This is a genomic window from Shewanella sp. ECSMB14101 (assembly GCF_000773485.1).
Classification (GTDB): Bacteria; Pseudomonadota; Gammaproteobacteria; order Enterobacterales; family Shewanellaceae; genus Shewanella; species Shewanella marisflavi.
This window is the reverse complement of sequence record NZ_JSFF01000022.1, coordinates 1-90771: the sequence shown is the minus strand read 5'-3', so window position 1 is coordinate 90771 and position 90771 is coordinate 1. Positions and strand designations below refer to the sequence as shown.

Here is a 90771-nt window from a genome sequence, read left to right as displayed (position 1 = left end):
TCAGTGAACTTGATGTTCGGGATGCTAGCTACTTGAGATTCGGCGAATTTGATATTGGGTATACTTGCGAACTCATTATCGATGCTATTCACAGCAGAACATGTAAGGGTAAAAGCGATGGCAGTAACTAGTCCGTTAATCATTGTCTTAATCTCTCAGTGTTGTTGAAGTTCAGTGTCAAATATTTGTTCACTGTTGGTTTCTGAGAGATATGTTGCAGATGTTATGCCAATTTTTAAATGTTCTCCTTTTTTAGTTAAATTTCATCTGTGATTGGCTAAATTTTTGCAATTTAAACATTAGGCATTTTTGTGGCTGGATACCGGGCTATAGCTAAAAACTTCTTGCTTTAGCAGCTCAGTAAAGCAGGTTTCATCGACAGCCTTGCTATAGATAAAGCCCTGAATTTCTTCACACTTTAAAGCTTTGAGTATATTTAGTTGAGATGCTTCTTCGACCCCTTCACCGACAACAGAGAGTCCCATGTTGTGGGCTATGGTAATGATAGAGTCGACCATTTTCAGATCTCTGTCAGATTTATCTATGTCGTCAACAAAGGCCTTATCGATTTTAAGGGTGTCGATAGGGAAGCGCTTTAAATATGACAGTGATGAATATCCGGTGCCGAAATCGTCTAACGCTAGGCTGACGCCCATTTTAGAGAGTTGCATCATAACTTTTATCGCCTTTTCTGGCTGTTTTATGACGGTTCCTTCGGTAATTTCCAGCTCAAGGTTGGCAGCTGGGAGCTGAGTTAGACGTAAAATTGACTCTATTCGCTGTTGTAGGTCCGGAAGTGCGAATTGTTGTGATGATAAATTGACAGCAACCCGGCCGTTGAACAACTTTTGACGGCGCCAATTTTGCGCAGCAAAGCAGGCTTTACGTAATACTACTTCGCCGATTTCGACGATAAGCCCGTTTTCCTCAGCCAGAGGAATAAATTCGCCAGGGGAGATCAGGCCATGCTTGGGGTGATTTAGTCTGACGAGAGCTTCCATACCAGCCATCTTGCTACTTCTAAGGTCAATCTTAGGTTGGTAGTAGACTTCGAAGAGATCGTCTCTTAAACCTTCACGGATCAGGTTCTCTACTTCAAGTTGACGTATTGCATTGCGGTTCAGAGATTCTGAATAGAACTGGTAGCGATTGCCGCCAGCCGATTTTGCATGATACATGGCGATGTCAGCTTTACGCAGCAAGGCCTGTTCATTCTGATCGTCTTCTGGGTAAAGAACGATACCTATACTCACACCGACGACGACTCTATCTTTTGTCAGTTCAAATGGGCTGGAAAAGGCGTCAACCACATGATTGGCTATGACAGCGCTGGAACCAATATCTGGGTTATTGTCGACGAGTATGGCAAACTCATCGCCGCCCAGACGATAGATGCTGGTGTGGTAGGGGACTGTTGACTCGATGCGCCTTGCTACTTTAATTAGGAGTTCATCACCGACCTGATGGCCTAAGGAGTCGTTAATCTTCTTGAAGTTATCTAAGTCCAAGACCATTAGGGTGTGGTGGGTATCTTTTTTAACTAAGTTCCCTAGGGTCACCATTAAGCTTGAACGGTTAGGTAAACTGGTCAGCAGGTCATTGTTGGTGAGCTTTCTTAGCTCTTCTTCTTGCTGTTTACGACGAGAGATATCGGAGAACACGCCTACATAATGAGAGAGTACTCCCTGTTCGTCGTAGATAGCGTCGACCGTTAGTTCCATTAGGAAGCTGCTTCCATCCCCCCTGGAGGATTCAACCTCGTTACTCCAGCTACCTTGCTGTTGCAGAATATGTCGAATTTGTTCTGAGTAGCTCTCGGGATATAGGTCAAACTGAAAGAGTTCGCCGATAAAGTCATTGCGGCCTTTTTCACAGAGATCACAACAGGCTTCGTTGACCTCAACAAACTTAAATTTATTGTCTAAGATGAACATGCCTTCTGAAATATTTTCGATGGCGCGCTCAAACAGCCTTAGTTGCTCTTCTGCCTGTTTGAAATTACTAATGTTTTTGATGGTACCTGTCATACGCAGGGCTTTATCATTTTCATCACGCTCAACGATTTTTGCCCTATCCAATATCCAGATCCATTGGTCATCTTTGCCTTTGACGCGATAGGCGGCTTCAAAGTGATCAGTTTCGCCATAGAAATGTTTGTTGAGCGCGGTATTGACTCGCTCTTGGTCCATGGGATGGATGTTACTTTCTTCACCTGCTTCACCGGAGCGTTGACCATCTCGCGGAAATTCGAGAGAGCCCCAGATATTAGAGCGATAAATTTGACCTGTTTCGATATCCCAGTCCCACATTTCGTCGCCGCTACCCCACAGAGATAGCTTTAACCGCTCTTCTGATTTGGCGATTTGTCGCTGTACCTCTCGTCTTCTCAGCGCTGCTTTAACAATCGCGCCTGTGATCAGTAGTGTAATCAGTAGATAGACAAGCTTAGCTTGAATTGACAGCCACCAAGGAGGTGTTATTTCGACTAACAGACTTCTAATATCGCCAGCTCTTTTTGTTAAAGGCTCGATGGCATACACGTTGAAAGTGTATTCACCCGGAGATAGATTAGTATAAGTCGCTGAGTTAGTTCCTTGTGATTCGATCCATGAATTGGAAAGTCCGCTCATCTGGTATTTATAGTCTACATCATTAAACGGTGTATCAGGGCTATTAAAAGTAATGCTGAATGGGTAGTCTGAGTATTTTAGCTTTATTTTTTCTGTTAATGATAGAGGTTTACTTAAGACTTTTCCGTTAATGTTTTCTGGTAAGTTAAATATTAATAGCTTGTCTAGGTTTGCAGCAGGTGCTGGAATTGATTTTATTAGCGTTTTTAGTTCTTTTATGGATATTTTGCTTAATCCAGCCATCCCCCCTAAGTATAAGTTATAATTATCTGATAGTGCCGACTGAGCATTGTACTCATCTTGGCTGCCGTATTTTTCTGTTAAAATAAATCTTTTTTTATTAACTATGTCTATTACAGCCACTTCCTTGATTGAGGCAGCGAACAATAAATTATCAATGATGTTTAATGAGAAAACAGGTTTCTTATTATTATAAATCGTTTCTATAGCACCTTTACTTTTGTTGTAACTTTTTACTGAGTTGCTAGTTCCAAAAAATATTTCATCTTTAGAGTTGCTCAAACTAACTACAAAATTATTTTTGTAAAGATTGGTTACTATGCCGTTCGTAACTTTATGTAATCCACCTTGGGTGGCGATGTAAGTTTCATTCTCATCTATAAGAATGTCAAATACAGGATTTCCTTTGTCTATAGGAGTTTCTTGGTACGACAGCGTTTCTAAATCTATTGTTATTAGGCTTCCTGATGCTGTACCTGCTAGGATTTTATCTTTGCTAGCGTTGAATTTTATTATGAATACGCTTTCTTCATTTATTTTTATAGGCTTCCCTGTATTTAAGCTTATGCTGAAAATACCATGTTCACTTCCTATGTATAAGGACTCATCTTTAATTACTACTGATTTTGGCCCTTCAATATTGCTGTTTACTTCTAATTTATTTTCAAATTCTGAATCATAAATATAAATAATTGGTGAGTCCGTGCTTAATGCAACTCTATCTTTAGTATCTTTGAATATAGACCATACATTTCCTAAGTTTTTTTCTAAATCGACTTGAGCTATAGTATTTAAGTGTTTTGGGATTACCTCAAAACCTGAGTTTTTAATTGCCACATAAATATTATCTTTCCCATGGTAAATAGCATTGATATTGGTTGCCTCTATTTTTCCTAATTTTTTTTCACCTGCATATATTTCGCTATTGTTATTTAATGTGGTGCTTTTTGAATTTTTACTAATGGCGAGCTTGATAACTTCATCATTGACTTTAGATAGAGAGTTTTCAGTTTTTATAAATGTGCCTTGATCTGTGTATACGAAAAACTTTTTATTGGTAATGGAAAAGTCATTAGATTGCGTGGCAATTAATTCACCTTTGTTTATGTTTAGTATTTTCCCATCATACTCTCTTATGTAATGTTCATTGTTGAATTTTAAAGTTTTCTTTATGCCATTAAACTTTCCCGTGAACGTATTTATGATATTAAGTTTATTGTCTATAATTAAAATATTTTCATTAGTAGCTATTGCGTAATTATTATCAATTTTACTAATTGACCAGACAGCCTTTTCTCCAACTTCATTTAAGGATGGGATTTTTTTAAAAGAATCTTTTACTTGATCATAAAGGACTAAACCTCTGTCTGTTCCTATTAACAAATGGTTTTCAGTTTGAATTAAGCTGCGAATAAAGGAACTCGGTAACCCAGAGGTTTCATCAGAAAAATAATGTTTGAAGTTTTTTCCGTCAAATCGGTTTAGCCCATTGACTGTACCTATCCAAATATGACCACTTTTTCCTTCCTCAACGGAAGTAACGTCAATTTGAGATAAGCCGTCAGGGATACTATATGCCTTACTTTTTAACAGTATTGACGTGTTCTCTCCAACGGCAAAAACATAGCCGGAGACGGTCAGGGCCATTAGCAGTGAAAGTAGAAATCGAGATAAGAATGTAGGCATAATTATTAGTCTGATTATTAGCCATTAATGCATAGGCAACAGTTATTTAACCTACTTTATTCAGAAACAGGGGGATTTGTCAAAAGAACACTGAATTTTCTTGTTTGTAAATTACTCTCATTTTCATTGCCACTTAGTGTTTTATGCTGCTCAATTGGTTGTTTGCCATCTTAGTTGTTTCTAAAGCGGTCTGGGTTAGTGGTTTGCTCGGTATCTCGTTGATAAGTTATTTCTGTCAATGTCAGGCAAAAGGCCCTTCCTCGGGCCTCAGAAGAGAGTTAGTAGTTAAACTTTGCCGCGCGTTGCTTAAAGCTTCTTAGATCGGTGATCATATTGTCAGACGTTAACTGTTCTTGATTCCTGTGTTGGTCGCCTGTTGTAAACAGGATCAAGCGGTCACCATGTTTGGTTCGCATCTTCTGCATCATAAATTTGATCAGATCGGAGCGGGTCAGCTCAGCAATCTGCTCAGCAACCAATTCTCTTTGATTAAATTCATAATCTTTATTACCTATGCTCGACCAGTACCTTTGACCTCGGGTCTTTAGATTGGAGTCATGCTCCATTATCTGATTGATAAGGCCCTGTTTAGTGAGCTCCCACTGATCGTTGGTTATTTGCATTACGGCGTAATTAAAGTCGGCAATGAACTCATCTATCGCCTCGAGTAACTTAAGAGGGCCTGCGGTGGGCGATTGTATATAGAAGATCATGCCCGGATAACGATTTAGTGGCAGGTAACCTGTGCCCACCATGTAGCCTAATTGGCGTTTGGTTCTCAGCTCATGGAAGAAGGTCGACGACATGGTGTGATTTAATAGACTAAACAGAGCCATTTTTAATGGCGTTGTCTGTGAAGATTGGTAATACACTATGATACTGCTGTCTTGATGGTTAACACTCACTTCGCGCATCAAGGTGCCGACATTCTCGAGTTTGATCAACTCGCGTTCTGATTCGCCGCTAGGGGTCGATACTAACGAGAGTACATGGTCCAGTCGTTTACCTAGTGCCTGGGCCTCTTCGGTAAGCCAATCACCGTAGACGAGTCCTTCGAGATGAATCTTCTCGTAAAATGCGCGCACATGATTATGCAGATCATCTAAGGTGATATCTTCAAGCTCTTCGGCCATACGCTGCGGTTCATAACTGCGTTTTTGCAGGGTAACAGTCAAGCTGGTAAAGAGCTGCGAGATGGGTTTGGCACGGCTTTGGTTAATCCAGTTGCGTAAGATCTGTTTCTTGATCTGCTTAAATCTTTCTTGGGTAAAGTTACGCTCTCTGGCCTTGTTGATGAGTAGAGATAACAGAGCCTCCTGTTTGCCCGTTAAGCCGGTAAGATGCAGTGTGATGCCCCCTTGGTGAGGGTAGATGTTGTAACTCAGCCCTGCGACCTCGGCGGGATAGGTAAACTCGGTAAGGTAGTCGAGCAGCATTTCAACATACAGCCGGGTTAGGGCGGCATGCTTTGGCGTGGCGGCAGCTTGGTGGGAGTCTAACGACAGATACATATGCCCCTTAGGCACATTAAACTCATCATCTTTTCTGTGCCAGATGCGGTAACCCGCTTCCTGACAGACGATAACTGGTACTGGGTGATCGCTCTTGTCTTCTCTGGCAATCGAGTCTTCGATAATGAAGGGATTCGCCTCTGGTAACTTGAGGGATTCTCTGATCTCTGGGTCACGCCAGGATACTAACCTTTCGCTGGCGATCGGCTTCATCTGATAGGGGGAGTGATACCAGGCCGCCTGTTTCTCTGTGTCCAGATCTGGCGAGATGAGCTGTATACGTAGGTTGTCAGGACTCATTAAATCCAGCAGCTCTTTCACCTGGCTCACATCTAATCCATCCATGCGGTAGTCGCCGTAGATTAGATCGGCCACCTGATAGTGATGCATATTGATGCTGAGGTGACTGGCCAGATCAAGAGGTTTTATCTGCTCCTGATATTTAAAGGCGAGCTTAAGTAAATTAGCTCTCTCCTGATAACGCCACGCCTCCATGCCTTGGGTTTTAATTAATTTCAGATATTCAAAGCTTGCCTGTATCACATCATCGAGCTGTTGCAGCCCTTTTTCGGTGAGCTGAATGCTGATGTTATAGTCTTTAAAGTTGTAGCCGTTGACGCCGCCGCCGGCCGAGAGATTGATGGCCAGTCCCTGTTCTTTCAGGTGACTCAGTAAGCTTCCTTTACCTTCATAGCCCAATAGGTGGCTGATAAAGGTCAGCGGCTTTCGCTGATAAAAGCGGTCGATGGCGGGAAGGGGAAAGGTAATGGCTACGCGCCTTTGCTCTTTGAGCGGAACTATATTGATCTGCTGCTGTAGCTGCGCCGGCTCATAAATCGCCACGTCAGGATACTGCTTAATCAAGTGACGATTCTTTATCGGTGCAAAATAGGTGTCGGCCAGTTGGTTCAATTCATCAAGTGATAGCGGCGCTACCAGACAGAGGGTCATCAGGTTAGCGCTGTAATGGGATTGATAGAAATCCAGTAATTCCTGGCGTAGTGTCGCTTCACTGCCCGCCAAGGTTTTGAGATTGCCAACCGAAAACTTTGAGAAAGGATGAGCCGGATTAACTGTCTCCTTTTGAACCTGATAGGTACGGCGAATATCGTCTTTCAGCTTGAGGCTAAATTCAGATTCAATGGCATGGCGTTCTCTGTCGACCAGCTCTAGGTCAAAGCAGGGGGCGATAAAAAATTGGCTAAAACGATCCAGTGACTCTTCAAACACCTCGGCATCGATAGAGAAGAAAAAGTTGGTTTGCTCAGTACCCGTCCAGGCATTGTTGCTGCCGCCATGTTGATTAATAAAGGCGTGATACTCACCTGAGTTAGGGTATTTTTCTGTGCCTAAAAACAACATATGCTCAAGAAAGTGCGCCATGCCAGGACGTGAAGCCGGATCATCGAAATGGCCGACGTTGACCGCCATCGATGCGGCGGCTTGTTGTGCCTGCAAGTCTTCCACTAAAAGTACCCGCAGCCCGTTAGCTAGTTGCACATATTGGTACTGGCGATGATCGTTGGGGCTCTTAGTGATTGGCGTCGAAGTGGGCAATGGCTGACTCCATCCTTTTGCTGGACAAATGTATGATATTCATCGGGGTTTAGGTCGTTAAAGCAGTAGCCTACATATTGGGCTTCAAAAATGACTTTGGCAAATATCTTATCCGTTATTCGACTAATTAATAACAGACTTAAGGTTTGTTGCGCAGCACTTTAACGCTACAATTCATAGTAGAACAAGAATAATCATAGCGAGAGTAGTATGAAGCTATATTTGATGCGACATGGCGAGGCGGGTTATCACGCACACTCAGATAGAGAGCGTGTGCTGACTGAGATCGGCCGCTATCAAACCGAATTGATGAGTAACTGGCTGGTCCGTGATGTAACCGAGTTCGATCTCGTGCTGGTGAGTCCCTATCTGCGTGCGCAGCAAACATGGCAGGAAGTGAGTAAGCACTTCCCCGAGCCCCGAAAGTGGTTGGTGCTGGATGAATTAACGCCTTCGGCCGAGCCGACCATGGCAGCCGATCTGACCTTGGCTTATGCCGAACAATACAAGGCTGACAATGTGTTAGTGATTGCCCACATGCCGCTGTTGGGCTATATGGTTAGCGAGTTGGTGCCGGGCATTGAGCCGCCTTTGTTTGCGACCTCTGGGGTGACCTTAATCGACAGACATGGCGAGCGAGGTTCGCTAAGCTGGCAGCATACCCCCCATACGGTGAGCTAGCCAGATAGCTATATAAATACAAAAAGGACGCCTCGGCGTCCTTTTTGCTGTCCTAATGAAAGAGGGTTAATTACTCCCAAGAGGGAAACTCGCTGACCTCGACCAAGACCAACAAGGCGGCATCGCCACCCCATTCTTTTGGCGCTTTATGGAAGGCTTTAACTTGAGGGTGTTGCGCCAGCCACATTGGAATGTTCTGTTTTAATATGCCGGTGCCATGACCATGCATCACGCAGCAACATTGGCTGTGCTGTTTGACGCAGGCTTGAATCAAGGCCGCAAGTTCTAGCTTGGCTTCAGTTTGACGCATGCCGTGCAGATCCAGTAACAGATCGGGCTGATAGTCACCGCGTCTGAGCCGCTTAAGCTCATGGCTGTCGACATCTTCTCTTGACCAGCGCATCGCGCCTTCTAAGGGGAGCAGGGGCTGATAGGTATCGGAGAAGTAGCTGTCGGCATGCAGCTGAGTGGTGGCGAACTCCAGCTCTCGCTTGGGCTTTTGCGGCGCAGCAAAATGCCGCTTATCTTGTTTAAGCGGTTTTATTCCTTGAGTTAGCGCCGAAAAAAGCGCCAACTCATCATCTTTTTCTCTATTCATGGGGCTATTTTATTGAATCCGATGCCATATGAATAGAGTTCAGTTACAATGAGTCGGAACTATCTAGCGGGAGCAAGTTTTGGATAAGATTTTTGTTGATGAAGCCGTGACGGAATTACGTACAATCGGCGATATGTTGCGTTGGGCGGTTAGCCGTTTTAACGATGCTAATATCTATTATGGTCACGGTACCGATAATGCCTGGGATGAGGCGATAGCCCTAGTGTTCCATGCTTTGCACCTGCCAGAGGAGATTGGCCAGCAGGTGATCCACAGTAATCTGACCAGCAGCGAAAAGCATAAGATTGTTGAGCTCATCATTCGCCGTGTACGCGAGCGTTTACCAGTGCCATATCTGACAAATCGTGCTTTTTTCGCCGGTTTGGAATTTTATGTCGATGACAGAGTGCTGGTGCCGCGTTCACCCATTGCCGAGATGATTGCCAACCGCTTTAGCCCTTGGCTCTATAATAAGCCGGTGAATCGTATCTTAGATCTCTGCACCGGCAGTGCCTGTATCGCTATCGCCTGCGCCTATGAGTTTGAAGAAGCAGAAGTTGATGCTATCGACATCAGCAGCGATGCGCTGGAAGTGGCGCAGATTAACATCGAATCTCTCGGTGTGATGGACAGGGTATTCCCTATCGAGTCTGATATGTTTGCCGCTATCCCTAGAGCTCCTCAGTATGATCTGATTGTCTCCAACCCTCCTTATGTTGACGCCGAAGATATTGGTGATATGCCTGATGAATATCATCATGAGCCTGAGTTGGGGTTAGCCTCTGGACGTGATGGTCTGGATCTCACTAAGCGCATTCTTGCTAATGCCGCCGACTACCTGACCCAAGAGGGCTTGTTGGTCGTTGAGGTGGGCAACTCTATGGTGCATCTCATCGAGCAGTTCCCTGAGGTGCCCTTCACCTGGGTGAATTTCGAACATGGCGGTGACGGTGTGTTTGTGCTCACACGAGATCAGCTTGTTGAAAATGAATCACTTTTCGCCATCTACAAAGATAGTGAATAATAGTGGGAAGGGCTTAGTCGCATATGACTAAGCCGATTTAATACCAATCACGGTAAGTAAGAGAACAGAAATAGCGCAGGAATAACGTTCCAGAACAAGGCAGGATTTTTCGATAAGTAGTTATTCTACAATCAAAAATAGTAACGCCGTAATCGGACGTTTTAACAAGCTAGAATGATCCGCTATTTACTACGATTGGTATAAGAATATAGCCAGTGGCAAGTTTAGGTTATGCTGGAGTCAACTAATCAAGTAGAGGTGAAGTAAGCACATGTCGGGTAACAGTATCGGTCAAAATTTTGTGGTAACGACTTTTGGCGAGAGCCATGGTAAAGCCTTAGGTTGTATTATTGATGGCTGCCCTCCGGGTCTGGCGATCGATGAAGCCGATATGCAGCACGATCTCGACAGACGCCGTCCAGGCACCTCGCGCTATACCACAGCTAGACGCGAGCCGGATCAGGTTAAAATCCTCTCTGGCGTGTTTGAAGGGCAAACCACTGGTACCTCTATTGGTTTAGTGATCGAGAATACCGATCAACGCAGCCAAGATTACTCCAACATTAAAGATCAGTTCCGTCCGGGACATGCCGATTACACCTATCAGCAAAAATATGGCCTAAGGGATTATCGTGGTGGTGGACGCTCATCGGCGCGGGAAACCGCCATGCGAGTGGCTGCCGGTGCGGTGGCAAAGAAGTACCTTAAGCAGGTACACGGTATCGAGATTAGAGGCTATCTGTCTCAGCTCGGTCCTATTTGTGCCGAGACCCTGGATTTTGAACAGATCGAACAAAATGCCTTTTTCTTCCCCGATGCCAGCAAGCTAGAGCAGCTTGATGAGTATATGCGTGAGCTGAAAAAGAGCGGTGACTCGATTGGTGCCAAGGTCTCAGTGGTGGCCACTAATGTGCCTGTGGGGCTTGGGGAGCCGGTATTTGATCGTCTCGATGCCGATATCGCTCATGCTCTGATGGGGATCAATGCAGTAAAAGGTGTAGAGATTGGTGATGGCTTTGCCGTGGTGAATCAAAAAGGTTCTGAGCATAGGGATCTGATGTCGCCTGAAGGCTTTGCCTCTAATCATGCTGGCGGCATCCTTGGCGGCATCTCCTCTGGGCAGCCGATAGTGGCGCATATCGCCATGAAGCCGACTTCTAGCATCAGCGTGCCAGGCGAGAGTATGACAGTGCAGGGTGAACCTGCCGAGGTAGTCACCAAGGGACGCCACGACCCCTGTGTGGGGATCCGCGCCGTGCCGATTGCCGAGGCGATGTTGGCCATAGTCCTAATGGATCACCTGTTAAGACACAGGGCGCAGAACCAAGATGTGCATAGCATTACACCCATATTGGGCATGAAGTAGTCCACAGTAATAGTGAAAGTCAGAAGGCACATTAATGTGCCTTCTTTTGTTCGAGACTTACCGACCGGTGATCTCGCGTAGTAGCAACATCAACCCCAGAAGGTCTGTGGGGAGAAACACTCTAGGAATAGCCTTACACCATGTCGCAGGCAGAATCACAGCAACAACTTCATTGGATCAGCGCGTGTTACTTTTTCTTTTTCGCGATTCTTGGTGTCTTGGTGCCTTATCTCGGTGTCTTTTTCGAGCATAGGGGCTTTGAGCCGCAGCAGATAGGTTTTTTGCTGGCGATTTTAATGGCAACGCGCATCATAGCGCCTAATATTTGGGCCGTGGTCGCCGACAAGACGGGAATGCGCGGTCAACTGGTGAAGATGGGCGCGGCTTGCTCTGCGGTGACCTTTTTAAGCTTCTTCTATCAGGGGGGCTTTCTCTATCTGGCTATCAGCCTCAGCATCTACACCTTTTTCTGGAATGCCATATTGGCGCAGCTTGAGGTGATCACCTTAGAAACCTTAGGTGAAAATACCGGTGGCTATGGCAAAATTCGCAGTTTCGGTAGTCTGGGTTATCTGGTTTTTGTGGTGAGCGTCGGCTTTGCCATTAGCCATTTTGGTACCGAGATTTTGCCCTTTGTGGGATTAGGCTTGTTCCTGGGCCTACTTGGTTGCTCATTGTCTTTGCCCAGTACTCGAGTGCGGGTCGATAAAACGCTGACTGCGCCGCCGCTGAAAATTGATGCCGGGATCTTCTGGTTTCTGGTGTCAGCCTTACTGTTACAGATGAGCGCTGGGCCATTTTATGGTTTCTTCGTGCTCTATTTGAAACAGGTCGGTTATAGCGAATCGATCGCAGGGATCTACGTCGCCCTTGGGGTACTGGCCGAAATTGTGATGTTTATGTTTGCCCCAAGACTGCTTGGCCGTTACGGGGTTAGTGCTTTGCTGGTGGTCTCTATCGGTCTGACCGCCGTTCGCTGGTTGCTGATGGCCTTTTGTGCCAGTAGCATGGTGTGGCTCGGCGTTAGCCAGTTGCTTCATGCTTTTACTTTTGGCCTGGTGCACGCGGCGTCGATTCAATTTGTGCATCAAAGATTTGATGTCAGGCACCGTAGCAAGGGGCAGGCGTTATACGCCAGCTTGAGTTTCGGTGTCGGCGGTGCGCTGGGCACCTGGTTGTGTGGCTTCATCTGGGGAGATGGTTCACAGGCTTGGTTGAGCTGGTTAGTGGCTGCGGTGTGCGCGGTGCTGGCGATGCTCGCTGTATTTCTCATCCCAGCACAAGCTAGTAGTAGCCAAAAACAATAAGAAATAACAAGGATATAGCCATGAAACAGACATTTCGCCTCGGTGTGATCATTAACCCTCTAGCGGGCTTGGGAGGCAGTGTGGCGCTAAAGGGGAGTGATGGTGTTGCCCAGGAGGCGCTGGCTCGCGGCGCCGAGCCCAAGGCACATCTGAGAATGGCACAGGCACTGAAGGTGATCTTACCCTACCAAGATAAGATTACAGTCGTGACGGCCTCTGGCGCCATGGGCGCCGATCTTGTTAGTCAGATGGGATTTGCTCATCAGGTAGTTTATCAGGTGGGGGAGACAACGGCTGCGGGCGATACCCAAGCTGCAGCTAAAGCGCTGCAGGCCGCGGGAGTCGATCTCTTGCTGTTTGCTGGTGGCGATGGCACGGCGCGGGATCTGTTTGAGGTGATTATTGATACCCAACCTGTGCTTGGCGTGCCGGCTGGGGTGAAAATTCATTCTGGCGTTTATGGAATCACCCCCCATGCATCGGGCATGGTGGTCAAACAGTTACTTGATGGCGCATTGGTAAGTTTGATGACCGCCGATGTTATGGATATTGATGAGGCCGCCTTTCGTCAAGGCGTGGTTAAGGCGCGCCGATTTGGCGAGATGCAGGTACCTGCCGAGCCGCGTTACATTCAGGCGGTTAAGATGGGCGGCAAAGAGGTCGACGAGTTGGTGTTGGCCGATATTGCTGCCGAGGCCGTTGAGCAGATAGAAGATGGGCTTGCCATCATGGGCTCTGGCAGTACTGTCGCTGCCGTGATGGAAGAACTCGGGTTAGACAACACCCTGCTAGGGGTGGATCTGGTTGAGAATGGCGAGCTGGTTGCCAGCGATTTAAGTGCTCAGGCGCTAGTTGAACTGACGGCGAATCGTCCATGCAAGCTGGTGATCACCTTGATTGGCGGTCAGGGTCATATTCTCGGGCGTGGCAATCAACAATTGTCGCCAGCCTTGATCCGTCAGGTCGGCAGAGAAAATATTATCATTCTGGCGACAAAAACTAAGCTAAAAGCACTTGAAGGGCGCCCCTTAATTGTGGATAGTGGCGACCCAGAGTTAGACAGTGAATTATGTGGTTATTATAAAGTCGTGACCGGCTACCACGATTATGTGATGTATCAGGTGGCCAACCCAGATCTGGTGAGTGCCACTTGATTAACCGATACAAGCAGATTTCGATTGGAGAAGTAATGTTAGAGCAGTATGAGCAAGCATTAGATGAGTGGATCGCGACCAAGGTGGCAGGCGGCGATGATGATCAACTCTTTGCCAGCGGTTATCTACAAGGCCATGTTGCCGTAGTCTTATCTGAGCTTGAGCAGGAGTCTGTGCAAGACCTTCAGGCACTGGAAGCTAAAATGCAGGTTTGTCTTGAGACCGCCAAGTCAGAGCTTGAACCTGCCGATCACGCCTTAGTGGTGAATGCCTGGACTGAGCTGCACGAGCAGATCTCTCAAGGCCTAAACGCCTAAAGATAGCTGACATGAGCCAGGTGATCATTGGGCTGCAAAATCCCAAGAGCCCGACCAACGTGGGTGGAGTGATGCGCGCCGCCGGTTGTTATCGTGCCGATGAGGTGCGCTATACGGGTAAACGTTACGCTTTAGCGGCGCACCACAGAGGCGAGCAGTACAATACCGACACCAAGCGGGTGAGTCAGCATATTCCTCTTATGGGGGTTGAATCTTTGCTTGACGGGCTCGATGACGACACTCAGGTGATTTGTGTTGACCTGGTTGAGGGGGCCACGCCGCTACCGGCATTTCGGCATCCCGCTAAGGCCATCTACCTGTTTGGTCCCGAGGACGGCACGTTAGATCAAGCGCTTATCGATCGAGCCGATAGCGTGGTCTATGTGCCTACGGTTGGCTGTATGAATTTGGCCTCATCGGTCAATGTGCTGCTCTATGACAGATTGGCGAAGGCCGAGCATGTCACGGGTGATGAGTTGATCCGTAGCAGCCGGGATACTAATAATCGGGTTAAAGTCAAAGCTTAATAGTAAAGCAAAAACGCAAAGGTGAATTAGCTTAGGTAAGAGTTATCTACCGCAGTTCACAGCTAGCTTATAGACGGTTTGCCAAGAAGAAACGCCGACTCAATGAGTCGGCGTTTTGACAAGTTAGCTATAGTACTATCTTCAATTCAAGCCGCAGCCATATCAGAACGCCCTAAAGCGCCTTACCTTTTAGTAATTTTCTCATCCACATACGGTTGGGGTTGAGCATGGTAAGAATATCGATATTGGCGGGTAGCAGTTCGCCACACAGCTGAGCCGCTAAAATTTCTGCTGCCAGTGGACCAGAAGTTAAGCCGCGAGAGCCCAGTCCTCCGAGCACAAACAGGCCTTGATATACGGGCGCGGGATTACTGCGCCAATATTTGATGCTTTCTTTGGTGTGCTGATGCTGCTGATAAGCGCTGGCTATCGCGTCAAAGTCTGGCGCGCAGCCCATCATGGGAGCGTGATCTCGGGTGACCATGCGTACACCAACGCGGGCGCTATGGCCTGAGATATCAACATCTTGAGTCCAGTTAGCCTTATAGCTAGTACGGATCTTATCCAGATTCTCCAGCTGCTCCGTTGGGCTGTAGGCCAGATTATCGGGATCTTTGACATAGCTCGCCCCTGTGCAGTGCAGTTTGTCATGGGCCGGAGTGAGGTAGCCATGAGAGCAGAGTACCGTCTTGAGGGCTGTCAGTTCTCCTCTGGATGGGATGTGGCTGACCTGGCCGCGAAAACCGCTAATTGGTAGCTGGGTCGTTTGGGAAAAGTCGGTCAGGTGGCGGCCATTAGCCAGCACTAAGTTAGCAAAGGGACCATATTCGGCCTGCTTTCCTGCATGCTCAGTACTTAGATACCAATGCCCCTGGTCATATCGTATGTCGGTCACCTTGCATTGATAATGACAGGTTTGTTTACCGAGTTTTTCCGCCTGGGCCAAGGCGGCGCGGGTCAGGGCCTGAGGGGATACCCAGCCGCCTAAGGGATAGTAGATCCCCTGATGGTTGATCGCTATCCCGGCGAGTGATTTGGCTTTTTCGGCATCGACAGCTTGTGCGATTGACTCGGCCCAAGGCTGGGCCCTGATGATTTTTTCAAGCCTTTGCTGGCTACGTTGATCATGGCCGGTTTGCAAGACGCCGCAAAAATCATGGGGGATATCATGCCCCGCCTCGATAAGCTGCAAGATACGCTGACGGCTGAAGAGGTAGCCTTGTAAAAAATAGTGGCTCAGGCTGCCATGCTCCGGCGTGAGCAGTGGATAGATGGCCCCTTGTTTGTTACCTGAGGCCTGTTGCCCCGGCGCCTCGTCCATACAAAAGAAAGTCAGGCTTTTGCCGCGTTCCGAGAGCGACAGGGCAAGACTGGCTCCGGCAACACCGCCCCCGATAATCGCCGTTTCGCCTTCGCATCCTGCATGAAGCGGATTATAGTGAAGGCTGTCGCTTAGCTGACGACGTAGTGCACGGCGTTCCTGCTGAGCAATATCCAGCGCTTGGTTGCTGGGGACAGATTTAATCGTCACACACTGGTCATCTTTGGTTGCTAAATTGAGTTCACAGAGCTGAAATCCAGCCTTGTTAGCCGCCTGTGACAGTGGTCCAATCCCTGAGTCGGACTCTTTTTCCCTCGTCTCACTGAAGGTAAAAAGCGGGGCTGATGGGCAGCTTAAGCGTGCGAGTTGCCAGATGAGTGGCTCAGGGGCTTGGCATATCGCCTCATCGGTATCCAACAACCAGGCATGCACGGCTTTATCGGGATCTTTGGCGCTGATCTGCGCCTTGAGCTGCTCAAGTGCGGTGCCCAGATGAAGATCGATAATCAGTTTACCGTCAGCAAGCGTGAGGCGGTGACACCCTGATATGTGGGCAGAGGCGATATCCTTAAGGTGTTGGTTTGTCGCGCCGGGCAGTTGTGAATTTGCCGCTATCTGAGCTAATGTTTGAGCATCAGCTTTGGTATATAGCTGCAGTTGGTAGCGCTTATTCTGAGACGTTACCTTAAAATACAAGAGCGACAATAAAGTGGACAGCCATTGGCCACCTTTAGTGGTGACTACACCGATCACTTGCTGCGGGGCATCCAGTGTAATTGTCGATAAATGGCTTAAAAATGAGTTCAATGTACGCTTGTCGTCAATAATTTGTGCGTTATCCGGGTGTTCGGTAGTCAATGAATTTACTCTCAACGGGATATTAGGCATTATTTTACCTACCTTTATGGAAAGCTGACCACTTAAATGCAGTAAAAGCGATACTATTGGCGCAGCAAAATTGGTACTAAACGTACGGAATGGATAGTTAATAATGAAAAGAGTCGTGATCACCGGCCTTGGCATAGTGTCAAGTATCGGTAATAACAAGCAAGAAGTCACCGAGTCACTTAAAGCGGGTCGCAGTGGTATTACCCACTCAGATCAGTTTGAAGAAATGAAGCTTCGTAGCCATGTTTGGGGCGACATTAAGTTAGACCCTAAAGAACATATCGACCGTAAAGCACTGCGCTTTATGGGTGATGCTGCTGCATATGCTTACATTGCCATGGAGCAAGCGATAGCTGACGCAGGACTCACTGAAGAACAGTATTCAAATCACCGTGTAGGTATCATTGCCGGTACTGGTGGCGCCTCATCGCAGAACCAGGTGCAAGCTGCCGATACCCTGCGTGAAAAAGGCGTTAAGCGCGTTGGTCCTTATATTGTGCCTCGTATCATGTCGAGCACAGCCAGTGCCTGTTTGGCGACGCCATTCAAAATTAAAGGCATGAATTATTCTATCAGTTCTGCTTGTGCTACCAGTGCCCACTGTATTGGCCACGCGGTTGAGTTGATTCAAATGGGTAAGCAAGACATGGTCTTCGCCGGTGGTGCGGAAGAGGTGGATTGGACCCTGACTATGGGCTTCGATGCCATGGGCGCCCTGTCGACTAAATACAACGATTGTCCTGAGAAAGCTTCTCGTACCTATGATGCGGACCGTGATGGTTTCGTTATCTCTGGTGGTGGCGGTATCGTGGTTGTTGAAGAGCTTGAGCATGCACTTGCTCGCGGCGCTAAGATCTATGCCGAAGTCATTGGTTATGGAGCGTCTTCAGATGGCTATGACATGGTTGCACCATCGGGCGAAGGTGCGGTGCGTTGTATGAAGATGGCGCTTGCCGATGTTGATACGCCAATCGATTACATCAACACTCACGGTACTTCTACACCTGTTGGCGATATGCGTGAGCTAGAAGCCTTGGCCGAAACCTTTGGTGACAATCTGCCAGCTATCGCGTCAACCAAGTCTCTGACTGGCCACGCGTTAGGCGCGGCGGGTGTGCATGAGGCTATCTACAGCCTGATCATGATGGAGAATAGCTTCATCGCGCCAAGTATCAATATCGATAATCTCGATGAGAAGGCCGCAGGTATGCCTATCGTCACTGAATATCGTGATGCCGAGCTCAACACTATCATGAGCAACAGCTTCGGTTTTGGTGGCACAAACGCTACTTTGGTTATGCGCAAATACAAGTAATTGCTTAGAGGCTATTAAAGCGATTATTAAAAAAGGGAAGCTGATGCTTCCCTTTTTTGTGCCTGGTGTTTTAGTTAGTTAACGCCAAGATCTCTATGCCATCAAGGTTAGCGACTCTAACCTTACTGGGCGTTGAACTGCTGGCCTGTGACGCTTGTAGCATCATCACCCATAAGGTAGAGATAGGTGGCCATTATCTCTTCTGGGGTCTTTAAATCTTGTGGGTTTTCGGCTGGGTAGGCATTGGCGCGCATCTTAGTACGGGTGGCACCAGGATTGATGGTGTTGGCGCGTAGGTTGCTGCCCTCATATTCATGGGCAATACACTGCATCATGCCTTCGGTGGCAAATTTAGAGATGGCATACTCACCCCAGAAGGCACGGCCCTGACGGCCGACACTGCTAGAGGTAAAGATGATTGATGCCGAAGGGGCCTTTTTCAAGACTGGTAACAGGGCTTTGGTCATCATGATCTCGGCAACCAGATTGACCTGAAGCACCTCGTTTACCGAATCCATTGAGATATGTTCGAAGGGGCCAAGGACGCCCAGTAAACTGGCGTTATGTAATAGACCGTCTAGGTGACCAAACTGCTGTTCGATCGTCTCAGCCATATCTTGGTAATTTTGCTCAGTAGCACCTTTGAGATCTAACGGTACGATAGCCGGGGTAGGGTAGCCCGCCTGTTCTATCTCGTCATAGACGGCTTCGAGCTTCTTGACTGTTTTGCCCAGTAAGATCACTGTGGCACCATGTTCTGCATAGGCCAGTGCAGCGGCGCGGCCAATACCATCTCCAGCACCCGTGACCAGAATCGTTTTATCTTTTAGTAAATCTTTTGCTGCCTGATATTCCAACATGAGTCGATTTTTCCTGTAAGCGGAATTCCCCGCCATTTCTATGATTTATTCGAGCCTGAAACGTATGTTTTAAACAAATGATTAATTAACTAGCACTAATCTGTTGTTTGTGTGTGACAAAATTGTAGCTAACTCAATAATTTTACGTTAACTTGGCTAGCGTTAGGGACTGAAAAAGTCTCATTGGTCACTCAAGGAAGACTATTGTGACCAATTTTTGGGGAAAACAAAATTATTACAACAAGATTTGGGGAAAAAAGATGAAAAGACTCTTTTTGGGTGTCGCAATTGCATCCGCATTGGGAATGGCTGGTTGTAGCGAAGACAGTGTTGATCAGCTCAAAGATAAGACCGAGCCACTGATCCCTCTGTCGCATATGGTATTCGATCCCGCGAACAGCAAGGTACCATTACCCAACGATCTACTTTTTAGCGGTACGACCGACGGAACACTGACCATGCCGGGTGAAAAAGCCGATGGTAGCAGTGACTATACCGACCCTCAGATGGCCCTAGGCGCGCTCGATGGTTGGTCGACCACCTCTCCGATCTCTATTTCTGTCGCACCTGCGATGGACCATGATGGAACTCAGCTGACTCTTGCCGCTGCATCTGTCGCGCAACCTGGTGCTGTGCGCATGTTCGAAGCCACTGTCGGCGGCCCTCTGTCAACTGATCCCGAATGTCAGGCTGCAATGTCTGTTTCTGCGTGTAAGATTGGTGACGAGCTACAATTTGGTGTCGACTTTGTGGCAACGGCCTCGGGTAATACTATTGCCATAGTGCCACTTAAGCCGCTTAAGGCTGGACAGTCTTACGTGTATGCCACCACAGATCTTATCCAAGACTCGGCCGGGCGTCCTATTGCGCCTTCGACCACCTATGGTCTATTAAAAATGGATATTGAGACTAAGCCTCTGGAAACTCCAGAGCAGCTGATGCTGCAAGGCCTAGTTAATAGCTATGAAAAGGGCATGGCTGCGGCCCACGGCGTCGATAGCTCAACCATCAGCTATTCAGGCCTGTTTACGACGCAGGCGATCAGCGATGTCTATGAGACAACCAAACTGCTGATGCTGCAAGAGGGGACGCCATTTGCACCGTCAATGACAGTGCCTCAGCCGCATCCCTTAGGGATCACCGTTGCCCAAGCCGCAGGCTTAACGCCTACGGACGGCGTGGCGTATGTGGTTTCTAGCCTGGCCGATGTTTATGTTGCCGAGCTGACACTGCCGACCTATGGCAGCTGCAGTTCGTCCATGTGTAGCGGTATCAATGGTAACTGGCATGCGCTGGGCGATAGCCCGGTAGCCGTGCTGTTAGCTCTGCAATCTGGTGCCTTGAGTCAACAAAATTTCGGTGCCCAAGCTGTCGCTCACGGTATTGACCCTTCTGCGGCTCTGGCTAATCCAGCATTGTTAGCGGGTAAGAGTTGGTTACTCGACGATGGTACGCCAGCGGACAAGGCCAAGCATCTGACTAAGTTCAATCCAATTCCTGCGCCAACGGGCAGTGAGACTGTGCCTGTCTTGATCTCTATGCCAAATGCTGAGCGTTTAGCCCAGTTTTATGCCTCTCAAGGGCTTCCCTTTACGCCGCCAACAGCCGGCTGGCCGACGACTATGGCCATGCATGGTCTAGGTGGTGGTAAAGAGATGTCGCTAGCCTATGCCGGTAGCTACGCGGCCATGGGGGTTGCGACGATTGCTATCGATATGCCACTGCACGGGGCTCGCTCTTTCGATGCCAACGGTGATGGTGTCTACGAGGTGTCGGCAACCGATCCTGCATTTGGCGCCTTTGTGGGTAACCCTGAAGCCTTTAAGAATGGTAATCCGTTAGTCTTTATAAACCTTGAAAGCACCTTGTCTGTGCGTGATAACTTCAGACAGGCGACCGTGGATCATTTAGGCCTGCGTGCTGCATTGACCGGTCTTGCCGGTGGTCTTGCAGCAGCCCAGATGCCACAGATGTTCGATATTACCAAGATCAGCGCTCAAGGACTTAGCCTGGGGGCTATCGTAGGAACTGACTTTGCAGCCTATGCTAACTCAGGTTTGACGCATCCTGCTAATGGCGCCGATTTAAGCTATGTGCATAAGTTGAATGCCGTATCTCTGGTTGCCCCAACGGGCGGCTTCGCGGGGACTTTCATCGGTTCGGAAACCTTTGGCCCACTTTTATTTGCGAATGTTTCTGCCAGCGATACCTTCAAGGCGTTGGTTGATGAAGCTAATGTTGCGGGTTATGAGCCAGGTACACCGGAATATATGGCGCTGGTAGAGGCTGTGTATGCTCAGTTCTTGCCAACATTTGCCTTCGCAGTGCAGACGGCAGTTGATGGGGCAGATCCAATTAACCATGCAGCGGGGTTAAAAGCGACAGGCTTACCGGTTCATTTAATTGAAGTGGTGGGTGACGGTAGTAACTTACCTGATCAAGTCTTGCCAAACTATGTTGAAAAGTTCCCTGTGTCAGGTACCGAGCCGCTTATCGCAAACTTAGGCCTTGAGTGTATCGATACCACAACAGTGGGGGCTGGTGCCGTGCGCTTTAGCAAAGGTCATCATAGCTCGCTGATAAGCCCAAGCGAAGTGCCAGGTGTGACAGATGGTAGCGCCGCGGCTGCGACGGTTGAGATGCAGCAGCAGGTCGCCGCCTTTGCGTTGACGGCCGGTAAGGGTGACGCCACTGTTTTGGTTCAGGATGATTCAGTCATTCAACCTTGCGGCGCAAACTAAGCGTATTATTCAATAAGTGAAAAACCCAGCTATTGCTGGGTTTTTTTATGGCTGGATTTGTTATTGCACTCAGTGCTGTTAGAATAGCGCCCAGATTTTTTAAGGCCTTATCACGGAGCTTAATTTTGGAATTTTTGTATGAGTACGGACTCTTTCTAGCGAAAGCCGTCACCATAGTGGTAGCGATAGTCGCGGTTGTTGTTCTGGTGTTGGCGTCGGCAGTGAAGCAGAAGGCCGATAAGGGTGAGCTTAAGCTGACTAATGTGACCGATGAGCTTAAGTCGCTAAAGCACGACTTGAAAGAGGAGTTGCTGAGTAAGAAGCAGTTCAAGGCTTACGAAAAAGCCCTTAAGGCGGAAGAGAAAGCTAAAGAAAAAGCCGAGAAGAGCGATGCACGCAGCTCGCCACGGGTCTTTGTGCTGGATTTCAAAGGCAGTATCGATGCCAGTGAAGTGGCCTCATTGCGTGAAGAGATTAGCGCCGTGCTGGCGGTGGCCGAGAAAGGCGATGAAGTCGTGGTGAACGTCGAAAGCGGCGGTGGTATGGTCCATGGCTATGGCTTGGCAGCAAGTCAGCTTGACAGGCTACGTAACGCTGAAATTCCACTGACTATCTGCGTTGATAAAGTGGCGGCAAGCGGTGGCTATATGATGGCCTGTGTTGCGAACAAAATTTACGCAGCACCTTTTGCGATTGTTGGCTCAATTGGTGTGGTCGCGCAGATCCCAAACTTCAATCGTCTGCTTAAAAAACATGATATCGATTATGAGCAGCATACGGCCGGTGACTTTAAACGCACTCTGACCCTGTTTGGTGAAAACACAGATGAGGGACGGGAGAAGTTTCAGCAGGAACTTGAAGAGACCCATGTACTGTTTAAGGCCTTTATTAGCAAGTATCGTCCCGAATTGGATATTGCCAAGGTGGCAACCGGCGAACATTGGTATGGTCAACAGGCGCTGGATTTAGGCCTAATTGATGCGCTCTCTACCAGTGACGATGTGGTGATGAAGCTGGCTCAAGAAAAAACTGTGATTAAGGTACGTTGTCAGATAAAGAAAAAGATCGCCGACAAGATAGCTCATAGCGCCTCTTTGGCGGTCAATGCGGTGTTTGATCGCTTGGCGGAAAAGAATCAACCTCTGAGCTAAGAGAACGCATTTTCACCAGATAAAAACCCGTCCTTGGCGGGTTTTTACATATTTGTAACTTTTTATCCTTGCCAGGCTTTTACTCTTAGGCAAAATCTTATACAAAGCATTATTACCCTAGATTTTGTAAGGTTGAGATGACGAGTATTACCCGCTACCAGGCAACACTAAAGGTTGGCGATCAATCTTATCCCGCATATGAACTGAGAAGCTTGCTTCGGTTTGTTGCGCAGCGTTTTGGCCCAGAATGCGCCGATCGTCTATGTGCCGACATCGGTCTTGGTATGAACGAGTTGGCTGAGATGAGCTTCGTTTATGTGTGGCAGGTCGATTATGCCATGGCGTATCTTGCAGGGCTGGATAATGACCCTCAGATCGGCGCTAAGTTAGGCGAGACCTATTGCCTGGAAGCGCTAGAGTTGATCTGGCCTTATTTGGCAAAGTGCAAGACACTCGGTGATTGTTTAGAGTTTGTCATTGCCCATCCCGAGTTAGTGGGGAGTGTGTCTGATACCCTAGTGACTCACAAAGCGCAGCAACTTTATTTTCGCTGGTTAAACACGGGCAAGATATCAGCGCCGCATTTTGCCTTACAGTTTCAAAATAGTGTCTGCTCCATGCTGGCGTTGGCGCGGCAGTTGACGGGGCAACACGTCAAACTTGAGCGTGTATTACTGGCGACTCCTGAGCATGAGTGCCAATTTTTGACGCAGTTTTGCCAGGCTGAAGTCAGCTTCAATCATGAGTTCTTCGAATGGGCGATTGCGCATCAGGCGCTCGAACTGCCCATAATCTATGATTTTTCGCGCATATCGTCAGACGAACAGGCCCTGCATGAGACGTCATTGATTGAAAAGGTGCTGGCCATCTTAAACGAAGGCTTTCCACAAACCCCTAAGCTTGAGCTGATGGCGCTGAGATTGAATATGAGCGATCGCACCCTGAGGCGTCATCTGGCTAACGCCGGGACCAGCTATCAGAAACTGGTGGATCAGGTGCGCTGCCAGACGGCGATAGGGTTAATTGTGCAGGGCAATAAGAGCATAGTCGATATCGCCGATATCATGGGGTTTAGCGACGTGAGTCACTTCAGGCAGAGTTTTAAGCACTGGCTTGGCCTGCCGCCAGGCCAGTTTATTCGTAAGATTTAAGACGAGTGCTGGCAGTTGCCTAAACTGGGCGCTAGTCCATCTATCCAGGTTTCCAATACTTTCAACGCTTCGACATGACTCAGGCTGCGGCCAATGGGGGGCATGCGATCTTTCGGTGCGTCTAACATCTGGCGGTAGAGCAAGATAGAGTGCTCTGCATCGCCGGGTATGATGTCGTAAGACAGCCCCTTCTCACCGCCATCCCAGCCTGGGGGTTGCTTGCAGATCCCATATTGAAAGCTGGTGTGATCCACATAAAAGCCTAAGCGCAGCCCAGAAATACTGGCAAATCCCTCAGCTCTGTGACAATGAGCGCAGTTGATATCTAGGTATCCTTTCGCCCTAGCGGTCAAATCGGCATGAGTATCATTGATGTCGGGTGCCGTATCGGGAGCGCCAGTGGCGGGCAGCCCTGTGAGTTTGCCTTGCTGCTGCCAGTAGTTAAGTTGGTTTTGAGGGTTACCTGCGATAGGCAGTTCATGATTAAGCAGGTAGGGCTTTAGCCCGATGGGATAGATCTTTACGCCACTGTCGCTTGCACGCTGATGACACAGCTTACACTCAGCTCTGCTGGGCACATGATAGTTAAAACTCAGTGTTTCTCCCTGACGATTCAGGCTATGGTCAAGATTGGCGCCAGTAAGGGCAAGTCGTGCCTCACCGTCTTGCCACAGATAGGGCAACGCGGTCCAGCCGCTAGGACGGTGGATGAGTAGACGGGTCTCCACAAGCTTCTCATGTGCCTCTCCCTGAAGCTGGGTATCAGTCGGTAGGGCAAAGCTTTTTACCAGTACTGCGCCGACCGGGAGGTCGAAGGTGTCTGTGCCATGATAGGTGATCGTTTTGCCATCAGGCAGGAAGATGAAACGGTACTTGTGAGCATAATTGGTAAACAGCTGGGTAGACAGTTCATATTTGAAGCCGGGCGCGCGCGGTTCTCGGGTCGGCTTATCTGGCTGCTGAAATAGTCTGTAGTGGGACAGGCTTGGGCAATCTTGCTCCATCAATGCCTGCCAATTGACCTCGTTGCCTTGGCTATCACACAGGCCAGGCTCAGGGTTGGTGCCACCTGTCGGCGGTGTCATTGGTGTTTCTGGTGTGGCTGTCGTGCTGTCATCGCTGCCGCCGCAGGCCGTGAGGCAGAGCAGCAAGAGGGCGGTTAAATAATTAAGGGATGAAGTTCGCATAGGATTCGGCTCGCTATAAAAAGGGCCGCCAGATGGCGGCCCTTGAGGCTAGATTATTGTGAGCAGGTGGCCAGAGGGAGTCGCTTGATCCACTCGGCGATAAGTGCCGTTCCTTCGGTGTGAGACAGGCTGCGACCGATCTCTGGCATGCGATCGCCAGGTGCCGTGCTGTCCATACGGAAGTGAAGGATAGAGGTCTCGCTTGAGCCTGGTACAACGTCGTAACTCAATGAGCCGCCACCATAGGCGATCGGTGACTTACAAGTACCGTGTGAGTAACCACTGTCTTCCTCATAGCTACGCCAGTATTCCAATTTAAGCCCTGTGTTGGACGCGTTACCTTCAGGACGGTGACAGTGAGCGCAGTTGATATCCAGATAGCCCTTAGCGGTCTGCATCAGTTCGGTATCTGTCATCGTTGCAGCCTTAGCTTCATCGCCATCATTGAAAGCGGGTACAGTGCTGATGGTTGCCGTGTCGGGTACACCTTGCAAGATACCAGCAGCTTGCCACTTCATCAGCTGGTTCATGGTACCGTCGCTGTAGGCATAGTCTTTGTTCAAGTGACGTGCCTTTGGACCAATGGGGACAAATACCGCAGGGCTGGCATCGTCAACCTTAAACTGGTGACATTGCTTACATTGATTCATGCTGGGGACGACATAGTCAAAGTCTAGCGTCTTGCCATTATGAACCACCTGCTTGCCCTGAATAGCACCGGCCTTGGCGAGTACGGCATCAGTCTGTTCGGCGTTAAACACATAAGGTAGTGCCGACCAACCGGTGGCGCGCTTTATCAGTAGGCGCGTTTCCACTAAGGTTTCGTTTTCCACGCCGCGCTTACTGGTGTCAGCGGGCAGGGCGAAGGTCTTGGTGATCACTGTGCCGACTGGGAAGTCCATGCTTTCGTTGGCCGAGTAGTTTGCGACTTTACCTTCTGGCACGAAGACGAAGCGGTATTTGCTGGCATAGTCGGTAAACAACTGGGTGTTGAGATCATAGGGAATACCACCTGAGTTTGCCCCTGTGCTCGGATCGCTGGTATCGGCAAATAGCTGATAATCAGAGAGGTTTGGACAGTTTGCACCCAGTAGTGCATCCCAGTTAACCCCAGCAGCAGTGGTGGTACACAGATTTAGATCGCCATCGCCGATCAAACCGCCTTCACCTTCGCCGATAGAGCCGCCGCCACCGACTAGGTTACCGCCATCACAGCCTTCAACGTCATCATCGACGCCACAGCCGAAGATTTGATCGCCAAAGGTGACAGTGTGAACCGGTAGGCTCAGCTGGGCACAGTTCATAATTTTATCTTGGGTTTTCTCATACAGGACATCGGCGATGCTGATGTCGGTATTGTTGTTGGCATACAGGCGGCCAAAAGAGACGTCGCCGTTATTCTGGGCACAGATGTTGTCGCTACCATCTTGTGCAAAAGGTTGCTCTTTTAGGCCTAAGTAGGCAGCTGTACCGTTGTTAGAGAGCATCTCGCCCAGTCCATCATAGAGGATACCCGGGAAGGCGCCGTGGCTGAGCAGGTAAGCCTTGATGATATCTTCAATGAGATAGCCATTGGGCTTCTTACCATAATCCTTGATGATGTTGTCGTGAAGATAGATGTTGCGCGGCGTTGGGCGCCAGCCATCTTCAATCGGCTGCCCTGGCTGCCCATAGTTGCCCACAAAGGTGCTGATATCCGGCTCAGCAATGAAGAAACTTGAGACTGTGACCCCTAGGGTGTCGTGGCCGGTGATTTCGTTATTAAATATCTCCACATCATTGGTAGAGAGGATGATCACCCCAGTGCCTGGCGGCACAATATGTACCCCCGCAGGATTGGAGGAGGCGTTGGCAAAGTTGGGGGTGTTATTGTTGTACACCTTGTTATTAAAGATGCGCACGCTTGAGCCATATCTATGGTTGTTGATCGGCAGGTCGAAGACCAAGATACCGCCAGTGTTACCCATGGCTTCGTTGTCGTAGACGTCGGCATATTTAGAGTTTTCGATTTCGATACCGGCGACGTTTTCTTTGGCGATATTTCGGCGTACGACGATATATTCAGATTGCCCCACATAGATACCGGCATCGGCGCTACCGCGTACATAGGTGTCTTCAATAAGAATGTTTTCACACTCTACCGGATAGAGACCGTAGGCACCGTTGTCTTCGTCAAGCTCACCTTCCCAAACTGTGGCCAGACGTCTCAGGATGATGCCATTGGTATTTTTAAGCTTGATACCGTTGTTCTTAGCTTCGTTGACTGAGAGATCCTGAATGGTGATATTTACGGCGTTTTGCACAAAAATACCGTCACCTGTGATCGACTCGGAGAAGTCCAGCACAGTCTCTTCCATGCCGTGACCCATGATGGTGATGTTTTTAGCGTAGGCGCCATCACCGTCGACATCGCCGTCAAACAGCAAGGTCGATTCGATCTTGAAGTGTCCCTTAGGTAGCACTATCACATCGTTGCTTTGGGCATTGATTAAGGCTTCTTGAATACGGGTGGTGAGGTTTTCACCATCTTCGATGATGATTGCTCCCACTGGAAAGCTTGGGCCCGGATCTGTGGGCGTGGTGGTCACAGGTGGAGTTTCGACCGCAGGTGTGTCTTCATCGTCTGAGGAACAGCCGGTGAACGAGAGTGCCACTGCACTGGCGACTAACGTTGGGATCAGCCACGAGGGCGTCTTGTTGAACATAGTATCTCCTACTTATTGTTATTATTCCTTGGTTAGATTGCACTGCCGTACCAGATATGCAATGTGAAATCTGGCCAACAAATTATTAACATCTGTATTAATCAGTAGCTTAGTTTAGTTTTTAAACAGTTGTTTGAGATAAAAGCTAAAGAAAACAAGCTGGTGCGCAAATTATTAAAACGCTGGAAATCTGGCTGGTTAACTGGTAGGAGCTGTTGAGTGAGTTGCATTAATTAGCGGGGGGCTGGTTGGCATAAGGTTTGATGTGGCCGAAGGCGCTGTTAGCATCGCCTCGGCCCAAGTGATCCTATTGGCTATCTGTCTGCGTATTGATCAGCCAAGGGTGGAGAAAGTCGGCGATTTGCGGCTGCGCCTGTTCATTTGGATGTATGCCATCGGCCTGCATCAATTCTGGGTGAATAGCGATCTGTGTCATGAAGAAGGGCACCAGCGTAATGCCATGCTCGCTGGCAAGCTCTTCGTAGACCTGGGTAAATTGTTTTGCGTAGCGTGGGCCATAGTTAGGCGGCACCATCACCTCGCTCAGCAATACTTTGGCTCCAGAAGCCTTTGCCAATTGGATCATTTTTGTAAGATTATTTTTCAATTGCTTAGGTGCGAAGCCGCGCAGGCCATCGTTTCCGCCCAGTTCGATAAAGACCAGCTTGGCCTGGGTAGATTCCAGCAGGGCAGGGAGTCGGCGCAGTCCTCCGGCCGAGGTTTCACCACTAACAGAACCATTGATGATGGTGATATCCGGTGTTTGTTGCTGCAACAAATAGACCCAGGACTTCTCTTGCTCCATGCCGTAGCCTGCGCTTAGGCTATCACCTAAGATCAATATCGGGTTAGCATGGGCTTGGGGGAGCAAGAATAAAACGAGCAGGCCAGAGATGCGGATAAGCTGGCTTAAGCGACGAAGCGAGAAGGAATATATGTTAAAAAATAGTGCTATCAAGGTCAGTGATCTCTATAAATCGGTAACTACCCAAGAGGGAGAGCTTACTATCCTCAATGGCATCAACATGGATGTCAAGTCGGGAGACAGTGTGGCCATATTGGGGCCATCGGGTTCCGGTAAGTCCACTTTACTTGGATTGTTAGCGGCGCTTGATTCGCCCACCTCGGGTGAGATCATGCTCGATGGTGTCGCCCTGAAAGGACTGGATGAAGAAGGCAAGGCGGCGCTGCGTAAACAGAAAGTCAGCTTTATTTTTCAATCTTTTATGTTAGTCGATACCCTTAATGCTCTTGAGAATGTGATGCTACCGGCTGAGCTCTCGGGTGTTGCCAATGCAAAACAGAAGGCGCAGCAGATGCTGCAGCGCGTAGGATTAAGTCACAGGCTCAATCACTTTCCTAACCAACTCTCCGGTGGTGAACAGCAGCGCGTGGCCATCGCCAGAGCCTTTATCAGTGAACCTAAGGTGCTGTTTGCCGATGAGCCCACAGGCAATTTAGATGGCGCCAATAGCGATAAGGTGGCCGATATGTTGTTTGATCTTAATCGTGAGAGCGACACCACCTTAGTACTGGTGACTCATGATCTGCAGCTGGCTAATCGTTGTCAGCGACGTTTTAACATGCAAGCAGGAAAACTAAGCGAGGCGCATGACAGTCGAGAGCCTCAGAGCGCAGCGGAGGCGAGTTAATGGAATCTCGCATCGCATGGAAGTTATTTAAGCGCGAGCTGCTTCAGGGGCAGTTGTTACTCATCATCTTGGCTATTACCCTGGCTGTTCTGTCGGTAACTGGCCTGGCGCGGGTCAGTGAGCGCTTGCAGCTGGCGATCAATGGTCAGGCATCAAAATTTATCGCCGCCGATCGCATTATTAATTCCCCGGTTCCCTTGGATAAACAGATCCTAACGCAGGCAGAGTCCCTGGGGTTAAGGCACGCGGCCAGCATGCAGTTTAACTCCATGGCCTACGCCGGTGATGCCTTTCAGCTGATAACCGTCAGGGCCGTAGACGACAATTACCCCTTAAAAGGGGTGATAGAGCTGGGTGATGGGCCAACCGACAGGTTACCTGAGGCCGATGCTATTTGGTATGAGACGCGTCTTGGGGGCATCCTGGGTTATCCAGAGCGCCTTGAGGTGGGCAATGCCGAGTTTAGCCTGAGCGCCGAGATCGCCAGATTACCCGATGCAGGCTTTAACCCCTTTGCTTCTTCGCCCGTGGTGTTAATGCGCCTCGCAGATGTCGAAAAAACAGGGGTGATCCAACCGGGAAGCCGGGTAAGTTATATCCATCAATTTACCGGAGACAGTGGCCAGCTTAAGGCGTTTGAAGATGCGGTCAAGCCGCTGCTCAACAACAGTCAGAGTTGGGTCGATGTTCAATCGGGAGATTCACCAATTGCGGGGGCGGTTAAACGGGCTGAGCGCTTTTTGTTGCTGGCGAGTCTATTGGGTATTGCACTGGCCTGCGCCGCAATAGGCATTGCCGCACAGCGTTACTGTCAGCGTCACTTTGACGTGGTGGCCATGCTAAAAACCTTTGGTGCATCGAGCAGACAAATCCGCATTCTCTTTGGTTTACATCTGCTGTTTGTCACTCTGATGGGGATAGCCTTGGGTCTGTTTGGCGGCTTCTTATTGGACTCCCTGATCACTGCGTATCTGCCGGCTTCTATCTCTGCTTATTCGCCGCCGTTATTTCGCCCTATTGCGCTTGGTATCGCCACCGGCCTTATTTCGGCCTTTATGTTTTCGGCTTATCCGTTAATGCGTCTGCTGGCCATTCCCCCTTTGCGGGTGTTACAGCGTCAGCTAGAGGGGATTCAGCTTGGCATGTGGCTGCACTTGGTGCTTAGTCTGTCGGCGATGGCGCTACTGGGTTATCTTTACTCACAAAGCCTGGTGTTGACCCTGACCGTGGTTGCCGCCGTGATGTTGCTCGGTGTCTTGCTAAGCCTGTTTGGTTTCCTATTGATCCGCGCCGGTCACAGTGTAGGAATGAAGACCACTAATCCGATGCAATTGGCATTGGCTGGTTTAAGACGACGGGCCAGGCAAAATGCGGTGCAGCTGGTAGGTTTTAGCAGCGCATTGGTATTGCTGCTCACCATAATCGCCCTCAGACAAGATCTGCTTGATGAGTGGCATAAACAGTTGCCAGAGCAGTCACCGAACTATTTTCTGGTGAATATTGCTCCAGAGGAGCAGGAACCGATAGAAGCGTACTTCAGGGCAAATCAGGTTAAGGCGACCGATATCTATCCGGTGATACGTGGCCGCTTGGTGGAGATTAATGGCGAGACCTTGATCTCCGCCGCTCAGGCTGAGGAAGGCGTCGAGGGCCGAGTCGGTATTTCTCGTGAACTCAATCTGACCTGGCGAACCTCGTTACCACCCAATAATGAACTGATATCAGGACATTTTAATCAGTCGGCTAATGAGGTCTCGGTAGAGTCAGGGGTGGCCGAACGTTTGGGGGTTGGGCTTGGAGACGAGCTGACCTATGTTATCGACAATCAGCCTCTTACGGTAAAGATTGCCAGTATTCGTACCGTCCACTGGGAGACGATGCAGCCTAACTTCTTTATGATTTTCCATCCTGAGGCCTTGGCACCTTTTGCCTATACCTCTATGGCTAGCTTCTATCTGGATGAGAGTCAGAAATCTTTGGTGCTTGGTTTGATCAAAGGTTTTCCGACCGTGTCCATCATAGATGTGGGCGCTATGGTGAAGCAGTTAAGGCAGATAATCGATCAGGTCTCTCTGTCCCTAACCTTGGTATTAGTCTTGGTGTTACTGGCCAGCAGCTTAGTGATGATTGCCCAGACCGAAGCGGGAATGGCGACTCGTCAGCGTGAATTGGCGGTGCTGAGAACCTTTGGCGCCTCGGGTTGGCTGCTGAGAATGGCCACGGCACTCGAGTTTGCATTGCTTGGACTGATTGCCGGTCTGCTGGCAGCCATCGTCGCGGAATTTACCATCTATCTGTTAAAGACTCAGGTATTTGAGCTGGTGGTCTATATGCACTGGGATTGGTGGCTGTTAGCGCCCCTGTCTGGGGCGGCTATCGTGGCGCTGCTGGGGACCTGGCGATGTCGTCAGTTATTACAGAAATCTTGCCGACAACTCTTGCAAGGCTAAGCAGTCATATCTTGCAAGGCTAAGCAGTCATATCTTTCAAGGCTAAGCACTCATATCTTGCAAGGCTGAGCATTAAGAATCAAACAGGTTGCTCAGGGCTTCATTCAGGTGGGTAAAACGGAAACTAAAACCCGCCTGGGTGAGCCGATCTGGGTAGACATATTGCCCCTCTAATAGCAGCTGTGACATCTCGCCTAACGCCAAATTGAGCACTACTCCCGGCATGGGGATTAGGGTGGGCCGGCTCAATGCTGTGCCTAATGCGTTGGTAAATTCACGGTTGCTAACAGGGTTGGGGGCGGTGGCATTATAGATCCCTTCGCACTCTGAGTGGTTAAGCAAAAATAGTATGAGGGCGACAAGATCATCCCTGTGGATCCAGCTCATGCCTTGCTGGCCAGAGCCTACTACGCCGCCAGCCCCTAATTTGAAGGGCAGTAACATCTTTTTCAGTGCGCCACCATTTAGGCCAAGTACCAAGCCGATGCGAATGACGCAGACTCGGGTGATTCCTTGGCATTCCAGCGCCAACTCTTCCCATTTGGCGCAGACGCTGTGGGGGAATTTTTCGTCATTACCTGTGTCTTTAAAATGGGCGAGATCGAAAGATTCGTTTAAGTGAACCTGTTTGTCGTGATCGCCATAGATGCCAATGGCCGAGCCGCTGATGAATACCTTAGGTGGCGTCTTACTCGCCTCGAAGAGTTTGGCTAAGCGGGAGGTAATATCCCAGCGACTGTCACAGATTTTTTGCTTTTGCTCTAGGCTCCAGCGTTTATCGGCAATGGGTTCACCGGCAAGGTTTATCACGGCATCGAAGCCGTCGAGATTACTCAGGGCGCCTAAATTTCCCAGTAACTTATGCTGATTACCGAGTGCCAGGTGGGCTTTTCCGGCTGACCGCGTCAGTAAGGTGAGTTCGTGCTCGGTTTCTAAGGCCTTGACTAAGGCCTTTCCGATAAATCCTGTGCCACCCGTGATCAAAATCCGCATGCCGACTCCATTTTTTTAGGGGATATCAAAAATATACACTATAGATGGCAATTAGGATCATTTTTGGCGCTAAAATTCAGCCGCTTAACTCGTCTCTGTGCTTACTTATCTGAGAGCCTTTTATGACTTCTGGTAACACAGCTGCATTGAGACAGAGTCGGCAAACCTCAAGGCATGGGGTTTGTCTATCTCTACCGAGGCAAAATCGACCCATTCATGATCGCTGGCGATACTTAACACCTGATCGGTAAGGTGTTCGAGCAATGAGAAGCGATTGTTTTCAACTAAAGCAATGATTTTTTTCGTTATCGTGCGATAATTCAAGGCGTCTTGCATATTATCACTGTTGCGTGCCTTAGTGGCGCAATAGTGGATTTCGGCGTTAATGGTGACGTCCTGTTTGTTATTGATCTCATCTTCCTTAATTCCTATGTAGGTGCGAAGACGTAGGTTTTTAATTCGAATGATGGCGATTTCGGGTTTCATAGGCGTTATTTTAGTTGTGAATTATTTAAGTTAAGCCTATCAATATAATGGGTAATTCAGAAGGACTTTATTTAAATGACTCGATTTGAAAATCAAGGGGTCGCGTTTAAAGGCTTTGCCATCATGGCGTTTATCGTCGTGATATTGGCAGGGATAAAAGCCGCAAGCCCAATTGTTGTTCCCTTTGTACTGTCGGCATTTATCGCTGTGATCTGTAATCCGGCGATCAATGGTATGACACGGCTTAAGCTACCACGAGCATTGGCTGTGGCCATTATGATGGTTTTTATCGTCTTGATGGGGCTCTGGTTGGCCTCTCTCGTGGGCAGCTCTATCAATGAGTTTTCTCGTCAGCTGCCTCAGTATCGAGATCAGTTGGTGGAGCAATTTGCCTGGGTCTTAACCAAGCTACAGGCGCTAAATATCGAAGTCTCTAAAGAGCAGGTTTTGGCCTATTTCGATCCAGGTATCGCCTTGTCGATGACCACTAATATGCTGTCGAGTGTCGGCGGTGTGATGGCCAATCTGTTTTTAATCATATTGACCGTAGTGTTTATGTTGTTTGAAGCTCAGGATCTGCCAAAGAAGTTACACTATGCCTTAGACGATCCCGACATGCGCATCAAGCAGATAGATAAGTTTTTGCATTCGGTTAACCAGTACATGGTGATCAAAACCTTAGTCAGTCTGGGAACCGGCGTTGTCGTAGGGATTGCGCTGACACTTATCGGAGTTGATTACGCCTTGCTCTGGGCTGTGGTGGCTTTTCTGTTTAACTATATTCCCAATATAGGTTCGATTATCGCGGCAATTCCCCCTGTGCTGCTGGCTTTTATTCAACTTGGTCCTGCAGCCGCGGGCGGCACAGCGCTACTCTATTTGGCGACCAATACCGTGATGGGCAATATTGTTGAGCCTAAGTATATGGGACGTGGCCTAGGGCTCTCGACCTTAGTGGTGTTTCTCTCGTTGATTTTTTGGGGATGGTTGCTGGGTTCTGTGGGTATGCTGCTATCTGTTCCCTTAACCATGATCGTCAAGATAGCGCTAGAGTCGAGCCAGAGCGGTGGTTGGCTGGCCATTTTGCTTGCCGATCGCGTCGACGAGTCGCTGTTGAGTTCTGACCAAAATACTGCATCAAATGCAGATAATTAATCTTTTTATACAGGTATATAGTGTTACATGGAGTCATTTAAGCAAGCATTACAGCACATAGGGTTTTCCGGTGAGGCCGAGCGACTGTTTCATGGTCGCGGCGGTCGATATGAGGGGGCCGAACATTTGTGTCTCGACTGGTTTCCGCCTGTGTTGTTGCTTACCAGTTTCAAAGAGATCGACCAAGGGGCCTTGGATTCGCTGACCGAGGCTATTCATGAGCGCTGGGTGGCACTCATGGGCGAGCAGGCTTTTAACTTAGTGTTTCAGCACAGATGTGCCGGGCAAACTCAAACTCATATGTTAAAGGGAGCGGTGCCAGAGCCTCATCTGGTCGTTGAGAACGGCGCACGCTTTCAGGTCCATCTGCTGCGTGGGCAAAATCATGGCCTGTTTTTAGATATGCGCGCCGGTCGTGCCTGGGTCAAAAACCATGCGGCCCAGGCCAATGTATTAAATCTGTTTGCTTATACCTGTGGATTTTCCGTGATGGCGCTACAAGGTGGTGCCGATCAAGTGGTTAATATCGATATGAGTAAAGGGGCGCTGGCCATAGGTAAGCAGAATCATCTGCTCAATGAACTGCAACACGGCGCTCGTTTTTTAGGGCATGATATTTTTAAGTCTTGGGGCAAGTTAACTAAGATGGGGCCTTATGATTTGATCATTGCCGATCCGCCGAGTAATCAGCGAGGTAGCTTTGTTGCGACTAAGGATTACGCCCGCTTGCTGCGTCGACTGCCTCAGCTTTTATCTCCAACAGGAGAGGTGTTGCTGTGTCTTAATGCCCCTGAGTTGGGGATCGATTTTCTAAAAGATCAGGTGGCGGAGCAGAGTCCGACTTTAGAGTTTGTTGAACAATTGGCGAACCCCGAAGTGTTTCTGGATAAGGATCCGGATAAGGCGTTAAAGGTACTGCGCTATCGTCAGAGGCAGTAGATGTGAATATGTGGGGCTCATGGGCCAGCCATGAGCAATAAGGTTAGTAGCGGTTAAGCTCCTGAATAAGGGAGTGTCCGTGGGATTCGATAACCTGGGCTATCTGTTGCTGGTCCAGGTTTTTTAATGCCGAAATTTCGTGAAATAGTTTTTCTTGCACATCAAAGGGCATGGACATCGAGTCCATGAACATATGGATAGATAGGGCATCACCCTGAGTAAACAGGTCGACTAGCCTTTGGGCCTCAAACTCGATCAGCGTGTTCATTTAAATACCTCACTCCTGCTAGCGCAAACAATTCGCTATTAATTAATTGATAGCAGTTCTCATTTCAGGCATTAGATCATTTTATTGTAAACAGAATGTTTTTTAGTTTGTAATGCAGTAAAAAAATGAAAGACTTTCACGCTTACCATTGATAATTGACACTTTTAGCCCTGAATCGGCCGATCTGGCTAACAATTCTGAAAGTTTTCTGTAAGTCTTGTTTTTTTAGTGGTACACTTGCCGGCATGAGTTAGCAGATAGTTGCAGCTTATACCCAAGGCAAAATGCACCAAATAAAAGCATGCCTGTACCTTACACAAAAATCTGGAGTCGTTATGGAAGCCCGTGAATACGAGAACGCCTATTATCAAGTACAAGATGACGTAATTGAGTCATTGCCTGTCGAGATGGATGAAGAAGCGTTTTTGGATTAAGGATATATCCAAACTGAGTTTTCACTAGCGTGTCGAGTCTGACTGGGCGCGTATAAGTTGAGAGTCTTCAGACAAAAAGAGCAGCCACTGGCTGCTTTTTTTTGTGCTCGATAAACATGATTTATCTGGCATCTAAGTCAGTTTTAAAGCCCGCGAGCTTAGCGAGACAGGCCTTGTTGCTCGTAAACCTGAGCTCGTAAACTTGAGCTCGTTAATCTGAGCTCGTCAGCCTAAGCTTGTTTATCTCGGTTCTGTGCTTTCGCGATAGGTAGGGCGAGGACGGCTTAAAAGCACTAGTTGAGATTCCCCTTTTCAGGCAGAATTTCGACGATCAGCCAGCGATTGTTGACTTTATGCAGGCGTATGGTGCGGTCGTCTATCCAAGGCTGGCCACCCTTGAGTCCAGTCATCTTCACGATAACCGTGACATCTTTGGTGAATTTACGAAAGAAATCGATATCAATCTCTTCAATTTCCAATGTCACGTCCCGCATAGAGAGGTTAAGCACGTGGCGCTGCACCGAGGCGGCAATGTAATAGTGCGACAGCACCTTCTGCATGGGTTCATCGACAAATTGCTTGGCTTTATCAACGTTCCGCTCAACGTAGATAGCCCTAAAGAATCCTAGCGATACCTGTTCAGGGGTCATGACACCTGAGACGGTTTCAGAGTCTGGACTACAGGCAGATAAGAGAAGAATAAAGATAAAAAGTAATTTTTTCATAGGGTTTAATCGATAGGCTTTGATCTAGTATCGCGATTCTCTAAAGCCTTGGCAAGCGCAGAGCGTCAGTCGAAAGTACTTGACTCTTTAGCGTTAGGCTGGCATATCTGAATGAATAATTTGTTACGGTTATCCACAGAATCTGTGGACAAGTATGTTGAAGAGTCGATGCATAACTCTTAAGTGACTGAACTTAATTGGTAAATTGGTGTGGTCATTTTTTGACGCATTGTGAGCAAGCGTACAGATTTTAACCTTTTCCGTAGACTTTGCATAAAAAAAGCCTGTCATAAGACAGGCTTTTTTGATCTTTGCTTTGGCTTAGCCCTGTGAGGCTTGAATCGCAGTCAGGGCGATGGTGTAGACGATATCGTCAACCAAGGCGCCACGAGATAGATCGTTCACTGGCTTACGCATCCCTTGAAGCATAGGGCCAATGCTGATCAGATCCGCACTACGCTGTACTGCCTTGTAGGTGGTGTTACCTGTGTTGAGGTCTGGGAAGACAAACACAGTTGCCTGACCCGCTACCGGGCTGTTTGGCGCCTTAGATTGGGCGACATTAGGCATTACCGCTGCGTCATATTGTAGCGGACCATCGATAATTAACTCTGGACGCTTCTCTTTGGCGATACGCGTTGCTTCACGCACTTTATCAACATCTGAACCTGTGCCTGAACTACCGGTTGAGTAGCTGATCATGGCGACTTTAGGTTCGATACCAAAGGCGGCGGCACTGTCGGCAGACTGAATAGCAATATCAGCCAGTTGTTCGGCATTTGGATCCGGGTTAATGGCGCAGTCACCATAAACCAGTACCTGATCTGGCATCAGCATGAAGAAGATAGAGGACACCAGGCTAGAACCTGGCGCTGTCTTGATCAGCTGTAGCGGCGGACGTATTGTGTTGGCGGTAGTGTTAACTGCGCCTGAAACGATACCGTCTACTTCACCTTGAGCCAGCATCATGGTACCCAGTACCATGTTGTCTTCGAGTTGCTCGCGAGCTACCACTTCGGTCATGCCTTTGTGACGGCGTAGGTCTACCATAGGGGCTACATAACGTTCACGAGCGGTTTCTGGCTCGATGATCTCTACGCCTTCACCTAAGGTCACACCCTGCTGGCTAGCGATACGCTGTATCTCTTCACGGTTACCGATCAGTACACAGCGAGCGATACCACGTTCGGCACAGATTGCAGCGGCTTCGATGGTTCTTGGCTCATCACCCTCTGGCAGCACCACAGTCTTCTTGGCGGCGCGAGCAAGCTCGGTAAGCTTGTAGCGGAACGCTGGTGGTGAGAGTCTGTGCTCACGCGGTGAGTTCTTGGTGACGCTCTCAACCCAGTTCTGATCTATATGGCTGGCCACATACTCTTGCACTTCTTCGATACGCACTGCATCGTCTACAGGTACTTCATGGTCGAAGCGCTGAATATTGAGTGAAGTCTGCCAAGTGTTGGTGTCGATTAAGAACACGGGTAAACCAGTCTCGAAGGCTTGTTCACACAGCTCCATGATCTCAGCCTCTGGCTCATAGCTACCAGTCAGTAGCAATGCACCCACCTTGACGCCATTCATGGCAGCCAAACAGGCTGAAACAATGACATCAGAGCGATCGCCTGAGGTCACCAGCAGCGAGTCAGTCTTGATATGGGTAACCATGTTAGGAATACTGCGGGCGCAGAAGGTCACTTTACGCAGGCGACGAGTATTCATTTCACCGGCATTGATAATGCGGGCGCTAAGGTGCTTGGCTAAGTCTGAGGCGCGCGGGGCGACCAGGTTCAGGTTGTATGGCACACTGCCCAGAATACGCAGTTTGCTCTTACCTGGTAGCTGGAACATGCTGGCTGCATCAGGACGCTGTACATCTTGATGGTCGAACACCTCAGAAAGATCGGGACGGGCACGACCTTCATCATCGACTGGTGCACCAATTTTGTTGATGATAGCGCCGATAAGGCGTTTGTTCTTGCTGCCACCCCAAGCGTTGTGGGCGATCTCAAGGCGATTCATCAAGGCGGTAGGCGTTTCGTTACCGGGCGCTGCGACGAAGATGATGTCTGCATCCAGTGCCTTGGCGATCTCATAGTTAATATCGTCAGAGAAAGGATGGTTACGAGTCTGTACCAGGCCCTCAACAATCAGGGTTTCGCTAGCGTCGGCACACTCAGTGGCGCGGGCGATGATCTGTTCCATCAAGACATCGGTCTGATCGGTACGGATTAAATTTTCGGCATGCGCCATGTCGAAAGGCTCGAGCGGATTAACGGTCGGCGACTTACTTAAGATTGTGGTCGAGCGCTCTGGCCCTTTGTCTGTTGGACGTTGCTGGGCGATCGGTTTGAAGAACCTCACCTTGACACCATGGCGTTCTAACGCGCGCACCATACCTAGGCTTATAGATGTGAGGCCAACTCCGGTACCGTTCGGAATGAGCATAATATTGCGAGACATAGTTACCTCTTATTACCCGGCCAAAGTATCGGCCGGGTCTTGGTCTAGATTCGTTGCGGGTATTCCCGCCTCTATAGCAGTTACTTTAGCAGTGAAACGGCGTCTTCGGCGATAACCCACTCTTCGTTGGTTGGGATCACCATGGCAACTGGGCCATTGTCTGTGGTGATCTGACCCTGCTTACCAAAGCGAGCCGCTTTGTTGCGTTCTGCGTCCACTTCAAAGTTGAAGATAGATAACAGGTTTAGCACTTTTTCACGGATAAGCTCCGAGTTTTCACCGATACCACCGGTAAATACCAGTGCATCCAGGCGACCGAGCGGCACAGTGTAAGAGGCGATATATTTGGCTAAGCGGTAGCAGAAGATCTCCAGCGCTAGGGTCGCACCTTTGTGGCCTTCGCTGTAACCTTCTTCGATGCCGCGGCAGTCGTTGGTCAGTTCAGAAATACCCAGTAGGCCGCTCTGCTTGTTCATCAGGTTGTTCACTTCGTCAATGGTGTATCCCAGACGGTCAACCAGGTGGAAGATGATAGATGGGTCTAAGTCGCCACAGCGGGTACCCATTACCAGACCTTCAAGCGGTGTCAGACCCATAGAGGTGTCGACACTCTTGCCGCCTCTAACTGCCGTGACAGAGGCGCCGTTACCCAGGTGAGCACAGATAACATTGGTGTCAGCCACTTCTTTGCCGAGTGCCTTGGCGGCTTCACGGCTAACAAACAGATGGCTGGTACCGTGCATGCCGTAGCGACGAATGCCGTGCTCACGGTAGAACTTGTAGGGCAGGGCATAGACAAACGCATGCTCTGGCATGGTTTGATGGAAAGCGGTATCAAATACGGCGACTTGTGGCAGTTTCGGGAAAGAGGCCTGGGCAGCACGGATACCGATTAGGTGTGCAGGGTTGTGCAGTGGCGCAAGGGCGGCGCAATCTTCGATACCGGCGATAACATTGTCATCGATCACCACTGAATGGGTGAATTTCTCGCCACCGTGTACGACGCGATGACCAATCGCCTGGATCTGCTCGGCAATTTCTGGGTACTGGCCCAAGATGTTGTCGACGATAAATTCAATCGCTTCACGGTGTGCAGTAAATGCGCCGAGTTTAGATTCGAATTTGTTACCATCGACCTTCCACTTGATGCGTGAGTCTTCAAGACCAAAGCACTCTGCTAGACCTGAGATCTGGTCGTCACCTGTAAGCGCGTCGATTATGGCAAACTTCAACGAAGAGCTGCCGCAGTTTAGTACCAAAACCAGTTTGTTTGACATGTTTAAAACCTTCTGCAAAGTGAGTGGACGTTTGGCATCCACTAAAATTGAATGACTTCAAAGCCTAGGGCCGATGTCGCGATAAATTCTCATTCCTGAGATTAAGATTCGGTCTTCATTAGCGCCTTGCCGCTTGGGGCTGGCGCTCGCATTGTGCTATTGTAAAGACAGTATCTTAAGTGTTAGGTGTCATCATTGACTGTTCAAGTGTTAAAAACCTTAGGGGTCGGTCGTCGCTATATGAAGACTTGGCCTATGGTCCGACAACTTAGTTTTTACTTTCCAGAGTATCGCGTGATCCGCGCAACGTCTCTGGCGATTCGCTTGATGCCACTTTTGGCCTTGCTGGCCGGTGGCAGTCAACTCTATCTCTACGGATGGACTTGGTTACCTCAGGCCATCACGATTGCATTGTTCTTTATCAGTTTGCCTATTCAAGGCTTACTCTGGCTCGGCTGGCGAGCTAAACATCCTTTACCACTTTCCCTGCTGGATTGGGGCAATAACTTATCTGCCAAGCTCCAGGGAATGGGGGTGGCTTGTGCCCCGTTAGGTGCTAAAGCCTGTTATCTCGATATGGCTGTCATCTTAAAGAAGGCCTTTGAACGTTTAGATAACAGTTATTGGGAAGCGCTGTAGTTAGTAAACAGCGGTGATCCCCGCATCCAAAAACACCTGTTTAATCTGTTCCATGGTTTCGCGCGATGGGGGAGAGATATCATTTAGGCTATATTCTTCACCCATGGCTTCCCATTTGTGTTTTCCTAATTCATGGTAGGGCAGTAGTTCTACCTTCTCCACGTTGGTCATAGGTTTAATAAACGCTGCCAACCCTTTTGCCGAGGCAATATCATCGGTGTAACCGCCGACCACTACATAGCGTATCCAAGTTTTTTGTTGGCGTTTTTGCAGATACTGGGCAAATTGCAGTGTGCGGTGGTTGCTAACATGGGTTAAGGCGATATGTTTGTCATCGTCGATATGTTTGATATCAAGGAGTACCAGATCGGTATTATCGAGGAGTTCATCGATAATTGGAGTGTACTTACGGACAAATCCGTTGGTGTCTAAGCAGGTGTGAATACCTTGCTCTTTACAGGCCTTAAATAGGGCTGTGACAAATTCGGCTTGTAGTACAGCTTCGCCGCCACTGGCGGTGACGCCGCCACCACTGGACTCAAGAAAAGGGCGATAGCTGATGATCTGTTCCATCAGCTCATCGACCTCGATCTCACGTCCACCTTGAAGATCCCAGGTATCACGATTGTGGCAGTATTGGCAGCGCATCAAACAACCTTGCATAAAGGTGATAAACCGAATGCCTGGCCCATCAACTGTGCCAAAGGACTCCAGTGAATGAATTCGCCCTTTTACTGTCATTGTGACTCCGAAAACTTCAATTAAAGTAGGCTGTGCTAAATTAGTGCACAGCCTAGCTTATATTCACCAAAAATCTAGCGTTTGACCGCTCGATTGACGGAATTTACATCCCTTTGGTGAAAGTACGTGTAATGACGTCCTGCTGCTGTTCTGGTGTTAGCGCGTTAAAGCGTACGGCGTAACCAGAAACACGGATGGTCAGCTGAGGATACTTGTCAGGATTCACGACTGCATCTTCAAGCATTTCACGGTTCATCACGTTGACGTTCAGGTGCTGACCACCTTCGCGAGTTTCGTTATGAGCGAAATAACCATCCATCAGGGCTGCCAAGTTCGCGCGGCGACCATCTTCGTCTTTACCAAGGGCGTTCGGCACGATAGAGAAGGTATAAGAGATACCGTCTTGTGCGTGCGCAAATGGCAGTTTGGCAACAGAGGTCAGTGACGCGATAGCGCCTTTTTCGTCGCGGCCGTGCATTGGGTTTGCACCCGGTGCAAATGGCGCGCCTGCTGGGCGACCGTCTGGTGTTGTACCTGTTTTCTTACCATAAACCACGTTAGAGGTGATGGTGAGAATAGACTGTGTTGGGATCGCGTTACGGTACATCTTCTTGTGACGGATCTTAGCCATGAAGCGCTCAACCAGCTCGGTAGCCAGGTCATCGACGCGAGCATCGTTGTTACCAAACTTAGGATATTCACCTTCAATGTCGAAGTCGACGGCAATGCCGTTCTCGTCACGAATAGGCTTAACCTTGGCGTACTTGATTGCTGACAGTGAGTCGGCAGCAATTGATAGACCCGCAATACCACATGCCATGGTACGACGCACGTCTCTGTCATGTAGCGCCATCAAGGCTGCTTCATAAGAGTACTTGTCGTGCATGAAGTGAATGGCGTTTAGCGCAGACACATATTGAGTCGCTAGCCAGTCCATCATGGTATCCAGACGACCTAATACATCGTCAAAGTCCAGGACTTCGTCTTTGATAGGCTCGAACTTAGGACCGATTTGTGTCTTAAGCTTCTCATCCACACCACCGTTGATGGCGTAAAGCATAGTCTTAGCCAAGTTAGCACGTGCACCAAAGAACTGCATGTGCTTACCAACAACCATTGGGCTTACGCAACATGCGATAGCATAGTCGTCAGATTCGAAATCTGGACGCATCAGGTCATCGTTTTCGTATTGGATAGAGCTAGTGTCGATAGACACCTTAGCGCAGTACTTCTTGAAGCTTAGTGGTAACTTCTCTGACCAAAGCACAGTGATGTTTGGCTCTGGGCTTGGACCCATGTTGTATAGGGTGTGCAAGAAACGGAAGCTTGACTTAGTAACCAAGGTGCGACCGTCTAAGCCCATACCAGCGATAGATTCAGTTGCCCAGATTGGGTCACCAGAGAATAGCTCATCGTATTCAGGTGTACGTAGGAAACGTACCATGCGCAGCTTCATCACGAAGTGGTCAACCATCTCTTGAGCTTGTTGCTCGGTCAGGACGCCATTTTTGATGTCACGCTCGATGTAGATATCAAGGAAGCTAGAGGTACGGCCCAGAGACATGGCTGCGCCGTTTTGGCTCTTCACTGCAGCTAGGTAGCCGAAGTAAGTCCACTGAATCGCTTCTTTAGCATTGGTCGCAGGGCCAGAGATATCACAGCCGTAGCTGGCAGCCATCTGCTTCATTTGGCCCAGCGCTCTGTGTTGCTCGGCGATCTCTTCGCGCAGCTGCATAGTGGCTGTTAGATCTTCACCCTCTTCGAAGCGGGCTTGTAGTGAGCTGAATTGCTCAAATTTTTCCTGAATCAGGTAGTCAATACCGTACAGGGCGATACGACGGTAGTCACCGATGATACGGCCACGGCCATAAGCATCAGGTAGACCTGTCAGCACGCCAGACTTACGGCAGCGCATGATCTCAGGCGTATAGATGTCAAATACACCTTGGTTGTGGGTTTTGCGCAGCTCTGAATAGACATACTTGATGTTGGGGTCTAGCTCGCGGCCATAAGCAGCGCAAGAGCCTTCGACCATACGGATACCGCCGTTTGGTAACATGGCGCGCTTAAGGGGGGCGTCTGTTTGTAAGCCAACGATAGTTTCAAGGTTTTGGTCAATGTAACCAGCTTCGTGAGAGGTAATGGTAGAGACTTTGTCAGTATCGAAATCAACCGGCGCATGGGTGCGGTTTTCCTGTTTGATACCTTCCATCACTTTATCCCAAAGCGTGTTGGTCGCTTCGGTAGCGCCTGCTAGGAAAGATTCGTCTCCTTCATAGGGCGTGTAGTTCTTTTGAATAAAGTCGCGTACATTTACTTCAGACTTCCAATCACCAGGAGTAAAACCTTCCCACGCTTTGGTGAACAGCTCAGTTTTTTCGGTCATCGTACTAATACCTTCTGTTTGAGATAAAGGTTATTGGCTATCGGGCTGGCTTTAATTGCCTAAGTTGCGATACACCAATAGCTATTCTTCACAGCTCCCTTCAATGTATTACCCTGATGATGGGAACTGATAATCGAACCGGTTAACCGTGTCGATTTAAATCCGTTTTACGCGATATCCGAGCTAGCATCCTCTTTGTGGCGATACTTTTTCGGTTATCATAAAATTGGTAAGACCAATTAACCATTCGAATATTACCATATCTACCTAGGTGCTGCACCAGAAACAGGTCGCTTTTCCCTAGTTAATGCCAAAACTGTTATCGAAGTACCATTTTTGGCGTAGATTTTCGTTTGCATCTCCATAAGGACTCGGTTATTTGCGCGAGAAAAGTTGCAGCGCCTCTTGAGTCCAATGCAAGCTATGGTTTTATTGCTCTCCCCTGACTGTTTAGCAGACTAGTCAAATCTCATACTGATGCTGCTCATCAATAAGTTTGATGTAAGTATAGGGGAGAAAAAATGAAAGAGAGCCTAAGCTCTCTTTCATCAATGTTACTGAATTATAGTAGCGCTGGGATCCCTTGGATCATGCCGACGGCGAGCATGGCCACCAAACAGATCACAAAGGCTAGCCCTGGAATAATAAGGCGATCCACTAGGCTTAAACTGGCGGCACGTTCTTTGTCGCCAATCAGACCATTATTGTCGAGCAACATGGTCAATGCCCAAGCTAGCACTGGGTTTGCTACGAATGAGGCAAAGATACAGATGCCTGCAGCCTGGCTGCTTTGGGTATCTTTTACCATCTGCATACCGGCTTCAAGTAGTGGTAAGAATACACCTACCAGTAGCGCGATAGACATTACTGGGCGCCATACGGTGACGTCCATTGGGTAACCAAGAACAGCCACTATAATACACAAGCTACCCAGCAAGATGGCACCAGCTGGAATAGGGCGTTTGGCAATCGCCGCAGGGATCATATAAGTGCCCCAAGACGAAGTGATGTTACCACCACCCACAGCCGTACCAACGATTTGACGCAGTGAACAAGTGGTCATGGTGTCATCGACATCCATTAATACTTTCTCAGTTCCCTTAGGATAGTTCAGCTCCTGGAAGATACGGTGTCCAAGGAAGTCGGGTGACCACATAGCAACAGCCAAGATGGCAAATGGCAGAGACGCGATGAAATGTTCGAAGTTAGGTAAGCCTAGCTGCCAGCCGTATTCGGTTGAGCCCCACCAGTACATAGGGTTCAGATTCGGAATGCCGGGTTCGGTGACAAATTGCAGATCCAGACCCGCCCCCAGGGCGAATGCCAGAGCGATAGCGGCTATCGAACATAATGGGATTGCCAGCCAGCGCTTACCCACTTTAGCCAGGTAGGCGTAGAGGACGACGTTCACCAGTAAGATGAAGAAGGCCACATAACCCAGGCTGTAATCTAAGGTATGTTTGGCCTGTAGGCCGCCAGCCCAATCAAAGAGTGATGTGATTTGGCTCTTTGCGCCCATAAAGCCAAGGAATACCAAGAGGCCACCGGCCACCCCGCTGGAGGTGAGATTGACGAGTCGCGAGCCGCCTTTAAAGTAGCTGAGTAAGAGACCGAAAATACCCAGTAATATCGCTAGTGCTAAGGGGTGGGCACCCGCCAAGGCGATAGCGCCGATAAGGGGGATCATGGGACCGTGGTTGCCGCCTAAGTTAGCGCGAGGGTTGATAAATCCGGAGCTGATAATACAGAAGAGCAGGGCGGGGATAAGCATTTCGACGCGAACAACCTGAATGGCAAATTCGGCGCCTAAGTTAACGTGTTCCCAGCGTTCGCTGAGGCCTGAAGCCCAAGCGGCCATAACCGCTGAGTACATCACGGTAATGCCTATGGTTCCGGCAATAGCAGGGACTAGGTCTTCCCATTCGAAGCGAAAATCTCTTCCCGGTAGATTGAGGCCCCAACGTCTGGGCTTCATGATCTGTAATTCGTGGTCTAAATACGCTTCGCGAGTGGCAAACTCGCTGGCAGGACGGTGAAGCTCTTTGTACGTCAGCTCAGAGGCTTCCATCTCTTCTTTTTTGACAGTTTCTGACATAATTTCTCATTCTCCGAAAAGAACTTATTGACTCATCTATTCGATGATGACTTTGAGGTAATCCCTGCAAGTCTGCGAGTGTCGAAAGACCCCAGGTGTCACTCGTATAACTTGTCCGCCCTCCTAGATGGATTAACACCCCAAATCCGGTGAGCAGTTGCATCCCTAACATCGCTTGAAATTGGTCTGACCAATTTACCTCATAAATCTTAACATAGTGGATTTCACCTGGCATTAACTATCAATAAACTTGAAACTGGTGATTAGATGATTTGGGAGCTAGTTAACATCTTGTGTCGCCATTTCAGATCAATTTCAACATTGGGCATGACTATTGCGTTTAGATATAGATCTCGCCTTTTGTCTCTTTTGGGAGCCCTTTCCCTCTATGAAGAGCAAATTAGATGCATCTCTCACGCCTCACTTTTTAATGGGTGTCTAGCTCGCAAAACAAATCGCAAGTGTGTAGTGCATCGCATAATTCTATGCCTTGCCACAGGCCTATGTGGTTTAAGGTTTGTCGAGCTAGGGCACTTACTTAAGTTAATCAAGTTGTCTTATAGCTTAGGCAATAAGGTGTTAGTTGCCAGTATGTTGATAGAAAAGTGCTGCTTGGTTTTATGAGCTGAAGATTGCCGCTCCTAACCTTAACATTCCGTCAGAAACAATAAGTAACTGTAATTAATGTAATTTATTCGAATTTTTGATGTTTTAACATGGGGTTAACTTATTGGTTGGTGTATCAGAATTGCTGATACTGTCATTCATTAATATCAAATTTTATTTGGTGGTTAGGGGCGCTAATCTCGCCATTAAAGAGCGAAGCGTTGGGCTAACTCTTTGTAAAAACATTTATTAATCACTAGCCGTCTGAAGAGACTTGGCGAAAAGGAGATGATGTTAATGAAGTTTGATTGCTGTTTTTATCCTCATAGGGGAGCGGGGCGCCATGACGATACCTAATGTTGTGCCTGTGTTAGCGCGGCCAGCTCAAGTTCAGCCGCAGTCGCCAGAGGTATTGAGCCTATGCCAGCGCGCTGCTCACTATGGGCAGGAGAAGGCCACTAAAGGGGCGACGCAGACGCTAGGTCAAGCCATGTTTGCCGGTGCCTTTATTGCGCTAGCCTTTGTGTTTTATATCACTGTGACCACTGGTGCATCAGGCGATTGGGGGATGGTGCGTTTAGTCGGTGGACTGGCCTTTAGTCTGGGGTTGATGTTGGTGGTGATCTGCGGCGGTGAGCTGTTTACCAGCAGCGTATTGACCAGCGTTGCATGGGCGCAAAAGCGTATTAGTACTAAGGCCTTGCTGACGTGTTGGGGACGGGTCTATCTGGGAAACCTCTGCGGCGCCCTAGTGATGCTGATGCTGATCTTAAGTGCCAAGATGTACTTGCTCGATGATGGCCGCTGGGGGCTCAATGCGCTACAGATTGCCCAGCACAAATTGCATCACAGCTGGAGTCAGGCATTTGCATTAGGGATCTTATGTAACATGCTGGTTTGCTTGGGTGTGTGGATGACTTTTGCCAGTAAAGAAGCACTGACTAAGGCGATACTGTTGATGCTGCCTGTGGCAATGTTTGTCAGCAGTGGCTTTGAACATAGCATTGCCAATCTCTTTATGGTGCCCTTGGGGGTTGCCATTAAGCAATTTGCTATCTGGGGCTGGTACTCGCCCACAGGAGTATCTGTCGAGCAATTTGCCGATCTGACCCTGAGCCATTTTGTACTCAATAACCTTATTCCAGTGACGGCGGGCAATATTGTCGGCGGTGGGATCTTGGTTGGCCTTGGGTACTGGTGGATTGAAGCTAAGCAGAAAGCTTCACCTGTTCAGCATGGTGCGCAGGTCACTCAGCATGAACCTGTGTTGCATTCGCATCCACGCGCTGCGCAAGCCGATGTTTGTCATCTTAATCTAGTTCAAGACATTGCAACCACTTCTATCAATTTATTATCTAATGCCTCTACAAGGGGAGCCAGTGTTATGCCTAAATCAATTCAAAAATTAAATGTTAGTGCGCTGATGAATAGCGAGCCCTTTACCTTAAGCCCTGAATTATCTGTGTATGATGGACTTAAAGGCCTGAACCAGGCGCAACTGCGCGGTGCCCCCGTCATCGATAGTAAGGGGAGCTTGTTGGGGTTTGTCTCTCAGCAGGATCTGCTGCGTAGTTTGTGGTCAGAAGAGTTTGTCCGCGGAATTCGTTATAAGGTTGCCGACTTGATGCAGACGCGTGTGTTAACTGTCGCCCCGGATGATGCCGTGGCCGATCTGATCGAGGTGATGGTGGTTGACCGCGATAAGCTGTTTCCTGTCAGTGATATGGGGGTTTTAACGGGAAATGCCTACGCCAGTTATGAAGAGCGATTGCGTCATGCTAGTGCCAGCAAGCCTAGTAGTTTCCCTGTGGTGAGCGAGGGTAAGCTGGTTGGGGTGATCACCCGCGAGGCTGTAGTTGCCAAAGTCTGCGCAATTTATGCCTAGTGTGCAGACGCAAGCAATATAAGTATCAAGGACGTGGCGCTCAGTGCGCCTCGTCCTTGTTATCTTGATTGCCTGGTGATTTCGATTTGATAAGCGCTTTCGTTTAGCAGGATTTGAAAGCCCTTTTTGCGAATGTGATTAACTTTTCATTGGTTTAGTGTGCTGGCGATGTTTGCTCAGGCGCCGTGCTTCGGTTATCACACAATCACGCAGCGGGTTCTCCCCCGAGTCGCAGCGCCACACAAACGACAGGTGTCTTTGCATATTCAGTTGGGGTGTTGGCAGAATCACCAGTTCACCGGCCGCGACCTCTTTCTCCACATCTAAGAAGGGCAGGCTGCTGAGGTAGGGGCCATTTTTCACCAGCGCCTTGAGTAGTGAGACATGTTCATACTCCTTCCAGACATTCAGTTTCTCGATGACTCCGTGGATGGCACCTTCAAATATGCGCCGGGTTCCCGCCCCTTGTTCACGCAGTACCCATCTTGCCTGTTCTAGCTGGGCTAAGCTGGTGGTGGTTTGTTTGGCGTAGGGATGATGCGGTGAGGCGACGACCACGAGATGATCATCTAGCCACTGCTCTTGGTAGAGGCGACTGTCGTCGTTACGGCCTTCTATGATGCCAAAGTCATATTCATAGTTAAGTAAGCCCTCGACCACATTCTCGGTATTTTCAACTGTGAGATCGATCCTAAGTTCTGGAAAATCAGTATCGATTTTGCTGATAAGCTCGGGAAGTAGATGTTCGGCGGCAGTTTGACTCGAGCACAAACGAAAGCGACCGCTGATAAGGTGTTGTTCGTGAAGGCCTAATTCAATTTGTTGCGCATCTTGAAGTAGGCGTCTTGCTCTTGGGCGTAACCAATTACCCCAGTGACTCAGGGTTAACCTGTTGCCTTGTCTAATAAAGAGTGGACGGCCAAGCAGATTCTCCAGCTGCCCTAGAGACATGCTGACTGCAGATTGGGTCATGGACAATTTTCGCGCCGCCGCACTCACACTTTCCAGGCTGGCAACGGCATCGAATACCATAATTTGTTTCAGTGAGTATTTCATCGACCTTGAAGCGTCCTAGCTGATTTGAGCGATAATGAAAACTATCAATAAAATTGATGCTTGTGCGATATTGATTGTATGAGTGGCGGCATCTTTTCACAAGTAACGGATTGATTTTATCTAAGTTACTAGACTTATCTCACTGTTTGATTCGTCTTGTGCGACTGTTGTCATTATTTCCGATTACGTGAATGTCATCAAGGATACTCAAGCCTGTTATTTGTGCCTGTTTTATTCAGTGTTGCGAAGTGTATCCAGGGTCAGCCAAAGCCTGTGCAGGGGAGATGAATTGGTTTATATTGGCGGGCAATAATAACAATATATGGCGTTACAATGGCAAAACAAGCTCCCCCTTCTACAGTAAATCCCTCTAAAAACATAGTATTACCCGATACCTTAGTGATTATCTTTTTTGTCGCGCTGGCTGCTATGGTGCTGACTTATCTGGTGCCTGTCGGTTCATTCGATACCCAAGAGATCCACTACCTTGCCGACGGAGTCGAAAAGCATCGTAATGTGGTTGATCCCAGTTCGTTTCGATATAGCCTAGATGAGGCTGGAGAGCACCTTAAACAGCCTGTCGCCCTGTTTAAAGGCGGGGGGGGCATCGGCTTTTTCAACTTTGCCTTCGAAGGCTTAACCTCTGGCTCAAAATGGGGCACAGCGATTGGCGTGATCATGTTTATGCTCGTCATTGGCGGCGCCTTTGGCATAGTGATGGAAACGGGCACCATAGATAACGGCATTTTGCGCTTAATTGATAAGACTCAGGGGAACGAGCGGCTCTTTATTCCTGCGCTGTTTATCTTGTTTTCGCTTGGCGGCGCCGTTTTTGGGATGGGAGAAGAGGCAATAGCCTTTGCCATTATCATCTGCCCATTGATGATTCGCTTAGGTTTTGATGGCATAACCACTGTTATGGTGACCTATGTGGCGACTCAAGTGGGGTTTGCCAGCTCTTGGATGAATCCCTTTAGCGTGGCGATAGCCCAGGGGATAGCGGGGATTCCAGTATTATCTGGCGCAGGTGTGCGCGGCATCATGTGGGCGGGCTTTACCTTGATGGGAGTTATTTTTACGATGCGCTATGGCGCAAAGATACAGGCCAATCCGCAAAGTTCCCTCTGTTATGAATCCGATAGCTATTTTCGCCACCATCAAGCGTCCAGCAACTTAGAGAGTCGGTTTAATTTAGGCGACATTCTCGTCTTGCTCACTATCTTGGTAACCGTTGTCTGGGTGATCTGGGGGGTCGTCACTCAAGCGTGGTTTATTCCCGAGATCGCAAGTCAGTTCTTCACCATGGGAATTGTGGTAGGGGTCATTGCCGTTATCTTCGGGCTCAATGGCATGACGCTTAACCGAATGGCGACCAGCTTCAAGCAAGGTGCGGGCACCATGTTAGAACCAGCCTTGTTGGTGGGATGTGCGTCGGGGATCTTATTGCTCCTTGGTGGTGGCAAGCCCGATGAACCAAGTGTGCTAAACACCTTATTAAATAGCGCCGGTAGTCTGATTGGGCAATTGCCAGCCGTGGTATCGGCTTGGTTCATGCTGCTGTTTCAGTCGGTGTTTAACTTCTTTGTGACCTCTGGTTCTGGCCAGGCAGCATTAACCATGCCCTTGATGGCGCCTCTTGCCGATATCGTGGGGGTATCACGTCAGGTGGCGGTGTTGGCATTTCAGTTGGGAGATGGCTTTACCAATGTCTTGGTGCCGACATCGGCGTCACTGATGGCGACTTTAGGTGTATGCCGCGTCGATTGGGGCGTGTGGGTGAAGTTTATCTGGCGTTTTATATTGGCTCTGTTTTTGGTGTCGAGCCTAGTTGTGGTTTCAGCCCATTACCTGGGTTTCGCCTAATAGTCACTCACTAAATAAGGTCAATAAAAAACGGCATCCTAGGATGCCGTTTTGTCGTTAAAGATCTAATGGTTTAGAACTTCACTTCACCTTCGATGAACCACTCACGACCGCGAGCGTTGTACACTGAACGTGGGTAGTGTGGCCAAGAAGTATCAGTTGGGTCGAAGTTAGGACCTGCATCGAATAGGTTAACCACGCCAGCTTTCAGCTTGAATGTATCATTGAAAGTGTAACCTGCAGTCAGGTTCCACTTAGTCTGTGATGCCACTTCATGTGCGCTTTCATCAAAGTCTTCGCCACCTGATGCTTTAAACGACTTGTATTGAATACCGTGCATACGTGCAGTGTGGTAAGCACCCAGAGTCGCTTCGAAGTCTTCGATGAAGTAGCCCAGTACTAGGTTAGCGCGGTACTGTGGCAGACCACCGTTATCAATGTCATCTTCAACTGGATCAGTTGGTGACAGTTGGAACTCAGACAACAGGATGTAAGTACCGTTGAAGTTAAGTTTCAGCTCACCATAGCTATCCATATCCCAGCCATAGCCAGCAGTGATATCTAGACCACGTACCTTTTGGAAAGCCAGGTTTTGAGCAACGGCGTTCACGTGAGTGATGGTACCGTCTGCATCGCGAGTCAGCATGTTTTCATACTGCTCATATTCACGAGCAGCTTTGCTAGCGCTGATGTCGCTAACCATGTCGTCCAGTTTCCACTCCCAAAGGTCGAATGATGCGTTAAGTGAATCTCCGCCCCATACCGCGCCAATGTTAGCTGTGTAACCAGTCTCTGCTTCCAGATCTTTGTTTGCACCCGTTGTTGTATCAATGTGCAGTTCATTACAGATCTCGTTGATACGTGGATCCGGATTTGGCTGACTTGGTGTGCCGCCTAACGCTTGACACTGCTTGAAGTCGATAACGGTAGAGAAGCCCTTAGTCGCATCGCCATATACACGGTGCATATCTGGAGCGCGGAAGACAGAGCTGACAGAACCACGAACCAATAGTTCGTCTAGTGGACGGTATTCTAAAGTCAACTGTGGCGACAGGTTGCCACCGAAATCGTCATAGCGGTCATAACGTAGCGCCGCATCGATAGTCAGCACGTCCAATACAGGTAGGCTTAATTCGGCATAAGTTGCCCAGTAAGAGCGCTCGCCTGCACCTGAAGAACCACCAGTGGTGAGGATGTTACCTTTCTTAGATTCTGAGTCTGAGTTCGTCTCATAATCTTGCTCAGTGTATTCTGCACCAAATGCAAATTGGGCATCGCCTGCTGGCATTTCGAACGCTAAGCCAGAGATGTTGGCCTGGACGTTCTTTTGAGTAGATTGTGCGCGCTCAAATGGAGAGTAAGAAGCTTGCTCTACATCTTCTGCACTCATGTTGTTCAGCAGTGAGTTACCGTTCTCACCGGCGGTAATATAATCGAACATGCCTGCAACAGTTGCAAAACCACTGCGGAACACGTCGACATTGGTACGGCCGTAGTTAACCGATGCATCCCAGCTGTACTCGTCAGCCAGTGTGCCTTCGAAGCCTGCGGTGAAGAAGTAGTTACGTGTTTTGGTTTCGCCAGCGCGGTTACCAAACTCGTGTAGACGACGCACGTAGTAGTAGTCGCCATCTTCGGCGTTGGCAAAATCACCACCTAGGGCTGTGCCTTTATTCGTGAAGGTTTTGCTCAGATCGCCTGAAGATACAGTGACATTGTTGCCGTCAACGTTAACATCGTAGTTATCGATTGCCATTGGCTCGATGTTGGTGGTTGATTTCGCTTCGGCGAAGTCTAGGCGACCTACGAAGCTAACGTCATCAGCCAGCTCATAGTTGAAGTTAGTAGAGCTGATGAAACGTGAGCTCTTCGGCTGAAGATCACGCCACTCTGAACGGTCGAAACCACAGATGCTGCGAGCGGCATCCCACAAGAAACCGCCAGCGGTACACTCTTCAGGAGTCAATGCGCGCGCGCCGCTGCCTCCAGCGATTCGAGCACCATATGAGCTGTATTGTGAATATTTGCTATAAGGCACTTTGTCTGTGTGCAGACCGAAGTTTTCGCGATCGGTTGCTTTTAGCTGTTCATTCTCAGTAAATTCGATGAAGGTCGATACGTTACCGCGATCAGAAGAAGCACCTAGAGAGAGTGCGATACGGTCGCTGCCGCCGCCACCGTGAGTGGTATCAGCGTGACGGTATTTAAGTGCAACACCTTCAAAGTCTTTTTTCAGGATGATGTTGATCACACCACCAACGGCGTCGGCACCATAGATAGCACTACCACCAGATTGAAGAATCTCAATACGCTGTACAGCTTCCATCGGTAGGTTGGCAGTATCGACGAAGTTATCCGTACCACCTGATGGCTTTGGATATTGGTTTAGACGCTTACCATTGATCAGCGTTAATGTACGGTTAGCACCCGCACCACGTAAGCTGATTGAAGAGGCAGCAGGCGTAAAGCCGTGAACAGACTGGGTAGTCATTGCACTGGTTGTAGAAGTGAGGCTTTCCAACGCATCTTGAACGTTAGTGAAACCCTGTTTAGCCATGTCTTCTGCGCTCATGACGGTAACAGGTGTAGCCGTTTCCATATCGGTACGTTTAATACGTGAACCTGTTACTTGAATTCGTTCAACGCTGTCTTCATCTGCTGCATAAACGGCTGGCGCACTCATTGCTGCTGTGGCGGCACCACTAATTAATGCGAAACGCACAGCTTTAGCCAATATAGAATTAGGCTGCATTTTGTTTCTCCCTGAGACTTATTTTATTTTTGAATTGAACACTGTTGAATTGCTCTTTTTTGAGCCGTTCTATGTGTTGAACTTTATTTAGTAAAAACTTTTCAAATATTTACTTATATTGACGAGTGTTTACTTCGCTCTCGATATAATCATAGAGAGATAACAACTGCAACAAGGTGGCTACAGATGGTGCGGGGTTTCAAGTCTTGCTCGAATTATCTTTTTTGCAACAATAAATACACATTAAGTTTATTGGCTTAGTATTTATTTTCGATGTACGCGTTAATGTAATTGCCAGTGTTACATTTTACAGCTGTTAGTTAACAGATTGTTATTTTTGTGATTTGCTTTGGTTTTTCATTTGTTCTTTTTATTGTTTTTATTTGTTTTATTGGTGTGTCATTTGTTATTTAAAAAAAATGCAAAAATTATGAAAAATATTGTGGAAATGATTTGTTTGTGACCAAAGTCCTGTCGATTTTCCCTATTGTTTTTGTTGCTTTATTGTTAACTCTGTTTTTTGTACTCCTTTTTAATTAATACTAATGTTATAGGTTTTGATTAATTTTTGGGTTATTAGTGCCAACTAATTAGCAGTTATTATGAAGTGTTAGATTGTATTTGTTATGGGTATGTTGTTGTGAGTGGTTTTCTGGTGGGGGTTGTATTCAGAAGAGGTAAAAAAGGCTAAGGGTATTGACCAACGACGGTTCGTTGACACGTTAATATGGTTGAGCTTGTGGTCAATAGAGGCCAGCGTTTGCTTGGCCTCGTTTATTCTGTGTTGCTGTAGAGTATGTCGAGTTAGATGTTGATAGCAGTATAGGTGTCTATAGAACGAGTTATGGTTTTCTTCGGCAACGCAGTAGTGTATGGCCCAAGCCAATCTCGTCTATATCTTCATCGACATAGAGACCCGCCAATGAGATCAGTTTGAGGAGATCTTTGGAGTGATACATACGGCTGTTGCCGTTGGCCATCGCCGTAAAGTAGAGCGAGGTGGCATTGACACAATAGGCACCGGCCTCACAGGGTTGTCTGTCCCAGAAGGTCTCTAAGATACAGAGTTCGCTATGGGGCGCCATGTGCTCTCTCGCTAATGTTAAAATAGCGAGTATTTGCTCTTGTGAAAAGCAATCCAAGAATTGACTCATCCAGTAGAGATCGCCACCAGAGTAGAAGGGGGTATCTGCGTTTAACAGATCGCACTCAAAGCCATGGACACGATCGTCAACGCCTTGTGCCTTGGCATTTTCCATCGCGACCTTAAGCTGTCCTGGCAGATCCATGATGGTCACTTTGACATCAGCATCATATTGGGTACAGGCCAATGCCCATTTTCCAGTGTTGCCTCCAATATCCACAATGGTCTTAGGTTGGCCCTGAAAGATCATAGGTAAGATGGCACTAAAGGCATGATCTGAATAGAAGTGATCAAACTCAAACCAACTTTTCTTGGCATTGTCTGGCAGCTGGCTTAATCCTGGATAGATGGTTTGCCAGTCACCAAATACCTTAAGGCCAGTTGCTTGCCCTGTCTCTAATGCCTGGTCTAGTTCAAACATACCTTGGTAACAGACATCATGACTGAAGTTGAGATTGACCCTCGACATCTCATCGTGCAATAGAAAATGACCTATCTTATCCAGGTGATAACCCTTAATGTCTTGCCAAATCAGGCCCATGCTGAGCGCCATATCAAGTAGCACGCCGATGGCGTATTCAGATAATGAACAATGAGTGGCAATCATCTGACGATCATTTTCAGCATGTTGGTCAATATAAGCCAATACCTCGTATTTAAGCAGGCAGCGGGCAACTTGAAAGGTGATGGGGGCGAAGGCAATTTTCTGTGCTTCAAACTTGGCGTTAAATGCTGAGATCTGTTTTGGCGAGCGGTAGAAATCCATCCGAGTCCTGACTCTGGTTTGAGTGAAATGTTGTTCACTCTAGCCTGATATCAAAGTGACGACATCAAGTCAGTGTTAAATTGGCGACCTGGCTCGCGAAATGTGCGTTTAACAAGATGAAAGTGCGGGCTTTTCAATCGCCTTGTACAACGGGTAGGGTGAGGCTAGGTGAATCGTCGATACAAATGCTAACATAGTTTATCGCTTAGCCAGGGGATGGACCCTAAAGGATAGTTCAATGCAACAACCGCTTAGCTATGTTGGCCGCACAACTCATAGAGTCGATGGTGAGGCCAGACGTATTGCGATTTTAGAGGCGACTTTAAGGTTGATCGTGAGGGAAGGCATTCGAGGCGTTCGTCACCGCGCCGTGGCTGCCGAGGCCGAGGTGCCATTGGCATCTACGACTTATTACTTTAAAGATATTAAAGATCTGATCAGCGATGCATTAACCTATTTTGCCGAAAAGACGCTTTGGATGAACAATACGCTTGAGCAAAAGAGTTTTGAGTTGCTTGAGACGGTTGAAGCGGGCAGTCAGGAGATGTGCGTTTCACAGCTTTCGGTATATCTGACAGATTTTCTCTGCGCGCATATTCAAGAACAGGTGAGCCATAGGGAAGATCGTATCCTTGAAGTGGCGTTTCATGAAGAGGCGCTGCGTAACCCTGTGCTCGCCGAGGCGATTCAACTGCTCGACAATGGTTTCATTCAGACCATAGAGCGTTTTTTTGCGGCATTAGGTTCGCAAACGCCGAACGCCGATGCCCATCAACTCTTGGGATTGATTCGTTGGATGGAGTATCAGAGCGTGATAAGCCGTCGACTGGAGCCAGATTTTCTGCGTAACACAGTTGGTGCCTGTATCGATAAGATATTGAGTGCCATAAAATAAAAGACCCCGATAACGATCGGGGTCTTAGTGGTATCACCATCATTTACTGAAAGTGATTACTGCACGTTTTCCGCGTCGCCAAATTGGCCCTGGAACAGTACTGATGAAAGGTAACGCTCTGCTGCCGATGGCAGGATAACTACGATATTCTTCCCTTCAAATTCAGGTAGCTCGGCGATACGGTTTGCAGCAACAACCGCTGCACCCGAAGAGATACCGACCAGGATACCTTCCTCTTTCATTAGGCGCTGAGCCATCTCAATGGCTTCCTCGTTAGTTACCGCTTCGACGCGATCAACCATTTCGAGATCCAGGTTACCTGGAATGAAGCCGGCACCAATCCCCTGGATTTTATGTGGACCAGGTTGTATCGCTTGTCCTGCTAGGGTTTGGCCGATTACTGGAGAGTCGGCAGGTTCAACTGCTACAGAGGTGATCGCCTTGCCTTGAGTTTGCTTGATGTAACGGCTGATACCGGTAATGGTACCGCCTGTACCAACACCAGCAACTACGACATCGACTTCGCCATCGGTATCATTCCAGATCTCTGGACCTGTGGTCTTCTCGTGGATCTCTGGGTTTGCTGGGTTATCGAATTGACCTAGGATCAGGTATTTCTCAGGAGCAGATTGACGCAGCTCTTCGGCCTTGTCGATGGCGCCTTTCATGCCTTTTGCGCCTTCAGTCAACACTAGGTTTGCGCCAAGTGCCTTAAGCAGCTTGCGACGTTCAAGGCTCATGGTGTTAGGCATGGTCAGGGTCAGCTTGTAGCCACGGGCCGCCGCGACATAAGCCAGTGCGATGCCGGTGTTACCTGATGTTGGCTCGATCAATTCTTTATCTTTAGTGAGCAAGCCTTTCTTTTCGGCGTCCCAAATCATATTTGCGCCGATACGACATTTAACGCTGAAGCTTGGGTTACGCGCTTCAACTTTGGCGAGCACTTTGCCTTTGCTGACGCGATTTAGGCGAACAAGAGGTGTATTACCTATGGTATATGAATTGTCTTCGAAAATTTTACTCATGGATTACTTGCTCCTTAATGTATACAGCTAAATCATAGTGCGCTTTGGGCGCATTAGAAATGATAGTTTCATCTTCGTTATTCCTTTCTGTTATAAAAGCTGTCACTTATATCATAATTACATCGCTGAAGGGGCTAGCCTAATGGGGATCCTATTGATAATTTAACAAAATGTATCAAGTCAGCTAGCTAAAATAATCAGCATAAATTGCAGGGAGCGGATGAGTGAGCAGCATTAACGACAGGATTGGTGGGACGAATGTGCCGAGCCCCGAGGATCGCTCTGCGAACTCTCAAACGCCTAAATTGAAAGGGCCTAAAAACAAAGATCCTAAAACGATTGTCACCCCTTTTGCCTTTTATGTCGCACCTGAGGTGCTCTATACACCTTTGGCTTCACCGTTAAAGCGCGGTCTTGCCATGTTAATCGATGCGTTATTAGTCAGTGTATTGGCGGAGCAGGCTGGGGCGTTGTTTATCTTGCTGGTTGGCTTAACCTTAGTGATTGAGCGTCGTAGTCACCAATTGGGTAAAGCACTTAAATGGGCGCTTTATTTCTCTATGCTCGTGATGACCATCTGGGTGACCAGTGACAATATCATCTCTTACGGCGAAGGGAATGGTGAGCAGAAAACGGCTCAGCCGAACGTTCTTCAGGTGGACTCTGTGAGTACATTGAAGCTGATGCCACAGATCTTGGCGCTCAGTTTGTGTGAAGAGGCCAGCTGCGCCGATGAGAAGCTGACGCAGCTCTTGGCCAAACTCGACCCGTTACAAGCACCCGATAGCGAAAAAAAGGCGCTTTTATCTCAGCTGATCAAGGAGCTGTCCATACCCGCTCAGGACAAAGATGTGTTGATGCATCGTGTGGAGCAGGCGTACCCCAATAGCCAAGTTGATGCCAAAGCGACAGTTGTCACAGATGGAAATCTTGACGGCAGCGGCCAAGAAGTCTCCCAGGATGTTAGGTCAGACGCCGAGTCTCACCATCAGGAGGCTAGCGAGAAGCTTAACTCTCTGGTTGTCGACCCTGATCAAATGGATGATGACAAGCCATCTCCTTATAGTTTGCTTGAGTGGGCAAAAGGCATTTTAAATGATCTTGGATTAGGCTTTGGATGGGCCGCCTTTTACTTTACGGTTTTTACCGCTTGGTTCGACGGTCAGACCTTGGGCAAGAAGTTGTTGAATATCCGGGTAATACCGCTGGACGCTTCGGCTATCTCCTTATGGGATGCCTTTGGGCGTTATGGTGGCTATGGTGCTGGTTTTGCTACAGGCTTGCTGGGATTCTTGCAGATATTCTGGGATGCCAACCGTCAGGCGATTCAAGATAAGATCTCCGAGACTGTGGTGATTGATTTGTCGAAATCGCGAGACCAAGACCATAGATAAATTCAGTAATAGCAGAATGGGAAGAACGACAGCTTAAATGATCGTACGATAAAAGTGTGAAACAACGAAAAAATATGGTTTAGTTGAGATGTATAATTACACAACGAAGGTAAAGTCAGTTGCGTCATAGCCTTATAGCGAAAAAGGAATAAAGATGCGGATATTAGTTGTAGAAGACAGCAAGGTTGTTAATCGTATTTTGCGTCATCTCATCAAGCTTACACTTAATTGCGAAGTTGATTTTGCCGAAGATTTCGACAGCGCAAAACGTTTGATAAAAGAGCATGATTATTTTGTCGCAATCACAGATTTACACTTACCTGACGCTCAGGAAGGTGAGATTGTTAAGCACGTATTAGCATTAAATATCCCATGTATAGTGCTGACAGGAAGTTTGGATGCCACGCAACGTAAGCGCTTGTTGCAATTGGGCATTGTTGATTACATTCTTAAAGAAAACCGTTTTAGCTACGAATATGCTGTTCGTTTAGTTGAGAGATTGCATCGTAATCAACGAGTTAAAGTCTTGGTGGCTGATGATTCAGTGGTAAGTCGAAAATTTATTCGTGGTTTGTTAGAGCAGCATCTTTATCAGGTGATTGAGGCCGATGATGGTTTATCAGCATTAGCCTTATTACGCAGTCAAGAAGGGATACAGTTGTTAATCACTGATTACAATATGCCAGGATTAGATGGTTTCGAACTGATTCTAAAAGCCAGAGAGCAATATAGTCGAGAAGAGCTGGCTATCATAGGTTTATCAAGTGATGATGATCAGAGTCTTTCGGCTCGATTTATAAAAAATGGTGCGAATGATTTTTTAACGAAGCCATTTGTTCATGAAGAGTTTCATTGCCGTGTACTTAACACCTTAGATGGACTAGATATGGTGCGAAAGTTATGGGAGCAGGCTAACCTCGATTATTTAACCTCCGTATATAACCGTCGCTATTTTTTTAACTTGTTTGAAGAAAAGATCGAGCAACTGGTGTTGAAACAGACGGCATTTTCTCTGGGGTTGATGGATATCGATCACTTTAAACGGGTTAATGATAGTTATGGTCATGACGTTGGCGATGAGGTGTTAGTCGGATTTGCAGACATGTTAAAGCATTTTTTCGGTGAACGTTTTGTAGTAGCGCGTTTTGGCGGAGAAGAGTTCGTGGTGGCGTTTAAGGGGCTAGATAGTAGTAAAGCGTTTGCGTTACTAGACAAATTTAGAGCTCATTTGGCGTCAAGTCCAATATCAACCTCGGCAGGAGAATTGACTATTACCGCTAGTATAGGGCTGGCTGAGTTGACTAGTTTGGGGTTAGATGACTTATTACACAATGCAGATAAGGCACTTTATCACGCTAAAGAATCGGGGCGGAACTTGGTGTGTATAGAGACTTAGCAGATATAGCAAGGTCGATTTCTGTGAAAAAAGCCAGCGGCAAAAAATGAGCTGGCTTTTTGCTATTTAGGGAAGGTGCGAATAAGTCCCGTGCTTGCTGTGCTACGACTTGTTCGCACCTTCCTTAGATAACTCTTCTTTAATCGGGGGCGATTTGAACGTTGCGATAGGCATCGCGATACTTATCTACCCACATGGAGGTCGCGCCGCAAATCGCTACCGGCATCACGATAAAGTTAATAATGGGGATCATCGAAAACAGGGTGACGGCGGCGCCGAAGCTAAAGCTGCTGCCCTTGGTTTGATTGAGGGCAAACTTCATATCATTAAAAGGCACCTTGTGGTTATCGAAGGGATAATCACAGTACTGAATGGCCATCATCCAGGCGCTGAATAGAAACCAGAGTACGGGCGCGGCCGTTTGACCGATAAGGGGCACCCAGAACAGGATAAGAAATAGTATGGCTCTGGGAAGGTAGTATTTAAGCTTGATCCATTCTCGTCCCAGTATGCGGGGCAGATCTTTGATCAGGTCGATGGTGCCGCCGGTATTGAGATCTTTGCCAGTCAAATGTTGCTCGACCTTTTCCGCTAACAGACCATTGAAAGGCGCCGCTATCCAGTTCATCACAGAGCTAAAGACAAAGGAGAGCACAACTAACAGGGTCAGCACTGCCAAGGGCCAAAGGAGAAAGTTGAGCCAACTGAGGTAATCGGGCAGTTGACCATTGATCCACTGAAATACCTGTTCCAGCTGACCTATGGCAAAGTAGATCACCGTGGAGAACAATATCAGGTTAACGCTGAGGGGAATGAAGACAAAGCGTCTTAAACCTGGCTGTTTGATCAGCCGAAAGCCGTCCAGAAAATAGTTAACGCCGCTTTTACCGGGTTTGCTTGCTTTTTGATTCATAGTCTTATCTGAATATCCATAGATCTTGCTTAACAGGGATTGTGTGTCAGCCCCATTTTAAAAACAAGGCCGAAATCACGTCGGCAGGGATAAAAAACGTTACAAAATGCGGCATGCTTTGATAAAGTGACAACCAATAATAACAGTGGCGCCGTAAGCGCACGCAAAAGACGACCTAACTGGCACAATGAGACTCACACAGATAAAACTTGCTGGATTTAAGTCGTTTGTTGATGTTACTAAAATCCCCTTTAACCAACCGCTTACAGCTATCATTGGCCCTAATGGCTGTGGTAAGTCAAATGTTATCGATGCGGTGCGCTGGGTGCTCGGAGAGAGTTCTGCCAAGCATCTTCGCGGCGACTCCATGGCCGATGTCATTTTCAATGGATCTTCTGCAAGACGTCCGATTTCAGTGGCTAGTGTTGAGCTTTACTTTGACAATCACCTGGGGCGACTGGGTGGCCAATATGCCAGCTATCAGGCGATCGCCGTAAAACGTCAAGTTAGCCGTGACGGGGATTCCAGCTATTTTCTTAATGGGCAGAAGTGTCGACGAAAGGATATCACCGATCTCTTTATGGGCACCGGCCTTGGACCGAGAAGTTACGCTATTATTGAGCAGGGCACTATCTCCCGTCTAATCGAATCCAAACCCCAAGAGCTTAGGGTCTTTATCGAAGAGGCCGCCGGTATATCCCGTTATAAAGAGCGGCGCAGAGAAACCGAAAACCGCATTCGCCACACCCGTGAAAATTTAGAGCGTCTGGGGGATATACGTCAGGAGCTGGGCCGTCAAATTGATAAGTTGGCGGAGCAGGCAGAGTCCGCCAGACAGTACCGAGCGTTAAAACAGACAGAGCGTCAGCAGCAGGCTGAGCTTGAGGTCTGCAAGTATCTTGAGCTGAGCACTCAGGCGGAAAAATTATCCAAAGAGATTGATGCAAAACTCCTGACCCAGAGTGAAGTCGATGCCAGTGGTCAATCGTTGGCCCGCAGCCTGACAGAACTCCAGTTACAACTCGATGACCTCGAGCGCCAGGAACAGCATCAGGTTGAGACGTTTTATCTCAATGCTAATCAGATCACTAAGCTCGAGCAGGAGATCAAGCATCGCCAGCAACAAGATGCCCATCTTAAGCAGCGTATCGAGCAGGAAACCAATAAGCTCTCATTACTACAGGCGCAGTCTCAAGCGCTCGTATATGCCAAAGAAAACCTCGCCGAGCGTCAGCTAAGCGCGCAGCAGGTTCATAGCCAAATACAGCAGCAACTTGAGTTGCTCGACGAGCAGCTCCTTGAGGCCGAGCACTCCCTTGAGCAACTGATCGACGATGACACCCAAAGTAAGCAAAGGGTTAACCAGTGTCAGTTACGTCTTGAACTGAGCAAAGGGGAACTTAAGCATCAGCAGAGCGCGCTCGATCTGCTGGCCAGTCAGCGTCAGAACTGCTCGGCGCAGCTGAGTCAATTGACCCAGATCGATGAAACCGCCAACCTGGCGCTGCAAACCTCCCAATGTCAGCTGTTATCGGATAAGGCCGATGAACACAGCGCTGAGCTAGAGCAGATCCTCGCCACCCAAGCGGAACAGGTAGAGCAGCAGCGGCAAATTCAGACACAAATTGATGCGCTGTCCCAGTCGTTGGCAGAAGAGCGAGGGCGTCAGAATGTGGTGCAGCGCATGTTGCCCAAGGAGGACGCAGTGACTGGTCGAGCCTTGTGGCAGGCCATCGAAGTGACACCAGGTTGGGAGAAGGCGGTTGATTTGGTGCTCGATGGTTTATTGACTCAGAGTATTGATGTCGCGCCAACAGAGAATGGCTTCCAACTTGCCAAGCCGCAATCATGGACCGGCTTGTCCAGCCAGATCAACCTGTCACCTTGGCTAAGCAGACTTAAGTGGGCTGACAGCCTTGCCCAAGCTCGCGACATGGTGGCGACGCTTGCCGATGATGAGCGTATTGTCACCGCCGAGGGCTATCTGCTTGGTCGCGGCTTCGTGCTGCAAAAAGCTGCGCAGAGTAGCAACTTAGTACAGCTTAAAGCCGAGCATCAGGCATTGAGTGACAGCATTACCGCCAGCATAGAGGCGATTGAAGAGCGAAAGGCTGTGCTTGAGCAGGTGCGCCAGGCTTTGGCTGATACGCGAGAGCGTCACGCTCAGCTGAATACGGCATTGCAAGGGGTGCAGATAGAGAAAGAGCGCCTTGCGGCGCAGGTGCAAGCGACCCAGGTGCGTATCTCGCAGCAAGAAGAGCGCCAGGCGCAACTTGCTGAGCAGTTAAGCGAACAAGAAGGGCGCGAGCAGGTTTTAGTGCAGGCTATTGAGCGACTTGCGCAGACCATTGAAGAGGATGAGCGCAGTTTACAGCTGCTTAAGCAAAATGCCGAACAGGCGTTGAAGTGTCTGCTTGATGGCCGCACTCAACATAAAACCCTGGGGCAGGAACGTCAGAGTCTGGCTCAGCAATTGGCTCAGCATCAAAAGCAGCTGCAAGCCATCAATACCGAAATAGCCCTTAATCGCCAGCAGGGCGAGCAGCAGCAACAGCAGATAGTCGAGTTAACGGCGATTCTTGCGCAGTTACAGGCTCAGCTTGCGGGCAAAAAGAGTGGTGAGGGCCAAGGTGTTGCCGATGATAAGGCGGCGCAATTGGCCCAAGCCCTGGCACAGCAAGAGCGTAATCAGCTGGGGCTTGATGAGCTGCGGCGTCGTCAGGCAGAGCTGCAAACTCAAGCAGATGAGCTAGGAGCCAAGCAAAAACAACAGCTTGGAAAGCTAGAGCACTTGACTCAAGCCATCAGCGCGTTAAAGTTACGTCGCGAGGGAATAAAAGGTCAGCTTGACAGTCAGTTAGCCCTGCTCAAGGAGCAAGAGGTCGATGTTAGCGAGGTTGAAGCCGGGCTGGATCTGAGCCTGAGTCTGTCGACGCGTCAAAAGGCGCTCGAGCGCACGCGGGCGCAGATTGACCATCTTGGCGCCATTAACCTGGCCGCCATCGAAGAGTATGAACAGCAGAGCCAACGTAAGGCTTATCTGGATAGTCAGGATGCCGACTTGAGTAAGGCGCTGGGGAGTCTGGAAGAGGCGATACGTAAGATTGACCGGGAAACCAAGACTCGCTTTAAAGAGACTTTCGATAAGGTTAACCAAGATCTCGGTATGCTGTTTCCTAAGGTCTTTGGCGGTGGCAGTGCCTACCTGGCCCTGACCGACGATGATCTGTTGGAAACCGGGGTGACCATCATGGCCAGACCGCCGGGTAAAAAGAATAGTACAATTCACCTGCTTTCGGGTGGAGAAAAAGCATTAACCGCTTTATCATTGGTATTTGCGATTTTTAGGCTAAATCCAGCGCCATTTTGTATGTTGGATGAGGTAGATGCACCGCTTGATGACGCCAATGTCGACAGATTCTGTCGACTGGTAAAAGAGATGTCTCAAAGCGTGCAATTTGTTTATATTAGTCACAATAAGATCACCATGGAATTGGCCGATCAACTAATAGGTGTCACTATGCATGAGCCTGGCGTTTCACGCATAGTTGCCGTTGATATCGATGAAGCGGTCGCATTAGCCGACGCAGTATAATTTTGGGAAAAACAGGGTAATCAATGGAAAATTTGCAACTGGTATTATTCGTGTTAGGCGCGGTAGCCATTATCGCGGTACTTGTGCATGGTTTTTGGTCCATTAGACGGCAACAGCCTAAATCATTAAAAGAATCGCCCATGACAGGGCTTTACACAGAAAAAACACGTGACAGTGAAGGTTTTGACGCCGATGGAATAGGCCCTGTTAGAGTCGTTAAGGCAAACAGTGAAGAGCGCGCGATCCCTAAGGCAAGCGCGACCAGCCGGGCAACACCCGCAGGGGCACGGACAAAACAGGAAGAGGAAGACAATAGAACCAGCGATTTCTCTCTTTCTGATGCGCCTAAGCAGAAGGCGCCACGTCAACGCCAGGAGCCTGTGTTATCAAGCGGACTTGCTGCTGATGAAGAAGTTGATGCCAAACTTGAGCAGATGGAGCTGGGTTTAGGCCAAGGGCCCGCGCAACCCTCACTGTTTGAAGATCCCGTTACCGAGCATAAGCGGGAACCGCAGCGCCAAGCGCCGCAGCCTGCTCCTGTCGAACCCGCTGAACCAAGTGTCGCGCCAGCGCCTCAAGCAGAAGTCGAGCCACAAGCAGATGCCCCATTGGGTGAACCCCAAGATGTGCTAGTGCTACATGTGGTCGCCAAAGAGGGCGAAGCGCTTAATGGCGCAGAGCTATTGCCTAGCCTGCTGACTCTTAACTTTAAGTTTGGCGAAATGGATATCTTTCATCGTCATGAAGATAATGCGGGAACAGGCAAGGTGCTGTTTTCATTGGCTAACATGGTTAAGCCTGGGGTGTTTAACCCAGATGAGATGGAGCAGTTTACCACTCAGGGTATCGTGTTGTTTATGACGCTGCCATGTTATGGCGACCCTTTGATGAACTTCTCTATCATGCTTAACTCGGCCCATCAGCTCGCTGACGATTTAGGTGGCGAGGTACTCGACGGTGGCCGTAGCGAGTGGACAGAGCAGACCAAACAGTCTTACCTGCAACGCATTCGCGCGCAGATGTGATCCCGAACTGAAATTGAATATAGAGGCCGCATCAGCGGCCTCTTTGCTTAAACCGGATAAGAAACCATGCAAGCTATACAAGACGAGATTAAACAGTTAACCGACGAGCTTAATCAGCACAACTACCGCTACTATGTCGATGATGCGCCGTCTATCCCTGACGTTGAGTACGATCGTCTCATGCGTCGCCTGCAAACTCTAGAGGCGGAGCATCCTGAGTTCGCCCTTGCCGACTCCCCAACCCAAAGGGTTGGCGGTGAGGCCTTAAGTAAATTTAATCAGGTGACTCACCTTAAACCTATGCTGAGTCTGGATAACGTCTTTAGTGAGGAGGAGTTTAGCGCCTTCTATAAGCGGATTAACGATAAGCTGCCACAGACGCCTGCATTTTGTTGTGAGCCTAAACTCGACGGCCTGGCGGTCAGTATCTTGTACCGTGATGGGGTGTTTGAACGCGCCGCAACCCGAGGTGATGGCAATGTGGGCGAGGATATTACCGAGAATGTTCGCACCATTAAATCTGTGCCGTTGAGATTAAGAGGGACAGATTTTCCGCCACTGCTTGAGGTGCGCGGTGAAGTCTTTATGCCCAAGGCCGCCTTTGAGGCGGTTAACAACAAGGCGCGCGAGCGCGGAGAGAAGTTGTTTGTGAATCCGCGCAATGCCGCGGCTGGCAGCCTGCGTCAGCTCGACAGTAAGATCACTGCCAGTCGAGCCTTAGCTTTCTATGCCTATGCCCTTGGAGTCGTAGAGCCTGAGACTTGGTCTTTGGAGACTAGCCATTATGGACAGCTGATGCAGCTCAAACTGTGGGGTTTCCCGGTCAGCGCCGAAGTGAAGGTCTGCGAAGATATCCCAAGTATGCTGGCTTACTATCAGGATATCCTGACGCGCCGCAGCGAACTCGCTTACGAGATAGATGGTGTGGTGCTTAAGGTGAATGATATCGCGCAGCAACAAAGTTTAGGTTTTGTGGCTAAAGCACCGCGTTGGGCCACCGCCTTTAAGTTCCCGGCACAGGAGGAGATCACTCTGCTTGAAGGAGTCGACTTCCAGGTGGGACGCACTGGCGCCGTGACCCCGGTGGCCCGCTTAAAACCTGTGTTTGTCGGCGGTGTCACTGTGTCGAACGCTACCTTGCATAATGCCGATGAAATCGCCCGCCTTGGGGTGATGATAGGGGATAGTGTGATCATTCGCCGCGCCGGTGACGTGATCCCGCAAATTGTGGCTGTGATCGCTGAAAAGCGCCCGAGTGACGCCCAGGATATTCAGTTTCCGTCTCAGTGCCCTGTGTGCGGCAGTGATGTGGAGCGCATCGAAGGGGAGGCCGTGGCTCGTTGCAGCGGTGGTCTCTACTGTGAGGCACAGCGTAAAGAAGCAATCAAACATTTTGCCTCGCGTAAGGCGTTAGATATCGATGGCATGGGCGATAAGGTGGTTGAGCAGTTGATCGATAAGGAGCTGGTGGCTAGCCCGGCTGATCTGTTTAAACTCACGGCTTCGGCGATCACCATGCTAGATCGTATGGGCATGAAATCGGCTACCAATTTAGTCAATGCGCTGGAAGCGGCCAAAAGTACCACTTTTGCGCGTTTTCTCTATTCCTTGGGGATACGAGAGGTGGGTGAGGCGACCGCGGCAAACTTAGCCAACTATTTTAAAACCTTGGAAAAACTGAAGGAGGCCGATGCGGAAACTTTCATGAAGGTGGACGATGTCGGTGTAATTGTTGCTCAGCATCTGGTGCACTTTTTCGAGCAACCCCATAATCTAGAGGTGATTGACAGATTAATCGAGGCCGGCGTGCATTGGCCTGCCATTGAGGAAGTCGCCGAAGAGTCGCTGTCACTTAAGGGCCAGACCTGGGTATTAACCGGAACGCTAACCCAACTCAATCGCAACGATGCCAAAGCTAAGTTGCAGGCACTAGGTGCCAAGGTGGCTGGCAGTGTGTCTAAGAATACCGATTGTTTGGTGGCTGGTGAGGCGGCGGGATCTAAGTTAACTAAGGCGCAGGAGCTGGGCGTTAAGGTGATCGATGAAGCCGAGCTGTTAACTATCTTGGGCGAGTAAGCCCTCACTGAAAACGCCATCTTTTGATGGCGTTTTTTTCACTAATTATTCCTTTGCTGTTGAAATTGGCGGCTTCATCGCCATATAGAGATAAACAGACGAGGGAGATAGAGTTGAATTTTGGGCATATAAACTGGTTAGACGACAACGGACACTTTAAGCCACCACTGATGTTGTATCTGATGCTGGCCTTTATTGCGCGGGGCTGGTGTGTGTTTATCGCCTCCCTCACTCAAGCCAGTGATCGCGCTGGACTCGTGGCACTTATCTATCCGCAAAAGTCTGATTTTTTGATGGCCCTGACAGCGGGGGCTGGTGCGCTACTGCTCTATGGATTGGTCATCGCCGAACGTAAGCGCTCGCCTAGCTGGTTAAGGCCTGCCTTTAACCAGCTAAAGCCTCTATTGTTGTTACTTTTGTTTGTAGACGGTGGATTACTCATGCAGCGTCTTATTCATAATCACTTTCTCTATAGCTGGAGTTTTGGCCTAGACGCGTTGTTTCTCTTCTGGAGCCTACTCTATATTGCTAAGTCGAAACACCTTAAATACTACCTGCAAGACTGGCGAAACCAGGTGGATTAACGGTAAACCGTTGAAAAAAAGGCGCTGCAAATTGCAGCGCCAAACATATCTTATCGAAAGAAAATCCAGTCTCCAAGATACAGGAATGTTACAAAATACCTTATAAATCAAGATGAAAAAAAACAAATCCACAAGATTTATATTAAGGACAATTGACAGCAACACTCTTTAAAGAGACATAATCCGGGGTTGCTACGTATCTCTAAAGAACGAGATCATACTAACATCATTTGAATATTGTATACAATAATAGCTAGTCTTTTTATCTTATTTTTTGTGTATATCTTATAACCAAGGGCTCGTTATGCAGTGACTGGCCCAAGTGTCAATTTGTGCGTAAGTGGTCAATTTAATGACAGATTGTACAAATTGAGTTGCTATTGACTATAGTTATGTTATTAAAGTTAGGCTGCTTTTCATGTTCTTAGGGGATCTTTCCGTACCTGATGTCGGATGAAGGTGCCCTGGGTGATGTGGGTCAAATACAACGGAGTTGCTGCGAGTGGCTAGAGCTGAGCCCATACAATTACCCCTTTCAAAATTACAAACAGGTATCACTGTTAAATTACCCTTGTCTTGGAAAAACCATCCTTTCCTGTTTAATCGCATCAAGATCGAGGAAGAGGCCCAGATTGAGTTGATTAAAAGTCTGGGGGTGCCCTATGTGATCTTGTTGTCGGGTGAGGAGCTGCTGGAAGAGAGTGAAACGGACGCCGATGAGCAGCGACCAGTCGCAGAAGAGGTGATAGATCCTATTCTTGAAGCCAAACGCAATGTGCGTAAATCGATGCGTTTAAGCCAGAAGCGCTTTATTGATTGTGTGAATGAGTGTCGCTCCACCTTTGGCAAGATCGCTAGCGATCCCGAAGGTGCCTATCGAGAGGCCGCCGCCTTAGTCGAAGACTTGCTCGATCATATGCTGGAATTTAAAGAAGTTAATCTGGCGCTGGTCAGTGCTGGCGAAAGCGATAACAGCGTGACTCAACATGGCATCTCTGTGGCGGTGCTGGCATTGATGATTGCCAGGGCCATGGACCTGCCTAAGTCTGATATGCGTGATATTGCGCTGGGTTGTCTGTTCCATGATATCGGCAAGCTAAAGGTGCCTGAGTCTATTCGGCGTAAAAGGACGCCATTAACGACGTCTGAAGCCAATTTCCTTAAGATGCACCCCAACTTTGGCTATGAGATGCTCAACAAGACGGGTCTTTTTAATAAAACCGTCTTGAATATTGTTTTGCATCATCATGAGTTTATCGACGGTTCAGGTTTTCCTGAAGGCTTGACCGAGAAGAAGATCCCTATCACCACTCAGTTAGTAAGCTTGGCAAACGACTATGATGGTCAGCTGTGGGCCGATGATAGTCGCTCGCCGCAGGTCGCCTTGGGTTATCTGTTCAAAAACCACGCCGGTAAACATTCAGAAACCTTGATTGCCGTTTTGGTTAAACTGTTGGGGATCTATCCTCCCGGTACCTTAGTACGCTTAAGTGATGGCGATGTGGGTAAGGTGATGGTGACCACCCAATCAGTCAAACAGCCTCAAGTTTGGGCCTGTCATCCAGACGGCAGCGAACCTGGCCTGCGTTTTTTAAGCCAGGAGGAGGTGTTTGTCGAGAACGTTCTTAAGCGCGAAGAACTCAGCGAAGGAGCGCTTAGGGTGCTGCAAGCAGACAGTGGCATTAGTTTTTATTTTGCTGGCACCCCATAGTCAGATTGCGTTATTTTATACTCCTGGTTTCAACGTAAAGAATTCAAGATGATAGCATCTGTTGCCGTAGTCGGCTGTGGCTGGTTTGGATTGCCTTTAGCCAAGGCGCTAGTTAAACATGGGTACAAGGTTTCGGGTTCAAAACGCAGTGAACAAGATGCCGAGGCCCTTAACAATGAAGGGATCGCCGGGTTTGCCCTGGATCTCGACTGTGATGAGCGTTCCTTGGTAAGCCAAGAAGCCATTGCTTCAGGTTTAGCGACCGATGCCATAGTGATTAATGTCCCTCCAGGGCTACGCCGGGGAGATGACGCCTATCTTACCCGGCTTGCACGCCTCAAGGCCCTGATGGGCAAATACACTTATCAACGTATTATCTTTATCAGTACCACAGGGGTATATGCGCCAGGTTCCGTCTGTACAGAGCATGATGCAGCGGCCTTTAACGCTGTCAGTGAAACCTTGTTGGCGGCTGAAGGAATGTTCAGCGGTGACAACAGCACTGTCCTGCGCTTTGCCGGGCTTATCGGTCCTAAACGACATCCAGGGCGCTTTTTAGCGGGGCGCCAAAATGTATCTGGTGGCAACCTTGCCGTTAATCTTGTTCATTTGGATGATTGCGTCGGCGCCGTGTTGGCGCTGCTTGAGCATAGTGGGTCGCTGTCGCCTGCATATAACTTGTCTGCGAGCAAACATCCCACCAAGGCCGAGTTTTATACGCTGGCGGCCACTCAATTGGGATTAGAGAGTCCGAGTTTTGTCGATGCAATGCAAAGCGATGACAAGATTGTCGATGGTGGTCTTATTACTAGGGAACTAAACTACCTGTATCGTCATGATGATCCGCTAAAGATGCTAGCCCATTGTGATTAAGGCAGGCGTTTAGATTTCGCTGAGTGTCATTGTGTGATTGGACTTAGGTTTTAAATTAATGGCCTTGGTACGCCAAGGAAGAGACGTTTTTTGATAATAAGAAGAGTTGGTTATGAAAAAAGTCGTTAAGCTATTTCGTCATTTGAGTCTCATGTTGCTGACGTTTGCAACCTTGCAGGTTAGTGCCGCTCAATATGTGGAAGGGGTCGATTATGTGAAGGTTGCCGGGATCCCTGAGGTCAATCAACCTATAGTGCGTGAGTTCTTCTCCTATAATTGCCCTCATTGTTATCGTCAGGATGGCCTGATCACCTCAGCGGTGGCTAAATTGAATGCGCAGCTGGATAACCAAGTTGTCTTTGAGCGCACACCGGTGGCTGGTGGGCGTGCGAGTTGGCAATTGAGTCAAAAAGCCTATTATCTGGCGAAGAAGTTTCATGTCACCGAGCAGGCTCACGGCAATCTGTTTAAGCGGATCCATGAGGGAGACGGTGCCTTCAGGCGTCAGGAGGAGTTGATTCAGTTCTTTGTGGCTCAAGGGTTACCTAAGGCTGATATCGATAATGCGCTGGCCTCTGTCGATAACAAGCTTGCCATAGCTGACTATGATACCCAGGCGCAACTGTCGGGCATTCGTGGTGTCCCCTCATTATTGGTAAACGGCAAATATCTGGTGACCAATAAGCAGCGCTCACCAGAAGAGTTGGCCGAGCTACTGGCGTATCTGGCGACCCTTCAATAGGGTATTAGTCCTGATTGCCATGTTGAATGTTGTCTCCTGAAGCCGCCTCTGAGCGGCTTTTTTGTACAATTCGTTAACATTTTTCTTCGACCTTAGTCTAGTTTGTAAGCCTATGAAAAACATGGGTTTACGCGTGCGTCAACTTTAATGTTTTTGTTTTTAAAGGAAAAAACCTCGCTGAGACTTAAAGTTTACGCTGGCGTTAGACCAAAGTCGCGATTGTCCTAAGCCCTGTGCTTGCTAGATTAATTGATGACTTAATAATAATCAGCACAGGGGAGTCGCAATGGCTTTTGAAAATAACGAAAAGGCAGAAGGTTACTGGCGTGAAAATTTACGTCTAGTACTTGGACTGCTAGCAATTTGGGCTGCAGTGTCATTTGGCTGCGGTATTTTATTGGTTGATGTACTCAATGAGATCCATTTCATGGGCTTCAAACTGGGCTTCTGGTTTGCTCAGCAAGGGGCGATGTATGTATTCGTTGCACTGATTTTTGTCTACGTGGCGAAAGCCAATGCGTTGGACAAAAAATATAATGTTCATGAAGACTAAGGAGCAATGAGATGGATGTTCAAACTTTAACCTATTTGATAGTGGGCTTCACTTTTGCCCTCTACATCGGTATTGCGATCTGGTCTCGTGCCGGTTCAACTAAAGAATTTTATGTTGCCGGCGGTGGTGTACCTCCTGTTATGAATGGTATGGCGACGGCTGCGGACTGGATGTCGGCGGCGTCCTTTATTTCGTTGGCGGGTATTGTGTCGTTTGTTGGTTATGACGGTTCAGTGTACCTGATGGGCTGGACAGGTGGCTATGTGCTGTTGGCCCTCTGTATGGCACCTTACCTACGTAAATTTGGTAAGTTCACTGTGCCTGATTTTATTGGTGATCGTTACTATTCTCAGGCGGCGCGTACCGTAGCGGTTATCTGTGCCATCTTTATCTGTTTCACCTATATTGCTGGTCAGATGCGCGGCGTCGGCGTGGTCTTCTCTCGCTTCTTGGAAGTGGAAGTGGATACCGGTGTATACATAGGTATGGCCGTGGTTTTCTTCTACGCTGTGTTAGGTGGTATGAAAGGTATTACCTACACCCAGGTGGCCCAATACTGCGTACTGATCTTCGCTTTCATGGTACCGGCTATCTTCATCTCTGTGATGATGACAGGTCACATTCTGCCTCAGTTAGGTTTTGGCGCCGAATTGGTGGATGCCGCGGGCAACGGCACGGGTGTCTACTTGCTTGAAAAGCTCGATGGCTTATCGGCTCAGCTCGGTTTCTCTCAGTACACTGAGGGGTCTAAGGGAATGATAGATGTCTTCTTTATTACCGGTGCGTTGATGTTTGGTACAGCGGGTCTGCCACACGTCATTGTACGTTTCTTCACTGTACCTAAGGTGAAAGATGCACGCGTATCAGCCGGTTGGGCATTGGTGTTCATCGCTATTATGTATACTACGATTCCTGCGCTGTCTGCTTTCTCTCGCGTTAACATGATTGAGACTATCAATGGTCCTGAATCAACGGGTGTTGCTTATGAAACCGCACCAGACTGGATCAAAAACTGGGAAAAGACAGGTCTGATTAAGTGGGATGATAAGAATGCCGATGGCAAGATCTACTATGCCAATGGCGAGACCAATGAGATGAAGATTGACCGTGACATCATGGTACTGGCTACCCCAGAAATCGCTAACCTTCCTGCCTGGGTTATCGCTTTGGTCGCAGCTGGTGGTTTGGCGGCGGCACTATCAACCTCTGCGGGTCTGCTACTGGTGATCTCAACCTCGGTTTCACACGACTTGTTGAAGAAGAACTTCATGCCGGATATTTCCGATAAACAGGAATTGCTCTATGCCCGTGTAGCTGCGGCTCTGGGTATCGTGATGGCGGGTTACTTTGGTATCAATCCTCCTGGCTTTGTGGCCGCGGTAGTGGCGATAGCCTTCGGTTTAGCTGCATCATCGCTCTTCCCGGCTATCATCATGGGTATCTTCTCTCGTACCATGAATAAAGAGGGTGCCATTGCTGGTATGGTGATTGGTCTGCTGTTCTCGGCGAGCTACATTATCTACTTCAAGTTTGTGAACCCTGGCGATAACAACGCAGCAAACTGGTTGTTTGGTATCTCTCCTGAAGGCATAGGTATGCTGGGTATGATAGTGAACTTTGCTGTGGCCTTTATCGTGAGTAAAGTCACTGCTGCAGTACCGCAGAATGTGGTGGATATGGTTGAATCGATTCGTTTCCCTAAGGGATCCGGTGAGGCTCACGACCACTAGTTGCCCATCTGAATGATTTGGGGGAGCGCAATGCGCTCCCTTTTTTTATTTCATATCTTATTGATTTAATAGCTGCTTATCTGGCAGTCTCAGAGATTCGGCAAAAAAGATTAGCCGCAAAGATTTGTAGTCAATATTTAAAGGGGGAGACGTGAGCCATTATCAATTATCCGTAGTGACCTTTAATAAGCTGGCTCACCAGTATCAGGATAAGTATATGCAGATGCCGCTTTACGAACCCACCTATGAGCGGTTGAGTGAGATGCTGGGGGCGCGAGATAAAGTGCTTGAGATTGCCTGTGGTCCAGGGAACATTGCTCGCTATCTGTTAGCGCGTCGTCCAAAGCTTGACTATTTGGGAACCGACCTGGCGCCGCAGATGGTCAGCCTGGCAAGGGAGAATAATCCTACGGCTCAGTTTGAGGTGATGGATTGTCTGGCGATCGATAAGTTAACCCAGATGTTTGACGCCATAGTGTGCGGATTTTGCTTGCCTTACCTTAATCAGCAGGAGGCAAAAGCCTTAATTGAATCGATGGCTAGCAGACTCAAGCAAGGTGGCCTTCTCTATTTGAGTACCATGGAGGGAGACTATAGCGCTTCTAATCTGCAAACTTCCAGCAGTGGCGATCAGGCGTTCATCTACTATCACGGCGGCGAGTGGCTCATTGAGCAGCTAAACTTTGCTGGATTCGAATTAGTCAGCTGCCATCGTCAGGACTACCCCGAGCGAGGTGATGTGGATCTTTTTATCATGGCTCGGCGCCGTTAAGCCATTCGCTGGCCTTTAGTCGAATAGCAAGAGCCTGTTTGTTAAGGCTATAGTGAATAAAACGGCGATAGCCTAAAGAGGTTGGCGGGCGAAAGGCCGACGTTAACTGTGATTGCTAGAGAGGGAATATGGATCAGAGTGAACTGCAACCTATCACCCAGTTTCTGGGGCAGCTGACGCCGTTTGACAGTTTGTCTGCCGATACCTTAGAACGCTGCTGTCGTGCGCTGAGAGTGGGGTATTACAGCCGCTCCTCTGTCTATGTGCCCCTCGATGAGGAGCATCCTCAACTTTATATCGTGCGCAGTGGTGCCTTCGAGGTGCGCGGCGAAGACGGTGATCTTATTGACCGCCTCGGCGACGGCGACTTCTTCGGTTTTCCTTCGCTGCTCTCGGGCGAGACGGTGAGTAACCGTGTACAAATTCTCGAAGATGGTCTGGTGTATCACTTAGATCCCGAAACCTTTAATCAGCTCAGAAGCGAGAGTCGCGAGTTTGATCGTTTCTTTAACCGTGCGTTCGCCAAGCGTTTGCGTCATCAGGGACGCTTTAAGGCCAAGGAGCTGGGCTCAACGAACAGAGTGAGCAGTTTGATGTCTAAGCAGCCGCTGTGCTTGGATATCAATGCCAGTGTCAGCGATGCTGCCCGCCTAATGCGAGACAATCGGGTCTCCTCTGTATTGATCATCGATAACCAAAAGCTCGCGGGGATTTTGACCGACCGAGATCTACGCAATCGGGTGTTGGCGGAATCGTTAGATGGCAGTTTGCCTGTGCATCAGGCGATGACAGTGTCGCCAACTACCTTGAGTGCCAATGCTTTGGTGTTCGAGGCCATGCTATTGATGAGTCAGCACAATATTCACCATCTTCCCATTATGGACGAGGGACAGGCCGTCGGGGTGATCACCAGCACAGATATACTCAGAGGGCAGAGCTCCCAACCCTTGTTATTGATCGGTGAGATAGAACGTCAGCACGATCTCGAGAGTCTGATACATGTTTCCAAACAGATCCCTTTGCTACTGCAAAACCTCATTAGTGCCGATGCCAGAGCCGAGGAGATAGGCCGGGTACTGACCTCAGTTACCGACGCCTTGACGCGCCGCCTTATCGTGCTCAATCAGCAGATCTTAGGCCAGGCACCCATGCCATTTTGCTGGTTGGCATTTGGCTCTCAAGGACGCCAGGATCAGGCCGCTTGCTCGGATCAAGACAATGGTCTGTTGCTGGCTCACGAAATGGATGAACATGCCCAGGGGTATTTTGATGCCCTGACCAAGGCGGTTTGTGCTGGGCTTGATCGCTGCGGCTATGTCTACTGCCCTGGGGATATCATGGCGCAAAACCCAGAGTGGCGGCTCACCTTGACTCAGTGGCAGCAAAAGTTTGCTAACTGGGTAGAGCGTCCAGAGCCCAAGGCTTTGATGCATGCCAGCATCTTCTTTGACATGCGCTGCGTCTATGGTCCATCTAGCCTGTTTGACGGCTTGCAATCTAAGGTGCTGGCGTCCACCAAGGATAACGATATCTTTTTGGCAGGCATGACAACTAATGCTTTGCAGGTCTCGCCACCACTGGGTTTCTTTAAGAAGTTTGTCTTGGAGCGTGATGGACAAGAGGTGAAGGGGATCGATCTGAAGCACAAGGGCAGTGCGCTTATCAACGACATTGCCAGAGTATATGCTCTGTCAGCAGGGATCAGTGAGGTGAACACCGCCAAGCGCATTCGGTTATTAATGGAGCAAAATATCATTAATCGCAAAGATGCCCTCAATCTTGCCGATGCGCATGAGTTTATTGCTCATATGCGCCTGTCTAATCAGGGGTATCAATATACCCATAATCAGCCGCTGACCAATTATCTGATGCCCCAGCAGCTTTCCTCCTTGGTGCGTCACCAGCTGCGTGATGCATTCAAGGTGGTGCATGACGCTCAGTCGGGACTAAAGCTTAAATTTACTCGGAGCTTTTAGGTGTTTGCAGGGCTTAAAATAAAATCTCAGCTTTGCTGGCGAGCCTTGTTGGCCAAAGATGCCACGCTGAAGGCGTATCAACAGGCGCTGCTCGATACCCTGGATAAGCCGCTCAATGAGGCCGAGTTGTTGGCTATCGATCTTGAGATGACGGGCTTAAATGCACATTTTGATCAGATCTTAAGTATTGGCCTGGTGCCTATACGTCAGGGGCAACTGGTGCTTAAGGAGGCTCAGCATAAGCTGGTGCAGATTGAGGGCAGTGTCGGTCAAAGTGCAACCATACATGGCATCTTAGATAATCATTTAGATGCAGCATTATCGCCAGAGCAAGCCATGGCCTGGTTTTTAGCTGAAACTAAGGGCAAGGTGTTGGTGGCTCACCATGCACCGTTAGATCTCGCCTTTTTACAAACCGGTATACAGGCTTATCTAGGTGAGAAGACTCAGCTGCTTGCAATAGATACCCTGTTGCTGGAAAAAAAGCGTCTGCTGAGACAGCATGAGCACCTGCAAGAAGGCAGTTTGCGTTTAGGTAAAAGCCGTGCTCGCTATGGATTGCCTGTGTATGCGGCCCACAATGCGCTTATTGATGCCTTAGCCTGCGGCGAGCTGCTCTTGGCGCAAATAGCAGCCATGGGGGGCATGGACAGCGTTAAACTCACCGAGCTACTTGGCTAAGTGTTAGTGACTTAAGATTATACTTGGTTACATTTTGTCCCTTTATCTTTGCGTGCTTTTCGCCATTATCTTTTTAAGACACAAAGCGTTGAGAGACAGACGATGGCACTACCTTTACTTTGGCTGGGTGGCGCAGCCCTCGGGGCCGCCCTTATCGCCGATGCTAAGCACAAACAGAAGCAACTCACCTTAGACAGACGGCTGGGTAGGGCGCCTAAGGCGCCTATTGGTGAGCGGGTAAGCCCTTTATCACCCAGTGTGTTGCATCTGGGCGAGGTGAAAGTCGCGCCCAAGCCCGGCGCCATGGTGTGTTGCTTTGTCTTTGGCGTGATTGAACATACTGGGATCTGGCTTGGAGACGACACCTTGGTGGAGCTTCATGGTAGTGGTCTTATCAGGCCGGTTTCTGCAACGCGTTTCCTGGCCGGACGCACGGGGAGCCGTATCTTTGTGGCCTGCGATCATCAGCATCAGCCTTTGATTGGTGAGTCAGTTCTTGAACGAGCTGAGCAGGCAATTTATCAGTACCGCGAATACGATCTGTTTGATAATAACTGTCATCGCTTCGTCTGGTCCTGTCTGACCGGTGAAGAGAAGAGTATCTCAAGTTTCGACAAGCTTAACCGTTTGCTGGCAGCTCATTTCGCGCAGGCCATCTATTGGGATGAGGCTGTTTGGGCTAGGACAGAATGATGGGGAAGGCGTTTGAGAGAAACAAGCCGCTAGTTGAAGGTTGGCCGTAAAAGCAAATGCCGACATGATGTCGGCATTTTTTTATCTGTTACTTATGGATCACTCGCCGCAGAAGTGTTTCACTGCGCGCTGAACCAGCTCGATACCGGTTTTATCGCAAGGTGGCAGCTCGGCATCACTCTGGGCGATTGGAGTCACACGATCGCCCCACTTGAATAGCACGGCAGCAGAGGTTAGGCCAGCTCCAAAAGCGCAAGACAAGATGGTTTGATTTGGCTTGATCACTCCCTTTTCCAGAGCATCACAGATGGCGATAGGGATAGTGGCCGCCGACGTGTTGCCATAGTTGGCAATGTTGACCACAGCCTTCTCTTTAGGGATCTTCATGCGGTTGATCAGGGTATCGATAATGCGCTCGTTTGCCTGATGTGGGATCACTAGATCCACGTCATCTTTATCGACACCGCATTTTTCAAGTACAGTGTTGGAAAGCTTGCCCATACCAGCAATGGCACGCTTAAAGATCTCCTGGCCATTGAATTCAATATAGAATTCAAGTGAGGCAGCATCGAATCTGTCCATAGCCGTACCGAAACCGGCTTTAAGGATGTCGCGGCCGGCGGGATCGTTGTTGAGCTCATAGCCAAGTACGCCGCCAGGCTGATCTGTGGCTTCGACAACTACAGCGCCAGCGCCATCGCCAAAGAGTACCGCTGTTTCGCGGCGCGACCAGTCAAGATAGAATGAAAGACGCTCGGCGCCAATCACCAATACCTTCTTCGATTGTCCACTCTTGATCTGCGAACTGGCAAGACCTAAGCCATAGAGAAAACCACTGCAGGCTGCATTGATATCAAATGCGCCGCAATTGGCGCCAATATCGGCCTGTACAGTTGAGGCAATATTAGGAATAAGTGTATCTGGGCTAGCAGTAGCCAAGATAATCAGATCTATCTCTTCACCTTTAATACCCGCAGCGGCTAGGGCGCGCTTGGCGGCCACTGAGGCTAATGCTGAGGTGTTAACATGACTGATGTGTCGCTGACTGATCCCTGTACGCGGCTTAATCCATTCATCCGAAGTATCGATAAAAGTGGCAAGGTCATGGTTGGTAAGCGTTGCGGGGGGAACACATTTTCCCCAGCCGGTAATAGTGGCGTACTGCATCTGGATACTCTCTCAAAAATAAAAAGGCAGAGAACAATAGCTCTGCCTTATCAAACTAATCTAATAAGCCTAGCAAGAAGACAAGCAAGCAACAGTGATTTAGCTCACCTGTTGTGCAACCAGCTCACGAATGGCATTGGCTGCATGTAATATATGGTCTTTCAGTAGCGTCACTGCTTTATCAATGTCTTGGTTACGACAGTGGGTGAGCAAGTCTCTATGGTCTTGCGCCGCTCTGGGTATGCCGCCTGCGAGTAGGAGTTGCAAGCGAATATAACGATCACAGTTGGTATTTAGGCCATGTACCACTTCCATGGTGTGGGGTCGATTGGCCGCCTGGTATAAACAGGAGTGGAACTTAGTATTGAGCTCGCTCCAACTGCTCACCGCATCTTCCTGTTGGAAAGCAGCCTCAAGTTCATCTAGGTATCCTTGCGCCTCGGCAAACATCTCTTCGCTGATGTTTGGAATGGCCTTGGCAAGCAAGTCAGTTTCGATAAGGGCTCTTAGCTCAAACAGCTCAGTGACCTGGTCGACCGACAGTTCGGTAGCAGTGGCGCCCTTATGGGCTTCAAACTTTACGAGTCCTTCGGCTTCGAGCTGTAATAAGGCTTCTCTGACCGGAATACGACTGACATTTAGCGCTTCGGCTAATGCACTTTGACGTAAAGGCTCACCTGCGGCGATTTCGCCTGAGAGGATCTTCTCTCTTAAGACTTCCACCACGACCTGAGTGCGCGTTTTATGAACGATTGGAGTTGTTCGGCTCATAGTTCCCGTAATGTCTTTTCGTTATTATATGTGATCCGCATAAGATTACCGCTTATAACACTATAAATAAAGGGAAACCGTGGTTTCCCTTTATTAAAAGTGCGGCTTAAAAGCGCTGTAGATGAGTTTGCCCGTCTCTTAATGCCTCGGGCAACAGTTCGCTTGGCATGTTTTGATAACAGATCGGCCGCAAGAATCTATGGATCGCCATACTGCCCACAGAGGTGCTGCGGCTATCGGTACTGGCGGGATAGGGGCCGCCGTGATTCATCGAGTGGCAGACTTCAACACCGGTGGGCATCTGATTAAAAATAAGGCGACCAACGCGCTGGCTAATGGCATCGACCAAACTGTGGGCATGGGCCCAGTCGCTTGCTTGACCATGAATGGTGGCGGTGAGTTGCCCTTCAAGCTGGTCTGCAACGGTCTGCATCTGCTCTGCATCGTCACATACAACTAAGAGAGCAAACGGGCCAAAGACCTCCTGTTGCAGCGCCTGGTCAGCCAGATAGTGAGCGGCATTTACCTTTAGCGCCGTCGGGCGGGTATGATGACTCGCCTCGGCCGCCTTGCCCTGCGCCAGTAGAGTGATCTGCCCGTGTCCTAACAGAGTTTCGACCTGCTGCTGGTAAGTCGCTGCTATGCCAGGAGTGAGCATGGCGCCGGCAGCCTGTTCGGCCAAGGTCTGGCTGAGCCTATCGCAGTAGCGGCCCAATGCCTCACCTTTGATGGCGACAATCACACCAGGGCTGGTACAAAACTGACCATGGCCCATCATCATGGATTGCACCTGAGTCTCGGCAAGTGTCTCGGCTTTATCCGCAAGTATGCCGGGAAGCAAGAATTGTGGATTAGTGGAGCCAAGCTCACCATAGAAGGGGATCGGCTCGGCGCGCGCGGCGCAGCGATCCGCCAATATACGACCCACCTTTAACGAGCCAGTAAAGCCAACCGCCTTGATCTCAGCCGCATCAATGAGTCCCGTCGAAACCTCTGGTGTATGGCCTTGCAGCAGATTAAAGACGCCTGCTGGCATATCACAAGCCTTAATCGCTTTATCGATGGCTTGGGTTACCAGTTCGCTGGTAGCTGGATGAGCTGGGTGTCCTTTAACGATAACTGGGCAACCGGCTGCCAAGGCCGAGGCGGTATCGCCACCTGCAGTAGAAAAGGCTAAAGGGAAGTTGGAGGCGCCAAAGACTGCAACAGGGCCAAGGGCAACCTTGCCCAAACGTGTGTCAGGCTTAGGTAGTGGCTGACGTTCGGGTTGAGCCATGTCGGCAATATATTGCTCTATAGGGGTTAACAGGTTTTGTGCAAACAAACGTAATTGACCGCAGGTGCGGCCGGTTTCGCCCTCTAATCTGGCTAATGGCAATCCGGTTTCTTGATTCGCTGCGGCGACTATCGCCTCTCGATCGGCTTCAATATTGTCGGCAATCTGGCGTAAGAAGGCGGCGCGTTCGCTGTCGCTTTTATTGCGATAGCTGCTAAAGGCCTGCTGAGCGGCCTTGGTCGCCTGGGCAATTTGCGCTGGGTTTGCGCTGGCAAAGGGCCACTCAATCTGGCTATTACTGACAGGGTTAAAGCTGTTAAAGCCATTAGGCTCGCCTTGCCATTGGCCATTAATGTAGTGCTGACCCTTGAGTCTGCTGGTGATACTTATTGTCATTGCTATTGTCCTTTTGGGGTGGCCAGTTAGACCACCTGAAATCCGAAGGCATAGGGGTCGTCATCGTCGACTGTGATGGCATTGTGGCCAGTAATTCGTGCCCATCCCTTGATGCTGGGCATGATGGCGTCAAACTCGCCCACTTTGGTGGCGGCTTCGATGCGGCCGACAAACTGGCTGCCTATGATGCTCTCGTGGGTGTACTCATCGCCGACCTTGAGCTCGCCGCGGCTATAGAGCTGTGCCAAACGAGCACTGGTACCTGTGCCGCAGGGGGAGCGGTCTACCGCCTTGTCGCCATAAAAGACAGCGTTAGCACCGTTAGAGCCTTGGCTTATGGTGTCGCCGGTCCAGAGAACATGGGAGACGCCGTTGACCGTAGGATCGTCAGGGTGTACGCAGCTAAGTTCCTTGTGGGCGATTTCGCGAACGATAGGGCTCCAGCGCAAAATATCGCCGGCGCTCCAGTGGCGCAGGCCGGGGAAGTTAGCTTGTGGATCGACGATGGCGTAATAGTTACCGCCGTAGGAGACATCTATTTTAAGCGGCCCTAGGCCAGGAATATCCAACACTACATCTTTGTGGGCCAGATAGGCGGGCACGTTAAATATCTTGACCCAGTCCACCTTGGCACCTGTTTGTTGGTACTGCACCTTAATCTTACCCGCAGGCACATCTATGGTAAGGCTACCTGGCGTCTTGGGGGTTAACAGGCCCGATTCCAAGGCGGCGGTAATAGTGCCTATGGTGCCGTGACCACACATGGGCAGGCAGCCACTGGTTTCGATAAACAGGATGGCGGCGTCGGCGTCATCACTGCAAGGAGGATAGAGAAAGGCGCCGGACATCATGTCGTGGCCCCTGGGTTCAAACATCAGCGCCTTGCGGATCCAGTCATATTGCTGGAGAAAATGCTGACGCTTTTCGCTCATAGTGCGACCCTGCAAGTCCGGATGGCCACTGGTGACCAAACGGACCGGGTTACCGCAGGTATGAGCATCGACGCAAAAGAAGGTTCCTTTTAACATCTATGCCATACTCCCAGGTGTTTAGTTGACGTTGTACTTGTCGAGATCCAGACGGTTCGCCAGGGCCTCAGACATGACTTTTTCCACATAGGCGCGTTCTTCACCAATTAAGGTCATGCGGGGCAGGCGTACGTTTTCACTGCCGCGACCGACGATCTGTTCGGCAAACTTGATGCACTGTACCAGGGTCGGAATCGTATCCAGGCGCAGCAGTGGCATAAACCAGCGGTAGATCTCGCGTGCTTCTTCGATACGACCGGCGCGGGCCAATTTAAACAGCGTAACAGATTCTCTTGGGAATACGTTGGTTAAACCTGAGATCCAGCCGGTAGCCCCCAAAAGAATGCTCTCAAGCGCAATGTCATCCACGCCACAAAGAATATTAAAACGGTCGCCGAAACGGCTCTGCAGTTCGGTGAGGCGGCGGGTATCTGTGGTCGATTCCTTGATAGCGACTATATTTGGCTCTTGGGCCAATATGGCAGTCATTTCAAGGTTGATGTCGACGCCATAACTCACAGGGTTGTTGTAGATCATGATAGGTAGCTTGGTTGAGCGTGCTACGTGTTGGTAATGGGCAATTACCTCACGGTCAGTGCCGCGGTAAACCATGGCAGGTAAGAGCATCAGGCCATCAACGCCAAGCGCTTCAACATCTTGAGCATATTTAGCCGCTTGTTGTGCCGTGTTCTCGGTGCAGCCTGATAATACCAGGATGCGGCCATTAACTGTCTCGACCGTGTGCTTGATGAATTCACGCTTCTCTTCTGGGGTCAGGGAGGCATTTTCACCTATGGTTCCCAGAGCGATAATGCCATCGATCCCATCACGAATGAGGTCTTCCAGCATTCTCGCGTTCGACTCAAAGTTGATCGAACCGTCATCATTAAATTGGGTAGAAATTGCTGGGAATACACCTTGCCAGTTTACTTTCATGTTCAGACCTCTATAGATATTGCTGCGCAAATTACGCGGCGAAAAAGTGATATCAAGTTTTGGTGTTCACCAAAATCTATAGTATATTGTATACAATTTTAAGGGGAAGAAAAGCCCCAAGGTGAGAATGATGTTATTTATCTTTTTATCCCTCACCGTCAAATACTATATATTGCATACAAACAATAACAAAGGAAGTGCCAATGCGCCTATTAGATTTAAGTTCTAGCTTTCTCGAACGCTGCACGCGTTTTAAGACGCTTGATGCCCATACAGAAGGTGAGCCATTAAGGATCTTGCTTGAGGGATACCCAGAGATCCCAGGTGATACCATCTTGGCTAAACGGCGTTATCTGACGGCGCATTTGGATCACTATCGTCAACTCTTAATGCATGAACCCAGAGGGCATGCCGACATGTATGGCGCCATCATCACGGCGCCAGTGACCCCGAGTGCGGATTTCGGGGTGCTGTTTTTACATAACGAAGGTTATAGCAGCATGTGTGGTCATGGCATCTTAGCCTTAGTGACCGCTGCGGTAGAGACGGGCACCATAGTGCTTGGCGATGAGCCCAAAGGGATTAATATTGACTCACCGGCTGGACTTATCCAAGCCAAGGCTTGTCGTGACGAGCAGGGCGAGCTCAAGGTGAGCTTTGTGAATGTGCCTTCCTGGGCCGAGGCGCTCAGTTGCTGCGTTGCTGTCGAGGGAATTGGTGAGGTGGCGTATGACATAGGTTTTGGCGGCGCTTATTACGCCTATGTCGACGCCGATGCCTTAGGACTCAGCCTGGCTCAGAATAATGTGGCGCAAATCATTGATTGGGGTCGGCGTATTAAGCTGGCGGTGATGGCCAAGCATCCACTTGATCATCCACTGGAGGCCGATTTAGGTTTTCTCTATGGCACAATCTTTACCTCGGCTAAGACCAGCTCGAAAGATGCTCATTCGCGCCACGTTTGTGTATTTGCCGACGGTGAGGTGGATCGTTCGCCCACTGGCACTGGGGTTGCCGGTCGTATCGCACTGCTACACGCCAAGGGGGAGGCGCAACTCGGTGAGCGATTGAAAATTGAGAGTGTTGTCGATGGCGCCATGCAGGTTTGCGCGCTTGATAACGTCGACTTTTATGGTAAGTCGGCGGTGATCCCTGAGGTGAGCGGCCGCGCCTTTATAACCGGGCGTCATGAGTTTATCTTAGATCCTAAGGATCCTTTCCAGCAGGGGGTTATGCTCAGATGACCAATTATTCGTCAGTTTCCAGTGTGGCTGAAGAGCCTTTGGCTTCAAGCGCAAAGCCAGCTTGCCCAGCGAAGAAGCCTGCTGAGGTCACTATCATCGGCGCCGGGATAGTAGGGCTTGCCAACGCTATTGCGCTGCAGCAGTCAGGCTTTAGTGTGCGCATTATTGATAAACAAGGGGTGGCCGCAGGTGCTTCATTTGGCAATGCGGGTCACTTTGCGACCGAGCAGGTGTTTCCGCTGGCAGATCCGGCCATGTTGCCTAAGTTACCCGGTATGTTGCTTGACCCCTTAGGGCCGTTTCGCATTCAGCCGCGCTATTTCCTCAAGGCACTGCCTTGGTTTATGCGCTTTTTAGTCAATATGTTGCCCGCAAGACGCGCCCATAACTCAATGGCGATTAAGGCGCTCAACCAAAAGAGTATCGATGCCTGGCAGCAGTTAGTGAGTGACTGTGATTGCCAAGACCTGCTTATATTAGCGGGCAGTCTACTGGTGTTTGAGCGGACACCACTGAGTGAAATCGAGCGAGTATATAAAAGCTATCGCGATGCCGGAGTGTCGGTTGAGCTACTTAGCGGCGATAAGGTGAGAGCGCTTGAGCCAGATCTAAGCCCTGAGATCACCCATGGGTTGTGGTTTACCGACGTGGGTCACACGCCTGATCCTGCCGAGCTATGCCAACGTCTGGCAAGGCAGTTTGAAAAGCTGGGAGGCGAATTTATCATAGGTGAAGTGACTCAGTTAGCTGCTGGAGGTGAGTGCGACCACCAGGACGAAAAAGGTGTTAGCGTCAGTGTGGCTGGCGGAGCAACTTATCAAAGCGATAAATTACTGCTTAGTGCCGGCGCCTGGTCTAAACCTTTGGCTAGGCAGTTGGGTTTCAAGGTGCCGCTTGAAACCGAGCGCGGCTATCATCTGATGATGCCACAGTTGAGTCGGCTGCAAAGGCCGGTGGCCTCTTTTGAGCGCAAGTTCATCATCACACCGATGAAGCGAGGAACCTGTTTGGCTGGTACGGTAGAGTTTGGCGGTCTTAAGGCGCCGCTGGTCGAAGCCAGGGCCGACTGTTTGCTGCCCCATGCCAAGGCGCTGTTACCTAATGTGTTGAATGGGGCGGTGGTTTCACAGGGAGAGCGTTGGATGGGGTTTAGGCCATCTTTGCCTGACTCCTTGCCGGTATTGGGCGCCTCGCCTAAGAGCGATAAGATCTTCTTCGCCTTCGGACATCAACATCTGGGGCTAACATGGGCTGCGTTTAGCGCTGCGCTGGTGGCGCAGACAATAAAAGGGGAAAAGCCACAGCTTGACATGAGCCCTTATCGTATCGAAAGGTTTTAGCATTAAATCTTGAGATGATATGTTGGCCGGCGAAATTAAAGCGATGAAATGTGTTAAATCATAGTGTTGCATAGTGCCGATAGGCACTCTATATAGACAGAGATTCGCTTGCGTTTTAGGTTCGACATTATACTAGGCCAACAACCTCTAGTCGGAGCCAGAATGGAAACCTTAGATCAGCTGCTTAGACGTATTCGCCGTTGTCAGCTCTGTCAGCCCCATCTTAGTCATAAGGTGAGGCCTGTGTTACAGGCGGCATCGACCGCCAAGGTGCTTATTGTGGGTCAAGCGCCAGGCGCCAAAGCTGCTGCCAGTGGGCTTCCTTTTGACGATCCCAGTGGTGACAGGTTAAGAGACTGGCTTGGCGTCGATCGCGAGCAGTTTTACGATCCCGCTCTGTTTGCCATCGTCCCTATGGGATTTTGCTACCCGGGTAAGGGGCGAGCAGGGGATCTGCCGCCAAGGGCTGAATGCGCGCCCGCCTGGCGTGAGGATTTATTGGCGCATCTGACCGATATCCAGCTTACTCTGGTGATCGGTCAGTACGCTCAGGCTTATCATTTCGGCAAAAGCTGCGGTGGCGTGACCCAGTGTGTACAAGATTGGCAGGCTTATGGCGCTAGTGTCATACCGCTGCCTCATCCCAGCCCGCGCAACAATCTGTGGCTTAGACGCAACCCCTGGTTTGAAACTGAATTATTGCCCGTGCTAAAGGCCCGGGTCGCGAGCGCCATTATGCCTTAGTGTTAATGCTCATAAGCATATCTTAAGCATAAGAGCAGTAACCTTTATCACGGCCTTTAGTAGACGAGACACTTTTTATATATGGGCATTAACCGTTTTTCATAAAGGCCTCTATCTCAGCTATGGTGCGCGGCACCAGTTTCGATAGGTTGTCATGGCCGGTTGGGGTGACCAAGATATCATCCTCAATGCGGATCCCCATGCCTCGATAGGCGGCGGGCACGTCTAGCGCCGATTCTGGAATATAGATCCCAGGCTCTATGGTAAAGACCATGCCAGGCTCAAGCAGGCGCCACTTACCTTCTGCATCGTGGTAGGGGCCAACATCATGAACGTCCATCCCTAGCCAATGCCCGGTTTTATGGACGGTAAAGCGTTTATAACTTTCGTTTGTCATTACCGCTTCTAGACTGCCTTCGAGTAGCCCCAGGTCAATCAGACCGCTCGCCATTACTTCCATACAGGTTTGGTAGAGGTGATTCCAAGGAGTGCCCGGTTTTACCTTAGCAATCGCAGCATCGAGTGCATCGAGTACTATCTGGTAGATTGCCGCTTGAGCCCTGGTAAACTGACCGTTAACGGGATAACTGCGGGTGATATCGGCGGCATAGTGATTGAGCTCGGCGCCAGCATCGATCAGCAACATTTGCCCTGTCTGAGTTTGGCAAGCGTTCTCCTCATAATGCAGGCAGCAGGCGTTGTTACCTGCCGCAACAATGTTAGGGTAGGCGACATCGCTTGCACCATGTTTGGCGATGGCAAAATTAAAGGTGGCGGCCAGCTCTGCCTCATTAATACCTTCTCGGCAGGCACTCATTACTGCTTTATGACCGTCGATAGAGGCATTTACGGCGGCGCGTATCGCTTGTTGCTCGGCTTCATCTTTGATCACCCGAAACGGGTGCAGATACTTAGCCAGTGGGGTAATGCTGCGGTAACATTTTGGAGTATCGAAAGCACTGCTGTGGCGCTGAGCGTTACTCCACTCGAGTAACCTGTGATTAAAGCGGCCTAATTCGTCGCTGATAAAAAGCTGGCGCTGATCGGTGAGCTTCAGGCTTATGATCTTGTCTAACTCAGCAATGTCATAGGCCTGAGTTGCTCCATATTGCTCGATAGCCCCAGTGACGCCAGCCCGGGCGCCGAAGCTGATCTCTTGCTGTGGGTCCTTTGGTCTACAAAGCAGGATGTACTCTAGCTCATGCTCTTTGCCACGATATAGCAGCGCGACGGCATCGGGCTCATTGAAACCCGTGAGATAAAGAAAGTCGTTGTCTTGACGAAAATGGTACTTAATATTCTTGCTGCGTACTTTTTGCTGATAACCCACAAGCATGACAAAACTGTCAGCGGGGAGGCTATCCATGAGGCGTAGGCGTCTGGCCTGATAGATGGCACTGGATGACATACTGATACTCTGTTTTATGTTGGTTATTGTTAATCCGTTAACTATATTTGCATATTGTATTCATTTCTAGCCTTGATTGATTTTATTCATCAATGTGCGGTGCATTTTGTTGATTCAAGTGTGATAATAATGCGTTATTAATTATTGGTTCTGCCGAATTGGGGAAGTTTTCGTGAATCGTGCCGTATTCCTAGATAGAGATGGGGTTATTAATATCGACCATGGTTATGTCCATCAGGTTGATGATTTCGAATATGTTGAAGGTGTGTTCGATGCTTGCGCCGCCTTAAAGCAGCAAGGGTTTAAACTTGTGGTGGTTACCAATCAATCTGGCATTGCGCGTGGGCTTTACTCTGAAGATCAATTCCATACCCTGACCGAGTGGATGGATTGGAACTTTGCTGACAAAGGTGTTGAGCTCGATGGGATCTACTATTGCCCCCATCACAGTGAGAAAGGCATAGGTGAATATAAGCAAGACTGTGATTGTCGTAAGCCAAAGCCCGGTATGCTGAAAAGTGCGGCTCAGTTTTTAAAGATAGATTTGAGCCGTTCTGTCATGGTGGGCGATAAGCGTGATGACATGCTGGCGGCAGAGGCGGCGGGTGTACCTACGCGTATCCTAGTGCGTACAGGTAAAGAAGTGACCGAAGCAGCGGTGGCGGCAGCGACCGTGGTGTTAGACTCCATTGCCGATGTGCCTGGGTATTTAGCTTCGTTAAAATAGGCCCAATAATTAGTTTTATGACCCTTAATCGGTGGGGAAATCACCGCATTGTTTGAACTTTGAGCAGTTGGGCTTTATTTATAAAACAATCTGCAAAAAGCCCTTGACGGGATGACCGCGCTGAGTAGAATACGCAGCCCTAGCCACTTGGAACGGTTCGTAGAGAACACCAAGTCGGCACGCTCTTTAACAATTTATCAAGTAATCTGTGTGGACATTCACAGGTGTTGAGTTAATCGAAAACGATTTATATCTCAATGCAACGATGAATGTTCATAGCAATATGTCTTACAGAAATGTAAGTATCGAGTTTGCTGCTTCTTTATGAACGCAGTGAATGAGAAACAGTAGAATTCATTGAGTCGATTCTTAGGAATCAAAAAACTTTAATTGAAGAGTTTGATCATGGCT

Annotated in this window: 66 protein-coding genes; 38 read left to right on the top strand and 28 right to left on the bottom strand. The window is 48.9% G+C overall.

The window, feature by feature from the left end; all coding sequences use genetic code 11:
• Positions 1-299 precede the first annotated feature (299 nt).
• Positions 300-4517, bottom strand: coding sequence for an EAL domain-containing protein (locus NY07_RS15355; protein ID WP_235363945.1), 4218 nt, complete (start codon positions 4515-4517; stop codon positions 300-302).
• Positions 4518-4834: 317 nt separating this feature from the next.
• The gene (locus tag NY07_RS15350) at positions 4835-7624 is read right to left on the bottom strand and encodes an insulinase family protein (protein ID WP_033540236.1); all 2790 of its coding nucleotides are present in this window, start codon (positions 7622-7624) and stop codon (positions 4835-4837) included.
• Positions 7625-7834: 210 nt separating this feature from the next.
• Between NY07_RS15350 and sixA the strand changes: the two genes are divergently transcribed.
• Complete coding sequence (gene sixA / locus NY07_RS15345; RefSeq protein WP_033540235.1) at positions 7835-8305, top strand: phosphohistidine phosphatase SixA; 471 nt, start codon at positions 7835-7837, stop codon at positions 8303-8305.
• A 70-nt stretch (positions 8306-8375) separates the two neighbouring features.
• Here the strand turns inward: sixA and smrB are convergent, their stop codons facing one another.
• Positions 8376-8903, bottom strand: a complete 528-nt coding sequence (gene smrB, locus NY07_RS15340; protein ID WP_033540234.1) for an endonuclease SmrB — start codon at positions 8901-8903, stop codon at positions 8376-8378.
• 79 nt (positions 8904-8982) lie between these two features.
• Here smrB and prmB point away from each other — a divergent pair, with 79 nt between their 5' ends.
• From prmB to NY07_RS15310, 6 genes are all read left to right on the top strand, one after another.
• A complete protein-coding gene (gene prmB / locus NY07_RS15335; protein ID WP_033540233.1) occupies positions 8983-9927 on the top strand; it encodes a 50S ribosomal protein L3 N(5)-glutamine methyltransferase in 945 nt (314 codons plus the stop codon).
• Positions 9928-10198: 271 nt separating this feature from the next.
• Positions 10199-11293: a chorismate synthase gene (gene aroC, locus NY07_RS15330; protein ID WP_033540232.1), complete on the top strand. Its 1095-nt coding sequence runs from the start codon at positions 10199-10201 to the stop codon at positions 11291-11293.
• Positions 11294-11433: 140 nt separating this feature from the next.
• Positions 11434-12600, top strand: a complete 1167-nt coding sequence (locus NY07_RS15325; RefSeq protein WP_033540231.1) for an MFS transporter — start codon at positions 11434-11436, stop codon at positions 12598-12600.
• A gap of 20 nt (positions 12601-12620) precedes the next feature.
• Complete coding sequence (locus tag NY07_RS15320; protein ID WP_033540230.1) at positions 12621-13754, top strand: ATP-NAD kinase family protein; 1134 nt, start codon at positions 12621-12623, stop codon at positions 13752-13754.
• A gap of 35 nt (positions 13755-13789) precedes the next feature.
• Complete coding sequence (locus NY07_RS15315) at positions 13790-14071, top strand: YfcL family protein (protein WP_033540229.1); 282 nt, start codon at positions 13790-13792, stop codon at positions 14069-14071.
• Positions 14072-14082: 11 nt separating this feature from the next.
• A complete protein-coding gene (locus NY07_RS15310; protein WP_033540228.1) occupies positions 14083-14598 on the top strand; it encodes an RNA methyltransferase in 516 nt (171 codons plus the stop codon).
• Positions 14599-14770: 172 nt separating this feature from the next.
• Here NY07_RS15310 and mnmC read toward each other — a convergent pair whose 3' ends face one another.
• On the bottom strand, positions 14771-16777 hold the full coding sequence (gene mnmC / locus NY07_RS15305; protein WP_052125782.1) for an FAD-dependent 5-carboxymethylaminomethyl-2-thiouridine(34) oxidoreductase MnmC: 2007 nt from the start codon (positions 16775-16777) through the stop codon (positions 14771-14773).
• A 133-nt stretch (positions 16778-16910) separates the two neighbouring features.
• Between mnmC and fabB the strand changes: the two genes are divergently transcribed.
• Entirely contained in the window at positions 16911-18122 is a 1212-nt protein-coding gene (gene fabB / locus NY07_RS15300) for a beta-ketoacyl-ACP synthase I (protein ID WP_033540226.1), read from the top strand.
• A 122-nt stretch (positions 18123-18244) separates the two neighbouring features.
• Here the strand turns inward: fabB and NY07_RS15295 are convergent, their stop codons facing one another.
• On the bottom strand, positions 18245-18982 hold the full coding sequence (locus NY07_RS15295; RefSeq protein ID WP_033540225.1) for a YciK family oxidoreductase: 738 nt from the start codon (positions 18980-18982) through the stop codon (positions 18245-18247).
• Between the two features lie 260 nt (positions 18983-19242).
• Here NY07_RS15295 and NY07_RS15290 point away from each other — a divergent pair, with 260 nt between their 5' ends.
• From NY07_RS15290 to NY07_RS15280, 3 genes are all read left to right on the top strand, one after another.
• Complete coding sequence (locus NY07_RS15290) at positions 19243-21723, top strand: VolA/Pla-1 family phospholipase (RefSeq protein ID WP_033540241.1); 2481 nt, start codon at positions 19243-19245, stop codon at positions 21721-21723.
• Positions 21724-21848: 125 nt separating this feature from the next.
• Complete coding sequence (gene sohB, locus NY07_RS15285; protein WP_033540224.1) at positions 21849-22874, top strand: protease SohB; 1026 nt, start codon at positions 21849-21851, stop codon at positions 22872-22874.
• 137 nt (positions 22875-23011) lie between these two features.
• Positions 23012-24025: an AraC family transcriptional regulator gene (locus NY07_RS15280; protein WP_033540223.1), complete on the top strand. Its 1014-nt coding sequence runs from the start codon at positions 23012-23014 to the stop codon at positions 24023-24025.
• Here NY07_RS15280 and NY07_RS15275 read toward each other — a convergent pair.
• The 3 genes from NY07_RS15275 to NY07_RS15265 all read right to left on the bottom strand — a co-directional run bounded on the left by NY07_RS15275 (position 24022) and on the right by NY07_RS15265 (position 28818).
• Positions 24022-25212: an SO2930 family diheme c-type cytochrome gene (locus tag NY07_RS15275; RefSeq protein ID WP_033540222.1), complete on the bottom strand. Its 1191-nt coding sequence runs from the start codon at positions 25210-25212 to the stop codon at positions 24022-24024. The genes NY07_RS15280 and NY07_RS15275 overlap by 4 nt on opposite strands.
• Positions 25213-25265: 53 nt before the next feature.
• Complete coding sequence (locus tag NY07_RS15270) at positions 25266-27917, bottom strand: parallel beta-helix domain-containing protein (protein WP_033540221.1); 2652 nt, start codon at positions 27915-27917, stop codon at positions 25266-25268.
• A gap of 307 nt (positions 27918-28224) precedes the next feature.
• On the bottom strand, positions 28225-28818 hold the full coding sequence (locus NY07_RS15265) for an arylesterase (RefSeq protein ID WP_033540240.1): 594 nt from the start codon (positions 28816-28818) through the stop codon (positions 28225-28227).
• Positions 28819-28852: 34 nt separating this feature from the next.
• Between NY07_RS15265 and NY07_RS15260 the strand changes: the two genes are divergently transcribed.
• Both NY07_RS15260 and NY07_RS15255 read left to right on the top strand, forming a co-directional pair.
• The gene (locus tag NY07_RS15260) at positions 28853-29569 is read left to right on the top strand and encodes an ABC transporter ATP-binding protein (protein ID WP_033540220.1); all 717 of its coding nucleotides are present in this window, start codon (positions 28853-28855) and stop codon (positions 29567-29569) included.
• Positions 29569-32019, top strand: coding sequence for an ABC transporter permease (locus NY07_RS15255; RefSeq protein WP_033540219.1), 2451 nt, complete (start codon positions 29569-29571; stop codon positions 32017-32019). The genes NY07_RS15260 and NY07_RS15255 overlap by 1 nt, the downstream gene beginning before the upstream one ends.
• Before the next feature lie 72 nt (positions 32020-32091).
• Here the strand turns inward: NY07_RS15255 and NY07_RS15250 are convergent, their stop codons facing one another.
• Positions 32092-33012, bottom strand: coding sequence for a TIGR01777 family oxidoreductase (locus tag NY07_RS15250; protein WP_033540218.1), 921 nt, complete (start codon positions 33010-33012; stop codon positions 32092-32094).
• Positions 33013-33132: 120 nt separating this feature from the next.
• Complete coding sequence (gene folX, locus NY07_RS15245) at positions 33133-33498, bottom strand: dihydroneopterin triphosphate 2'-epimerase (protein WP_033540217.1); 366 nt, start codon at positions 33496-33498, stop codon at positions 33133-33135.
• 75 nt (positions 33499-33573) lie between these two features.
• On the opposite strand from folX, the gene NY07_RS15240 reads away from it, so the two are divergent.
• Both NY07_RS15240 and NY07_RS15235 read left to right on the top strand, forming a co-directional pair.
• Complete coding sequence (locus tag NY07_RS15240) at positions 33574-34653, top strand: AI-2E family transporter (RefSeq protein ID WP_033540216.1); 1080 nt, start codon at positions 33574-33576, stop codon at positions 34651-34653.
• A 27-nt stretch (positions 34654-34680) separates the two neighbouring features.
• Complete coding sequence (locus tag NY07_RS15235) at positions 34681-35592, top strand: class I SAM-dependent methyltransferase (RefSeq protein WP_033540215.1); 912 nt, start codon at positions 34681-34683, stop codon at positions 35590-35592.
• A 43-nt stretch (positions 35593-35635) separates the two neighbouring features.
• On the opposite strand, the gene NY07_RS15230 is transcribed toward NY07_RS15235, so the two are convergent.
• From NY07_RS15230 to ackA, 4 genes are all read right to left on the bottom strand, one after another.
• On the bottom strand, positions 35636-35860 hold the full coding sequence (locus tag NY07_RS15230) for a hypothetical protein (RefSeq protein ID WP_033540214.1): 225 nt from the start codon (positions 35858-35860) through the stop codon (positions 35636-35638).
• 727 nt (positions 35861-36587) lie between these two features.
• Positions 36588-37019 (bottom strand): hypothetical protein, encoded by a 432-nt coding sequence (locus NY07_RS15225; RefSeq protein ID WP_033540213.1) that lies wholly within the window; start codon positions 37017-37019, stop codon positions 36588-36590.
• Positions 37020-37340: 321 nt separating this feature from the next.
• Complete coding sequence (pta, locus tag NY07_RS15220) at positions 37341-39479, bottom strand: phosphate acetyltransferase (RefSeq protein ID WP_033540212.1); 2139 nt, start codon at positions 39477-39479, stop codon at positions 37341-37343.
• Positions 39480-39559: 80 nt separating this feature from the next.
• A complete protein-coding gene (gene ackA / locus NY07_RS15215; RefSeq protein ID WP_033540211.1) occupies positions 39560-40756 on the bottom strand; it encodes an acetate kinase in 1197 nt (398 codons plus the stop codon).
• A 195-nt stretch (positions 40757-40951) separates the two neighbouring features.
• On the opposite strand from ackA, the gene yfbV reads away from it, so the two are divergent.
• Positions 40952-41395, top strand: a complete 444-nt coding sequence (yfbV, locus tag NY07_RS15210; RefSeq protein ID WP_033540210.1) for a terminus macrodomain insulation protein YfbV — start codon at positions 40952-40954, stop codon at positions 41393-41395.
• On the opposite strand, the gene pflA is transcribed toward yfbV, so the two are convergent.
• The 3 genes from pflA to NY07_RS15195 form a co-directional block, all read right to left on the bottom strand.
• The gene (gene pflA, locus NY07_RS15205) at positions 41396-42136 is read right to left on the bottom strand and encodes a pyruvate formate lyase 1-activating protein (RefSeq protein WP_033540209.1); all 741 of its coding nucleotides are present in this window, start codon (positions 42134-42136) and stop codon (positions 41396-41398) included.
• 103 nt (positions 42137-42239) lie between these two features.
• Entirely contained in the window at positions 42240-44522 is a 2283-nt protein-coding gene (pflB, locus tag NY07_RS15200; RefSeq protein WP_033540208.1) for a formate C-acetyltransferase, read from the bottom strand.
• Positions 44523-45084: 562 nt separating this feature from the next.
• Positions 45085-46617 carry a DUF3360 family protein gene (locus NY07_RS15195; RefSeq protein ID WP_033540207.1) on the bottom strand — a complete coding sequence of 511 codons (1533 nt, stop codon included), beginning with the start codon at positions 46615-46617 and terminating at the stop codon, positions 45085-45087.
• Between the two features lie 949 nt (positions 46618-47566).
• On the opposite strand from NY07_RS15195, the gene focA reads away from it, so the two are divergent.
• Positions 47567-49108 carry a formate transporter FocA gene (gene focA, locus NY07_RS15190; protein WP_052125779.1) on the top strand — a complete coding sequence of 514 codons (1542 nt, stop codon included), beginning with the start codon at positions 47567-47569 and terminating at the stop codon, positions 49106-49108.
• Between the two features lie 138 nt (positions 49109-49246).
• On the opposite strand, the gene NY07_RS15185 is transcribed toward focA, so the two are convergent.
• Positions 49247-50164 (bottom strand): LysR substrate-binding domain-containing protein, encoded by a 918-nt coding sequence (locus NY07_RS15185; protein ID WP_033540206.1) that lies wholly within the window; start codon positions 50162-50164, stop codon positions 49247-49249.
• 333 nt (positions 50165-50497) lie between these two features.
• On the opposite strand from NY07_RS15185, the gene yfcC reads away from it, so the two are divergent.
• A complete protein-coding gene (gene yfcC, locus NY07_RS15180; protein ID WP_033540205.1) occupies positions 50498-52027 on the top strand; it encodes a putative basic amino acid antiporter YfcC in 1530 nt (509 codons plus the stop codon).
• 73 nt (positions 52028-52100) lie between these two features.
• Here yfcC and NY07_RS15175 read toward each other — a convergent pair whose 3' ends face one another.
• The gene (locus tag NY07_RS15175) at positions 52101-54779 is read right to left on the bottom strand and encodes a TonB-dependent receptor plug domain-containing protein (RefSeq protein WP_033540204.1); all 2679 of its coding nucleotides are present in this window, start codon (positions 54777-54779) and stop codon (positions 52101-52103) included.
• 842 nt (positions 54780-55621) lie between these two features.
• The gene (locus tag NY07_RS15170; RefSeq protein ID WP_033540203.1) at positions 55622-56689 is read right to left on the bottom strand and encodes a class I SAM-dependent methyltransferase; all 1068 of its coding nucleotides are present in this window, start codon (positions 56687-56689) and stop codon (positions 55622-55624) included.
• A gap of 238 nt (positions 56690-56927) precedes the next feature.
• Here NY07_RS15170 and NY07_RS15165 point away from each other — a divergent pair, with 238 nt between their 5' ends.
• Entirely contained in the window at positions 56928-57584 is a 657-nt protein-coding gene (locus NY07_RS15165; protein ID WP_033540202.1) for a TetR/AcrR family transcriptional regulator, read from the top strand.
• 56 nt (positions 57585-57640) lie between these two features.
• On the opposite strand, the gene cysK is transcribed toward NY07_RS15165, so the two are convergent.
• Positions 57641-58609: a cysteine synthase A gene (gene cysK, locus NY07_RS15160; RefSeq protein ID WP_033540201.1), complete on the bottom strand. Its 969-nt coding sequence runs from the start codon at positions 58607-58609 to the stop codon at positions 57641-57643.
• A 305-nt stretch (positions 58610-58914) separates the two neighbouring features.
• Here cysK and NY07_RS15155 point away from each other — a divergent pair, with 305 nt between their 5' ends.
• Complete coding sequence (locus NY07_RS15155) at positions 58915-60003, top strand: RDD family protein (RefSeq protein ID WP_033540238.1); 1089 nt, start codon at positions 58915-58917, stop codon at positions 60001-60003.
• A gap of 154 nt (positions 60004-60157) precedes the next feature.
• The gene (locus NY07_RS15150; RefSeq protein WP_033540200.1) at positions 60158-61399 is read left to right on the top strand and encodes a response regulator; all 1242 of its coding nucleotides are present in this window, start codon (positions 60158-60160) and stop codon (positions 61397-61399) included.
• 139 nt (positions 61400-61538) lie between these two features.
• On the opposite strand, the gene cysZ is transcribed toward NY07_RS15150, so the two are convergent.
• Positions 61539-62312: a sulfate transporter CysZ gene (cysZ, locus tag NY07_RS15145; RefSeq protein WP_033540199.1), complete on the bottom strand. Its 774-nt coding sequence runs from the start codon at positions 62310-62312 to the stop codon at positions 61539-61541.
• A 187-nt stretch (positions 62313-62499) separates the two neighbouring features.
• Between cysZ and NY07_RS15140 the strand changes: the two genes are divergently transcribed.
• From NY07_RS15140 to NY07_RS15080, 13 genes are all read left to right on the top strand, one after another.
• Complete coding sequence (locus NY07_RS15140) at positions 62500-65907, top strand: chromosome segregation protein SMC (protein WP_033540198.1); 3408 nt, start codon at positions 62500-62502, stop codon at positions 65905-65907.
• A gap of 23 nt (positions 65908-65930) precedes the next feature.
• On the top strand, positions 65931-66932 hold the full coding sequence (gene zipA / locus NY07_RS15135) for a cell division protein ZipA (protein ID WP_033540197.1): 1002 nt from the start codon (positions 65931-65933) through the stop codon (positions 66930-66932).
• A 66-nt stretch (positions 66933-66998) separates the two neighbouring features.
• Entirely contained in the window at positions 66999-69008 is a 2010-nt protein-coding gene (gene ligA / locus NY07_RS15130) for an NAD-dependent DNA ligase LigA (RefSeq protein WP_033540196.1), read from the top strand.
• A 113-nt stretch (positions 69009-69121) separates the two neighbouring features.
• A complete protein-coding gene (locus NY07_RS15125) occupies positions 69122-69592 on the top strand; it encodes a DUF2919 domain-containing protein (RefSeq protein WP_033540195.1) in 471 nt (156 codons plus the stop codon).
• Positions 69593-70094: 502 nt separating this feature from the next.
• On the top strand, positions 70095-71303 hold the full coding sequence (locus NY07_RS15120) for an HD-GYP domain-containing protein (protein ID WP_033540194.1): 1209 nt from the start codon (positions 70095-70097) through the stop codon (positions 71301-71303).
• 48 nt (positions 71304-71351) lie between these two features.
• Positions 71352-72176, top strand: a complete 825-nt coding sequence (locus NY07_RS15115) for an SDR family oxidoreductase (protein ID WP_033540193.1) — start codon at positions 71352-71354, stop codon at positions 72174-72176.
• A 112-nt stretch (positions 72177-72288) separates the two neighbouring features.
• A complete protein-coding gene (locus tag NY07_RS15110; RefSeq protein ID WP_033540192.1) occupies positions 72289-72918 on the top strand; it encodes a thiol:disulfide interchange protein DsbA/DsbL in 630 nt (209 codons plus the stop codon).
• A 286-nt stretch (positions 72919-73204) separates the two neighbouring features.
• Positions 73205-73471 carry a DUF4212 domain-containing protein gene (locus NY07_RS15105; protein WP_011866169.1) on the top strand — a complete coding sequence of 89 codons (267 nt, stop codon included), beginning with the start codon at positions 73205-73207 and terminating at the stop codon, positions 73469-73471.
• An 11-nt stretch (positions 73472-73482) separates the two neighbouring features.
• Positions 73483-75201 carry a sodium:solute symporter family protein gene (locus NY07_RS15100; protein WP_033540191.1) on the top strand — a complete coding sequence of 573 codons (1719 nt, stop codon included), beginning with the start codon at positions 73483-73485 and terminating at the stop codon, positions 75199-75201.
• A gap of 151 nt (positions 75202-75352) precedes the next feature.
• Positions 75353-75973, top strand: coding sequence for a class I SAM-dependent methyltransferase (locus tag NY07_RS15095; protein ID WP_033540190.1), 621 nt, complete (start codon positions 75353-75355; stop codon positions 75971-75973).
• Positions 75974-76101: 128 nt separating this feature from the next.
• The gene (locus NY07_RS15090) at positions 76102-77949 is read left to right on the top strand and encodes a DUF294 nucleotidyltransferase-like domain-containing protein (RefSeq protein WP_033540189.1); all 1848 of its coding nucleotides are present in this window, start codon (positions 76102-76104) and stop codon (positions 77947-77949) included.
• Positions 77950-78630 carry an exonuclease domain-containing protein gene (locus NY07_RS15085; RefSeq protein ID WP_033540188.1) on the top strand — a complete coding sequence of 227 codons (681 nt, stop codon included), beginning with the start codon at positions 77950-77952 and terminating at the stop codon, positions 78628-78630.
• Positions 78631-78732: 102 nt separating this feature from the next.
• Positions 78733-79323 carry a lecithin retinol acyltransferase family protein gene (locus NY07_RS15080; protein ID WP_033540187.1) on the top strand — a complete coding sequence of 197 codons (591 nt, stop codon included), beginning with the start codon at positions 78733-78735 and terminating at the stop codon, positions 79321-79323.
• A 99-nt stretch (positions 79324-79422) separates the two neighbouring features.
• Here NY07_RS15080 and NY07_RS15075 read toward each other — a convergent pair whose 3' ends face one another.
• The 5 genes from NY07_RS15075 to dapA form a co-directional block, all read right to left on the bottom strand.
• Positions 79423-80490, bottom strand: coding sequence for a ketoacyl-ACP synthase III (locus tag NY07_RS15075; RefSeq protein WP_033540186.1), 1068 nt, complete (start codon positions 80488-80490; stop codon positions 79423-79425).
• A 99-nt stretch (positions 80491-80589) separates the two neighbouring features.
• Positions 80590-81261, bottom strand: a complete 672-nt coding sequence (locus NY07_RS15070; protein ID WP_033540185.1) for a GntR family transcriptional regulator — start codon at positions 81259-81261, stop codon at positions 80590-80592.
• A gap of 106 nt (positions 81262-81367) precedes the next feature.
• Positions 81368-82933 carry an aldehyde dehydrogenase (NADP(+)) gene (locus NY07_RS15065; protein ID WP_033540184.1) on the bottom strand — a complete coding sequence of 522 codons (1566 nt, stop codon included), beginning with the start codon at positions 82931-82933 and terminating at the stop codon, positions 81368-81370.
• A 26-nt stretch (positions 82934-82959) separates the two neighbouring features.
• Positions 82960-83961 carry a 4-hydroxyproline epimerase gene (locus tag NY07_RS15060; protein ID WP_033540183.1) on the bottom strand — a complete coding sequence of 334 codons (1002 nt, stop codon included), beginning with the start codon at positions 83959-83961 and terminating at the stop codon, positions 82960-82962.
• A gap of 21 nt (positions 83962-83982) precedes the next feature.
• Positions 83983-84897 carry a 4-hydroxy-tetrahydrodipicolinate synthase gene (gene dapA / locus NY07_RS15055; protein ID WP_033540182.1) on the bottom strand — a complete coding sequence of 305 codons (915 nt, stop codon included), beginning with the start codon at positions 84895-84897 and terminating at the stop codon, positions 83983-83985.
• 203 nt (positions 84898-85100) lie between these two features.
• On the opposite strand from dapA, the gene NY07_RS15050 reads away from it, so the two are divergent.
• The 3 genes from NY07_RS15050 (at position 85101) to NY07_RS15040 (ending at position 88225) form a co-directional block, all read left to right on the top strand.
• The gene (locus NY07_RS15050; RefSeq protein ID WP_033540181.1) at positions 85101-86141 is read left to right on the top strand and encodes a proline racemase family protein; all 1041 of its coding nucleotides are present in this window, start codon (positions 85101-85103) and stop codon (positions 86139-86141) included.
• A complete protein-coding gene (locus NY07_RS15045; protein ID WP_081953847.1) occupies positions 86138-87481 on the top strand; it encodes an NAD(P)/FAD-dependent oxidoreductase in 1344 nt (447 codons plus the stop codon). Before NY07_RS15050 ends, NY07_RS15045 begins: the two co-directional genes overlap by 4 nt.
• A 162-nt stretch (positions 87482-87643) precedes the next feature.
• Positions 87644-88225, top strand: a complete 582-nt coding sequence (locus NY07_RS15040; RefSeq protein ID WP_033540180.1) for a uracil-DNA glycosylase family protein — start codon at positions 87644-87646, stop codon at positions 88223-88225.
• An 88-nt stretch (positions 88226-88313) separates the two neighbouring features.
• Here NY07_RS15040 and NY07_RS15035 read toward each other — a convergent pair whose 3' ends face one another.
• Positions 88314-89633, bottom strand: coding sequence for an aminopeptidase P N-terminal domain-containing protein (locus NY07_RS15035; RefSeq protein ID WP_033540179.1), 1320 nt, complete (start codon positions 89631-89633; stop codon positions 88314-88316).
• 172 nt (positions 89634-89805) lie between these two features.
• Here NY07_RS15035 and gmhB point away from each other — a divergent pair, with 172 nt between their 5' ends.
• On the top strand, positions 89806-90360 hold the full coding sequence (gmhB, locus tag NY07_RS15030) for a D-glycero-beta-D-manno-heptose 1,7-bisphosphate 7-phosphatase (RefSeq protein WP_140946883.1): 555 nt from the start codon (positions 89806-89808) through the stop codon (positions 90358-90360).
• Positions 90361-90771 lie beyond the last annotated feature (411 nt).

Excerpts from the sequence above, each read along its gene's own strand:
- NY07_RS15355 (WP_235363945.1), bottom strand. The coding sequence starts at position 4,517 with ATGGCCCTGACCGTCTCCGGCTATGTTTTTGCCGTTGGAGAGAACACG.
- sixA (WP_033540235.1), top strand. The coding sequence starts at position 7,835 with ATGAAGCTATATTTGATGCGACATGGCGAGGCGGGTTATCACGCACAC.
- smrB (WP_033540234.1), bottom strand. The coding sequence starts at position 8,903 with ATGAATAGAGAAAAAGATGATGAGTTGGCGCTTTTTTCGGCGCTAACT.
- aroC (WP_033540232.1), top strand. The coding sequence starts at position 10,199 with ATGTCGGGTAACAGTATCGGTCAAAATTTTGTGGTAACGACTTTTGGC.
- NY07_RS15325 (WP_033540231.1), top strand. The coding sequence starts at position 11,434 with ATGTCGCAGGCAGAATCACAGCAACAACTTCATTGGATCAGCGCGTGT.
- NY07_RS15320 (WP_033540230.1), top strand. The coding sequence starts at position 12,621 with ATGAAACAGACATTTCGCCTCGGTGTGATCATTAACCCTCTAGCGGGC.
- NY07_RS15315 (WP_033540229.1), top strand. The coding sequence starts at position 13,790 with ATGTTAGAGCAGTATGAGCAAGCATTAGATGAGTGGATCGCGACCAAG.
- NY07_RS15310 (WP_033540228.1), top strand. The coding sequence starts at position 14,083 with ATGAGCCAGGTGATCATTGGGCTGCAAAATCCCAAGAGCCCGACCAAC.
- fabB (WP_033540226.1), top strand. The coding sequence starts at position 16,911 with ATGAAAAGAGTCGTGATCACCGGCCTTGGCATAGTGTCAAGTATCGGT.
- NY07_RS15295 (WP_033540225.1), bottom strand. The coding sequence starts at position 18,982 with ATGTTGGAATATCAGGCAGCAAAAGATTTACTAAAAGATAAAACGATT.
- NY07_RS15290 (WP_033540241.1), top strand. The coding sequence starts at position 19,243 with ATGAAAAGACTCTTTTTGGGTGTCGCAATTGCATCCGCATTGGGAATG.
- NY07_RS15280 (WP_033540223.1), top strand. The coding sequence starts at position 23,012 with ATGACGAGTATTACCCGCTACCAGGCAACACTAAAGGTTGGCGATCAA.
- NY07_RS15275 (WP_033540222.1), bottom strand. The coding sequence starts at position 25,212 with ATGCGAACTTCATCCCTTAATTATTTAACCGCCCTCTTGCTGCTCTGC.
- NY07_RS15270 (WP_033540221.1), bottom strand. The coding sequence starts at position 27,917 with ATGTTCAACAAGACGCCCTCGTGGCTGATCCCAACGTTAGTCGCCAGT.
- NY07_RS15260 (WP_033540220.1), top strand. The coding sequence starts at position 28,853 with ATGTTAAAAAATAGTGCTATCAAGGTCAGTGATCTCTATAAATCGGTA.
- NY07_RS15255 (WP_033540219.1), top strand. The coding sequence starts at position 29,569 with ATGGAATCTCGCATCGCATGGAAGTTATTTAAGCGCGAGCTGCTTCAG.
- NY07_RS15250 (WP_033540218.1), bottom strand. The coding sequence starts at position 33,012 with ATGCGGATTTTGATCACGGGTGGCACAGGATTTATCGGAAAGGCCTTA.
- folX (WP_033540217.1), bottom strand. The coding sequence starts at position 33,498 with ATGAAACCCGAAATCGCCATCATTCGAATTAAAAACCTACGTCTTCGC.
- NY07_RS15240 (WP_033540216.1), top strand. The coding sequence starts at position 33,574 with ATGACTCGATTTGAAAATCAAGGGGTCGCGTTTAAAGGCTTTGCCATC.
- NY07_RS15235 (WP_033540215.1), top strand. The coding sequence starts at position 34,681 with ATGGAGTCATTTAAGCAAGCATTACAGCACATAGGGTTTTCCGGTGAG.
- NY07_RS15230 (WP_033540214.1), bottom strand. The coding sequence starts at position 35,860 with ATGAACACGCTGATCGAGTTTGAGGCCCAAAGGCTAGTCGACCTGTTT.
- NY07_RS15225 (WP_033540213.1), bottom strand. The coding sequence starts at position 37,019 with ATGAAAAAATTACTTTTTATCTTTATTCTTCTCTTATCTGCCTGTAGT.
- pta (WP_033540212.1), bottom strand. The coding sequence starts at position 39,479 with ATGTCTCGCAATATTATGCTCATTCCGAACGGTACCGGAGTTGGCCTC.
- ackA (WP_033540211.1), bottom strand. The coding sequence starts at position 40,756 with ATGTCAAACAAACTGGTTTTGGTACTAAACTGCGGCAGCTCTTCGTTG.
- pflA (WP_033540209.1), bottom strand. The coding sequence starts at position 42,136 with ATGACAGTAAAAGGGCGAATTCATTCACTGGAGTCCTTTGGCACAGTT.
- pflB (WP_033540208.1), bottom strand. The coding sequence starts at position 44,522 with ATGACCGAAAAAACTGAGCTGTTCACCAAAGCGTGGGAAGGTTTTACT.
- NY07_RS15195 (WP_033540207.1), bottom strand. The coding sequence starts at position 46,617 with ATGTCAGAAACTGTCAAAAAAGAAGAGATGGAAGCCTCTGAGCTGACG.
- focA (WP_052125779.1), top strand. The coding sequence starts at position 47,567 with ATGACGATACCTAATGTTGTGCCTGTGTTAGCGCGGCCAGCTCAAGTT.
- NY07_RS15185 (WP_033540206.1), bottom strand. The coding sequence starts at position 50,164 with ATGAAATACTCACTGAAACAAATTATGGTATTCGATGCCGTTGCCAGC.
- yfcC (WP_033540205.1), top strand. The coding sequence starts at position 50,498 with ATGGCAAAACAAGCTCCCCCTTCTACAGTAAATCCCTCTAAAAACATA.
- NY07_RS15175 (WP_033540204.1), bottom strand. The coding sequence starts at position 54,779 with ATGCAGCCTAATTCTATATTGGCTAAAGCTGTGCGTTTCGCATTAATT.
- NY07_RS15170 (WP_033540203.1), bottom strand. The coding sequence starts at position 56,689 with ATGGATTTCTACCGCTCGCCAAAACAGATCTCAGCATTTAACGCCAAG.
- NY07_RS15165 (WP_033540202.1), top strand. The coding sequence starts at position 56,928 with ATGCAACAACCGCTTAGCTATGTTGGCCGCACAACTCATAGAGTCGAT.
- cysK (WP_033540201.1), bottom strand. The coding sequence starts at position 58,609 with ATGAGTAAAATTTTCGAAGACAATTCATATACCATAGGTAATACACCT.
- NY07_RS15150 (WP_033540200.1), top strand. The coding sequence starts at position 60,158 with ATGCGGATATTAGTTGTAGAAGACAGCAAGGTTGTTAATCGTATTTTG.
- cysZ (WP_033540199.1), bottom strand. The coding sequence starts at position 62,312 with ATGAATCAAAAAGCAAGCAAACCCGGTAAAAGCGGCGTTAACTATTTT.
- NY07_RS15140 (WP_033540198.1), top strand. The coding sequence starts at position 62,500 with ATGAGACTCACACAGATAAAACTTGCTGGATTTAAGTCGTTTGTTGAT.
- zipA (WP_033540197.1), top strand. The coding sequence starts at position 65,931 with ATGGAAAATTTGCAACTGGTATTATTCGTGTTAGGCGCGGTAGCCATT.
- ligA (WP_033540196.1), top strand. The coding sequence starts at position 66,999 with ATGCAAGCTATACAAGACGAGATTAAACAGTTAACCGACGAGCTTAAT.
- NY07_RS15115 (WP_033540193.1), top strand. The coding sequence starts at position 71,352 with ATGATAGCATCTGTTGCCGTAGTCGGCTGTGGCTGGTTTGGATTGCCT.
- NY07_RS15110 (WP_033540192.1), top strand. The coding sequence starts at position 72,289 with ATGAAAAAAGTCGTTAAGCTATTTCGTCATTTGAGTCTCATGTTGCTG.
- NY07_RS15105 (WP_011866169.1), top strand. The coding sequence starts at position 73,205 with ATGGCTTTTGAAAATAACGAAAAGGCAGAAGGTTACTGGCGTGAAAAT.
- NY07_RS15100 (WP_033540191.1), top strand. The coding sequence starts at position 73,483 with ATGGATGTTCAAACTTTAACCTATTTGATAGTGGGCTTCACTTTTGCC.
- NY07_RS15090 (WP_033540189.1), top strand. The coding sequence starts at position 76,102 with ATGGATCAGAGTGAACTGCAACCTATCACCCAGTTTCTGGGGCAGCTG.
- NY07_RS15080 (WP_033540187.1), top strand. The coding sequence starts at position 78,733 with ATGGCACTACCTTTACTTTGGCTGGGTGGCGCAGCCCTCGGGGCCGCC.
- NY07_RS15075 (WP_033540186.1), bottom strand. The coding sequence starts at position 80,490 with ATGCAGTACGCCACTATTACCGGCTGGGGAAAATGTGTTCCCCCCGCA.
- NY07_RS15070 (WP_033540185.1), bottom strand. The coding sequence starts at position 81,261 with ATGAGCCGAACAACTCCAATCGTTCATAAAACGCGCACTCAGGTCGTG.
- NY07_RS15065 (WP_033540184.1), bottom strand. The coding sequence starts at position 82,933 with ATGACAATAAGTATCACCAGCAGACTCAAGGGTCAGCACTACATTAAT.
- NY07_RS15060 (WP_033540183.1), bottom strand. The coding sequence starts at position 83,961 with ATGTTAAAAGGAACCTTCTTTTGCGTCGATGCTCATACCTGCGGTAAC.
- dapA (WP_033540182.1), bottom strand. The coding sequence starts at position 84,897 with ATGAAAGTAAACTGGCAAGGTGTATTCCCAGCAATTTCTACCCAATTT.
- NY07_RS15050 (WP_033540181.1), top strand. The coding sequence starts at position 85,101 with ATGCGCCTATTAGATTTAAGTTCTAGCTTTCTCGAACGCTGCACGCGT.
- NY07_RS15045 (WP_081953847.1), top strand. The coding sequence starts at position 86,138 with ATGACCAATTATTCGTCAGTTTCCAGTGTGGCTGAAGAGCCTTTGGCT.
- NY07_RS15040 (WP_033540180.1), top strand. The coding sequence starts at position 87,644 with ATGGAAACCTTAGATCAGCTGCTTAGACGTATTCGCCGTTGTCAGCTC.
- NY07_RS15035 (WP_033540179.1), bottom strand. The coding sequence starts at position 89,633 with ATGTCATCCAGTGCCATCTATCAGGCCAGACGCCTACGCCTCATGGAT.